Below are 114480 nucleotides of genomic sequence, written 5' to 3'. Positions count from 1 at the left end.
CCGGCCTGTCAGCCAGTCGACGGTGAGCCGGCGGCTGTCGCCGGTGGCGGCGATCTCGATCACGCCGCCGCTCGAGCTGCCATCCGGCAGGAAGACGATCCGCGCCTTCGTCCCGGTCAGCGCCCGCCCGGCCTGGTCGTAGAGCAGCACCGCCGCGTCGTTCGGCCAGGGATCGCCCGTCGCCGCGCCCTCGACCATGGCTCGCCGCGCGGCCGCGTCGAAATTCACGGTGATCTCGCGGCCGTCGCGGATGGCGATTCCGCGCGCTTCCCGCAAGGTCATGACGAGGCCGGTCGAGGCGGCGTCGAGGCGGGCGCCCGGAATCGCCCGGTCGAGGAGCGGCATCACCGTCGCGAAGGCGAACGAGATCACGACGAGCGCGACCACCAGTTCGAGCAGTGTGAAGCCGCCGGACGCGCGGAGGCCGCCCGTCATCGGCTGGCGGGCCGGCTTGCTCGCTCTCGCATTCAAGTCTTCATGGCTCCCATGATGGCGTCGTGACGCTCGGCCACATATTCGGCGAGTTCCGGGTGGGTGAAGATGTAGAACCGGCCCTCGCGGATCGCGGCGATGACCTGGCCGGCGATTTCCACGGGCTCGATCCCCGAGAGCACGCCCCGGGCAATCTCGCCGACTTGGCTCTGCTCATCGGCGACCGGGGCTCGCGGTTGCTCTCCGGGGCCGGCCGGCCGGTTCCGTCCGGCCTCGTGAATGCGCGTCCGCACGAACCCCGGGCACAGCACGGAAACGCCGATGCCGCTGCCCTCCAGGTCCGCCCGCATGCTTTCCGACAGGCCGACGACGGCAAACTTGCTGGCGGTATAGACCGACAGCCCCGGCGTCGCGATCAGGCCGGCGATCGAGGCGACATTGACCACGTGGCCGCCCTCGTCATGGGCGCGGATCGCCGGCAGGAAGGCGAGCAGGCCGTTCACCACGCCGCCCAGGTTGACACCCAGCGTCCAGTCCCAGTCGGTGCCGGTCATGTCCCAGACCGGGCCGCCGATGGCGACACCGGCATTGTTGACGAGAATATGGAAGGGGCCGAAATCGTCCGCGATGGCGTGGGCGAGTGCCATCATCCGCGCCCGGTCGGCGACGTCCGCCTTGTAGGCGAATACCCGTCGCCCGGTTTCGTCGGCGAGCGCGCGGGCGGCGTCCTCGACCTCTTCCCGGTGAAGGTCGAGAAGCGCGATATCGGCGCCCGCATGGGCGAGTGCCGAGGCAATCGCGAAGCCGATGCCGCCGGCCCCGCCAGTGACCACCGCAACCTTGTCCCTGGGATCGAACATCGCCCGCCATCTCCCGGTTTCGCGCATAGATGGTATTCGTCCGCCGTTCCCCGTCGCGCGATGGACAAGCGGCGTGCCGAGGCTATCATGCCGCGGTCGGGACAGCGCAACCCTGACCCGGCATCAAGCGACAGCTTATCCAGCCGACTGCCGCCAAAGAGAATGAAGTTTGCCGGGGGAGGTCAATGAATATCACGACACCCTATCTGCCTCTTCAGCGGCCCGCGCCGGCCGTGACGGTGACACGGCGGCCGGACGGTGTGCAGATCGTCGAATGCCCGATCCCGCCTGGCGCCGGTCCGGACAGTCTCGCGAACTACATGGCGGACAGCGCGGCGCGCTTCCCCGACCGGACCTTCATCGCCGAACGGGGCCCGGATCACGCATGGCGGGAAATCTCCTTCGGCGCGGCCTGGGCACGGTCCGCCGCCGTTGCCGAATGGCTGATCCGGAACGGCGCCGGCGCCGACCGTCCGGTCTTCCTGATCGCCGGCAACAGCATCGCGCATGCCCTGCTGATGCTCGGCGCGCTGCGCATCGGCGTCGCCCTGGCGCCGGTATCGGTCAACCTGGCGCTGCTCGACGAGAGTTACGGCAAGCTCCGCCATGCCTTCAACCTGGTCCGGCCGGACATCGTCTTCGTCGATGACGGGGAACGCATGGCGCCCGCCCTGACGGCGATCGGCGCCGGGCTCTGCACGATCGTCTCGGCGGGCCGGCCGTCGCCGGTCGGGAAAGCGGTCGCCTTCGATGCGCTGCTGGAAGTCGCGCCGGGGCCCGAGGTCGCGGCCCGCGCCGCCGCCGTGACCGGCGATACGGTGGCGAAGATCCTCTTCACATCCGGTTCGACCGGGCTGCCGAAGGCGGTGATCAACAATCACCGCATGCTGACCGCGGCCCAGGGCATGGCCCAGGCGGTCGCCGAACCGCCGGATCCGGAGAACGACCCGCTGGTCCTGCTCGACTGGCTGCCCTGGCATCACACCTTCGGGGGCAACGCCCATTTCAATCTCGTGATGCGTGTTGCCGGCACACTCTACATCGACGACGGGCGGCCGGTTCCGGGCCTGTTCGAGAAGACCATCGAGAACCTGCGCGAGATATCGCCGACCCGTTATTCCAGCGTGCCGACCGCCTACGGGATGCTGGTCGAACGCCTGGAGGAGGACCAGGCGCTCCGCGAGCGGTTCTTCTCCCGGCTCCGCCTGATGGCCTATGGCGGCGCCTCGCTGGCCCAGGACCTGCACGACCGCATGCAGAGGCTGGCGGTCGGGACGGTCGGCTGCCGGATCCCCTTCATGACCGGCTGGGGCTCGACCGAGACGGCGGCGGTCAATGCGGCGGTCTACTGGAATTCCGAGCGCGTCGGGCTGATCGGCCTGCCGATACCGGGTGCCTCGCTGAAGCTCGTGCCGGTTGCCGACAAGTTCGAGGTCCGCGTCCGCGGGCCGCATATCATGCCGGGCTATTTCGGTCAGCCGGAACTGGACGCCGCCGCCTTCGACGAGGACGGCTATTACCGGATCGGCGACGCGGTCCGCTGGCTTGACCCGGCGCAGCCCGAACGGGGCCTCGCCTTCGCCGGTCGCGTGGGGGAGGACTTCAAGCTCGCGACCGGCACCTGGGTGCATACCGGCGCATTGCGGGTGACGTTGCTGGAATCCTTCGAACCGTTCCTGCGCGACCTGGTGATCGCCGGCCACGACCGCGAGGCGATCGGCATACTTGCCTGGCCCAATCTGGCCGCGGCGGCCCGGCTTGCCGGGCTCGGCGCCGATGCCGGGCCGGAGGCAATCGTCGCCGATGACACGTTTCGGAGGCTTGTCGCCGAGCGGCTGGCGGGTCACAATCGGGCGCATCCGGAATCGAGCCTGCGGATCGGCCGGATGATCCTGCTTGCCGATCCGCCGTCGATCGAGCATGGCGAGATCACGGACGAGCAGTATGTGAATCAACGCGCCGTCCTGGAGCGCCGTGCCGACAAGGTCGCGGCGCTTTTCGCAGAATCGCCCGCGACGGACGTCCTCGTCGGCTGACGGGACGGCGCCCGGTCTAATAACGGAAGACGTTTTCCCGAGGGAGTTAAAGGGACTTATGACAGCTCTGACCGACTATGTGAATTTCGAGAAGCGCGGCAGGATCGGCATGATCGTGGTCGATTATCCGCCGGTGAACGCGCTCAGTCACGCGGTGCGGCTCGGTATCCAGAAGGGAATCGAGGCCGCCGCCGCCGATGACGCTGTGAAGGCGGTCGTGCTGCTCTGCAAGGGGCGCACCTTCTTTGCCGGCGCCGACATCACCGAGTTCGGCAAGCCGATGAAGGATCCGGGCCTGCGCGAGGTTCTCGAGACGGTCGAGGGCTCGACCAAGCCGGTCGTCGCCGCGCTGCACGGCACCGCGCTCGGCGGCGGGCTGGAGACGGCGCTCGCCTGCCATTACCGGGTCTGCAATCCGACCGCGCGCGTCGGCCTGCCGGAAGTGAAACTCGGCATCCTGCCGGGCGCCGGCGGCACCCAGCGGCTGCCGCGCGTCGTCGGCGTCGAGCGGGCGCTCAAGATGATCGTGAGCGGCGATCCGATCCTTGCCAAGGACGGCCTGTCCGACGGCCTCGTCGACGAGGTCGTCGAGGGTGACCTGACCGAGGGCGCGATCGCCTTCGCCGAGAAGATCGTCGACGAGGGCCGCCCGGCGGTCAAGATCAGCGAGCGCGACGAGAAGGTCGCCGCAGCCCGGGGCAAGCCGGAGATCTTCGAGAATTTCCGCAAGAGCATCGCCCGTAAGTCGCGCGGCTTCGAGGCGCCGGAGAATTGCATCAAGACCGTCGAGGCGGCGGTCAACATGCCGTTCGCCGAGGGCATGGCCGAAGAACGCCGGCTGTTCGAGGAACTCTATGTCGGCCAGCAGTCGGCGGCGCAGCGCTACTTCTTCTTCGCCGAACGCCAGGCGGCGAAGATTCCGGACGTCCCTGCCGACACCAAGCGCCGGCCGATCGCCTCGGCCGGCATCATCGGCGCCGGCACCATGGGCGGCGGCATCGCCATGAATTTCGCCAATGTCGGGATCCCGGTCACCCTGGTCGAGGCGACCCAGGAGGCGCTCGATCGCGGCATCGCCGTGATCGCGAAGAATTATGCGACCAGCGTCTCGCGGGGCTCCATCGACCAGGCGACGATGGACAAGCGGATGGCGCAGATTTCCGGCACCACGGACTATGCCGTGCTGGCCGACAAGGACATCGTGATCGAGGCGGTGTTCGAGGAGATGGGCCTGAAGAAGGAGATCTTCGGCAAGCTCGACAAGGTCTGCAAGAAGGGCGCGATCCTCGCCAGCAACACCTCGACGCTCGACGTCGACGAGATCGCCGCTTCGACCAGCCGGCCAGAGGACGTGATCGGCCTGCATTTCTTCAGCCCGGCCAACGTCATGCGGCTGCTCGAGATCGTGCGCGGCAAGAAGACGGCGAAGGACGTGATCGCGACCTCGATGGATCTCGCCAAGGCGATCCGCAAGGTCGGCGTGCTGGTCGGCGTCTGCGACGGCTTCGTCGGCAACCGCATGCTGGCGGCCCGCGGCCGCGAGGCCGAGGCGCTCGTCCTCGAAGGCGCGATGCCCGAGGACGTGGACCGGGTGATCTTCGATTTCGGCTTCCCGATGGGCCCCTTCGCGATGGCCGACCTGGCCGGTCTGGACGTCGGCTGGCGGATCCGCCAGGGCAAGGGCATGACGTCGGAAGTCCCCGACAGCCTCTGCGAACTCGGCCGCTTTGGCCAGAAGACGGGGGCCGGCTACTACAAGTACGAGGGCCGCAACGCGGTCCCCGACCAGGTGACGCGGGATATCGTCCTCAAGGCCTCGAAGAACGCCGGGATCGAGCGTCGGTCGATCGACGACCAGGAAATTCTCGAGCGTTGTCTCTTTCCGATGGTCAATGAAGGGGCGAAGATTCTCGAGGAGGGTCTCGCCATCCGCCCGAGCGACATCGACGTCGTCTGGGTCTACGGCTACGGCTGGCCGGTCTATCGCGGCGGCCCGATGTTCTGGGCCGATTCGATCGGTCTGGACAAGGTCGTCGAGCGGATGCGGTCCTTCCGCGACCAGTTCGGCGATCAGTGGGAGCCGGCGCCGCTGCTCGAACGGCTTGCCTCGGAAGGCAAGGGATTCAAGGACTACAAGGGCTGAGTTCAACGCCCGGTTCAACCTGAAGACGGAAGGGGGCGGTCCGAACGGGCCGCCCCTTTCTCATTCCGGAGGGGCACTCGGACGATCGTTGCGGGCGGCCGGGCGCGGCAGGACGAACAGGGCGATCAGCCCGGCGAGCGCGGCGAGGAGGGCGGCGACGATCACCACCGCGCGGAACCCGTCGACGAACGCGTGCTTCACGAGGACGACGACCGCGGTCCGTTCCGCTGCACCAAGGTTGCCGGGTGGGCGGGCGCCGCCCAGCCGGTCGGCGTCGGCCAGCACCGCGCTTCTTGCCGAGGGTTCGAGCGCCAGGTTGTCGAGGCCACTGTCGAGCGTGGTGTTGAAGCCGGCTGTCAGGATCAGGCCCATGATGGCGATTGCCACCAGCCCTGCGACCCGGGCAACCATGTTGCTGACCGCCGAGGCGAGGCCGGCCAGGTCGGCCGAGACGGTGTCGAGGGCGGCGGCGGTGAGCGGCGCCACGGCGAAGCCGAATCCCGCGCCCAGCACGAGGGAGGCGGGAAGGAAGGTGGTCCAGAAATTGGCGTCGACGCCGGGGATCAGAAAAAGCAGGAAACCGGCTGTCATCAGGCAGGCGCCCCAGATCATCGGCAGCCGGTGCCCGACCCGGTCGGCATAGCGGCCGGACCAGCGCGACAGCAGGACCATCAGGCTCGGAACCGCCAGCATGGCGAGGCCGGCCTCGAAGGGCGAGAAGCCCTGCACGTCGATATAGTTGAAGGGCAGGAAGAAGAGCGATCCGTGCACCGCGAAGAGGAAGCAGAAGGTATAGGCCTGCACGCCGGTGAAGGCGGCGCTCCGGAACAGCCCGAGGGGCAGCATCGGCTGGCGGGCGGTCGCCTCCTGGGCGATGAAACCGGCGAGCGCCGCGATGCCCGCGATGCCCGGCCCCCAGACCGCGACTGACGACCAGCCGAGCCGCGGCGCCTCGAGCAGCGCGAAGGTGACGGCGGCAAGGCCGACGACGGCGAGCAAGGCGCCAGCCCAGTCGAGCTTCGCCGTTCCCGGGCTCCGGCTTTCCGGGACCCGGAGCCGGACGAGCAACAGGGCGACAGCGGCGATCGGCAGGTTGACCAGGAAGACCCAGCGCCACGACAGGAACTCGACCGCCAGCCCGCCGAGGAAGGGTCCGACGATGACCGCAACGCCGCTCGCCGCCGACCAGATCCCGATCGCCGCGCCCCGTTTCATCGGCGGAAAATTGGCGGCGATCAGTGCCAGGCTGCCCGGCACCATCATGGCCGCGCCGAGGCCCTGGATCGCGCGGGCCGCGATCAGTGTCGGCGCGTCGTGGGCCAGGCTGCAGGCGAGCGAGGCGGCGGCGAAGACCCAGATGCCGATAGCGAAGATTCGCCGCCGGCCGTAGATGTCGCCGGCCGCGCCACCGACCAGGACGAACGCGGACAACGTCAGCAGATAGGCCTCGACGACCCACTGGGTGTCGGTGACGGAGGCCTGCAGATCGTCCCGGAGCGACGGCAGGACGACGCCGAGCGCGGTCTGGTCGACGAAGGCCATGCTGCTCGCCAGCACCGAGGCGAGCAGGACAAACTGGCCGGTGCGGCTCATGCCGTCTGTCGGATCGTCGCGTTGGGTCATGGCTCGCGGATACGCGATTTCGCGGCGCCCGGCAATGTTCGCGACGCGCAGCCCGTTCAGTCCCCGGAAAATTCCTTGCGAAGCGCGGCGCTGTGCTCGCCCAGTGCGGGCAGCGGACGGAGCGACGGTTCGCGGTCGCTTTCGCGGATCGGCGGCGCGACCATGGCGAGCGGCCCGTTGGGCGTGGCCATCGCCGCGCGACGGATCTGCGAGTGCGACGAGAGCTCGGCGACGCCGTTGAGCGAGGCGAAGGCGATCTTCGCCGCCTTGCAGCGGGCAATGATCTCGGCGCGCGGTAGGGCGCCCAGGATCGCCCGCAGCTCGGTATCGAGGGCCGGGCGGTTGGCGACGCGATCGGTATTGCGGGCGAATTCCGGTCGGTCGGCGATCCGGGGCCGGTCGAGAACGGTTTCGCAGAGCCGCCGCCATTCGCGTTCATTCTGGATCGAGATCACGATATCGGGGCCGTCGGCGGTCGGGTAGTTGCCGTAGGGGGCGATCGAGGGGTGGTTGAGGCCGACCCGCTTCGGCGCCGTGCCGGTATGCTCCTGGAACAGGAGCGGCACCGTCATCCAGTCGGCGATGCAGTCGAACAGGGAGACCTGGATGCCCTTGCCGCGGCCGGTTCGCTGACGCTCGATGACCGCCTGCAGGATGCCGACAAGGGCATGCATGCCGGCCGCGATGTCGACCACCGAGACGCCGACCCGGCCTGGCGCCTCCGGACTGCCGGTGATCGCGGCGAGCCCGGTCTCGGCCTGGATCAGCAGGTCGTAGGCGCGCATGTCGCGGGCCGGCCCGTCCTCGCCATAGCCCGAGATATCGCAGGTGATCAGCCGCGGATGGCGCTCCCTGAGCTCGGCCGAGCCGAAGCCGAGCGCGGCCGCGGCTCCCGGCGCGAGGTTCTGGATGAAGATATCGGCCCGGGCGATCATGCGGTGCAGCAGCGCGGCGTCGTCGGCCTTCTTCAGGTCGAGCTCGATCGATTCCTTGCCCCGGTTCAGCCAGACGAAATAGCTCGCCTGACCGTTGGCGACGGTATCGTAGTCGCGGGCGAAATCGCCGCCCGGACGTTCGACCTTGATGACCCGCGCGCCGGCATCCGCGAGGCGTGACGCGACATAGGGGGCGGCCACGGCCTGATCGATGGATACGACCAGCAGGCCGTCGAGGGCACCTTCGGACATCGTCGCAGTCTCCGCTAGCAAGTGGCGGAGCGGATCATAAGCGGTCGGGCCCGGGCAAAGAAGACGGCGCGGCCGAAAATCGTGAATCCACACATGTCCGGTCGCGCCTGTCGGCTTCAGCTCTTCTTGTTGCCGAGCTCCTCGCGAAGGGTGTGGATCTCGAGGGTGGTTTCGGCGAGCAGATGCTTGAGCCGGCGGTTCTCCTCGTCGAGGCGCTCGAGGCGGCTGCCCTCGGCCCGGCCTGGCGCCGCCTGGCGGGCCCGCCAGCGATAGAAGGTTGCCTCGGCGATGCCGTGCCGACGAATGATCTCGGCGACCGCGGTGCCGGCGGCGGCTTCCTTGAGAACCTTGTTGATCTCCGCCTGGCTGTAACGCTTGTTTGCCATACCCGTGCTGCCCCGCAATAGCGTGATGATGGTTGCCGACGGCCGGATCCTGGCCCCGGCGGGTTTGATGCCGCCTGGTTTCCTCTTCAGTCGAAGTTCGGTTGCCTCCTTGCCGGCTTTCCCGTGAACCGGTCTACCGTGGCCGCCGCCGCGACCGATGACGGGGGCGCCGGCGCGGGGGGAGGGACGGCCCCCCGTTCCGGCTTGCGCGGATCGGACAAGGCAAGGGACGCCATCTTCCGCACTCCCGTCGTTCAGCTCTTCATCTTTTCCACGACCGCCTGCAGGGCGGCCAGATCCTCCGGCACCCGGTTGCCGGTGAAGAAGTCGTTGACGATCCGGACCGCCTGGGCCGGGTCGCTGGCGAGCAGCGACTTGGAGGCGGCGATCGTCACCGCGTTGGTGATCGAATGCATGTGTTGCTGCTGCGAGATCACGTTCTGCAGCGCGAGGCCGAGCGCGTGGGACATCTGCTGGTACAGCGCGCCGATCGCCTCGGCCGGCGCCTCGCCGACGACCGCCACGTTGGTCTGGCTGACCGCATCGGTGATCTGGCTGTTGACGTAGCTTTCGGTGGCCATGGTCACTTCTCTCCCGGTTTCTCGGACGGCTGCCTGTCGATCCCGCTCCGTTCACCGCTCATGGGCGCGGCTTGCCCTGCGGGAACGGGCCGGAGGGTTGCGGGGCCGGGTCGGGCGCCGGCGACGAGGCCTGCGGCGCCGGCGCCTGCGCGCTCTGGTAGACGAAGGCGCTGCTCTGGGATTCCGGAGTTGCCTGCGGTGCGTGCCGGCGCAGCGCGATCAGCTCGCCGAGAGCCCTGATCGCGGCCAGGGCAATCAGCTGCTCGCCCTGGCCGCCGCCGCCGCCGCGGGCGGCGAGCTGGCGCATCGCCGCGCGTGCCGAGGTCGCCGTCGGCAGGCTCAGGATGGCGTTCACCGATTGCGTGATGACCGCCGTGTCGACGCTGTTCTGGTGCTGTTGCCGGGCGACCGCGTTCTGCATGCCGAGGCCGTTGCTCTGGGCCATCTGCTGGTACAGATTGGCGAGCGAGTTGGCAGCCCCGACGCCGAGCGTCATGACGTTGCTCTGGGTGACGGAATCAGTGACCTGGCTGTTCACCGCCGTATCGTCAGCCATCGTCTCTCTCCTCGTTCCTCCTCACGCCGCCCGGACGAACGGCGCCGGGCGGTGGCGTCGGGCGCATGCGCGCGCCGACGCCAACCTGCGATCCGTTCTCGTCAGCTCTTGAACGTGGCGAGCGCGGCTTTCAGCGAATCCATCTGGTTGGCCACGGAATTGCCGCTGAAGATCTGGTCGGTAGCCCGCCCGGCCGTGGCCGTGTCGACGCTGAAGAGCAGGTTGACCGCCTGCGTCACCACCGCCGATTCCAGGCTGTTCTTGTGCTGCTGGTTGGCAATCGTGTTCTGCATGCTGAGGCCGGTCGACTGGGCCAGCATCTGGTAGAGCATGGCCATCGATTCGGCCGGTGCGGAGCCCAGGAGCTGAAGATTGCTCTGGGTCACCGCATCGGTGATCTGGCTGTTGAGATGGGTGTTGTCGGCCATCGAAATTCTCCCGCATTAGCCGTTCGAACGAAGTCCCGGGAACCCCGGCCGGTCAGTTGCCTGCGCGGCTCACCGGCGGGGTTCCGTCACGCACTACTCTGCCGCTGGCCGACCACCGGCCGGACCGGAACAGCGGGCGTCGATCACGACCTGCTGCTCCGGCCCCCGGTGACGCGGCCCGACCGGCCTGCCCTCAGGACGGGTAGGGTCCGGCCGGCGGGTTCTTGAACATCGCCAGCGAGGCCTTGAGCGCGCTCATCTGTTCGGCCACTGAGTTGCCGGTGAAGATGCCGTTCGTGGCGACGCCGGAGGTCGCGGTGTCGATCGTGAACAGCAGATTGACACCCTGCGTGGTCACGGCGCTGTCGATGCTGTTCTTGTGCTGCTGGGCCGCCACCAGGTTCTGCATGCTGAGACCGGTGGACTGGGCCAGCATCTGGTAGAGCATGCCGATCGATTCGGCGGGCGCGTCGCCCAGCAACTTGACGTTGGTCTGGGTCACCGCGTCGGTGATCTGACTGTTGACCCACGTGTTCTCTGCCATGTCCTATTCTCCTCTCGAGGACCTTGAGGGTCCGGCACCCGTCGGGATGCCGGTACGGAAGCGGGTATCGGGACCGGCCGGTCCCGGCCTGCTCCCACGGAAACGCACGCGAGCTCGGATCGAGGTGCCGCCGAGATATCCGGCACGGTGTTTCCCTGACGTCGGTATCCGAACGATGATGCCGCCATTCCCGCGCTCGCCGTCCCCGGGCCGGAGCCGCCGGCCGGCGGATGCCGGCCGGGTTTCATGACGGCGGCCCCGGGTTCCGGGAATCGGCGTGGCGATCATGGCGGCGCCCCGTACGGATCCGATTACGAGAAGGCCTGAACGGCCGCCTTGAGCGCCTGCATGGTCTCGGCGACGGAATTGCCGCTGAAGACCTCGGTGGTGGCGCGCGAGTCGGTCGCCGTCGGCAGCGAGTAGAGCAGGTTCACGCCCTGCGTGGTGATGGCGGTGTCGATGGTGTTGGCGTTCTGCTGGTTGCCGACCGCGTTCTGCATCGACACACCGACCGTCTGGGCGAACACCTGATAGACGGTGCCCATCGATTCGGCCGGGGCGTCGCCCAGGACTTTCACGTTGGCCTGGGTGACGGAATCGGTAATCTGGCTGTTGACCGGAGTATCGCCTGCCATGGTCTGGATCTCCCTCGTTGACCTGGTTCACGAACAAGTTGCTACTGCACTGGGGTGGGACGGGGCGGCCGGTTCACGGCCGTCGCGACCCCTTCGCCGGCTGGACGGCTTGCATCGCCGCCAGCAGGGTCCGGATCGCCTCGGCGCTGGCGTGATCGCCGAGCGTCTGCTCGACGATCGCCGCGTCGGAAGCGGTGTCCATGGAATAGAGAAGGTTCACGCCCTGGGTGACGATCGCCGCGTCGAGGGTGTTCATCGACTGCTGGTTGGCGACCGCGTTCTGCATGGAGACACCGATGGCCTGGGCCATCATCTGGTAGAGGACGGCCATCGCCTTGGCCGGGGCCTGGGCAAGAACCGTGACGTTCGACTGCGTGACCGCGTCGGTGATCTGACTGTTGACGTATGTCTCTGCCGCCATTCCGGTTCTCCCTCGTCTCGCAGGGCCTGTTCCGGGGCATTCGCCGCCGCTGCAGGTCCGCGTGGTGTAAGACGTGGCCGGCCACCGCGATGTGAAGCACGGCGCGGACGGTTTCGGAGTGGATCGGGCAAAAAAGAACCCGCGGCGGGGCCGCGGGCTCAAGTCGGGGAGGGAGGTCGGGTCAGGCCGGCGTGCCGTTGCCGGCCGGGTACGCCGGTCGGCCTTGCGTGCCTAGCCGGCCATCTGCTTGACGATCTCGTACATCGCAACGGCCGTCGCGGCGACGGAATCGGCGGTCAGCCCGGCGATGTCCTGCGCCGTCTGGGCGGCCATGCCGCTGCTGCCCGCCGTGGTGATGGCGTTGAGCCCGGCGGCCGTCGACTGGGTCTGGGCGTTGAGCGCCTGGCTGATCGCCGCCGTCTGGCTGTTGTAGGCCTCCGAGATCGAGGTGGTAAGCGAGCTCAGCGCATTCGCTTCCGCGACCTTCAGCGCCGTCATCGAGGCGGCGGAGGCGTTGGTCACCGTATTCAGAAAGTTGGTCGCGACTGTCGCGTTCTCCATCGCCAGGCCCGATGAATGGGCGGCGAACTGGTAGACCAGTCCCATCGCGAAGGGCGCGGAATCGCCCAGGACCCGGACATTCGTCTGGGTGACGGCGTCGGTGGTCTGCTCGTTGACGATATTCGGCATGTCGATTGTCCCTGTTCACGGAAGAATGGAGGCGTCCGGGGCGCGTGCCGCCGCTGACCCGGCCCCGTCGAAGGGGCCGGGCCGGGCCGCCGGAGCGGATCCGCGCGGTGCCGCGGTGGACCGGTCGCCTCAGGGCTTTCCGCCGTTGTCGTTCGTGCCGCCGCCCCCGGTATCGCCGCCGGTACCGCCGCCACCGGTATTGCCGCCCGTGCCGCCGCCACCGGTATCGCCGCCCGTGCCGCCGCCGCCGCTGTCCTTGCCCTCGAGCAGGCCGAAGACCTGCTGCACGAGGGTCAGCATGTCCTGCGGATTGTTCTTGGTCTGGGCCGAGTTGAGCCCGAGCCCGAGGATCCCCGCGGCGCCGACCGCCGCGGTCGCGCCGGCGAGCAGGTTCATTGCCTGCTGGTTGACGACGGCGCTTTGCGCCGACATCCCGGTCGCCTGGGCGACAGTCATGTAGATCGCCGCAAGCGCCTCGGCGGGCGCGCTGCCGAGTACGAGTTCATTCACCGTCATCACCGAATCGGTGATCGGGCTGCTGGTCGCATTTCCTGTCTGTGTCATGTGGCTGTCCCTTGCCTTGTCCGAACGCCGATCGCCGCTGCCGGAGGACATTGTAGGACGCGCAAATTCAGAAATGCAATCACAAGTAGTTTAATCGGACGTGACGCCCTGTGCGCCGGGTCTGTGAAATCTTCACCCCGGCAGCCCGCCCGATTCGCCCCTTGAAGGGGCGCGAAGACCGGCCCCGTCGTCTCGACAGTCGAACGGGAGGACAGTCGACAGGCAGTCGAAGGTGACTCTCGACCGATGGCATACAGTGGCAAGCAGACCGTGAATGCGTCGTTATGCGAGTATAGCGAGTGCTTTCGATCAATCACAAACTGTATATCATCGGCGTCTTGAGAGCGGCAGCAAGGTCAATGACAGGCAGGCATGCCGCCCTCGCAAGAACGACCGGAACGTGTCGAAGGGGGTGGCGCCAGTGGAACGGGGATCACGGCGCGTGGACAAGTTGCATGAGGTTGATTGGCGATCGCTTCCCGAGGCCGGTTCCGAGAGCCGGGACTGCGGGTCCGGCACCGTTCCGGTGCAGGGGCCCGCGGGCAGGCGTGTGCCGCCGAGTAGGCGTGGGGCCGAGCCGCCGCGCGAAGCGGCGTCGGCCGCCGGTGCAATTGGCGGTTGCGACACCGCGTCGGCGGCAGAGCCGGAGACGTCCGGGTCGGACCGCGCGAGCGAGACCCCCCGGGAAGCCATGCGGCGGGCCATGGCCGGCCGGCAGAACCTCCGTTCGAAGCTGTTCTGGCAGGTCTGGCGGGAACACCAGGACTATCTCTACCGGCTCAGCCTGCGCTGGATGAGCGGCAATGTCGCCGACGCCGAGGACGCGATGAATGCCGCCGCCGTCAAGGCGGTGGGAAAGTTCGCCGATTCCGCCGACGAGATCCGCAACGCGCGCGCCTGGCTCGCCCGCCTGCTGCACAATCACTGCATCGACGTGCATCGCGCCAACCAGCGCCGCAACGACCAGATTTCCGAGGTCAAGTCGATGCAGGACGGCGATGTCAGCGTCTTTGCCGCGGCCCCGCGCTCGCCCGAGGAAGAGCTCTGGAACACCCAGCTCGCGCGCGAACTCGACAGCGCGATCCGCGAACTGCCGAACCCGCTTCGTTCGGCCTTCACCTTGCGCCTCGTGCAGGGCGAGGACTATCCCGAGATCGCCGCCCAACTCCGCATCTCCAACGAGAATGTGCGGAAGCGGGTCCAGCAGGCGCGCGCGTTGCTGCGCCAGCGGCTCGCCGGCTATCGCAAGGAGATGAACGCCCGCACGCGCTAGCCGGCCGTCACCTTCACGGCGCTTCAGCCGTCTTTGGCGGGCCTCCACGCGGGCTGGGCCTCGAACCGGGCCGCCTCCGCCGGCAACCCGTCCCAGTGCTTCCGGTTGCGGGTGAAGACGGCGACCTGGGGACGCCAGTCCGGTACATCGTCCATGGTTCCGAGCGGTATCGTCAGGTATCCGACGAGGCCGGTGTTGCGGCCGAGAAGCGGACTGCCGCAACGCGGGCAGAACAGCCGGGTCACCTCGTTGCCATTCTCCGACATGTAGCGGAACTCGGCCGTCTCGCCCTGCAGCGAGAGATCCGCAGCGGCAAAGGTCGCGCTGATCGTGTGACCGGTGCCGCTCCATTTCTGGCACGCCTCGCAATGACACTGGGCGACGATTGCCGGCGGACCCTCGACCGTGTAGCGGACGGCGCCGCACAGGCAGCCGCCCCGATGTGTTTTCGTCAGAGTTTCCGTCATGATGCCTTCCGCCGTCCCGGAGATGTCGCAGGGTCTGTTCCACGCCCGATCTACGATGTAAGTAGATCGCATGATCGACGACGTCCTGCATTTTCCCGAATTCGCCCGCGGCACGGTCTGGCTGGTCGGCGCCGGTCCGGGCGACCCGGGCCTGCTCACCCTCTATGCCCTCGACGCCCTGAAGCAGGCCGATGTCGTGGTTTACGATGCGCTGGTCGGCGACCCCGTCCTGGCGCTCGCCGGCGCGGACGCGGTGCTGGAATTCGCCGGAAAGCGCGGCGGCAAGCCGTCGCCGAAACAGCCCGATATCTCGGCCCGGCTGGTCGCGCTCGCCCGCGAGGGAAAGCGCGTACTGCGCCTGAAGGGCGGCGACCCCTATGTCTTCGGCCGTGGCGGGGAGGAGGCGCTGGCGCTCGTCGCCGCCGGGATTCCGTTTCGCGTCGTGCCTGGCATTTCAGCCGGCATCGGCGGCCTCGCCAGTGCCGGGATCCCGCTGACCCACCGCAATGTCAACCACGCGGTTACCTTCGTCACCGGGCACAGCGCCGCCGGCGACGTGCCGGACAGTGTCGACTGGGAAGCCCTCGCCAAGGGCTCGCCGGTGCTGGTCATCTTCATGGTGCTGACCCACCTGGCCGAGATCAGCGCCCGGCTGATCGCCGCCGGGCGCCCGGCGGACGAGCCGGTGGCGATCGTCGCCCGGGCCACGCTGCCGGACGAGGCGGTGCTGGAGACGACGCTCGCCGACGCCGCAGCGGCGGCACGGACGGCGGACCTGAAGCCGCCGGCAATGGTCGTGGTGGGCGAGGTCGTGCGCCTGCGACAGGGCCTCGACTGGCGCGGCGCACTGGCCGGCCGGCGCCTCGATGCGGACCCGCTCGGGTCCGGTGGCGAGGGCTGACGACGCAGCGAATCCGGCCCGGCATTTACGAATTGTTCAGCATGTCCGGTCACCATGGAATCTCCTAGCAGGGATCCAGGGGATCGTCGCGATGTCGGCACATGTCGTATCGGAACTGACCGCGGGCTTTGTCGTCCAGACATTCGAGGACGGCCGGTGGCGGACCTTCAAGCGGTTCATCGCGGAAGATCGTGCCCGGGCGCTCGCGCTCGAACTGCTGCCGCAATGGGGACACCAGCGCGTCCGCCTGCTTGCCGGTCAGTATTCCGGAGAGGCAGGACGTCCGGCCTACCGCGTCGTCGGCCTCGACGGGCAGAAAACGCCTGTCCGGCGGGCCGATCTCCGCGCCGCCCTTGAACCGGCTGTGCGGCTGGTCCGTGAACGTCTCGCGACATTCGGCCGGAAGGCTGCTGCCGGACCCGCCATGACGGCGGATGACGCCTCCGAGAGGCCTGACATCCTGGCGCCGGGTCTGCCGTGGGCGTGGCTCGCGCCGGCCTTCGCCGTTGCCCTCCTGGCATCCGGCGGTGCGGCCGCCGGTCTCGCCGGCTTCGATTTCGGCGGCGGATCGGCTTCGGCCGAAGCCGCGATCGTCGCGGTTGCATCGGACATTCAGGAAAACAGCGCGGCGGATGCCGCGCCGCGCGGGAATATCCTGTTCCGCGCCGAGATGCATGTCGGCGAGGCGAAGCGCCATGCCGAGATCCCGCCGCGCCTGCAGGGCACCTGGAGCCGCGATTGCACGATCGGTCCGGAACTGGTGGTCGGCGGCGATTACGTCGCCCACCTGGGCGAGGGGCGAACGAGCGGCCTGCGGGTCGATGTCACCGGCGTCGTGCAGACCGGCCAGGCCTACGGCTTCGAACTCGGCGACGGCCGGGTCGAGGTCTACAAGGTGACCGGGGTAGACCGGCTCTATCCGAGCGGTGTCATTGAACGCGACGGCGCCGAACGGCCGAACGGACCGGCCGGCGAACTCGCCCGCTGCCTCTAGGGTTTCTCCAAGACTAGCTGTGTCGGGGGCCGCCGGCCCGGGCCGGCGGGCGGCTCAGACGTGGAAGCTCGTTCCGCAGCCGCATTTGCCCTTTTCATTCGGATTCTCGAAGGTGAAGCGCGACGCCAGCCGCTCTTCCACCCAGTCCATCTCGCTGCCGGCGACGTATTGCAGCGCCGCCGGGTCGATCACCAGGGTGATGTCCTTGTCCACGACGACCTTGTCGTCGGGGCCGATGTCCTCGGCGAAATCCATGGTGTAGCTCAGGCCCGAGCAGCCGGTGGTGGTGACGCCGATGCGCAGGCCCTTGACCGGTTTGTCGCTGGTCGCGATCAGGTGGCGAACCCGGTCGGCAGCGCGATCCGTCAGACTCATCAGATTCTCTGTCATTCGCTCTACTCCTTGCGCGCCATGAACTCAGAACATGCCGAGTTCGAGGCGGGCGGCCTCGCTCATGAAATCCGGGCGCCACGGCGGGTCCCAGACAATCTCGACCCGGACATCGTCGACGCCCTCGACCGGGCGTATCGCTTCCGACACCATGCCGGGCATTTCCTCCGCCACCGGGCAACCCGGCGCGGTCAACGTCATCTTCACGTCGACGATGCCGTCCATCGGGAAGGCGACGTCATAAATCAGTCCCAGGTCGAAGATATTGACCGGGATTTCCGGATCATACACGCCACGGAGCGCGGCCACGACATGCGGCTCGAGCGGCGAGGTGGTGGTGCCTTCCTCGAACGGCCCGTTCAGTGTCATCGTCTCGGCTGGTTCGGCACTCATCTCTCGTTCACTCCGTCGAGGCAACCGCATCACCCTCGAGCGCGGCATTCATCGTATGCCATGCGAGAGTGGCGCATTTCACGCGCATCGGGAACTGGCGAACGCCCGCCAGCACCTGAAGCTTGTCGAGGTCGTCCTCGTCAAGCGATATATCGGCCTCCCCGGACCCCATCACAAGGTCGTGGAAGCGCTCGAAGAGGGCTTTCGCCTTTTCCATGTCGAGGCCGCGGATGATCTCGGTCATCATCGAGGCCGAGGCCATCGAGATCGCGCAGCCGCGCCCCTTGAAGGCCGCGTCGGTGATCTTCCCGTCGCCATCGAGAGTGAGATAGATGTCCAGGCGGTCGCCGCACAGCGGGTTCTCGCCATGTGCGGTATGGACGCAGTCGGGCAGCTCGCGGAAATTCCGCGGATCGCGGCTGTGGTCGAGAATGACTTCCTGGTAAAGCTCGCGCAGATCGTCGCTCATCGCCCGAAAATCTCCTGTACCGACTTGAGACTGTCCGCCAGCGCGTCGACGTCCTCGCGGCTGTTGTAGAAGGCGAAGGATGCGCGCGCCGTCGAGGCGACGTCGAAATGATCCATCAGCGGCTGCGCGCAATGATGGCCGACGCGGATCGCGACGCCGGAATGATCGACGATGGTGCCGACGTCATGGGCATGCACGCCCATCAGGTTGAACGACAAAATCGCCGCTTTCCGGCTGGCGCGGCCGACGATTTCCAGCGAATTGATCGCCGACAGCCGCTCCGTCGCATAGGCGAGCAGCATCGCCTCGTGCGCGGCGACGCGCGCCATGCCGATCCCGTTCACATAGTCGATCGCGGCGCCGAGGCCGACCGCCTGGGCGATCGGCGGGGTGCCGGCCTCGAACTTGTGCGGCGGCTTGGCGAAGGTCGTGCCGGCGAACGAGACGCGTTCGATCATGTCGCCGCCACCCTGGTAGGGGGGCAGGCGGTCGAGCCATTCGCGCTTGCCGAACAGCACGCCGATGCCGCTTGGACCGAACACCTTGTGACCGGTGAAGACATAGAAATCGGCGTCGAGGGCCTGCACGTCGATCGCCATGTGCGGCGCCGCCTGCGAGCCGTCGACCAGCACAGGCACGCCCTGTTCATGGGCGAGGCGGATGATCTCGGCGATCGGCGTGACGGTGCCGATGGCGTTCGAGACATGGGTGACCGCGACAAGGCGGGTCTTCGGGCCGAGCAGCTCGCGGTAGCGGTCGAGCAGGAATTCGCCGTTGTCGTCGATCGGCACCGGCAGGACGCGGGCGCCGGTACGCTCCGCCGCCAGCTGCCAGGGCACGATGTTGGAATGATGCTCGAGCAGGCTGGAGACGATCTCGTCGCCGGCCTCGAGCACGCCCTCGCGGAAGCAGGAGGCGACCAGGTTGATCGCCTCGGTCGCGTTCTTGGTGAAGATGATCTCTTCGCCGGTCGGCGCGTTCAGGAAGCGGCGCACGCTCTCGCGCGCACCCTCGTAGGCTTCCGTCGCCCGCTGGCTGAGGGTGTGGACGCCGCGATGCACGTTGGCATAGTCGTGGCCGTAGAAGGTTGACAGCCGTTCGATCACCGCGCGCGGCTTCTGCGCCGACGCCGCGTTGTCGAGATAGACTAGCGGCTTGCCGTGCACCGCCTGGTCGAGGCCGGGGAAATCGGCCCGGATCCGCGCCAGTTCGTCCGTGTCGAAGCCGTTGCGTGCCGGCGAATGCTTTTCGAGCGCCGCCATCGTCAGCTCCCTTCCTTCTCCGCGCGGATCCAGTCCTCCACGCGCTTGCCGAATGCCTCGCGGACCGGTTCGCAGGTGATCTTCTCGATCGCGTCGCGCAGGAAGGCCTCGACCAGCAACGCGCGTGCCGTGTCCGTGTCGATGCCGCGGGCACGGAGATAGAAGAGCGGTTCCTCGTCCAGTTCGCCGATCGTCGCGCCGTGGCTGCATTTCACGTCGTCGGCGAAGATCTCCAGCTCCGGCTTGGCGTCGGCGCGGGCCTTTGGCGACAGCAGGATCGCCCGGCTCTGCTGGTTCGCGTCGGTCTTCTGGGCATCCTCGCGGACGATGAAGCGGCCCTGGAAGACGCCTGACGCGCGGTCGTCGAGCACACCCTTGTAGACCTCGTCCGCACGCCCGTCGCCGACCTTGTGGTCGATGACGGTGGTGTTGTCCGAATGCTGCGTGCCGCGCTGCAGGTAGATGCCGTTCAGCTTGCACTCGACGTGATGGCCCTCGATCGCGACCCGGATCTCGTTCCGCGAGAGCGCCGCGCCAAGTGTCAGCACGAAGCTTTCCATGTCGGCCTTCTCGGCGAGCTCGGCGGCGACATGCGCCAGGTGCTGTGCCTTGATGCTCTCGTCCTGGATCCTGTAGTGGCGGAGCGCGCTCGACGGGCCGGCGAAGATCTCGGTGACCGGATTGCTGAAATAGGCCGCGTCCGGCGCGCCGACATGGCTCTCGATCACGGTTGCCCGCGCGCCTTCGCCGAGCCGGATCACGTTCCGGACATGCCAGGCGGCATGGGATGCCGCGCCGCCATGGAAGACGATCTCGATCGGGGTCTCGATCTCGACGCCCGGATCGATCGCGAGCACGTAGCCGTCGCGCATGAAGGCGGTGTTGAGCGCCAGCACACCTTCACCCTGCCACGGCACGAGGCGGCCGAGGTCAGACTCCAGCAGGTCCGGCGTTTCCGCGAGCGCCGCGCCAAGCGACAGCAGGCGGGCGCCGGCCGGCAGGGCGGGAGAGGAGGCGGCCGCATCGAGCCGGCCGTTGACGAAGACGAGGCGGGCCCCGTCGCCGAACCGCGGCAGGCCGGACGGCGCGTCGGCAGACGCGCTGTCGTTGGCCGGCACCGCCAGGTCGGACGCCTTGAGCGGGCGGAGGTTGGTGTATTTCCAGTCCTCGACGCGGGGTTCCGGCAGGTCGAGGTCGGCGAAACGCGCCAGCGCGCTCTCCCGCAGGCTTCGCAGCCAGCCGAGCTCGGCGCCGGGAAGCGCATCCAGCGTCTTCGGAAAGGCCGCCAGGTAGCGGGCGCGCAGTCCTTCGGGGCGGTTGGTCATCGGCTCTCGCTTTCCCACCTCAGGCCGCGCTCGCGATATCGGCATAGCCTTTTTCCTCGAGCTCGAGCGCGAGTTCCTTGCCGCCGGAACGGACGATCCGTCCGCCTGCCATGACGTGTACATGGTCCGGCACGACATAGTTCAGCAGGCGCTGGTAGTGGGTGATCATCAGGGTCGAGCGATCAGGGCCACGCATCCGGTTGATCCCCTCCGAGACGATCCGCAGCGCGTCGATGTCGAGGCCGGAATCGGTTTCGTCGAGCACCATCAGCGTCGGCTCCAGAAGCGCCATCTGCAGGATCTCGGCCCGCTTCTTCTCGCCGCCGGAGAAACCGACGTTGAGGAAGCGCTTGATCATGTCGTCGCCGATTTCCAGCTCCTTGGCGCGGGCGCGGACGAACTTCAGGAAGTCCATGGCATCGAGTTCGGCCTCGCCGCGATGGCGGCGGACCGCGTTGACCGCGGTCTTGAGAAAGGTCGCGGTCGGTACGCCCGGGATCTCGACCGGATACTGGAAAGCGAGGAAGACCCCCTCGCGCGCCCGTTCCTCGGCATTGAGGGTGAACAGGTCCTGGTCGCGATAGCGGACGGTCCCGCCCGTCACCTCGTAGCCCTCGCGACCGGCGAGGACGTAGGAGAGGGTGCTCTTGCCCGAACCGTTCGGGCCCATGATCGCATGCACTTCGCCGTCGCCGATGTCGAGCGAGAGACCTTTCAGGATTTCCTTGCCGTCGACGGTGACGTGCAGATCCTTGATTTGCAGCATGACGTGACTTTCCTGCCTGTACGGACGCGCCGGCCTCAGCCGACCGAACCTTCGAGTGAGATGCCGACGAGCTTCTGGGCCTCGACGGCGAATTCCATCGGCAGCTGCTGCAGCACTTCCTTGCAGAAGCCGTTGACGATGAGCGAGAGCGCGTCTTCCTCGTCGATGCCGCGCTGGCGGCAATAGAAGAGCTGGTCCTCGCTGACCTTCGAGGTCGTGGCCTCGTGCTCGACCCGGGCGGAGGCGTTCTGGCTCTCGATATAGGGCACCGTGTGGGCGCCGCAGCGATCGCCGATCAGCAGCGAGTCGCAAACCGTGTGGTTGCGCGCCTTCTCCGCCTTCGGGCCCATGCGGACCAGGCCGCGATAGGTGTTCTGGGCGCGGCCGGCGGAGATTCCCTTGGAGATGATCCGGCTCCGGGTATTGCGCCCCAGGTGGATCATCTTGGTCCCGGTATCGGCCTGCTGCATGTTGTTGGTGATGGCGATCGAATAGAACTCGCCGACCGAGTTGTCGCCCTGCAGGATGCAGCTCGGATATTTCCAGGTGATCGCCGAGCCGGTCTCGACCTGGGTCCAGGAGATCTTCGAGTTCCGGCCCCGGCAGGCACCGCGCTTGGTGACGAAATTGTAGATTCCGCCAACCCCGTCGGCATCGCCCGGGTACCAGTTCTGGACCGTCGAATACTTGATTTCGGCATCGTCCAGCGCGACCAGTTCGACGACCGCCGCATGCAACTGGTTCTCGTCCCGCATGGGCGCCGTGCAGCCTTCGAGATAGCTCACGTAGGCGCCTTCCTCGGCGATGATCAGGGTGCGCTCGAATTGCCCGGTCTGGGCGGCGTTGATGCGGAAATAGGTCGACAGCTCCATCGGGCAGCGGACGCCCTTCGGGATGTAGGCGAACGAGCCGTCCGAGAAGACCGCAGAGTTGAGCGCCGCGAAATAGTTGTCGGTCGGCGGCACGACGCTCCCGAGGTACTTCCGCACCAGTTCGGGGTGGTTCTTCACCGCGTCCGAGAAGGAGCCGAAGATGACGCCTTCCTTCTCCAGCCGCGCCTTGAAGGTGGTCGCCACCGAGACGCTGTCGAAGACCGCGTCGATCGCGACGTTACGGACGCCGGCCAGCACTTCCTGCTCGCTGAGCGGAATGCCGAGCTTCTCGTAGGTCTTGAGAAGTTCCGGATCGACCTCGTCCAGGCTCTTCGGGCCGTCATCCTTCGATTTCGGCGCGGAGTAGTAATAGAGATCCTGGTAGTCGATCTTCGGAAAATCGACCCGGGCCCAGTCCGGTTCCTTCATCTCCAGCCAGTGACGATAGGCGCGCAGGCGCCATTCCAGCAGCCATTCCGGCTCGCCCTTCTTCGCCGAGATGAAGCGGACGATATCCTCGCTCAGGCCCTTCGGCGCCTGGACATGGTCGATGTCGGTGAAGAAGCCATACTTGTACTTCTGCTCCGCGAGCGAGGCGACCTGCTGGACTGTATCGGCACTTACGGCCATTGATCTGTCTCCGTACTGGGGCGTTTCAGAGTGCGGCGGCGGCTCGCGCCTTGCGCACTGCCCCCTTTGCCGTGCCATGAGGATAGGGCATCGGCGGCATCATCTCGGACAACCGGACGTCGTCGAGCGCCTGCCGGATCGCCCCGTTGATCTTGTTCCATCCGCCGCGCATCGGACAGCTGTCCTCGACGACGCAACTCAGGTCGCTGCCGTCGACGCAGGAGGTCAGCGCGATCGGCCCTTCGAGGGCGGCGACGATCTCCGAGATCCGGATCTCGCTTGCCGGCCGGGCCATGGAATAGCCGCCGTGGGCGCCGCGGTGCGAAAGCAGCAGCCCGCCGCGCGCCAGCATGCGCATCAGCTTGGCCACCGTCGGGACCGTCAGTCCGGTCGTCAGGGCGACGTCCGGGCCGGTCACGACCCGGTCGGGCTCCTGGGCGATTTGCGTCATGACCACGACGCCGTAGTCGGTCATTTTGCTCAGTTTTATCATGGCGGGCGGTTAATACCTGACCAATTTCGTCTTGTATAGGCCATATTGCGCAGTCGCCGGACGGAATCAAGGGCGCGGAAAGGGATCTCCGCACCGCGCGCCGCCCTTGGCGGAACCCCGGCCGATCCGATATGGTGCGCCGCCATCGCGCGGACGCGGCCTGTCGGCACGCGCAGTCTTCCCATCCCCTACCGGAGTTCCTGTTCGACCATGGCAACGGCGTTGATGACCCTTCGCGAAGCGCGTCTTGGCTTTGGCGAGAAGGAACTGTTCCGCGGCGTCTCGCTGGCCGTCCAGCCCGGCGACCGTATCGCGCTGCTCGGGCGGAACGGCAGCGGCAAATCGACGCTGCTGAAGGTCATGGCGGGGCGGATCGAGGCCGACGGCGGCGACCGCTTCATCAAGCCGGGCGCGCGCGCGGCCTATCTCGCCCAGGACCTGCCGCGGGTCCCGGGCCTGACGGTCGCGGGCTACATCGCCGAGGGGCTGGAGGAGGGCGATGTCGCGGCGGACGACTATCGCGTGCGCCGCCTGCTCGATGCCGTCTCGCTCGACGGCGGGACCGAGCTGCTGACGCTCTCCGGCGGCGAATCCCGGCGCGCGGCGATTGCCCGGGCCCTGATCGGCGAGCCGGACCTGCTGTTTCTCGACGAGCCGACCAACCACCTCGACTTGCCGACCATCGAATGGCTGGAGGGCGAGCTTGCCCGCAGCCGCGCGGCCACGGTGATCGTCAGCCATGACCGTGCCTTCCTGGCCCGGCTGACCCGGCGGACCTACTGGCTGGAGGATGGCACGCTGCGCGTCAACGAGGCCGGTTTCAATACGTTCGAAGCCTGGTCCGAGAAACTCCGCGAGGAGGAAGCGCAGTCGCTTGCCCGGCTTGCCAAGGAAATCGAGGTCGAGGAGCGCTGGCTGGCGCGCGGCGTTACCGCCCGGCGGCGGCGCAATCAGGGCCGGCTTCGCCGCCTGCACGATCTCCGGCGCGAGCGGCAGGAGCGGACCCGTTCCGACAAGGCGGCCGCGCTCGATCTCGAAACCGGCAAGGCGAGCGGGGCGCTGGTCATCGAGGCAACCGACCTGGTGAAGCGCTTCAAGCGCGACGGCGAAACGACCACGATCGTCGATGGCTTCTCGACCCGGATCATGCGGGGCGACCGGGTCGGCGTGATCGGCCCGAACGGGGCCGGCAAGACCACGCTGCTCCGCCTGCTGCTGGGCGAGATCGCGCCGGACAGCGGCACGGTCCGGCACGGCACCCGGCTCGAGATCGTCCATATCGACCAGCGCCGCGACCAGCTTGACCCCGAGGCGACACTCTGGGAATCGCTGGCGCCCGGCGGCGGCGATTCCGTGATGGTGCATGGCCGGCCGATCCATGTCGTCGCCTATCTGAAACAGTTCCTGTTCCAGGAGGCGCAGGCGCGCAGTCCGGTTCGATCCCTATCCGGCGGCGAAAAGAACCGGCTCCTGCTTGCGATCCTGCTGGCCAGGCCCTGCAATCTCCTGGTTCTCGACGAGCCGACCAACGACCTGGATCTTGAGACCCTCGAACTCCTGGAAGAGCAACTCGCGGATTTCGACGGGACGGTGTTGATCGTGAGCCATGACCGGGCATTCCTCGACCGCACGGTCTCGAGCCTGATCGCCGTTGAGGGAGAAGGGGAAATCGCCGAATACGTGGGCGGTTACGAGGATTACCAGAGAGAAAGGTCCAGGACAGCGCGGCGCGAACCCGCCGGACGGAAGGCGGCCGCGGCCGGCTCGCCTCCGGCGGAGAAGGGGCAGAAGGCGCCGGCCCGGCGGAGCGGGCTGAGCTACAAGGACAAGCGCGAGTATGAGGGCCTGCCGGCGCGGATCGCGGCGCTGGAGGCGGAGATCGCCAGGCAGGAGAAGGCGCTTGCCGATCCGACGCTCTATGGCCGTGACCCGGACCGTTTCCACAAGCTTGCCGGCGCCCTCGACGCGGCACGTGCGGAACTGGCCGCGGCCGAAGAACGCTGGCTCGAACTCGAGATCCTGAAGGACGAGCTTCAGGGGAGCTGAGCGCCGTATCGCCGGTCACAGAATCACGCTTTCCTAATTTCCTTCCCGCGCACGCGGCGGCATACTCGGATCGCGGCTGGGGGTCGTGGCCGAATGGCGGGATACACGCCCGATTCGGCGGTTTTCGGGGAAGGGAGAGCGAGATGTGGCGGCATTTTGTCGGCGCAGCGACTGCATGCGCTGGTCTGGTGGTCCTGGCGTGGCCGATGACGGCGGCGGCTTTCGAGATTCCGGATTGCGAGGGCCTGTCCGGCTGGATCGAACGCGGGACCGCGGCCGAGCCCAGGCGGGTCAATGAAACGATGTCGCTTTCGGGCCTGTTCGGCGACGAACTGAGCACCGGGGTCTTCGGAAACCGCGCGATCGACTGGAGCAGCGAGGACGTCAAGGCACTGAACGTTGCCCTGGCCGGCTGCGGGAAGGAGGCGCGTCGCGCGAAGGACAAGGATGTCGAGGGCCGGTTCAATGTCGCGCGCAACGCGGTCAACAAGGAGATCCGCAACGCCGTCGTCCGGATCGAGCGGGCCCGGGCAGCGGTTGCCGAAGGGGAGGCCGTCCTGCTCGCCGCCCCGGCGAGCGCCGAATTCTACCTTGCGCTCGGCGATCTGCCGGGCGTCGGCGCCGACATCGTGGGGCGGGCGCCGCGGCGCCAGATCACGCCCGAGGCGGCGGTGGCGATCCGGACGCTGGGCCAGCAGGTCGTCTACATGCCCGAAGAGGAATGGGCCGAGACGACCGGACGCCTCAACGCGCGGCGCGACGAGATCAAGGTCGGGCTCCTCGACGAGGTGCGGACCGAGATCGCCAATGCACCGGAGAGCGCGGACGGGTTGCTGTCGACCCGTGAGATGATGTCCGAGATCGACACTCGCTTCGGCAACGGTCTCGACGACGCGGAACGCGCGGATATCGCGAAGGCCGTTGAAGGGCGGAGCGAGGCGATCCGTGCCGCACTCGCCGCGTCAGGCGGATTTCAGCCGCCGACCTGCGAGGACCTGTTCCGCTGGGGCGCGACGATCGACTGGTCGAGGGCGCGCAACACCCGGCAGGGGCCATTCTATCTCTTCATGCTCGACGACCGGATCGTCCCGGTATTCGGCCGGTCAATCCGAGACTGGGACGAGGCGGATGCCGCCGCCTATGACCGGCTCTACCAGTCGTGCGAGGCACGGGCCCGGTCGGGTGATCCCGCCTTGCTGGAACTCTACCGGAACCGTGGCGCGAATGCTCGCGGTCCGGCGGCGCGCCTACAGCAGAATGTTCCGGCGCTCGAGGACTATTACGAGGCGTTGGCTGCGCTGGAGGAGAACCAGGGCGCCATTGCCGGCGTCAGCGTCGACCGGGCGGGCCTCGATGCCCTGCAGGGTCTGGTCAATGACCCGCGCCTCGCGGCACTCGACCAGGACGAAAGGCGGCAGCTCAATATCGCGGTCGGGACGAAACGGGAACAGATCGCCAGGGAATACCTGAAGCCGGATATCGAGCGCCTGTCGGATTTCGACGACGACCTGGAGGGCCTCAAGGCGCTCTCCGCCTATGCCGCGGAACGACGGGCCGATTACGCACGATTCCTCCGTCCGATCGAATGGCTGCCTTTCGACCAGGCTTACCGCAAGGCGCGGGCCACCGTGGCCGAGGGCGCCTTCGAGGAATACCAGGATTATCTGGCGGATCTGCCCGAGAACGCTGAATCGATCGCGACCATAGACGCGGCGGTTCAGTCGCTTGCCGTCGACGGGATGAGTGCTGACCTGGGGCCGTTCGTCGCGGCGAGCCAGAAGCGGGCGGCGGATATCCTGACCGCAGTCCGGGAAAAGGAATGCCGCGATGTGCAGGACGAGGCGGATCTCGGCTCCCGCGACCGGAAACGGATCGTTCTCGGACCCGACGGCAAGGTCGAACTGGGCAGGATGGTCTGCGCGCTCGCCCGGGCCGGCAACAAGGTGCACGAGTTCGACGACGGCGACGATGACACCTACGAGCTGAAGCTCACCTCGACCGACCAGAACTACCAGACGGTGATCTTCCACGAAGCCGAAATCGGTCCGGACGAGACCGGACTGGTCGGCAAGGCGGTCAGCGACGCGAACGGGCGGCACGAACTGAGCCTGCTCGAATGGAAGGGCTATATCGCGACCATGCTGGCCGGTCAGAGCGGGCTCGCCGCCCTGTCGTCGGGGGCCGCCGCCTACTCGGGAAACAGCGCGGCCGGGATACAACCGCAATCAGACCTGCGTCGCGAATATGCCCGCTGCCGGACCCGTGTCCGCGACATGGAGGCGCGCAACCTCACGCCGGAAACCATGAGCGCGGAGGAGAAGCAAACGCTGGTTTCATGCCTTGTCCGGTTCGGCCAGACGCTCGCCACGACAGCGATCGAGGATGGCCGCTGCGAGCAGTTGCTGGCGATGCCCGAGAGCCAGCTTTCGCCGGAACAGCGGGACGACGCGCTGGCCTGCACGATGTTCCAGCAGATGCTGGCGTCGGAATAGCGGGACGGGGCGGCGGCTCAGTCGTCGCCCCCGTGTCGCGCGCCGGTCGGGGCCGTTTCCAGCCCCAGCGCCCGCATGACGGTCGTGACGATTTCCGCCGAGGCGCGGTCGTAGTCCTCGGGCTTCAGCTTGTCGCCGCGGCCGAGCACGGCGGCGCATTGCGACTGGAAATCGGCGTAGGTCTGGGTCATCGCCCAGATATTGAAGAACAGGAAATAGGGATCGATCGGGGCGATCTTGCCCTGGGCAATCCATGCCTGGATGACCGGGACGCGGGCGTCGATCCAGTCGCGCAGTTCGTTCGACAGGTACCGCTTGAGCCGGGGCGCGCCCCGGATCAGCTCGTTGGCGAAGACCCGGGACGCCTCGGGCTGGGAACGGGACAGTTCGACCTTCGCCTCGATGTAATGGGTGAGCGCCTCGCGCGGGTCGTCGTCCGCCGTGATGTCATGCAGGGCATCCAGCCACAGCTTCAGGATATTATCGAGAACAGCCCGATAAAGTTCTGATTTCGTTCTGAAATAATAGTGGACATTGGCCTTTGGTAGGCCGGCCCGCTCGGCGATCGCCGCAGTCGTGGCGCCGCGGAATCCGGCGTCGGCGAAGACCTGCTCGGCAGCCTGCATGATCCGGGCCTCGTTGAGCTGGCGAATTCGCCCGGGGCTGTTGTCCGTGGTTTCGGCAGTGCATTCGTTCACTGACGGCGTTCCTTCATCCCTTGGTTCCCTGCGAGCCTGCCGCGCACCGACGCCTGGCCCGTTTTATCGTTCCGGCCGGATGTCGCAAAAGCGGGATCCGCGCCGGCGCCAAACTTCTTGACCGTTTGGTCAGGTTACCACTAAGCTCATAAATGAAAAAGAGATTGAAGATCGGAATAACCGGTCTGGATCATACAGGTTAGAGGCGTGGAATGAGCGAAAGTTCGGGTATTGCGGCCGGGCGGCTGTCTGCCGTCGACGTGGCGGCGAATTTCACCGACGTCAAGGATCCGCTGGATCGGCGCCGGGCCCTGATCGAAGCCAGTCGCTGCTACTTCTGCTATGACGCGCCCTGCATGGAGGCGTGCCCGACCGGCATCGACATTCCCAATTTCATCCGCAAGATCGCGACCGACAACGTGCGCGCTTCGGCGGTCAATATCCTCGAGGAGAATATCTTCGGCGGGGCCTGCGCCCGGGTCTGCCCGACCGAGATCCTGTGCGAGGAAGCCTGTGTCCGCATGACCCAGGAGAGCAAGCCGGTCCAGATCGGTGCCCTGCAGCGGTATGCGACCGACTGGCTGATGGCGCGCGAGGGCCAGCCGTTCGAGCGCGGCGAGCCGACTGGCAAGCATGTCGCGGTGGTGGGCGCGGGACCCGCCGGGCTTGCCTGCGCTCATCGGCTCGCGATGCTGGGACACGAGGTAACCGTCTACGAGGCGCGCGAGCGGGCCGGCGGGCTCAACGAATATGGCATCGCCGCCTACAAGGTCCCGGGCGGATTTGCCCAGTCCGAGGTCGATTTCATTACCGGGATCGGCGGCATCACGGTCGAGTGCGGCAAGGCGCTTGGCCGCGACGTCACGCTGGCTGCGCTCCGGCGCGATCACGATGCGGTCTTTCTCGGCTGCGGTCTCGCCGGTGTCCGGGCCCTCGGCGACGAGGGCGAGAGCCTGTCCGGCGTCGTCAACGCGGTCGATTTCATCGCCGCGCTGCGCCAGGCTGACGATCTGACGACGCTGCCGGTCGGTCGCCGCGTCGTGGTGATCGGCGGCGGCAACACGGCGATCGATGTCGCGGTGCAATCGAAGCGGCTCGGCGCGGAGGACGTGACACTGGTCTATCGGCGCGGCGCCGACGACATGAGCGCCACCTGGCACGAGCAGGAATTCGCCCAGCAGAACGGCGTCCGGCTGAAACTCTGGGCCAGGCCGGTGCGTATCCTGGGGACCGGCGGCAAGGTCACCGGCGTCGAGTTCGAATATACCCGGCGCGGCGCCGACGGCACGCTTGCCGGCACCGGCGAGACCTTCACGATCGAGGCCGACCAGGTCTTCAAGGCGATCGGCCAGATGCTGGTGCCCGACCCGCTGGTCGAGGGCGGCAACCAGGTGCTGGCGCTCGACGGCGGCAAGATCGTGATCGACGACGACCGCGCGACCTCGTTGCGCGGTGTCTTCGCCGGCGGCGACTGCGTCGCGACGGGCGAGGATCTCACAGTTCAGGCCGTGCAGGACGGCAAGGTCGCGGCGCACGCGATCGACCGCTTCCTGCGCTGAGCCGAAGGAGAGGGACAATGGCAGATCTGCGCTGCGAAATCGGCGGCATCAAGTCGCCCAACCCGTTCTGGCTGGCCAGCGCGCCGCCGACCGACAAGGAATACAACGTCGTCCGGGCGCTACGCGCCGGCTGGGGCGGCGTCGTCTGGAAGACGCTCGGGCTCGACCCGCCGGTCGTCAACGTCTCCTCGCGCTACGGCACGCTGACCGTCGACGGCCAGCGGATGACCGGCTTCAACAATATCGAGCTGATCACCGACCGTCCGCTCGAGGTCAACCTGCGCGAGATCAAGCAGGTCAAGCGCGACTGGCCGGACCGGGCGATCGTCGTCTCGCTCATGGTGCCGTGCGAGGAGCCCTGCTGGGAGACCATCCTGAAGCAGGTCGAGGAGACCGGCGCGGACGGGGTCGAACTCAATTTCGGCTGTCCGCACGGGATGTCCGAGCGCGGCATGGGATCGGCCGTCGGCCAAGTGCCGGAGTATGTCGAGATGGTCGCCCGCTGGTGCAAGAAGCATTCGCGGATGCCGGTCCTGGTCAAGCTGACGCCGAACGTCTCCAGCATTCTCGGCCCGGCCCGGGCCGCGGTCGCGGGCACCGCCGACGGGGTCTCGCTGATCAACACGATCAATTCGATCGCGTCGGTCGATCTGGACGTGATGGCGCCGACGCCGACGGTCGACGGCAAGGGCGCCCATGGCGGTTATTGCGGCCCGGCGGTCAAGCCCATCGCGCTCGCCATGGTGGCCGAAATCGACCGCGACCCGGAATGCCGGAACATCCCGATCTCGGGCATCGGCGGGGTCTCGAACTGGCGCGATGCGGCGGAATTCATCGCGCTCGGCTCGACAACCGTGCAGGTCTGCACCGCGGCGATGCATTACGGCTTCAAGATCGTCGACGACATGATCACCGGCCTGAACGACTGGATGGACGTAAAGGGCTACCGGACGATCGAGGACTTCCGGGGCCTGGCGACCCGGAACTACGTCAACTGGCAGGATCTCAACATGAACTACGAGATCGTCGCCAGGATCGACCAGGATCTCTGCATCAAGTGCGGGCTCTGCCATGTCGCCTGCGAGGACACCTCGCACCAGTCGATCGCGGCGATGCGCGTCGACGGGGCGCGGCGCTACGAGGTCGTCGAATCGGAGTGCGTCGGCTGCAATCTCTGCATGCATGTCTGTCCGGTGGACGGCTGCATCACCATGCACCGCGTGGACGAGAACAAGCCCTACGTGACCTGGAAGGACGATCCGCGCAACCCGATGCGGCAGGCGGCGGAGTAGGGTGGCACCGGTACCCGGGCGGTGACGCAGAAGCGCCGACCGGATACCGCTAAGAAACTGGATCAACAATCGAATACAGGGATTTGGCCGGGTGCAGAATTTGCAGGTTGATGGCGACAGGCTCTGGCAGAGCCTGATGGAGATGGCGAAGATCGGCGCCACCGAGAAGGGCGGCGTCTGCCGTCTCGCCCTTACCGATCTCGACAAGGCGGGACGCGATCTGTTCGTATCCTGGTGCAAGGAGGCCGGCTGCAGCGTCAGCGTCGACAAGATGGGCAACATCTTTGCCCGGCGGCCCGGCCGGAACGAGGACATGCCGCCGGTGATGACCGGCAGCCACCTCGACACCCAGCCGACCGGCGGCAAGTTCGACGGCGTCTACGGCGTGCTCGCCGGCCTGGAGGTGATCCGCTCGCTCAACGATCACCGGATCGAAACCGAAGCGCCGGTCGAGGTCGCGGTCTGGACCAACGAGGAAGGCTCGCGCTTCGCCCCGGCGATGGTCGCCTCGGGCGTGTTCGCCGGGGCCTTCGACCTCGAGTACGGGCTCAGCCGCGCCGATCTCGACGGCAAGACGATGGGCGAGGAACTGGCACGGATCGGCTATGCCGGTGATCGCGAGGTCGGCGGCCGCCCGATCAAGGCCTTCTTCGAGGCGCATATCGAGCAGGGGCCGATCCTCGAGGCGGAGGAGAAGACCATCGGCGTGGTTACCGGCGCCCAGGGCCAGCGCTGGTACGAGATCACGCTGACCGGGCAGGAGGCCCACGCCGGCCCGACGCCGATGAAGGTCCGCAAGGACGCGCTGGTCGGCGCCGCGCGCATCGTCGGCGAGGTCAATCGGATCGGCCTCGCGCATCAGCCCTACGCCTGTGCCACGGTCGGCCTGATGCAGGTCAGCCCGAATTCGCGGAACACGATACCGGGCAAGGTCTTCTTCGCCGTCGATTTCCGTCATCCCGACGCCGATACCCTGGCGCAGATGGATTCCGAACTGCGGGCCTTCTGCGACAAGGTGACGGCCGAGATCGGCGTCGAGATGGCGTTCGAGCAGATCTGGTACTCGCCGCCCGTCGCCTTCGACCCGGATTGCGTGAACGCGGTCCGCAAAGGGGCGAAACTGGCGGGGTTCGGCCATATGGATATCGTTTCCGGCGCCGGCCACGACGCCTGCTACATCAATCGCGTGGCGCCGACGGGGATGATCTTCGTGCCCTGCGAGAACGGGATCAGCCATAACGAGGTCGAGAACGCAACGTCCGCCGATATCGCCGCCGGCTGCAACGTGCTGCTGCATGCGGTGCTCGAACGCGCGAACGCGCTGTCCTGACCGTTTGCCCGAAATTGTGCGGTGCGGTAACGTCGTGACGAGCAGCGCCGGCCGGCCGGCCGACGCGGCCCTGCCGGCGCCGGCCGCGCCGCAATTCCAGATGTCTGACGGGTAGTTTCATGACCAAGACCGTTGCCCAGGCGGCAGCCATCGACAGAACCGCGGAAGGCCGCCGGACGGTCGTCGAGGCGCGCGATTTATCGCTCGTATTCGAGACCGCGGACGGGCCGGTTCATGCCCTTGCCAATGTCGACCTGACGATCGGCGAGAACGAATTCGTTTCCTTTATCGGACCGTCCGGCTGCGGCAAGACGACCCTGATGCGGGTGATCGCCGATCTCGAACAGCCGACCGGCGGGACGATCTCGATCAACGGGATGACGCCGTCGGAAGCCCGCGAGCGGCGGGCCTATGGTTATGTCTTCCAGGCGGCCGCGCTCTATCCCTGGCGCAGCGTCGAGCGCAACATCGCCCTGCCGCTGGAAATCATGGGAATTCCGCGTGCCGAGCGGAAGCGCCGCATCGAGCATTATCTCGACCTGGTCAATCTCGGCGGCTTCGGCAAGAAGATGCCGTGGCAGCTCTCGGGCGGCATGCAGCAGCGGGTCTCGATCGCCCGCGCGCTCTGCTTCGATCCCGATCTCCTCCTGATGGACGAGCCGTTCGGCGCGCTCGACGAGATTACCCGCGATCACCTGAACGAGCAGCTCATCCAGCTCTGGGCGCAGACCCGGAAGACCGTCGTCTTCGTCACCCATTCGATCCCCGAAGCGGTCTTCCTGTCGAGCAAGATCGTCGTGATGTCGCCCCGGCCGGGCAGGATCCTGAAGGTGATCGACTGCAACCTGCCGGCCGACCGCCGGCTCGACATCCGCGAGACGCCCGAATTCCTCGCCATCGCGCATGAAGTGCGGGAGGGGCTCAGGGCCGGGCATTCCTATGACGACTGACGCCGCCACCGCGGGCGGGCGCCCGGCGCCGGGCCTCTGGGCCCGGTTGCGGGACGGGCGGACGCTGCCGATTCTGACCGTGCTCGGCTGCCTGCTGATCGCCTGGTATGTCGGCGCGATCTTCATGAATGCCGACATCGTGCGCGACACCTTCAAGCGCCAGGGCAAGACCTACACGACGGCCGAACTGGTCGATGCCACCTGGTCGATGGAGCGTCCGATCCTGCCGGCGCCGCACCAGATCGCCGTCGAGATCAACGAGACGGTCTTCCAGAAGAAGATCACCTCGAAACGGAGCCTCGTCTATCACACCTGGATCACCGCCTCGGCGACCCTGCTGGGCTTCGTCTTCGGCACCGTTCTCGGGGTCCTGATCGCGGTCTGCATCGTCCATGTGCGGACCCTCGACCGCAGCCTGATGCCCTGGGTCATAACCTCCCAGACCATTCCCATCCTGGCGATCGCGCCGATGATCATCGTCGTGCTCGCGAGCGTCAATCTGGTCGGCCTGATCCCGAAATCGATCATCTCGATGTATCTCTGCTTCTTCCCGGTGACGATCGGCATGGTGAAGGGGCTGCGGTCGCCCGACGTCATGCAGCGCGACCTGATGCGGACCTATTCGGCCTCGCAGATGCAGGTCTTCTGGAAGCTTCGCCTGCCGGCCTCGGTGCCGTTCCTGTTCACCAGCCTGAAGGTGGCGATCGCGATCAGCCTGGTCGGCGCCATCGTCGGCGAATTGCCGACCGGCGCGGTCGCCGGGATCGGTGCCCGGCTGCTTGCCGGCTCCTACTACGGGCAAACGATCCAGATTTGGTCGGCGCTCGTCGTCGCCTCCCTGCTCGGCATGGTCCTGGTCTTCGCGGTCAGCGCGATCGAACGATTAGTGCTGTCGCAAATGGGGGCGCAGCGATGAGCCGGGGCAATGCCGTGCCGATCGATCTGCCGGTCGCGGGCGCGCTGCTGCTCGGCCTCGTGGCGTTCGCCCTGCCGGCCGGCCACGGCGACGCGGCTGCGGGCGAGACGGTCCGTCACTGGTGGACCGGCGGCTGGCCGCTGTTCGCCATCGCGCTGCTGATCGCCACCGCGGCGGGCTGGCTGGTGGCCGACCGGCGCGGGCTGGCCGGCGGACCGGCAAGCGGGCTCGCGCTCGCCGCCGTGACCATCGCCGCCGCCATCGGCGGCCTCGACATCGTCATGCAGGCGCCGGGCACGGCCGGCTGGGGCCTCTGGATCTTCGTCGGCGCGCTCGGCCTGAGTGCCTGGCGGGCGATGGAGGTCCTGACCCGCGACGGCACGGAAAGCGGGATCTACGCGCTGATCGTCCCGACGCTCTTCGGACTCTGGCTGCTCTATCTCTGGGAGATCGTCGTGCAGGGCTTCGGCATCCCGCGCGTCCTGCTGCCGGCGCCGAGCCAGATCGCCCAGGTCTTCGTTGCCAACACCGACACGCTGCGCGCCGACTTCTACCAGACGGTGATGAAATCGGTGCTCTCGGGCTTCGCCTTCGGCTGCGGCTCGGGCTTCCTGATCGCGGTCCTGGTCGACCGGGTGCCGTTCCTGCAGCGCGGCCTCCTGCCGCTCGGTTCGCTGGTCAGCGCCATACCGATCATCGGCATCGCCCCGATCATGGTGATGTGGTTCGGTTTCGACTGGCAGTCCAAGGCGGCGGTGATCGTGGTGATGACCTTCTTCCCGATGCTGATCAACACGCTGGCCGGCCTCAACGCCGCCGGCAGCATGGAACGGGACCTGATGCGGTCCTACGCCGCCGGATACTGGCAGACCCTGCTGTTCCTGCGGCTGCCGAACGCGATGCCGTTCATCTTCAACGCCTTGAAGATCAATTCCACGCTGGCGCTGATCGGCGCGATTGTTGCAGAGTTCTTCGGAACGCCGATCGTCGGAATGGGATTCAGAATCTCGACCGAGGTCGGTCGAATGAACATAGACATGGTCTGGGCGACGATCGCCGTCGCGGCGATTTTCGGCAGCATGTTCTATGGGGGACTGGCGCTTCTCGAGAGGGCAGTGACCTCTTGGCACCCGTCCTACCGGCGATAACCAGAACGACAACAGGAGAGGTTGGATGAGAAAACTCGGATTGATGGCGACGGCCGCGGTACTGGCGCTTGGCATCGGCACCGCTGAGGCCAAGGACGCGCTCACCGTCCAGCTCAAGTGGGTGACCCAGGCACAGTTCGCCGGCTATTACGTGGCCAAGGACAAGGGCCTCTACGACGAAGCCGATCTCGACGTCACGATCAAGCCGGGCGGCCCCGACATCGCGCCGGCCCAGGTTCTCGCCGGTGGCGGCGCGGACGTGATCATCGACTGGATGCCGTCGGCGCTGGCAACCCGCGAGAAGGGTGTGCCGCTGGTCAATATCGCCCAGGTCTTCGACAAGTCGGGCATGATGCTGACCTGCCGCAAGGACGCCGGGGTCAATTCGCCGGACGACTTCAAGGGCAAGACGCTCGGCGTCTGGTTCTTCGGCAACGAGTATCCGTTCCTGTCCTGGATGGACAAGCTCGGCCTCAAGACCGCCGGTTCCGATGCCGACATCGCCGTGCTGAAGCAGGGCTTCAACGTCGATCCGCTGCTGCAGAAGCAGGCCGCCTGCGTCTCGACCATGACCTACAACGAATACTGGCAGGTCATCGACGCCGGCCTGACGCCGGAAGAGCTCACGGTCTTCAAGTACGAGGATCAGGGCGTCGCGACGCTCGAGGACGGTCTCTATGCCCTCGAGAGCTCGCTCAATGACCCGAAGATGGTCGACAAGCTCGCGCGCTTCGTGAAGGCCTCGATGATGGGCTGGAAATGGGCCATCGAGAATCCGGACGAAGCGGCCGAGATCGTTCTCGAGAATGACGCCAGTGGCGCCCAGACCGAGAAGCACCAGAAGCGGATGATGGCCGAGATTGCCAAGCTGATTGCCAATGACGGCGCGCTCGGCAAGCTCGACCCGGCCGCCTACCAGCGGACCGTTGATATCCTGCTCAAGACCGATTCCACGCCGGTCATCTCCAAGGAGCCGGTTGGCGCCTGGACGCATGATGTCTGGAACAAGGCGATGGGAATGTAGTTCCGACGCCTGCAAGGGAAGACGGAGAAGGGGGGCTCGTGCCCCCCTTTTTCTTTCGCTGCCCCGGCATCCGACTGTCGGAAGGCGGGGAAACGGCAGACATTGTTAACCTTCTTCCTGCAATTTACCCACGGAACATGTTCAATCGGAATCCCCCACGTTCCCATCGCCCGCAAGGCCTGTGCGGGTGGCCACACCGGTCGGCAAGCGTGCGGACTGGCCGTGTTCATTAGTGTTTCCCATGTGTTGTATCGTGAGTCCTGAAAATGCCTGAAGGGCGGAGGCAGCTGTGAGTACGAGTGCAGGCAAGTTGGGCCTCTTCGAGATCTACCGGCGACTGAACAGGGACCCGGAATCGCTGTTCCGCAGCATCGATCCGAGGGCAGGGCTCGGAATCCGCCGCTTCCTGTTCCGCAAGACGATGGTGATCTGGAAGCCGGAACACCTGCATCACGTCCTCGTCGGGAATGCCCGGAACTATGACAAGTCGCCGCTTGCCCGCGCGCTGTTCAGACCGATCATCGGCAACGGCCTGCTGGTCAGCGAGGGCTCGTTCTGGCGCCGGCAGCGGCGGATCGCGGCGCCGGCCTTTCACCACCGGCGGATCCGCGAGTTCGCGCGCACCATGCAGGAGGAGACCGACGCCCAGGTCGATGGCTGGTGCGATGCCGTCGCGCGGGGCGAAAGCATCGACATGCTGCGCGAGATGTCGAAGCTGACCGTCGAGATCATCTGCAGGACGATGTTCAGCCAGGGCCTCGACGCGGCCGACAAGGCCGCGGTGGGCCAGGCGATGAATGCCTTGAACGAGCGCGGCACCGTCGTCCGGGTCCGCGACCTGATCGGCGTGCCGGAATGGTTCCCGCGGATCGAATCGGCGGCCACCCGGCGCGCCATGGCGGTTCTCGACCGCATCATCGAGCCAATCATCAGAAGCAGGCGCGCGGATCCGACCGATCGTGGCGACCTTCTGTCGATGTTCATGCTCGCCCGCGACGAGGAAACCGGCGAGGGAATGTCCGACAGGCAGCTTCGCGACGAGGTCATGACGATGTTCCTCGCCGGTCACGAGACGACCGCGACCACGCTCGCCTGGGCGGCCCACGCGCTCACGACCTGGCCGGGCGTGCAGGAACGGCTGTGCGCGGAAGTCGACGCGGTCGTCGGTGACCGCGCCGTGGCGTTCGAGGATCTGCCGAAACTGCCCTATGCGCGGCAGATCATCGAGGAAACGATGCGCTTCCACCCGACGGTGCCGCAAATCGCCCGCGATGCGCTCGACGACGATGTGATCGACGGCGTTCCCGTGCCGAAGGGCACCATCATGACCGTGCAGATCTGGCTTGCGCACCGCAATCCGGAGGTATGGGAGGAGCCCGAGCGCTTCGATCCCGATCGCTTCTCGCCGGAGGGCAGCGCCGACCGGCCGCGTCTCGCCTACCTGCCCTTCGGGGCCGGGCCGCGCATCTGCATCGGCAACAGCTTCGCGATGATGGAGGCTCAGATAATCCTGGCCACGATCGCCCGCCGTTTCCGGTTCGTCGAAACCATCGCGCCGCAGGTCAGGGGGTTTGGAACGATCGTCCTGCGGCCGAAGGGGGGCATGGCGGTACGGCTGGAGGCGCGCTGAGCGCCACCTCGCGGTCGGCCAACCTCAAGCCGTCTCGCGCTTCTTCCGGCGGGCGGCCGACGCCACGCCTTCGCGACGGCTTGGCCGGTCCAGTGCAACGCGCATGGCGTTGGCGATCTGGGCGGCGGTGAACGGCTTGCGGATCAGGATCTCGTGGTCGCGGATCGCGCCCCGCTCATGCAGCGCCGAGGGGGCGTAACCGGAGAAGAACATGTAGGGAAGGCCGGGCTGGACCTCCTGCGCCCGGTCGACCAGTTCCGCCCCGTCGATCGCGCCGGGCAGCATGACGTCGGTCAGCAGGAGATCAACACCGGCGCCATTCTCCAGGATGGCCAGTGCGTCGTTGGCGCATTCCGCGCTGACCGGCCGGTAGCCCAGATCCTCGAGCATGGTGTGCACCAGGCCCCGGACATCCTTGTCGTCCTCGACCAGCAGGACGGTCTCGCCGCGGCCCGTGGGGAGGATCTCCTCGTTCTCGTCGGCGTGCGCGAGCGTTCCGGCCGCTTCCGGAAACCGGATTCGTATTGCGGTTCCCTTGCCGGGCGCGCTGTCGATTTCGACCGTGCCATGGGACAGCTTGACGAACTTGTCGACCATCGCGAGACCGAGGCCGCTGCCCTTTCCCTGCCGCTTGGTGGTGAAGAAGGGTTCGACGGCGTTCCGTACGGTCTCCGGGTCCATGCCGGTCCCGGTATCGCGGATCGTCAGACAGGCGGTCCCCGCGCCGGCCGGGCTGTCTTCGGGTCTCTCCGGGTCGGTCGCTTCGCGGGTCACCTCGAGTGTCAGTTTGCCGCCATCCGGCATGGCGTCACGGGCATTCAGAACGAGGTTGATCACCGCCGCTTCCAGCAGGACCGCGTCCGCCTCGCAGAACACAGGCGCCTCGCTCGGCCGGTAGTCGAGACGGATCGCCGGCGGCAGGGCGCGGCGGACGAGCTCGATGGTCGTCGCGACATTGCGGTTCAGGTCGAGCAGTTCGGGACGGACCGGCTGGGCCCGCGAGAAGGCGATCAGGCGATGATTGAGAGCGGCCCCGCGGCGGCCTGCCTCGATCGCATGCGCAATGAAGCGATGCGCCGCGTGAATCCCGGGAAGCCGCGCCTTGGCCATTTCCAGGTTGCCGAGAATGACCGAAAGAAGGTTGTTGAAGTCGTGCGAGATGCCGCCGGTAAGCTGGCCGACGGCCTCCATCTTCTGGGCCTGGCGAAGGGCGTGTTCCTGACGTTTGCGGTTCGCCATCTCGCGCTCGAGCTCGGCGGTTCGCTCGGCAACGCGGCTCGCCAGTTCGTCGTTCAGCGAATTCGCGCGCCGGCGCTCGGCAACGATCAGCCCGCACAACAGGACGAAACAGGTCATGATCGCGATCAGGCTGCCGACGATAAGGCGGCTCAGCTGCGACAGGACGTGATGCTCGTACGCCAGTCCTTCCGTGCGCCGGACCATCGATTCGTGCGAGATGACCGCCAGTGCCGGCGCAAGTGCCTCCAGTTGCTCGACAGCGCCGAACAGTTCGGCCGGGTCGGGACGCAGGCTGGACCCCATGAGCGGCTCCATTTCGTGGAGTGCGAGGCGCGCCCGTTCCAGGAGTTCCGGCACGTCCTCCAGCGCCATCAGGTAGCGGCCGACCGATCCCTTCCCGGCGCTGTCGATGCGGCTCCAGAAAATGTCGAAACGGGCGCGGACCTTTCGCCAGGTGGCCTCGTTCGGGACGGCGCGGTAATGCTCCAGGGCGTTGGTAAGCGACAGCAGTTCCATGTCGATCTGGCGCGAGAACCAGACCGTCGTGTCGACATATTTCATCGTGCTCGCGCCGAACTGGTTGCGAAGCTGGATATGCATCGCCATCAGCGCGATCGCCAGCGCCAGGATCATGACGGCGAGTCCGGTGAAGGCGACTTTCCTCGTCGTGGTGATCACTCGACCACGAGCTCCTTCAGCTGCCATACCGCCCGGGCGTGATAGAGGTTCAGTCTGAGTTCCGGATGGTCATCCCACGGATAGATGATCCAGAACGGCCCCTTGTTGCGCAGGCTGAGCGGCTCGTCGTCGACGCAAACCGCAAGGAGCACGTCATAACTCTCGATGTCCTCGAGCGGTATCTCGACGACATAGTCATTGTAGGCGGTTGCGCGCAGCCGCGTTCCGGTGGCGCCCAGGCGGGCGACGAGGTCGCGCAACAATACCCCGGAATAGACATGTCGGCCGTCGGTCCAGGGTGTCGCGGTCACGATCTCGTGCTGCGGCATGGCCTTTACCATCGCCTGGTCGAGTCGTAGCACGGGCGCGTCGGCGCCGTCGCCGCGTACCGTCAGTTCCAACCGTGTCAGCGAGCCTTCGGCGACATGCTCACCCGCCGTTGCCGCATGAAGCGGCCCGGATGTGAGAAGGGCGGCGACCAGTATCAGGATCGGGCCGGCTGAACGCATGAGAGGAGGCCTCATATTGTTGTTTTCACATTCCGGCGACGCCGCGCGGGGCTTCGTTCGCCGTCAGTTGATGACGGGCGCGCCGCGGCCGTTGGGGAAGAAGGCCTGTTCGCCATGCAGGCGGAACGCCGCGATCGCAGCCTGTCCTTCCGGATCGATCAGCCAGTCGGCAAAGGTCTGCGCGTCCGCGACCTTTACATGCGGGTGCTTCTTCGGGTCGATGACGATCACGCCATATTGGTTGAAGAGCGCCTTGTCGCCCTCGTAGACGATCCTGTGGCTGCCCTTGTTGGCGAAGCCGAGCCAGGTCCCGCGGTCGCTGAGCGCATAGGCATCCATCGCGACGGCGGCGTTGAGCGTCGCCCCCATCCCGGCGCCGAGTTCCCGGTACCAGTCGCCGCTGGCTGCCGCGGGATCGATCCCGCTGGCTTTCCAGAGCGCCTTCTCCGCCTTGTTCGTGCCACTGTCGTCGCCCCGGCTGGTGAACGGAATGGCGCTCTCGCCGATCCGCCTGAAGGCGTCCGCGGCGTTCGCGGCGGTTGCCAGGCCTGCCGGATCGTCAGCCGGGCCGACGACGATGAAGTCGTTGTACATCACGTCGTAGCGCTTGATGCCGTGCCCGTCGGCGACGAGTTTTTCTTCCGACGGCTTGTGATGGACGAGGATCACGTCGGCATCGCCGTTCTGGGCGATCCGGATCGCCTGCCCGGTGCCGACCGCGACGACGCGGACCGCGATCCCGGTCTTTGCCTCGAAGATCGGCAGCAGGTAGGCGAACAGCCCGGAATTGTCCGTCGATGTGGTCGAGGCCAGCGTGATGAAGCGCTCGCCGGCCTGGGCCGGCGCAAGAGAGGCGAGGCCGATCGCGCCGACGGCGATGAGCGGCAGGAACAACTCTTGCAGACCACTGACGATACGGCGGACGACATGATGCATCGGCTTCGCGCCGCCGGCTGGCGGCGCCCCCTTTTCTGGTTGATGTTCTTCCCCCGGACGGGCCGGCGGCGACAGTCTACTCCGCCGCCTCGGCCCGGCGCACCGACTTCGGCGCGGCGAGCGCGTTCTTCCGTTTCAAGGCGTCGAAGGCGGGCGAGAAGGTCGGTCGGTTGATGTACCGGCCGGCGCCGCGCTCGACGTCGAGCTGGCCGTCCTTCCAGACCAGCTTGCCCTGGGAGATCGTGTTGCTCGGCACACCCTTCACCGTCATGCCCTCGAAGATGTTGAAGTCGATGTTCTGGTGGTGGGTCTTGGCCGAAATCGTCCGGCTCGCCTCCGGGTCCCAGACCACGATATCGGCGTCGGCGCCGACGTCGAGCGATCCCTTGCGCGGGTAGATGTTGAAGATCTGGGCGGCATTGGTCGAGGTGACGCGGACGAACTCGTTCATCGTCAGCCGACCGGTCGAGACACCGTGATGCCAGAGCACGGCCATCCGGTCCTCGACCCCGGAGGTGCCGTTCGGGATCTTCGTGAAGTCGCCGCGTCCGGCCGCCTTCTGGGGCGCGCAGAAGCAGCAATGGTCGGTCGCGGTGGTCTGCAGGTTGCCGGACTGCAGGCCGCGCCAGAGCGCTTCCTGATGCTCCTTCGAGCGGAACGGCGGGCTCATCACATGGGCCGCGGCATAGGCGAAATCGTCGTTGTAGTAGACCGAATCGTCGATCAGCAGATGGCCGGCCAGGGCCTCGCCGTAGACCCGCTGCCCTTCCAGCCGGGCGCGGGTGATCGCCTCGAGCGACTGCTTGCAGGAGGTGTGCACGATATAGACCGGCGTGCCCAGCACCTCGGCGACGCGGATCGCGCGGTTGGCGGCCTCGCCCTCGACTTCCGGCGGGCGCGACTGCGGATGGCCCTCCGGCCCGGTGATGCCCTTCTTCAGCAGTTCCTGCTGCAGGTAATAGACCATCTCGCCGTTCTCGGCATGCACGGTCGCGATGGCGCCGAGTTCGCGGCAGCGGCCGAAGCTTGCCAGCATCATCTCGTCCGAGACCATGATGGCGCCCTTGTAGGCCATGAAATGCTTGAACGAGTTGACGCCATGGTCGCGGGCGAGCGTCCCCATGTCGTCATGCACCGACTGGTCCCACCAGGTGATGGCGACGTGGAAACTGTAGTCGGAAACCGACTTCTCGGCCCAGCCGCGCCATTTCCTGTAGGCGTCCATGAGCGGCTCTTCCGGGTCCGGGATGACGAAGTCGATGATCATCGTCGTCCCGCCGGCCAGTGCCGCCGCGGTGCCGGTCTGGAAATCCTCGGACGCGACCGTGCCCATGAACGGCAGCTGCATGTGGGTGTGCGGATCGATGCCACCCGGCATGACATATTGCCCGCCGGCGTCCACGACCGTGGCCGAGGAGGGGACGTCCAGCTTTTCGCCGACGGCCTTGATGACGCCGTCCTCGCAATAGATGTCGGCACGCTTGGTCTGTTCGGCGGTGACGACCGTGCCGCCCCTGATCAAAAGAGACATCGCCTGTCCTTCCCGTAAGCCTGATCCCTGGTTCGGCCGCTGTTGCGCGGCCTCGCCGGACCGGTTGCGCCGATCCGAAACCTGATTACTTGGTCAAATTCTGGACCATTTGCCGGCCGAATGAAAGGCCCGCATGGGTCACGATCGCGGCGCCATTTGCACGCCCCGGTAATTCGCGATAAGTCTTGACCAGATGGTCAGGAAGACCGCGTAACCGAATTCCACAGGAGGCGATCATGGCGATAGTGAAGGCGGGTCTCATACAGGTCGGACTGAAGGGCGATACCTCGATGTCGCCGGCGGAAATCCGCGACCTGATGATCGAGGCGCATATCCCGCTGATCGAGGAGGCGGGGCGCAAGGGGGTCCAGGTGCTCAGCTTCCAGGAAGTCTGCACCCAGCCCTATTTCTGCCCGTCCCAGGACAGCAAGTGGTACGCGGCGGTCGAGCGCATCCCGGACGGTCCGACGACCAAGCTGATGCAGGAATACGCGAAGAAGCACAGCATGGTGATCGTCGTCCCGATCTACGAGGAAGAGAAGACCGGGATCTATTACAATACCGCCGCCGTGATTGATGCCGACGGCCGCTACCTCGGCAAGTATCGCAAGACCCATATCCCGCAGGTCGCCGGTTTCTACGAGAAGTTCTTCTTCAAGCCCGGCAACTCGGGCTGGCCGGTGTTCGAGACGGCCTATTGCAAGCTCGGCGTCTATATCTGCTACGACCGGCATTTCCCGGAAGGCTGGCGGGCGCTGGCCCTGAACGGCGCGGAGTATATCGTCAATCCGTCGGCGACCGTGGCCGGCCTGTCGCAATATCTGTGGGAGCTCGAGCAACCGGCCGCGGCGGTCGCCAACGGCGCCTTCATCGGCGCGATCAACCGCCCGGGCACGGAGGGACCCTGGAACATCGGCCGCTTCTACGGCTCGTCCTATGTCTGCAACCCGCGCGGCGAGATCATCGCCCAGGCGAGCGAGGACAAGGACGAACTCGTCGTCGCCGACATGGACATGGACCAGGTCCGGGAAGTCCGCAACCTGTGGCAGTTCTTCCGCGACCGGCGGCCGGAAATGTACGGCGATCTCGCGGATACCTCGGTCGCCTGAGCGGCCGGGGCGGGGATCGACCGGGGCATGGGCAAGCGCGGCGGAATGCCGCGCCTGCCGCGGCCCTGCGGGCATTGCCATCCGGAGCGCCGGGCCCAGTTTCTAGAGCATGAAAACGCTCACCCGGCTTGTGCTTCCGACCGTTCTGCTTTCTCTCCTCGCGGCCTGTGCGGCGCCCCCGCAGGGCGGGCCGACCGAGGCGTTGCGGAACTACTGCCTGAGGGACGGTTTCGGCCCTGAAGGTTCCGAGAACTGGACCTACTGCCTGCGGACCTATTCGGTTGGCGGCAGCGGTATCGAACTCGACGAGAGCAGGGCAGGTTTGGGTCAACCGTGATGACGGGAAACGGATCGCCATGACAATATCCGCGCGACTGATCCTTGCCGCGCTTGCCGTGTCCCTTCTCGCGGCCTGCACGGCAACGCCGCCGGGCGAGCCGACCCGGATGCTCGCCAACTTCTGCCAGCGATACGGTTTCGGTCCGGAAGGCTCGGCCAACTGGATTTATTGCTTGCGGACCTACTCGATTGGCGGCAATGGCATAGAGTTGGACCGCAGCCGTGCCGGTTACGGGCGGAACTGACCCTCACGAACCAGAATTGCCATGAACAAGATCATCCGACTGGCGCTTCCCGCGCTGCTTCTCCCCGTCCTAGTCGCCTGTTCGGCGACCCGCCAGACCGAACCGACCGCGATGCTGCGCGATCATTGCGTGATCCAGGGGTTCGGCCCGGAAGGTTCGGTCAACTGGGAATATTGCCTGCGGACCTATTCCATCGCCGGCAACGGTGTCGAGCTGGACGCCGCTCGGGTCGGTCTCGGTCAGCCCTGAACGCCGGGCTTCAGGCCTTTGCCGGGGTTCTCCGGACCCGTTCCCGGTAGCCGATGTAGATACCCGCAAAGGCGACGATCGCCGCGCCGAGGATCGTCCACTGGTCCGGGAAATCGCCGAACACGATGTAACCGGCGATGGTCGCGGCGATCAGTTGCAGATACATGAACGGCGCCAGTGTCGAGGCCATGCTGACCTGGAAGGCCTTGATCAGCAGGAAGTGACCGACCCCGCCGAGGACGCCGAGGAGGATCATCAGCCCGCCATCGACGAGCGACGGCGTCACCCAGTAGAACGGCATGGCGCCACTCATCGCAAGGCTGCCGACGATCGCGGTGTAGAACAGCGTCGTGACCGGGTTCTCGCCGGCCAGCATGCGGGTCGTGATCTGGTAGAGGGCGTGCGTCACCGCCATCATCAGGACCAGCAGGGCGGCCGGATGCATCGCGCCGAGCCCCGGGCGGATGATCACCAGCGCGCCGGCGAAGCCGACGGCGACCGCCGCCCAGCGCCGAACGCCAACCTTCTCTTTCAGGATCACCACCGACAGGCCGACGACGATCAGCGGCGCGACGAAGGCGATCGCGCTGGCGTCGGCGATCGGCAGGTAGAAGACGGCGCTGAAGAACAAGGCCGTGGTGACCAGCAGCAGCACGGAGCGGACGATCTGCAGGCCGGGCCGCGTGGTCCGCATGAGGCGGCCCCGCATCTTCGGCCAGAACAGCGCCAGCATCAGCACCGTGTGAACGGAATAGCGGACCCAGATCACCTCGGGGATCGGATAGCGGAGCACCAGGTACTTGGCGCAGGCGTCCATCGTCGCGAACAGGCAGACCGCGACCAGCAGGAAACCGACCCCGCGAAGCCCGGAATCGTCCGGACGCACGGGCGTCGTGACGGCGATGGACATGAAGCCTCCGAACGATGACGCAACAGGAGTATCACCCAGTTTCGCGCGCGCGGCCCCTGCCTTTTTGGAAACGCTGCATTGTCAGGCCATCGAGGTCGATCGGCGAGGGGCGACCGGCGACCAGTTCGGCGAGCACCCGGGCCGAACCTGCCGCCATGGTCCAGCCGAGCGTGCCATGCCCGGTATCGAGGAACAGGTTGGCGTAAGGCGTCGGGCCGATCAGCGGCACGCCGTCTGGCGTCATCGGCCGCAAGCCCGCCCAGTGGGTCGCGGCCCCGGCATCGCCGGCATCGGGAAAAAGCGACATCACCGCATCGAGCACGGCGCCGGAACGGCGCCGGTTGGGCGTGGTGTCGTGGCCGGCCAGTTCCGCGGTGCCGGCCGCCCGCAGGCGATCGCCGAGCCGGCTCATGACCACGTAGCGGTCCTCGTCGGTGATGCTGACATGGGGCGCGGCGTTGCTGCCGCCGACCGGAATGGTGACCGAGTAGCCCTTGACCGGATAGACCGGAAGCCGGAGGCCGAGCGGGCGGACCAGCGCCGGCGCATCGACGCCGGCCGCAAGCACGAAGGCGTCGCCCCGGACCGGGCCCGCATCCGTCGCGGCGGCGACGATCCGCGCGCCGTCCGCCTCCAGCGCGCGAACGGCGGTATCGAACCGGAACACGACGCCGAGCGCGGCGCCCCGTTCGGCAAGGGCGCGGGTGTAGCGATGCGCGTCGCCGCTCTCGTCCTCGGCGGTGTAGGTGCCGCCGGCGATTCCCGCCGCGCCGGTTGCCAGCGCCGGCTCGACGGCCACGCAGCCGTCGCGGTCGAGCAGGGTCTGGGCGATGCCCCGGGCGCCAAGCCATTCGGCATGGGCGGCCGCCTCCTCGAGGCTGCGGGGATCGCGATACAGTTTCAGGATGCCGCGCTCTTCCGCGTCGTAGGACAGGCCGAGTTCGTGGCGCAGGCGCCGCAGTTCACCGCGGCTGAACATGGCGAGCCGGAGCGCGCGCCCGGCGCCGTCGAGATTGCGCGCCGTCGTGCAGCGCATCAGGAAGCGGAGCGCCCAGGACCACATAGCCGGATCGGCCCGCAGCCGGACGGCAAGCGGCGCGTCGTCGCGGCCGAGCCAGCGGATCAGTCGCCCGGGGACCTTGCCGCTCGCCCAGGGAAACGGCTGGCTGGCGCTGATCTGCCCGCCGTTCGCGAAACTGGTGCCGAGCGCCGCGCCGTCACGCCGTTCGAGCACCACCACCTCGTGGCCGTCGCCGGCGAGCATGTAGGCGAGGCTGACACCGACCACGCCGGCGCCGAGCACGATGACTTTCAAGGCTGCTTCCGCTCCAACGGTGCCGTTGTCCGGCTTTCCTCGAATTCAGGGAGCCGCCCGGGGTCGATGCCGGCGCCGCGGGCGGGTTTCATCGCCGTCTAGCAGTGCCGGGCCGGCTCCCGCAAGGCGGTTGCGTGCAAAAATGTGCCGCGAAAATGCTGATTGCCGGCGCGGTTGGGCATAATGTGCATGACGTTCAGAGGAATGCCGATGCCCTTCGCCTTGCTGAAATACGGCCTACGCCGGCGCTACAGACCGGTCCCGGACCTGCCGCCGGAGCCCGATCTGAAGAAGCGCTACGATGTCGTCATCATCGGTGGCGGCGGACATGGCCTGGCGACGGCCTACTACCTGGCGACGGTGCACGGCATCCGCGACGTGGCGGTGCTGGAGAAGGGCTATCTCGCCGGCGGCAACACGGCCCGCAACACGGCGATCATCCGCTCGAACTACCTGACGCCTGAAGGGGTCGCCTTCTACGACGAGTCGGTCCGTCTCTTCCAGGGGCTGTCGGAAGAGTTCGATTTCAACATCCTCTACAGCGAGCGTGGCCACCTGACGCTCGCGCATACCGACGCGGCGATCCGTACCGCGCGCTGGCGGGCCGAGGTCAACAAGCACCTGGGCGTTGCCTCAGAGGTGATCTATCCGGACGAGATCGCCCGGCTGGCGCCGAATCTCAACCTTTCCCGCGATGTCCGGCACCCGGTCCTGGGCGCGCTCTATCACGAGCCGGGCGCCATCGCCCGCCACGACGCCGTCGCCTGGGGCTATGCGACCGGCGCGGCCCGGCGCGGCGTTTCGATCCTGCAGAAGACCGAGGTGACCGGCATCGTCAAGGACGGCGACCGGGCGATCGGCGTCGAGACCAACCGGGGCAGGATCGAGGCCGGGCAGATCGTCCAGCAGGTCGCCGGCGCCTCGACCCTGCTCGCCGACATGGCGGGTTTCCGGCTGCCGATCCGCACCGTCCCGCTGCAGGCCTGCGTCTCGCTGCCGGTGAAACCGTTCCTCGACCCGATCATCGTGTCGGGTTCGCTGCACGTCTATATCAGCCAGACGCCGCGCGGCGAACTCGTGATGGGCGGCGCCAGCGATCCCTATCCGCTCTACGGCACGCGCTCGACCCTCGATTTCAAGGAGGGACTGATGGCCAACATGCTGGAACTCTTCCCGTTCCTGGCAGAAATGAAAATTCTCCGGCAGTGGGCCGGGATGACCGACATGTCGCCGGACTTCTCGCCGATCATGGGCGAGACCCCGATCCGCAACTACTGGCTCGATTCCGGTTGGGGCACGTGGGGTTTCAAGGCGACGCCGGTGGTCGGCAAGCGGATGGCGGAGACCGTCGCGACCGGGACCGTGCCGGAACTGATCCGCCCCTTCCGGCTCGCCCGCTTCGACGATATCGAACTGCTCGGCGACAAGGGCGCCGCCTCGGTCGGGCACTAGGACGGCGACGATGAAGCTCATGCATTGCCCGCTCAACGGCCCGCGCAACATCTCCGAGTTCCAGTATGGCGGCGTTGTGAAGACCATGCCCGACCCGGTCGCCGGCAGCGACGACGCCTGGCGCGACTACATCGTCTACGAGCCCAACGTCGCCGGGCCGGTGCTGGAATGGTGGTGCCATCTGCCGACCAGCTACTGGTTCATCGCCGAACGGGACACGGTGAGCGACCGGATCATCCGGACGATGCCGGCGGCGGAAATGTTCGGCGCAACGCCGGCGGCCGGGGACGAGACATGAGCGGAACCCGGCTCGCGGCACCGTTCGGCAGCCTGATCGACCGGACGCGGCCGCTGCATTTCCGCTTCGGCGCGAGAACCCTGTCGGGTTTCGCCGGCGACAGCGCCGCCTCGGCGCTGGTCGGGGCCGGGATCTCGGTGCTCTCGCGGAGCTTCAAGTATCACCGCCCGCGCGGCCTGTTCTCGATGACCGCCGCCGACGCCAACAGCCTGATCGCGGCCGGCGCCGAACCGAACGCCTTTGCCGAGCATGTTCCGCTGACCGAGGGCGCCTCCTTCCGGGGGCAGAACTATGCCGGCAGCCTCGAACGGGACCGTTTCGCGCTGATGGGGCTGTTCGGCCGCTTCCTGCCGCCCGGATTCTATTACCGCGCCTTCTACCGGCCGGCCGGCGCGTGGAAATTCTGGGAACCGAAGATCCGTGCCTTCGCCGGGCTGGGCACGGTCGACACGAACGGTCCGCATGGCTATTTCGACAAGGCCTACGGCTGGTGCGAGGTTGCCGTCGTCGGCGCCGGGCCGGCCGGCCTCGCCGCTGCGCTCGCCGCTGCAGAGGACGGCGCCGAGGTCATCCTGATCGACCGCAATCCGGTGATCGGCGGCTCGATGCGCCAGCGCCGCGGCGGTGTCGGGGCCGAACCGCTGGAGCGGAACGGCAAGGCCGGCACGATCCATGTCATGACCGGCGCCCATTGCCTCGGTCTCTATGACGACAACTGGCTCGCCGTCGGGCAGGGCAAGCGCCTGCACAAGATCCGCGCCGGCCGGGTCGTCGTCGCGACCGGGGCGGAGGAGCAGCCGCTGGTATTCCGCAACAACGACCGGCCGGGGATCATGACGGCCGACACGGTATCGCGGCTGATCCGTCTCTACGGCGTGCTGCCGGGGCGTCGCGCCGTGGTCGTGACGGCGAACGACCAGGGCTACGGCGTCGCCCTCGACCTGGTCGAGGCCGGGGCCGTGGTCGCGGCGATCGCCGATCTGCGCCTGGCGCCCGACGATGGCCCGTTCCGGCGCGAGGCGCGCGCCGCCGGGATCGAGCTCCTCGACGGCTGGACTGCTTACGAGGGCCACGGCCGGGCCCGGCTCGGCGTGGTGACGCTCGCGGGGGTCACCGGACGCGGGCGGGTCGACGACAGCCGCCGCCGGGTCGATTGCGACCTGCTGGCGGTCAGCGTCGCCCAGGTGCCGCGCCTTCACCTGCTCTGCCACCGGGGCATGCGGCCCGTCCATGACGGGAGCGGACACAGCTTCGCCAGCGGCGAACTGCCCGAGGGCGTCGGGCTGGCCGGTGCCGCGGCCGGCCGATACAGCCTCGACGCGGCGACCCGCGACGGTCTGGCGGTTGGCGCCGCGGCCCGGCAGGCGGTCGCCGGCGGCGCCGCGCCGGAGCCGGAACGACCGGCCCCGGACGGGGCGCTGTTCAACCATCCCTGGCCGATCTTCCCCCATCCAAGGGGCAAGGAATTCGTCGACCTCGACGAGGATCTGACGATCGCCGACATCCGCAACACGATTGCCGAGGGCTGGCGTCACGCGGAACTGGTCAAGCGCTTCTCGACGGTCGGCATGGGGCCGAGCCAGGGGCGGCACTCGGCGCTCGCCACCCAGCGGCTGATCGCCGAGGCGACCGGGCAGACACTTGACGCGGTCGGCGCGACGACCTGGCGGCCACCGGCGCTGCCGGAGAAGTTCGGCCTGCTTGCCGGGCGCGGCTTCGAACCGGTACGGCGAACCGCCATGCATGACCGCCATGTGGAGGCGGGCGCCGTGCTCATGCCGGCTGGACTGTGGCTCCGCCCGGCCCATTACGGGGGCAGCGGCGACGCGGCCGGGGCGATCGCCCGGGAGGCGGCGAACGTGCGCGGCAATGTCGGCCTGATCGACGTCTCGACGCTCGGCAAGCTGGAAATCCGCGGGGCCGACGCGGCGGCCTTCCTCGAACGGGTCTACACCTTCGCCTACGCGAAGCAGCCGGTCGGCAAGTCGCGCTACGTGCTGATGACCGACCGGCTCGGCATCATCGTCGACGACGGCGTCGCCTGCCGCATGGCCGACAATCACTTCTACGTCACGGCGACCACCGGTGGGGTCGACGGGGTCTACCGGGAGATGCTCCGGCTCAATGCCGAGTGGCGGATGCGGGTCGATATCGCCAACGTTACCGCCGCCTGGGCCGCGATCAACCTGGCCGGTCCCAACAGCCGAAGGGTGCTGGAACGCGTCGCCGACGGCCTCGACCTCTCGCCGGCGGGCTTCCCCTACCTGGCGGTCCGCGAAGGCCACGTGGCGGGTATTCCCTGCCGATTGCTCCGGGTCGGCTTCGTGGGCGAGCTCGGCTACGAGATCCATTGCCCGTCCGGTCTCGGCGAGACCCTGTGGGACGCCCTGGTCGAGGCGGGCAGGGAGGAGGGCATCGCGCCCTTCGGGGTCGAGGCGCAGCGTCTCCTGCGGCTCGAGAAGGGTCATATCATCGTCGGCCAGGATACCGACGGGACGACCAATCCGCTGGAAGCCGACATGGCCTGGGCAATAGCACGGAAGAAGGACTTCTTCGTCGGCAAGCACGCCATCGGGCTGCGCAGCCGGGCCGGCCTGACACGGAAGCTGGTCGGTTTCCGGCTCCCGGCGGGCGAAAGCCGGGTGCCGAAGGAATGCCACCTCGTCATCCGCGACGGCCAGGTTGCCGGACGGGTGACCTCGGCCGCCCGCTCGGCGAGCCTCGGCCATGTCATCGGGCTCGCCTATGTGCCGGCCGAGCATGCCGCCCCCGGCGTCCCCTTCGACATCCGGGTCGACCAGGGCGCCATGCTGCGGGCCGAGGTCGTGCCGCTCCCGTTCTACGATCCCGACAACGAACGGCAGGACTCATGACCGGGGCAGCGCCGACCGACGCCGGAACGGGAGCAGAACGATGATCAAGCTCGTGCCGTTGCCACGCCGCTCGCCCCTGCATCGCCGGCTCGATGGTCTCGGCGCCGAATGGAGCTTCCAGGGCGACGCCGAGGTGGCCCGCCATTTCGGCGATCCGGAGGGTGAGCGGACGGCGGCCGGCCGTCTCGCGCTGGTCGACCTCTCGGCCCTGCCGCGCGGCGGCTACAAGGGGCCGGCGGCGATCGGCTGGCTGGCCGGGCTGGGCGCCCTGATCGGCCCCGAGCACAACCGCGCCTATCCGCAGGCCGACGGCTCGCTGATCGCGAAGCTCGCCCCGACCGAGGCCTTCATTCTCGGACCGGCGGACGGTCCGGCCGACCTGCTGGCCGCCTGGGAGGGCGCCTGGAACGCCGAAGCCGCCGACGGCGCCTGGCCGATGCCGCGACGGGACAGCCATTGCTGGTTCTTCCTCGCCGGCGAGGCGGCGCCGGCTATGTTCGCCAAGCTCTGCGCGGTCGATCTCCGTGAACGCGCCTTCCCGTTGCACGCGGTCGCCCAGACATCGGTCGCCCGGACGAACGCGATTCTCGTTTCGGGAGAAATCGGCGGCCATCGCGGTGCCCATCTGCTCGCCGACAGCGCCTCGGCCGATTATCTCTTCGGTGTTTTCCTGGATGCCATGGACGAGTTCGACGGCCGCCCCGCCGGGCTTGCAGCCATTGGAGCGCTTGGATAATCGAGCACCGCCGACGCTTGACGACTGTTGCTTATTCGTAACGCCTGATATCCGAAGGCGATTGAATCAATGCGTGTGTTCAAGGCTTTACTTGACCCTAAATCAAGGCAAACGTTATGTTCGCGTAATGGAAGCAGTGGGGAGGCAGGGCGTTCGAGAGCCCGCCTGAGGGGTATATGACCGAACAATACGCGGTCGCCATAGTAGGATCCGGTCCCGGCGGGATGAGCGCGGCAGGTCGCGCGGCGGCAAACGGTGTGTCGCATGTCCTGTTCGAGAAATCCGACCATCTATCCGACACGATCTACAAGTACCAGAAGGGCAAGTTGGTCATGGCGACGCCTGACAACCTGCCGCTTCGAAGCGAATACGAATTCTCCCTCGGCATACGCGAAGATATCCTCGGCTCCTGGGACAAGACGACCGAGACACTCGGCGTCAACGTCCGTTACAACAGCGAGGTCACCGGAATCACCGGGCAGAAGGGCGATTTCACGATCACCCTGAATAGCGGCGATACGGTCAAGGCCGAGCATGTGATCTTCGCCATCGGCCTGCAGGGCAACCTCCGCAAGCTCGGCGTTCCGGGCGAGGATGAATCGGGCCTCGTCCAGTATCAGCTCGACGATCCGGACGAGTACGAGGCCGAGGACATCCTGGTCGTCGGCGCCGGCGACGCGGCGATCGAGAACGCGGTCGCGCTGGCCAAGCAGAACCGGGTCACGATCATCAACCGACGGGACGAATTCGCCCGTGCCAAGGAAGGCAACCTGGCGCTGATCAGCACCGCGATCCAGCGCGGCGACCTGAACTGCATCTACAGCGCGAGCCCGGTCAAAGTCGAGAACGGCGCCCTGACGCTGAGCACGCCCGATGGCGAGATCGACGTCAAATGCGACCGGGTCATCGCCCGTCTCGGCGCGGTCGCGCCGCGCAAGTTCGTCGAGAGCTGCGGGATCGTCTTCCCGTCGAAGGACGCGACGGCGCTCCCGGAAGTGAGCTCGACATACGAATCCAACGTTCCCGGCCTCTATATCATCGGCGCGCTCGGCGGCTATCCGCTGATCAAGCAGGCGATGAACCAGGGATACGAGGCGATCGAGTTCATCGCCGGCAACATGATCAAGCCGGCGGACGAACCGCTGCTCGAGGAGAATTTCAAGATTCTCCAGGGCATGTCGGTCGCCGAGGTGCTCGACATGATCCGCGCCAACGTGCCGATCTATTCCGAGCTCAACCCGCTGCTGCTGCGCGAAATGATGCTGGAGGCGAGCCTCCATCGCCCGAAGGACGGCGAGGTCGTGTTCGCGCGCAACGACTACACCAATTCGTTCTTCACCGTCGTCGAGGGCGAGGTCCTGATCGAGGTCGATCCGTCCGATCCCTCGGTCGTGGTGCGGCTCGGGCAGGGCGAGTTCTTCGGCGAGATGGGGCTGATTTCCGGCCGGCGCCGGACCGCGACGGTCAAGGCCGGGCGGAACGCGACGCTGCTGGAAGTGCCGCGGCGGACGATGATCAAGCTGGTCAACTCCGTTGAATCGGTGAAACGCGTACTCGATCGCACCGCCATCATCCGCCAGGTGCAGACCCACATGGCGCCGAGCGTCCCGACCGAGGACCTGATCGAACTGGTCGATACCGCCGAGATCAATTCCTTCAAGCAGGGCCAGGCTCTGTTCGAGGAAGGCCAGGCAGGCGACTCGGTGCATCTGATCCGGCGCGGTTCGGTCACCGTCTCGCGCCGCATCGGCGGCTCCGACATCGTGCTCTCCTACGTCGCCTCGGGCAATTACGTGGGCGAGATGGCGTTCCTGTCCGACGCGCCCCGTTCGGCCACCGTCCGCGCGGCGATCGACAATACCGAGACCATCCGGATGGACGGCGCGGCCTTCAAGGCGCTGCTCGACAAGTCGCCGACGCTGAGCGCAGCGATGCAGGCGCGGGCGCGCGGGTTCGCGGTCCAGAACGAGCGCATGGCGCAGTCGCGCGATGCCAGCGGGATCATCGAATTCCTGGTCAAGCAGGGCGCCGGCGAGGCGACCGACATCCTGCTGATCGACGAGTCGCTCTGCGTGCGCTGCGACAATTGCGAGAAGGCCTGCGCCGAGACCCACGGCGGCATCAACCGCCTGAACCGTGAGGCCGGGCCGACCTACGCCGAACTGCATGTGCCGACCTCGTGCCGGCATTGCGAGCATCCGCACTGCATGAAGGATTGCCCGCCGGACGCCATCCACCGGGCGCAGAACGGCGAGGTCTATATCGACGACAGCTGCATCGGTTGCGGCAATTGCGAGATGAACTGCCCCTATGACGTGATCCGGCTTTCCGCGGCGCCGCCGAAGAAGCCCGGCCTGCTGAGCTGGATGCTGTTCGGACTGGGATCCGGACCGGGGCAGGATCCGAAAGCCAAGGGCAAAGGGGCCAAGCAGGCCGTCAAATGCGATATGTGCAAGGACATTCCCGGCGGCGCGTCATGCGTCCGGGCCTGTCCGACGGGGGCTGCCATCCGTGTCAGTCCTGAAGAATTCATGTCGATCGCCGCGCTGGCGCGACAATAGTATTCCGCTTGGCGCGGAAGGGGGCCCTCGCCAACATGCATGAATCAGTACTCGTCTATCGCGGTTTCCGCTTTCTGAAGATCGCCGTCCTGCTCGGGATCGTGGCGATCATCGCCTATGCGGTCGACCAGCCCCTCGGCGTGCCGAACGGCGGCACCTGGCTCGGTTACACGCTCGGCACGATCGGTGCGCTGCTGATCCTCTGGCTGATGTGGTTCGGAATGCGCAAGCGGCGCTATTACGGCGGCGCGAACAAGCTGCAGGGCTGGCTCTCGGCGCATGTCTATCTCGGCCTTGCCCTGATCGTCGTGGCGACCCTGCATACCGGCTTCCAGTTCGGCTGGAACCTGCACACGCTGGCCTATGCGCTGATGATCCTGGTCATCGTCTCGGGCGTGTTCGGTATCTACGCCTATGCCCGTTATCCCCGGCTGATGACCGAGAACCGGCATGGCAAGACCTCCGAACAGCTGCTCCGCGACATCGCCGAACTCGACGAGGAGGCCCGGAGCGCGGCGCTCACCCTCGGTGACGAGATCAACGCGGTGGTCCTCGAGGCGGCGAACAAGACGAAGATCGGCGGCGGCCTCGGGCGCATGCTGTCCGGCGAGGACCGGAACTGTCCGACGGCCAGGGGGCTGGTGCGGGTCGAGGAACTCGCGGCTTCGGCCTCCGGCAAGGAGGCGACGCAGATCCGCCGGCTCGCCGGCATCCTGTCCCGCAAAAACGAACTGTTGCGCCAGGCCCGGCGCGACGTCCGCTTCCTCGCGCTGATGCAGATCTGGCTCTACATCCATGTTCCCATTTCCTTCGCGCTTCTCGCGGCGCTGATCGCGCACGTGATCGCGGTCTTCTTCTACTGGTAGGGCGGAGGACCTGACGTGGACGCTCTGATCAGCCAACTCACCCGGAAACGCAGCGGCGACGTTGCCCGGCGTGATACCGAGGTTACGACCGACATCCTGCGCATCGGCCGTGGCGCCGATTGCCAGGTCTACCTGCCGGATCCGCGGGTGCCGCTGCTGCACAGCGAGATCCACGAGCGGGCGGGCGGCTTTTACCTCGAAAGCGTTGCCGCCGACCTGGAGGCGAGCGTCAACGGCGCCTCGGTCTCGACCGCCCAGCTCAAGAAGGGCGACAAGATCGGCGTCGGCCCCTACGAGCTGGTCATCGAGGAACTGGGCGGCGATCGCGACATCGGCATTACCATCGAGCTGGTGCGCCCGCTCGGCGCCACCCTCGACGAGCTGAAGGAACGCAGCCGCACGAGCGTCAACAGCGTGCTCGGCCTGGGCCGGCGCGGCTGGTCATGGCTGCTGTTCATCGCGATCGCGGTCATCTTTCTCGGCGGGCCGATCTACGCCTTCTACATGAAGGCTCCGGAGCAGCGTGTCGCCTTCGACATGGTGGCCGCGCACCAGAACCCGAAGAACGTGCTGACCGGCGCCGACAGCCTCTGGCTGTCCGGCGGGATGTCCAGTCCGCACCGCTTCTTCGGCGCCGATTGCGAGGCCTGTCACCAGGAACCCTTCGTGCAGGTGCAGGACCAGGCTTGCGTCAACTGCCACAAGGGCATCTCGCACCACGCCAACCCGACGGAATTCACGACCGCCACCTTCGCCGGCGAGAAGTGCCAAAGCTGTCACAAGGAACATAACGGCATCCGCGAGATCGTCCTGAACGACCAGGCGTTCTGCGTCGACTGCCATGCCGGTCTCGACGCGCAGGAGCCGAAGACGACGCTTCTGAACGTCTCCGACTTCGGCAACGCGCACCCGAATTTCCGGCCGACCGTGGTTCAGGATGCCGAGAAAGGGGTCTTTGCCCGCCTGCGGCTCGAGGACAAGCCGAAGGAAATGTCGAACCTCAAGTTCCCGCACGACAAGCATCTGGCGGAAAAGGGCGTGCGGCATCCGGTCAAGGGCACCATCAACATGGATTGCGGCGACTGCCACGTGACCGAGCCCGGTGGCGTCGGCATGAAGCCCATCAAGATGGAAGAGAACTGCATCGAGTGCCACAGGCTGGCCTTCGATCCCTCGGTCCCGGATCGCTGGTTGCCCCATGGCAAGCCGGTGAACGCGATCGAGCAGATCCGGGAATTCTATGCCAAGGCCGCTCTCGAGGGCGCCTACCAGCAGGAGAATTCCTCGGCCACCAACCGCCGGCGCCTGCCGGGCCAGCGGATGACCGAGGAGGAACGCGTGGAGGCCCTCGAGTGGGCGCAGCAGAAGGCCGAGACGGTCGCAACCACGACCTTCGGAAAGTCGCTCTGCGGATCGTGCCACACGGTTACCGAACCGGCGCCGGGCGGCGACGGGTTCTGGCAGATCGCCCAGGTCCGGCTTGCCGATACCTGGCTGCCGAAGGGCACGTTCGACCACGGCAAGCACCGCGACCTGGACTGCGTCTCGTGCCATGCCGCGCCGACCTCGAAAACGGCCGAGGATGTCCTGCTGCCGAACATCGATGGCTGCCAGGGGTGCCATGGCGGCGAGAAGGCGGCAGACCTGGTCCCCTCGACCTGCATCGACTGTCACGAGTTCCATCTTCCGGGACTGCCGGAACTGAAACCCGTGCAACCCGCCAAACAGGCCGCGCTCAAGGCGGAAACCGGGAAGGCGACTGGAAATTGATCCCGCATCTCACTAGACTGCCAGCGACAGGGGACGGGGCATGAACATCACCGCACGAGCGACCGGGACGGCGCGGGCAACGATGCCCGGAATCCTGCTTGCCGCCGCGATCCTGACAGCGGGCGCCAGCGGTGCCGCGGCACAGGGGCAACTCTCGCCCGACGGCGCGCAGCTCGCGCCGATGGTCGTCGGGCCGGGCCTGGGCGAGGTCAACCGATCGATCGAAACCGGCGGCGACACGCCTTCGGCGACCTATGTCACCGCATCGACGCCGGACGGTCAGCGGCTGAAGCGAGACCGGAACGGTTTCTGGACGCCGTGGAGCGGCGACATCGATGCGCTCGAGGACAATGGCTTCGCGGCCGACGGCGACACCGTGACCTACAAGATCCTGAAGGAAGACCTGTCGGGCACCTTCTTCCCGATCAGCGTGCAACTCGCGTACCGTGCCGGCGGCGCCTTCAAGTTTGGTGCCTTCACGCTCCATCAGCAGGTCGGCGCTTCCCCGGTGGCGACGGTGACCTCGACCTTCCAGGACAACGGAGAGCTTGCGCGCCTCGGCGCGCTCGCCCGCGACCGGTTCCAGCAGACCCTGGCCCTCGCCAGTCGTTCGAACGGGGCCGGCGGCGCGAGCGAGGGTGACGGAGGCGGCGAGGCCGCCGACAGCGGTTCCGAAGGCGCGGCAATGGCCTCCGTCGATGACAGCGGCAGCGATCGCGACAGCGAGGAACGGGTCGATGATCCGAGCCTCGGCAGCGCCGTGGTCGCCCCGATCGGCGGCAGCGTGATCGCCATTTCGGTCACCGGCGGCGCCAACGTGGTGACCGGCGACGTGCTGGTCGTGCTCAGGAACGAAGAGGGGGCGCGCACCGTCGTCGCCCCGGGTGACGGAACGGTCGCATCGGTGGCCGTCGTCGAAGGCGAAACCGTCGAGGCCGGCGCAACGCTGGTTGTCCTGCAACGGGCCGGAGGCTGACATGAATTTCCGCAGGACATATTCCCGGATCCTGCCGCGGCTTGCCGCCGGAATGATCGGATCGGCGCTTGCCCTCTGCGGTGTCCAGCAGGTCGCCGCGCAGCAGCATACGGTGCCGGCCCAGCAGGCGCTCACGGTCGCGGAAGTCCAGCAGATCATCGCCCAGGCGGTGAACGAGGCGAATGTCCGCAACGCCCCGGCGACGATCGCCGTGGTCGACCGTGTCGGCAACGTGCTCGGCGTCTTCCAGATGAACGGGTCGCCGACCACAGCCTTCATCGATCCCGGCCGCTCCAGCCTGGAAAAGGGTACGACCCGGATCATCAACGGCGGCGCGCCCGGTTTCGGCGTCAACAACGTCGTCGTGCCCTCGGTCCTCGGCGCGATCTCGAAGGCCGTGACCGGCGCCTACCTGTCGTCGAGCGGCAACGCCTTCACGACCCGCACGGCGAGCCAGATCGTCCAGGAGAATTTCAATCCGGGCGAGCAATTCCGTTTCGGCGGCCCGCTGTTCGGCGTGCAGTTCAGCCAGCTTCCCTGTTCGGACCTCTCGACTCGGTTCCAGGTCGGCCCGAACCAGACGATCGGTCCGAAGCGCGCACCGCTCGGCCTGTCGGCCGATCCGGGCGGCATCCCGCTTTACAAGAGCGGCGTCGTGGTCGGCGGGATAGGCGTACTGACCGACGGCATCTATGGTGTCGACCGCCGGATCGGCGACTTTGACAGCGAGCTCGACGAACTCGTCGCGCTCGCCGGCCAGTTCGGCTTCGGCCCGCCGGGGGATATCGTCGCCAACCGGATCACGGTCGAGGGCAAGACCTTCCGCTACACCGATCGTGACTACAGTTCGCTGGCGACCAACCCGACCCTCGCGCCGGCCTTCGGCGCCGTCAACGGGGTGCTCGGCACGTTGCAGAATGTCCGGGGCTATACGGCCGCCGCGGCAATCACCGCGGGCGTCGCCTACGGCACCGCCGCGTCCGGCTTCATGCTGGCGCCGGCCGGAACCTTCCCGGGCCAGACCGCCTTCCTGCTGGTCGATTCGACCGGTGCCAACCGCTACCCGGCCAGCGCGGGAACCGATGGCAACCTGACGGCCGCCGAGGTCACGCAGCTGATCACCAGCGCGATCGATGTCGCCCGGCGCGGCCGCGCGCAGATCCGCCGTCCGCTCGACAGTCCGATCCAGGTCACGGTCTCTATCGTCGACACCAACGGGGCCATCCTGGGCATGGCGAGGACGCCGGACGGCCCGATCTTCGGCACCGACGTGTCGCTGCAGAAGGCCCGGACCGCGGCCTTCGTTTCCAACACTGTCGCCGGCGCCGATCTCAATGCCGGGCCGGCCAATACCTTCGGCGTCGCACCGTCGAGCTATGTCACCGCGCTCCGGACCTTCCTCGGCAATCCGAACGCGCTCGCGGACGGGGTGGCCTTCGCCGACCGTTCGGGCGGCAACCTGTCGCGGCCCTTCTTCCCCGATGGCGTCAACGGCGCGCCGAATGGCCCGCTCAGCCAGCCGCTGGCGATCTGGTCGCCGTTCTACACCGGCCTGCAGCTCGACCTCGTGCTCGACAATATCATCGAGCATCTGGCCTTCGCCTCGCCGGTCGGGCTGCCGACGACGATCCCGGGCAATGCCGCCGCCGCCGACACCGATGCCTTCTGCACCGACCTGCCGATCCAGGGCGCGACCGGCAAGCCACGGGTTGCGAACGGGCTGCAGATCTTCCCCGGCAGCGTGCCGATCTATCGCGGCAACACGCTGGTCGGCGGGATCGGCGTGTCGGGCGACGGCGTCGACCAGGACGACATGATCTCGTTCCTCGGCCTGCACAACGCCGGGGTGATCCTCGGAACCGGCATCGGCAACGCGCCGAACGCGATCCGGGCGGATCGACTGACACCGGCGGGGGCGCGCCTGCGCTATGTCTCCTGTCCCTTCAAACCCTTCGTCAACTCGAGCGATCAAAACGTATGCCAGGGCAAGTGAAATACCTCGCCGCCGTCGGTCTGCTCGCAGCATCGACGCTTGGCGCTCCGACACCGGCAGAAGCCGGCAAGGAACAGATGTTCGAATATGCGCCGCCGGGCAGCGGGGTGCTGGTCGGGCAGACGGAGCGGCGGATTCCCGGCAAGCAGCCGCGCCGCGATCCGGCCCTCGACCTGCCTCCGATCGATCCGAGCGCCGTACCGCCGCCGCAACCGAACCTGCCGCGTGAATCGCTGCCGGTGCCCGACCGTTGGCGCCTGATCGAGTCGCTGGGCGTCACCGAGCGCTGGTGGGACCCGTACAACCAGAACACGCTGAAGGGCGACAAGCCGATCTTCGACGACTGGTTCGTCAACGTCCTGCTGATCTCCGACACCATCGTGGAACCCCGGGCCTTCCCGATCCCGTTCGTCCCGAACACGACGCAGAAGCCTGATTCCAACGATCCCTTCGGCGAGATCAATTCGCTGGTGTTCAACCAGAACATCATCGCCTCGCTCTCGATCATCAAGGGCGACACCGCCTACAAGCCGCCGGATTACGAATTCCGCCTGACCCCGGTGTTCAACTACAACTACGTCGAGGTCGAGGAGCGCGGCGTGCTGCGCGCCGATCCGCGCAAGGGGCGGACCCGTGCCGACAATTTCATCGGCCTGCAGGAAGCCTTCGTCGACTACCACATCCGCAACGTCTCGGATCGCTATGACTTCGATTCGATCCGCGTCGGCATCCAGCCGATCCAGGCGGATTTCCGCGGCTTCCTGTTCCAGGACCAGCAACTCGGCGTGCGCCTTTTCGGCACCCGCAACAACAACATCTACCAGTACAACCTGGCCTGGTTCCGCCGTCTCGAGAAGGACACCAACTCGGGCCTGAACGACGTCACCGAACTGCCGCGCGACGACGACGTCTTCATGGCCAACCTGTACTGGCAGGATTTCCCGGCGCTCGGCTTCGTGTCGCAGGTGACCGCGGTCTACAACCGGAACCGGGAAGGCAGCGACTTCTTCTACGACAAGAACGACTTCCTTGCGCGGCCGGCCTCGTTCGGCGACGAGCGCGGGCACGATTACGACGTCGTCTACCTCGGCTATAACGGCGACGGTCATTTCGGCCGCTTCAACCTGACGACCTCGGCCTATGTCGCGCTCGGCCAGGACCAGCACAACCAGCTGAGCGGCGAGGACAATTCCGACATCCGGGCGTTCTTCGTGGCGGCCGAGCCGTCGGTCGACTTCAGCTGGGTGCGTCTGCGCGGCTCGTTCCTCTATGCGAGCGGCGACGACGATCCGTTCGACGATACCGAGGAGGGCTTCGACGCCATCTTCGAGAACCCGCAGTTCGCCGGCGCCGACACCAGCTACTGGATCCGCCAGGCGGTACCGCTGATCGGCGGCGGCGGTGTCATCCTGTCGGGGCGCAACGCGCTGCTGCCATCGCTCCGGTCGTCGAAGGAGCAGGGCCAGTCGAACTTCAACAATCCCGGCCTGCTGCTTCTCGGCATGGGGGCGGATTTCGACATCACGCCAGAGATCCGGCTCAGCACGAATGCCAATCATCTGAGCTTCGCCACGACCGAGACGCTGGAGGTGGTGCGTAACCAGGGTGGGATCTCACGGGATATCGGCTGGGATCTGTCGGCGGCGCTGATCTGGCGGCCCATGTTCACGCAAAACGTTGTCCTGCGGGCTTCCGGTGCCATGCTTTATGCAGGCGATGGCTTCCAGGAACTCTATGACACCGACGACCGCTTCTTCTACTCCGTGCTTCTGAACCTCATCCTGACATATTGAGTGCCATGTTCTCTCGGTTGATTGCCAGCACCAGGCTCGCTTTGGGACTGACTGTCCTTTCGGCCGCGATTCTCGCCTCGGGCCCGGTTCTTGGCGCCGCCGAGGAAGAGGCTCCGCTCAAGATCGTCTATGACGAGGCACCGCCGGCGCCGCGCGGGCAGACGCTGGAACAGGCAGCGACCAAGAGTTTCGGCTGCATGACCTGTCATACCGAGACAGATGCCCCGTCGATGCATATCAACCCGGCGGTGGCGCTCGGTTGCGTCGACTGCCATGGCGGCGACGCCGATGTCCGCCGCCCGCCGGGAACGGCGAAGGGCGACAAGCGCTATTTCGCGGCGCAGGAAGAGGCGCATGTCCTGCCGACCCTGCCGGAGACCTGGCATTACCCGCACAGTCGCAATCCGGAACACAGCTTCACGCTGCTGAATCGGGAGTCGCCGGAATATGTCCGGTTCGTCAATCCGGGCGATCTCCGGGTCGCGCGTGAGGCCTGCGGCGCCTGCCATCTGTCGATCATCCAGGCATCGGAGCGCAGCATCATGGCAACGGGCGCCATGATCTGGGGCGGAGCGGCCTACAACAACGGCATCCTGCCCTACAAGCGCTACCTGACCGGTGAGGCCTATACCCGCGAGGGCGTGGCGGCGATCATCAACAGCCCGGCCCCGGTGACCGAGGACATGGCGGCGCGCGGCATCCTGCCGACGATGGTGCCGCTGCCGGCCTGGGAGGTCACGCCGCCGGCCGACGTCTTCCGCGTGTTCGAGCGCGGCGGCCGCAACATCCTCAACCTGTTCCCGGAAATCGGCCTGCCGAACCTAACTGGCAGCATCCAGCGCCTGGAAGAACCGGGCCGCCCGGACATCAAGCAATCGAACCGCGGCCTCGGCACCGGCCTGCGGATCGCCGTGCCGGTCCTGAACCTGCACAAGACGCGCCTGAACGATCCGTTCCTGTGGTTCCTCGGCACCAACGACCAGCCCGGCGATTATCGTTCATCCGGCTGTTCGGCCTGCCACGTCGTCTATACCAACGACCGCGACCCGCGCCATTCCGGGCCCTACGCGGCGTTCGGGCATGACGGCAAGACGCAGACGATCGACCCGACCATCCCGAAGGACGAGGAAGGGCACCCGATCCGCCACGAGTTCACGCGGGCGATCCCGACCAGCCTCTGCATGAACTGCCACATGCATCAGCCGAACGTGTTCGTGAACTCGTTCCTCGGCTACACCATGTGGGACTACGAATCGGACGCGCCGAACATGTGGCCGGAAGAGCAGCGCTACCCGACCGACCACGAACTTCGCGAGGTTGCGGCCCGGAACCCGGAAGAGGCGGCGGCCCGTGGCCTGTGGGCCGACGTCGACTTCGTCAAGAATGTCTGGACCGACATCAACCCGAAGAACAAGAACACCCAGTTCGCCGACTATCACGGCCATGGCTGGAACTTCCGGGCGATCTTCAAGAAGAGCCGGAAGGGCGATCTGCTCGACGCCGAGGGCAACGTGGTCAGCCCGGACGATCCCGACAAGTTCAAGAAGGCTGTCCACATGTCGTCCATCCACCTGGATGTCGGCATGAACTGCGTCGATTGCCATTTCGCGCAGGACACGCACGGCAACGGCTGGATCTACGGCGAAGTCGCGGACGTGATCGAGATCCGCTGCAAGGATTGCCACGGCACGTCCAAGTCCTTCCCGACGCTGCGGACCTCGGGACCGGCGGCGCGTCCGGGCGGCAACGACCTCGGCCTGCTGCGGACGCCGGACGGCCGCTCGCGCTTCGTCTGGCGCGGCAGCGACTGCGACGAACCGCTCAACGAGCGCCAGGATTGCCGGCTCTATCAGCGTCCCTCGCTCTGGGGCCCGGGCACCAAGCCGCCGAAGGAAATCGCCGACGCGCTGGGCCCGAACATGGAATGGGAAGTCTCGCTGGTCAAAGACACCATCAATCCGGCGAGCGCGAACTACAACGAGAAGGCGGCGCGGGCGAAGCTGATGTCGAAGGGCACCAGCATGGCCTGGGGACCGGGTGTCGCGACCGACAACCTGGCGCATGACGACGACGAGATGGAATGCTTCACCTGCCATCTGTCGTGGACGACGTCCTGTGCCGGCTGTCATCTGCCCATCCAGGCGAACTGGAAGACCCCGCGGCTGCATTTCGACGGCGGCGTGACGCGTAACTACGCCTCATACAATCCGCAGGTCGCGCGCGACCAGATGTTCCAGCTCGGCGTCCATTCGACGGTCAAGGGCAACACCATCGCCCCGGTCCGTTCCTCCTCGGCGCTGGTACTTTCGTCCCAGAACATCAACCGCGAACGGATCTACATCCAGCAGGCGCCGGTCTCGGCCTCGGGCTATTCCAGCCAGGCCTTCGCGCCGCATTTCCCGCACACCGTGCGCAAGACCGAAACCAAGACCTGCAGCGATTGCCATATCTCCGAGAAGAACGACAACAACGCGATCATGGCGCAGCTTCTGTTGCAGGGGACGAATTTCGTCAACTTCGTGGGCGCAAATGCCTGGGTCGGCGGGACCGACGGTTTCGAGGCGATCCGGGTCACCGAGTTCGACGAGCCGCAGGCGGTGATCGGCAGCTATCTGCAGAAATACGCCTATCCCGACTGGTATCGGGAACACCAGGAACGGAACCGGGAACTCTACGACGTCTATACCCAGCCGAGCGGCCAGGTCGGCTGCCTGCAGTTGCGCGGCGAGTATCTCTATGTCGCCGAGGGTCGGCGCGGCTTCCAGGCCTATGACGTCGCCTCGATCGCCAACAAGGGTATCTCCGACCGGATCATCACCGCGCCGTTCAGCTCGCTTGGGCACAACACCCATATCGCGAGCAAGAACGCGACCTGCATGGCGCTGCCGACGACCCAGCCGATCCATCCCGACCGGCAAAGCAAGGACGACGCGACCCGCGAACTGATGTTCGTGACCAACCAGGAGCAGCCGTTCCACCCGATCTACGACTATGTGTTCATAACCGACTCGGAGGAGGGCCTGATCCTCTCCGACGTCAACACGCTCTCCGACGGCGAGGCCCGGAACAACTTCCTGACCCGCGCGCTGACATGGAACGAGGGCGGCGTCCTGAACGGGGCACGGCATATCACGATCGCCGGCTATTATTTCTACATCACGACCGACCGGAGCGTGGTCGTGCTCGACATGGACGAGCCGCTGAAGCCGCAGGTGGTCAACATCATCCCGTTCAACGATCCGCGGGCGACGGCGTTGCAGTTCCGCTATCTCTTCGTGACCGACGCGGACGGCTTCCACGTCGTCGACGTCACCCATCCGGACCGCCCGCGCAAGGTCGAGAGCGCGACCGTGCCGATGCAGGACGCCCAGCGGATCTATGTCGCCCGCACCTACGCCTATGTTGCAGCGAAGGGCGAGGGCCTGGTCATCGTCGACGTGGAGAAGCCGGAAGCGCCGGCGATCTACATGAAGTACACCGCCGACGGGAAGCTCAACGACGCCCGCGACGTCGTAGTCGGTTCGACCAATGCCTCGCTGTTCGCCTACGTGGCCGACGGCGGGAACGGCCTCAAGGTCATCCAGCTCACCTCACCGGACAGTCAGCCGCGCTTTTACGGCTACAGCCCGGAACCGAAGCCGGAACTGGTGGCCTGGTGGAAGATGAACCGGCCGGCCCTGTCGATCTCGAAGGGCCTTGATCGTGACCGCGCGGTCGATGAAACCGGCGGCCAGATGGCGATCTTCGGTCGCCTCGGCAGCCGGCCCTTCAATCTCCGCGAGATGCAGGACTTCTATCTCGACGAGAACGGCAACGTCTGGACGGTCACGGACGAGATCCGCAAGAAGGATTTCCTCGCGGCGCGCCCGGAAAAGACCGAAAAGTCGAAACGCGCGGCCCTGGCCGACTGACGGACCACACTGACGTCTGACGAACAGCGCCCCCGACCGCAAGGTCGGGGGCGTTTTCGTTGCCGTCGATGCCTGTCAGCCGGTTCCGAACGCGAGCGCTGCGATCGAGCCGCCGATGATGGTCAGGCTCATGGCAGTGTTCATCGCCCGCAGATGGCCGACCAGTTCCCGTCGCTCGTCGATGCCGACACGCTCCTCCGGACTCGCTCCACTGTACTCGGAACCGCCCGGCGGACCTCGGGTTCGCCGTGCACATGTCGTCGACGCCGAAAGATACCGGGGAACCCGAATGCAGGCATCCGGGCGACTGTCAGAATCACGATTCCGAGAAACAGCAACGCGCTCCAGCCAAGGTAGCCGAACAGGCCAAGCGACAGGATCGGCAATGCCAGGAAAACGCCGACGAGGCGAAGCAGCATCGCTTGCCGCGGTTACTCGGCGGCGTCGAACGCGCGATCGAGTTCGGCCCTGTAGCGCTGGACCAGCGCGATATCCTCGGGCGGGACATCGCGGCTCATGTTGCCGACGGCGCCCATCGCCTGTTCGATCTGCTTCAGCATTTCCTGCTTCTGTTGTTCGGTCAGGCTGGAGTTGCTCATGATCTGCTGGCGCGCCTGGGCCATCGCGGCGTCCATCTGCGGCGCCTGGCCGGCCATGTGTCCGGCGACATAGGCGCGCATGATGCGGTCGCCCGTGGTCGCCCAGTGCTGCAGGTTGGCAAAGCCGTAACGCTGTGCGATGGCCTCCGCTTCCGAATAGGCATGGGTGCCGAGCAAGGCGGCCGCGCCCTGCGAGAAGGGCGAGTCGTTCGGGCCGCTGTTGACGCCGCGCTCCTCGAACAGCCGGTCGTACTTCTCGCCGAGCGCCTGCATGGCGTCGAAGGATTGCATGAAGCCGTTCAGCTCGGCCTCGTGCAGCGGCGAATGCTGGGCCTGCGCTGCGGCGCCGAATGCGAAAAGCACAAGGCCGCAAAAAACGATCAAACTACGCATGTGTATCTCCCGGATAGTGGCTCAAGTCGGCAAACAGGCGCCGATCGGTCCGGTTCCCCCGCGGCGGGCAAGAGGGCGGATACTCCCTTTGATCCGCCGCGCCATGTCGTCATGGCAGGGAGCCCCCCGGAACGAAACCGGGCGGCGGTTCCGACGCCGCCGCCCGGGTATTCAGTCCGTGGCAGTCCCGTCAGAGCCCGGACGCGGACTCCTTCAGCGCCTGCAGGGCGGCGACATAGGTCGCCGGCTTGTAGGCCTCGTCCTTCTCCACCGAGGCGTAGGCCTCGTCGAGCTTGGCGCCCATGGCGTCGAAGGTCGCCTGGTCGATCAGGCCCGCCTTCTGCATGGCATCGAGGATCGAACCGATCGCCATGGTGGCCTGTTCGGCAGCCGCGTAGTCGACATACTCACCGCGCAGCCCCTCGTCGATCACGCCTTTCAGGAGCGCCTTCATGTCGTCGCCGCCGAAGCTGTGCGAGGCGAATTTCTCGATCAGCTGCGACAGGGTGTCCTGAAGGGCCGCGACCGCGGCGCCGGTGGCGTCGATGCCGTCGGTCGACGCCTGGTGCAGGGCACGGGTCTGGTCCTGCAGCATGTCACCGAGTTCCGGGGCCACATGGCCGGCGATGACCCGCAGCATGACAAGGTTGGCGTCGTTCAGCCGGACAACGCCCGGGCCGAGGCCCGTGCTGGCCCGCGGCTGCCAGCGCAGGTTGCTCATCGGATGATGGCAGGCATGGCAGTCGAAGAAGACCAGTTCCGGGAAGATCCCGTCATGGCTCCGCTTCGGATCGGTGAGCAGGGTCAGGATGTTCTGCATCGCCAGCGCCTGGCCGATGGCCCAGGTCTGCACGCCGTTGGTGACCTGCTTGCGCTTCGCGTAGTCGTCGTCGATGCGGAAATGCGCCGGCTGGCTCCAGGTGAAGGTGTCGAGCTCGAACGGCATGCGCGGATGCCCGGCGCCCATGATGCGATGCGTCACGAACTTCTTCGAATCGCCGAAATGGCAGCCGAGGCAAAGCTTCGCCCGCTTGACCGGGTCGACCGTGGAGTACATGCCGGCCTGCACGTTGTTGGCATGTCCGCCACCAGTCAGGTGAACGCCGAGCCAGCGTTCGGAGCCGCCGTGGCAGGCCTCGCAACCGACGCCGTCGGAAATCTGGAAGGTTCGGCCGCGAAGTTCGGCCGGGATGTTGTCGGCGTGGCAGTCGAGACAGACGTCCGCGGTCGCCGCGTTCTCCAGCCCGAGATTGCGGGCGATGCGCTGCGACCGTTCGCTGAGAAGCACGTCATAGGCTTTCGAATGACGGTCCTTCTGCTGCCAGGTCACGTATTCGTTCTGAAGGACCACCGAATTCGCCCATGGCTCGATCGAACCGTGGCAGGTCGACCCGGCGCAGGAGGTCACTCCCAGATGTTTGTCCGGCAGGAATTGCGGTGTCTGCTGCGCCGCCGCCTCTCCCTGGCCGTCGAATAGCGATGCACCCGTCAGAGCGACAAGCCCTAACAGGAACGTTGTCACCTTAGAAGGTGTCTTGAATCCCCACATGTCGTGCAGCCCCCCGGGTTGTTATAGTTCCAGGATTCCTTATTGAGATTATTCACTTATCAGGTCACAGGGTAAAGGCGTTTGGACGACGGTTCGATGAATTCACTGCGAAGATGTGGGATGACGGCCACGCTGATCGGCGATTTCCTGGAGCCGGGCGAGGGCGCCCCTCACCTCCGGATCGTTCGGTGCGACCGTTGCCGCCTGGACCCAGGCACTGACCGCTTCGCCATAGCGACCGAGGGTTACATAGGATCGGCCGAGCATTTTCCAGTCGTCGAGTTTGCCCTCTTCGGCCTTGAGTCGCTGCTCGAGCCGGGCGACCCGTTCGGCGATTTCGGCCTTCGACGGGCCGGCCCCGGGCCGGGCGGCGGCATTGCCGTCGGAGGTTGTCGCGTGCGCCGCGTCAACTTCCGGAGGCTGTATCCCGGGCGGCAACAGGAGAATCGCGACCCCGGTCGAAGCCGCGACGGAGGCGAGCGCAAGCGCGCCGACAAGCAGATGGGTCATTTGCATCTGGAAAAGCTAACGCACTTGCCGCGTCCGAAAAAGCGGCAAGGAACGGCACTCGCCGCCGGCCCCGGTGACCGGGCGAACCATGATGACCGGTGACACGCTTGCCCGGTTTCTCGGCGATCCGGTCGTGACCGCTTTCCTGATCGTCGTTTCGCCGTTCGTCGGCTCCTTTCTCGACCTGCTCGCGACCCGCATGCCGACCGGGCGGAACTGGATCGCCGGCCGCTCGGCCTGCGAGTCCTGTGGCGCGACCCTGGCGGTGCGCGATCTTGTGCCCTTCGCGGGTTTCGCCCTCAACCGGGGTCGCTGTCGTCACTGCGGCGGGACCATACCCTGGCGGCACCCGGCGACCGAGGCGGCGGCGCTCGCGGTCGCGGTCGTGGCCGTGCTGGCCGCCGGCGGCGGTGTCGAGGCGTGGCTGGCCGCGCTGCTCGGCTGGGGCCTCCTGGCACTCGCCGCGATCGATCTCGAACACGGACTGCTGCCCAACCGACTGACCCTGCCGCTGGCGGTCGCCGGCCTTGCCGCCGCCGGCCTGACCGGGCGGCCCGACATTGTCGGCGTGCTGGTCGGCGCGGCCGCGGGATTCCTGGTCTTCGCCGTGATCGGTGTCGCCTATCGCCGGCTGCGCGGGCGCGACGGGCTCGGGCTCGGCGATGCCAAGCTGCTCGCCGCCGGCGGCGCCTGGTGCGGCTGGCAGGCCCTGCCGGCGATCGTCTTCGTCGGCGCGCTCGCAACGCTCGCTGCGGTCGCCCTGCTGGCGCTTGTCGGTCGCGGGCGTTTCGACATGGCGACGCGCATTCCCTTCGGTCCGGGTCTCGCGCTTGCCATCTGGCTGGTCTACCTGCTTGGCGCGCGCATTCCCGTGTCCGCCTCGTTCGGCTAGACTGCGGCCGCTTCAGACGGACGGGAACGATGGAACTCGGCGACATCCTGATCGAACGGAAACTGGTCGACGGCGACGGGCTGGCCCGGGCGCAGGCGCTCAACCGCGCCTCGGGCGAACGGCTCGACATCATTCTGACCCGTCTCGGCCTGGTGCCGGAAGGCGCCATGGCGGCGGCGCTGGCCGGCTGTCTCGACCTGCCGCTCGCCGCGAAATCCGATTACCCCGACAAGGCGCTGTTCGCCGATACGGTGACTCCGGGCTTCCTCCACGAAAGCCGGGTGCTGCCGATCGGCGCCGACGAGAACGGCGTCGATCTGGCGATGTGCGATCCGCTCAGCGACTATGCGGCCGAGGCGATCCGGCTGATCGTCGGTCGCCCGGTGCGCCGCTGGGTCGCGGTCCCGGCCGATCTCGAGGCCGCGCTCGGCCGGCTTTACGGGACGCGCGAGGAGGGCGCCGCGCCGGTTTCCAGCAACGCGGTCGCCTCGGGCGATGTCGAGCGGCTGAAGGACATGGCGAGCGACGCCCCGGTGATCCGCCTCGTCAACGACCTGATCGCCCGGGCCGCGGCCGAACGCGCCTCCGATATCCATGTCGAACCGTTCGAGGCCGATCTGCGGATCCGCTTCCGGATCGATGGCGTGCTCCGACCGCAACCGTCTCCCGGTGCCGGACTGCAGGCGGCGATCACCAGCCGCGTCAAGGTGATGGCCGGTCTCGACATTGCCGAACGGCGGCTCGCCCAGGACGGCCGGTTCAAGATGGCGGTCCGCGGCCGGGAGATCGACATCCGGGTCTCGGTCGTCCCGACGATGCATGGCGAGAGCGTCGTGCTCCGCCTGCTCGACCGGGAACAGGCGCCGCTCGAACTGAAGGGTCTCGGTTTCTCGGCCCCGATCCTGGCCGCACTGGACGACCTCCTGGAGCGGCCGAACGGAATCATCCTGGTGACCGGGCCGACCGGCAGCGGCAAGACGACGACGCTTTATGCGGCACTCGACCGGCTGAACGGACCGGGCGCCAAGATCCTCACCGCCGAGGATCCGATCGAGTACCAGATCAAGGGAATCAACCAGATCCAGGTGCGGCCGAAGATCGGCCTCACCTTCGCCTCGATCCTGCGCTCGATCCTGCGCCAGGACCCGGACATCATGATGGTCGGCGAGATCCGCGACCTCGAGACCGCGGAAATCGCCGTGCAGGCGGCGCTTACCGGCCATCTCGTGCTCTCGACGCTGCATACGAACGATGCCGCCGGCGCGGTTGCTCGCCTGCTCGACATGGGGGTCGAGGATTACCTGCTGACCTCGGCGCTCAAGGGCATTCTCGCGCAACGCCTTGTCCGCACTTTCGATCCGGAGCTGATCGAGCCCTACGAGCCGCTGCCCGAACTGGTCGCCGAACTCGGCCTAGACCGCTTGTCGGATGGCCCGCCGAGGCTCTGGCGGCCGAAACCCGACGTCGGCGAGCGCGCCTATCGCGGGCGAACCACGATCGCCGAGTATCTGCCGGTCACCGAGGCAATACGGCGCCTGATCCTGCAGCGCGCCGATCGCGGCGAGATCGCCCGGCAGGGCGCGGCCGACGGCATGGGGTCGATGGCCGACGACGGCCTCCGCAAGGCGCTGAGCGGGATCACCAGCATTGAGGAAGTTCTTCGGGTGACGCATTTTGACTGACCGGACATAGGCAGCGAAATGGCCCGTTTCCGCTACAAATCGGTGTTGCCCGACGGCGCCGTCTCGGAAGGCGAGATGGAGGCGCCGGACCGGGACGCCGTGGTCGCCCGCCTGCAGGCTGCCAACCAGGTACCCATCCGGGCTGACGAGATCGGCCCCGGGCCGGCACCGATGGCGACGCGGCGGGGCTGGCGCGGCTGGCTTGCCCTGTCCGGCCGAAGCCGGCCGCCGGTCACCTTCATGCGCCAGCTCGCGACCCTGCTCGGCGCCGGCCTCAGCCTGGACCGGGCGCTCGGCATGATCGCCGAGACCGGCGGGCGCGACCCGGACGCGGCGCTTTCCCGGCGCCTGCTCGACCGCATCCGCCAGGGCCAGAGTTTCTCACGGGCGCTGGCCTTCGAACCCGGTGCGGCGCTGCCGGCGATCGCCGCGACGGTGCGCGCGGGCGAGGCGAGCGGGACCCTGACACTCGTTCTCGAGCGGCTCGCGCGTGAACTCGAAATGGCGCGCCGCATCCGCCAGCAGATCAACTCCGCGCTGACCTATCCGGCCATCCTGCTGACCGTCGCGGCGCTCTCGATCGTCCTGCTGCTGACCTTCGTCATTCCCGAGTTCGAAGCGCTGTTCGCCGGAGCCGCCGCCGAACTGCCGGCGGCCACGCGCATCGTCATCGGCACGGCGCGGTTCATGCGGGAATGGTCCTGGGCGCTCGGACTTGGCGTTGTCGTCGCCTGGATCGCGGGGCGGATCGCTCTCGGCCGTCCGGGCATGCAGGCCCGTTTCGACCGTATGCTGATGCAGGCGCCGCTGATCGGGCCGGTCACGGCGCGGATCGTCACCGAACGGATGGCGCGGACCCTGGCCCTCCTGGTCGGGAACGGCGTGGCCCTGCCGGAAGCGATCGGGACGGCCGCGGACGCGGTCGGCAATGGCGCGGTGTCGGCCCTGCTGCGGCGCGTCGAGACGCGGGTGCGGGAAGGCGCAATGCTCGCCCCGTCGCTCGACGAGGATCACCTGCTGCCGGCGCTGGCGGTGCGGCTGATCGCCGTCGGCGAACAGTCTGGGCGACTTGCCGAGATGCTCGAGAAGGTCGCCGAGATCTATGAGGAAGAAAGCGCGCTCGCCGTGCGTCGCCTCATGGGGGTGCTGGAGCCGGTCCTGATTCTCGTTCTCGGGATGATCGTCGCGGCGATCATCTATGCGGTGTTGTCCGCCGTTCTCGGCCTCAATCAATTGGCCCTCTAGAACGTGTCAATGGTCACGGTTTAGAAAGAATCCTCTATTAAAGCCGTTTCCAGGGGTTTGATCCGCCCGAACATGCTGCTATCAAACATTCAATTCGGCCCGATCGACGCCGTTTGTACTGTCGATTTGGCCAGGCGATGACATTTGTATTTTAGAGTATCTACCATGGCTACAGAGTACCGTGAGATTTTCTTCACCAATACAGAAGTCATGCGCGGACTCACCACACTGAAGCGAAGCCTTGGCGACCCGATTCCTTCCGGCAGCGTGATCGACATCAAACTCGCCGCCGACAGCGACCATCCCTTTACCGTCGAACTTGCCACCGATGGAGCGGGAAGACTGACGATCTGTCCCTATCGGGGCGAACTGGCGGCCGCTTTGCTTGTCTATTGCCGACAGGTCCGTATCCCGATCCCGGTCAATGCCCGCAAGTCGGTCGACGTGAAGAACGGACGGGTCGTGCTCCGTATCGAGATCGATTGAACCGCATTTCGCAAAGTTGCCGCTTCAGGCGCCGGTTTTCGCCGTTATACTCCGGCCCGGAATGATGATCGGGACCACATATCGAAACAGACGGCAGCGGCGCCGAGGCGAGGCGGGTTTCACGCTCGTCGAGCTGCTCGTCGTGCTGGTGATCCTGGCGCTGCTCGGCGGCCTGGTCGGCCCGCAGGTACTGCGCTACGCATTCTCCGCCAAGACCGACACGGCGCGCCTGCAGATCCAGAATTTCGAGGCCGGTCTCGATCTCTACCGGCTTCATGTCGGACGCTATCCGACGGGCCAGGAAGGGCTTCAGGCGCTGGTCGCCAGACCGTCAGGCGTGGCCGCGTGGAACGGACCCTATCTGAAGGGCGGCAAGCTCCCCGACGATCCGTGGGGCCGGCCATACGGCTATCGCAATCCCGGGGAGCATTCCAGCGACTACGACATTTTCAGTCTCGGGGCGGACGGGGTCGTGGGCGGCGACGGTGATGCGCAGGATGTCGGGAACTGGCAGTAGGCCGGGCGCCCGGCCGCGACGCCAGCCGGGCGAACAGGGTTTCAGCCTGCTCGAACTGATCGTCGCGTTCGCCATCCTGTCACTGTCGCTGGTCGCGATCTATCAGGTCGTGGCCGGTTCGTTCCGGGGCTTGCGCGAGGCCGAGATCGTCGGCCGTGCCTTGCTGATCGCCGAAAGCAAGCTGGCCGAGCCCGGACGGACCGTGCCGTTGGCCGAAGGGCGGATCGTCGGCGACGAGGGCGACGGATTCGCCTGGGTCCTCGATCTGCGCCCGTTGCCGCGCCCGGCACCGGGATCCGGCGGCGCGGCGGCCGGCAAGGCAGAGGAACACGTGCCTGTCGCCTACCGGGTCGCGGTCGCGGTCGCCTATCGCGGCGAACCGGCGGCGGCGCTTCAGACCGTCCGCGTCGGGGTATCGGCACGACGATGAACGAACGCGGCTTCACGCTTCTCGAAACGCTGGTCGCGATAGCGCTTCTGGGACTGGTCACGCTGGTGCTGGGCGCGGCCATCGATTTCGCGGTCAGCGGCCGCCGCGCGGCCGAAACGGCGGCGGATTCCAGCGAGCGGCTGCGGCTTGCGCAGCAGGTTCTCCGTCAGCGCATCGAACTGGCGTTGCCGCTGACCGCGCCGGGGGCCGTGCGCCCGATCCTGCTGTTCGAAGGCAGCGCATCACGCCTCCGCTTTCTTGCCGACATCCGCCGGCCCGGCGGGGAGAGGGGGCTCAACATCCTCGATATCGGCCTCGGAGACGATGGGCTGGTGATCGCGCGGGCGCCGTGGCAGCCCGGTTCGGCGTCGCTGCAAGCGGCCGGGCAGATCGAACGGAGCGTGCTGCTGTCCGACGCGACTTCGTTCCGCCTTGCCTATTACGGCAGCGCGACCGAGGGCGGCGCGGTCGGCTGGCAGCGCGACTGGCGGGACGCCGAGCGGTTGCCGGCAATGATCCGGGTGGAACTCGCCTGGCCCGGTGGCGACTGGCCGCCGCTGATGATCGCGCCGGCCCTGTCGGCGGTCCCGCGATGACGCGGCGCCGGGGCAGGGGCGAGGACGGAATCGCGCTGATCGTGGTGCTCTGGGGGCTGGCCCTGCTCGGCGCGCTCGCCGCCGGGATCGCCACGCACGGGCGCGGCGAGACCCGTCTTGTTTCCGATCTCCGCGACGCCGCGGAAAGTCGCCATATGGCGGACGCGGGAATCGCGCTGGCGCTCCGCGACCTGCTTGACCCGCGCACCGCCGACGATGTCGACCGCACCGGCGCCCCGCGCGACTACCGGATCGACGGCACGCCGATCACCGTGCAGGTCAGCGACGAGGCCGGTCGGATCGACCTGAACGAGGCGCCGGGCGAACTTCTGCGCGGACTGTTCATGACGGTCGCGCCGGACCGGGCGGCGAATCTCGCCGCGGCCGTGCAGGACTGGCGCGACGGCGATGACGACCGTCGCACCGGGGGCGCGGAGGCGATCGACTATCGCCGGCTCGGGCGCGATGGCGAGCCGGCGAACGCGCCCTTCCAGCGGGTCGAGGAACTGGCCCGGGTGCGCGGCATGGACGCCGCGCTTTTCGCCCGGGTGGCGCCGTTGGTGACGGTCCATTCCCGGCTCGACGGCCTCGACCCGGACGTCGCCAGCGCGGCGACCCTGGCGGCCATTCCCGGACTGAGCGAGACGGTCGCCGGCAGGCTCTCGCGCGACCGCCGGCAGGACAGCGCCGACCTGGTCGCCTTCTCGCGCTTCTTCCGCCATTCGCCGGGCCGCGCCTTTACAATCGCCGCCTCGGTCACAGGCCCGGGCGGGCGGGTCTTCCGCCGCAGCGCTCTGGTCTGGCTCACCTTCCAGCCGGATGCGCCCTATCGCCTACTCGCCCGCCATGACGGCTAGGCGCGATTGCTGGCGGGAAGGGTGGATGATAGGGTGCGGTCGCTCGGCCGGGGGCGCCGGGCACGCAGGGGGAACTTGCCGATGACGCGTGGTGCGCATCGCGAAAAAGGCTGGATCGGACGCTTCCTGGACTGGTGGGGCGGCGCGTTGCGCGGGGCCCTGCCGCCATCGCTCAGCCGCGCGCTGGGCTTCGAGGACGATGTCCTGCTGCTGCGTCAGGAACCCGGCCGGGTCGCCTTCTGGCGGCTCTCCGGCGGCCGGAACGAGCGGATCGGCGAGGTCTCGGTCGTCGCCGGCGAAGCCGGTGCGCCACCGCTGGCCGCCGCGGTCCGGCAGGCGCCGTCCATCGTGCTGCGGCTGTCACCCGATCTCGGACTTCGGAAAACCGTGCGGCTCCCGGCCGCGGCTGCCGAGAACCTCGACGAGGTGCTCGCCTTCGAGATGGAACGGCAGACCCCGTTCCGGGCCGACAAGGTTCATTTCTACTACGAGAATCTGAGCGCCGGGGAAGACGGCTTGAGCCTCGACCTTTCCGTCGTCCCGCGGGCGCCGGTGCAGGAATGGCTGGACCGGCTGACCACCTGGGGACTGCGCCCCGATATCGTCGACCTGGCGGACGACAAGCCGTTCCGCAACCCGGCGCCATCGCGGAATCTGGTGCCGCCGGAGCGGCGCAGCGAGCGGGCGAGCCCGGTGCGGACCCTGAATGCCGTGTTGCTGGTCGCGATGCTGCTCGCGGCGCTGCTCGCCGTCTGGTCGCCCCGGCTCTGGCTCGAGCGTCGGAGCGATGCCCTGCAGGCCGAGATCGCCGACCTCCGGCCCGAGGTCGAGGATCGCCTGCGCGCTCGGCGGCTTGCCGCGGGCGATCGGACCGGCCTCCTGAACGCGGTCGCGGACAAGGCCTCGGCGCCGGTCGCCTCGCAGATCCTGGAGCGGCTGAGCGCGATCCTGCCCGACGACACCTGGATCCAGCAGTTCAACATCGTCGACGGGCGGGTCGAGTTGCAGGGCTCGACAAGTTCCGCCGCGACCCTCGTGCCGATCCTCGAGGGCGCCCCCGAGATCGCCTCGGTCGCCTTCCGGACGGCGGTCAGCCGGGATGCCGTGAGCGGCCGGGAGAACTTCGAGTTCATCGCCGAACTGGCGCGTGCGGCCGGCGGCAAGGCGACGAAGCCATGACGATCGGCGCGCGCTCATCCCGTCTGCTCGCCCTGCTGCTGCTCGCGGCGGTCATCCTGGTTTATGTTCTTGCCGGATTGTTGCCGGCCTGGAACGACTATGCAGACGGTCGCGAGGCGCTGGCGGCACAGGAGCGGCTGGTCGCCGAGATGCGGGCGATCGCGAGTTCCCCGCCGGATGCCCCGGTCAGGCCGGAGCCGGCCTCGCCGTCGATCGACCCGGACATCGTCTTCCTCGAGGGCGGCAGCGTTGCCCAGGCGCTGGCCGATCTCCAGGAAACGGTCAAGGCGGCCCTGTCGGAGAGCGGTGCCGTCCTGGTCAGCTTCGAGGCCCGCCCGGTGACGGTGGCCGACGGTTACCGCCGGATCTCGCTCGACGTCCAGTTCTCGGCCGCAACCGCCTCGCTGCAGGCGGCACTCCACCGAATCGAGACGGCGGCACCGGCTCTGGTCATCAACACGCTCTACGTCCGAGCACAATCGGCGGCTTCGGACAATCCGGGCCTGCATCTCGATGTCAGTGCCGAGATTGCCGGCTACATGCGGCCCGTGGAAGGGGCCGGGTCATGAGCGCGAAGACAATCAGGCGCGCCGCCGTGAACCGGCTCTGGCTGCTGCTCCTGGCGATCTTTCTGGGGCTTGCGGTGCTGCCCTGGCTGCGCCCGGCGTCGGCGCCGGAGCGCGCTGGGGAGGTTGCATCCCGGCCCGCCGACGGTGTCGCGGCCAGCCTGCCGGAAGTGCCGCCGCTCGACAGCCTCGAGGCGACCCGGCAGCGGCCGTTGTTCGTCGCCACGCGCCGGCCGCCGCGCGGCATCGTCGCCGCGACCCCCGAACGCCCGGGCCTCGGGAATTACCGAATGCGCGGCGCGATCGTCGCCGGCGATGCCCGGATCGTGCTGCTCGAAGGGCCGGACGGCAAGACGCTTCGTCTGCGCGAGGGCGCCGAGGTCGATGGCTGGACGGTGCGGGAAATCACCGACGACCGGATCGTTCTTGTCGAGGACGACCGGGAAGTGATCATCCGTCTGCATGATCGTTGAGACTTTCGATCAAGAGGGCGGGTCAAGGTGCTGTATCGGGCCGGTCGATGCGGTATGCTGACGGGAATTGAGGGGAGACATTGATGCGGGCACGATTACCGCTCCTCGTGATGGTCGGACTGAGCCTCGCGCTCACCGGCTGTAGCGTGAAGCAGAAACGCCCGGTTGCGGCGACACCGGCGGCGGCAACGGCCACGGCCAGCCCGGCCGTGCAGCCAAGGCCGTCGGCGATGGTTCCCTCTGTGCCCGGGCAGAATTCGATAGCGGCAGCCGATGCCGCCAACAGCACGGTCGAGACCGGCAAGATCGCCGAACTCTATCCGGCGGAGGGCGAGCGTATCGACCTCGCCAAGGCGGGTCGCGGCGGCGGCGGCGGCCTGGCCCGGGGCGACATCAACCTGAGTTTCCAGGATGCGAGCATCCGCGAGGTGGCCCAGGTCATTCTCGGTGACCTGCTCGACCAGTCCTATGTCATCGATCCGCGCGTCGACGGTCGCGTCACCTTCGAAAGCGGTCGCCCGGTTGCCCGCTCGGCGCTGATTCCGGCGCTCGAGGCGGCATTGGCTGCGAGCGGCGCGGCAATGGAACTGAGTGGCGGGGTATACCGGATCGTGCCGCGGGCCGAAGCGCGCGCCGGGATCGGGCCACGGCTTTCGATCGACCAGGGCGCCGGTTACTCGCTGCTCGTCGTGCCACTCGACTTCATCGGCGCCGGCGAGATGGCGAAGATCCTCGAACCGCTGCTCCGTGAAGGCCAGATCGCCTATACCGACACCCAGCGCAATCTGCTGATCCTCGCGGCGCCCGGACCGGAACTGCGGCTTGCCCGCGAGACCGTCGACATCTTCGACATCAACCAGATGGCCGGCCATTCGGTGCTGCTCGAAACGCTGCAGAATGCCGACGTCGGCGATCTCGTGATCGAGCTCGAGAACGTCTTCGGCGGCAGCAAGTCGGGTCCGCTTGCCGGGCTCGTGCGGTTCGTGCCGATCGAGCGCATGAACGCGATCCTGGTGATCTCGCGGCAGCCGGAATATCTCTCCGAGGCGCGCAACTGGATCGCCCGTCTCGATCGCACCCGGAGCGCCACCGAGCGCCGGCTCTTCGTCTACTATGTCCAGAACGGCAAGGCATCGTCGATCGCCAACACGCTCCGCGCGGTGTTCGAGGAACGCGGTGCGCCGGTCACCCTGTCCGAGGCCGACGGCGCCGCCGAAAGGGCCCTGACGGAGCCGGACGCCCTGACGCCCGTCTCGGCGGCGGCGCCGCGCGACGGCGGCAATATCCGCATCATCGCCGACGAATCGAACAACGCGGTGCTCGTGCAGGCGACCTCGCGGGAATACCGGATCATCGAAGAAGTACTGGCGAAGCTCGATATCGTGCCGTTGCAGGTGCTGATCGACGTCAAGATCGTCGAGGTGACGCTGACCGACGGCCTGCGCTTCGGCGTGCAGTATTTCCTGAAGGGCGACGCCGGCCGTACCGACAGCCAGACGGTGTTGCGGAACGACGAAAGCAGCGGTCCGCTCTCGACCGCCATTCGCGGCTTCTCCTTCGCGCTGCTCCGGAACGGGGATCCGCGCATCATTCTCGACGCGCTCTCGGAGCTGACCTCGCTCAACATGGTGGCGGCGCCGCAGCTCATGGTCCTCGACAACCAGCCGGCGAAGCTGCAGGTCGGCGACCAGGTGCCGATCCTGACGCAGTTCTCGAGCGGCCTCGACCAGGCCGACACGCGGCAGGTCAACTCGGTCGAGTATCGCGAGACCGGCGTGACGCTGGAGGTGACCCCCCGGGTCAATGCCTCCGGCCTGGTCACCCTGGAAATCGCCCAGGAAGTCAGCCAGGCAGTGCCGACCACAGTCGCCAACATCGATTCGCCGACCATCTCGCGGCGGAGCTTCCTGACCACCGTCGCCGTCAACGACACCTCGACCCTCGTGCTCGGCGGCCTGATCCGGGAAAGCGCCGAGGATGGCGACAGCGGGATCCCGGTCCTGCATCGCCTGCCGCTGGTCGGCAACCTGTTCGGCAGCCGCTCGACCAACATCACGCGGACCGAACTGCTGGTCCTGATCTCGCCGCGGGTGATCCGTAACGAGCGTCAGGCCAATGACGTCACCCAGGAAATGCGCCAGCGTTTCCAGGCGGTCCTTGCCCTGGAAAACCGGGGCGTCGAGCAGCCGCGCACGCCGAAGAAGCCGGGTCAGCTGGACTGACCCGGCGCCTGACGGGGGCAATCACCGACGGGTTCCGCCGGTTCACAGCCGATTGCTCCGGGTAATCGCAATCGCACCAGTCGCGCGTGGGCCGCGCTAGTTGACCAGGGTCATGCAGGCCTCTGGCACGCGCACTTCCTTGCCGCGCGACATCAGGCTCAGGAATCCGCCGCCGGTGCAGGTGTCACCGGAGAACCCGAACGAAAACAGCCCGTCGGCCTGGAGTTCGCTCACCTTCACCCGGTAATGGCCGTAGCCATGTTCGAGCACCGTGCCGCACCAGTAGCTGCCGTCGCCGTAGAGGTCCGGCTGGGTGCAGACGGTGCGCCCGTTCAGGCTCTGGTCGCCGGGCCCGGCGGCAGGCGCCGGCTGGGCCGAGGCGACGACCGGCTGTGCCGGCGCGGCTCTCGCCGCCATAGCGGGTGCGGCCTGCAGTGTCGTCAGCCGTTCCTCGGCCAGCATCGCGGTTTGCGTGCCGGGGAAGCGTCGGCGAATCGCGTCATAGTCGGCGGCGGCGCCGGCCAGGTCGCCCACCCGTTCCTTGGCGTAGCCGGCGACGAAGGCGCTTTCCGGATCGGAGGCGACGGCGATCCGGGCGCCGCCCGCGAGATTGGGACCGGCGACCTGGACCGCCCGGTAACCGTTCTGGTCGCGCACCAGTTCCGCCCCGTTCAGCAGCATCACCCGGCGAAGCAGCGGCAGCATCTCGTCACGCCGTACCAGGCTGCCGGGTGGCAGTGAGACCCGGCCCGACACCGCCGGATCGACGCTGTAGGGCTCGCCCAGCACGTCGCCGAGCACGAGCCTGATTACCTCCCGGAGATCCGCGTCCTCGAAATTGAGCGCGAGCAACTCGCCCGGATCGCCGGCGGCAGCCTGTCCGATTGGCGCTGCGGGGCGCGGGGTCGGTACCGGGGCCGGAGTCGCGCGGACCATCTGCGCCGGCGGCTGATAACTGGGGATCGGCGGCTGGTAGGTCGGCACGGGCGGCTGGTAGGCGGGCATCGCAGCCGGCGCCTGGTAGGCGGGCATGGTGGCAGGCGGACGAAGCGTTACCGGTTGCAACGGCGCGGCCGGGGCCTCGTAGGCCGGCGCCGTGTAGGCCGGCGGGTTGAAAGCCGGCTGGGCATAGCTGACCGGGGCGGCAACGGGGGCCTGGTAGGCGACCGGCGGCGACAGGCTGGCCGTCGCGGCGCCGGACAGGTTGGCGTAGGGCGAGGGCAGGTCCGGCTCGCCCGGCAGGCGGGCCGGAACGATCGGCATCGGGATCGTCGGAATCCGGATCCGCCCGTCCTCGGCGCGGACCGGCCCGCTGCCGCCCGGATCGGCGGGGGGCGCGACCGGCGAATAGACAGGCGGCGCGATCGCCGTGCTCGATGTCGGTGCTGACGAATAGACCGGGACCGGGACGCTCGCATAGGCCGGCTGCGCCGGCGGAACATAGGCGGGCACCGAAGGATAGGCGGTCGCGGCCGTCGCCGCGGCGCCCGCGGTCGTGGCGGCGGCGGAGGGCAGGAGGGTCGTCGGCGCACCGGCAACCGGATTGGCGGCCGCCTCCTGCACGGTTTCCTGCATCTCGCGGCGGGCCGAACCGGCATCGGCCGTGCGCCTGTTCCGCAACTCCCGATATTCCCGCGTCGTCAGTTCGCGCTCAGCAACCAGTGCGCCATCCTCGTAGATCGCCCGAATATAGCGCCCGTCCGGCCGGAAGACGATGAACTCGCCATGACGCTGCCCGGCCCGGTAGGTGCCGAAAATCGTGCTGCCGTCGGCGAAACTGATCTCTGCCTGGCCCTCGAGCTCGCCGCGCCGGAAGGTGCCGACGTCCTTCTCCGTCGCCGCACCGTCGCGGAACCAGGTGAGCGTGCCCGGGCCTTCCAGCAGGCCGTCCTTGCAGGCGCCGTTCCAGGTGATCGACTCGTTCGGATTCGGGAACGGGTTGCTGGTCGCGCAGCCGTTCTCCGGGTCGCGAATCTGGCCCTGCTGGGCGAGCGCGCCGCCAAGCGTGCCCGTCATCGCGAAGGCCACGCCGAACAGCGTCGCCAGGTATTTCCGACCCGCCGGATTGTGCATGTGACCTTGCCTCCCTGTCCGGCGCATCGTGTGAAGGGGAGGGACGCAAGTCAAGCATCGCGGCCCCTCCGGTCTCGTTCGACGGCGGGGATTCTTGCACCGGCGGGCAATTCGCGCCAAATAGGCGGGATGCAGGACACCGATACCCTTGCCGGACTGGTCGACGACGTCCGCGCCTGCCGCCATTGCGCCGCCACGCTGCCGCTCGGGCCGAGACCGGTGATCCGCCTCGCCCCGGGTGCGCGGATCGTCATCGCCGGCCAGGCGCCGGGCACGAAGGTGCACGAGACGGGAATTCCCTGGAACGATGCCTCCGGCGAACGGCTGCGCGACTGGCTCGACCTCGACCGCGAGCGATTCTACGACGAGTCGCGGATTGCCATCATTCCGCAGGGCTTCTGTTACCCGGGCCGCGACCCGCGCGGCGGCGACAATCCGCCCCGGCCGGAATGCCAGGCGCTCTGGCACGACCGCCTGTTCGCCGCGCTGGGGCCGGTGCCGCTGCTGCTCGCCATCGGCATCTACGCGCAAGCCTATCATCTCGGGCCGGCGCGCAAGGCCAACATGACCGAAACGGTGCGGGCCTTTCGCGACTATCTGCCGTCGGTCATTCCGCTGCCCCATCCGAGCTGGCGGAATACCCACTGGAGCCGGAAGAATCCATGGTTCGAGAGCGAGCTCCTGCCGGTCCTGAAGACCCGCGTGCGCGAGGTCCTGGCATGAGATGCCTTCGCCCGGCGGTCCTACTCGGCCTTGTCCTGCTCGGGATCGGCGGTTGCGCGCCGATGGTTCAGGAGATCGGACCGCGCGCGGACCAGCCGGCCTATGCCGAGGCGACGCTTCGGACCGGCGACGGGGCGGTGCTGCCGCTGCAGCGCTGGCTGCCCGAAGGGGAGCCCGAGGCGGTACTGATCGGCCTGCACGGCTTCAACATGTACAGCCGGATCTTCGAGCTTGCCGGGCCATGGTGGGCGGAGCGCGGCATCGCCACCTATGCCTACGACCAGCGCGGCTTCGGCGACACGCCGCAGGCCGGAATCTGGCCGGGCACGGCTGCGCTGACAGACGATCTTCGCGACGCGGTGCAGGCGATCGGCGCCCGGCACCCGGACGTGCCGCTCTATCTGGTCGGCGAGAGCATGGGCGCGGCGGTCATTCTCCGCGCGCTCGGCGACGGCCCCATGCCGGGCGTCGAGGGCGTGGTGCTGGTCGCACCCGCGCTGCGCGGCTGGCGGGTGCTCAACCCGTTCTACCAGGGCTCGCTCTGGCTCGCCGCCCATCTGCTGCCGGGCAACCGGGCGAGCGGCCGGGGCCTCGGCATCCAGGCCTCCGACAATATTACCTACCTGCGCGATCTGGGCCGCGACCCGCTGATCATCAAGGAAACCCGTATCGACGCGGTCTACGGGCTCGTCGGGCTGATGGACACGGCGATCGACGCGACGCCGGCCGTGAACGCGCCGTCGCTGGTGCTCTACGGGGCGAAGGACGAGCTGATTCCGTTCGAACCGGTGCAGGAGGTCGCCGCCGCGCTGCCCGGCGACAGCCGCTTCGTGGTCTATCCGGACGGCTGGCACATGCTGCTGATCGACAGGCAGGCGAAAACGGTCTGGGCCGATATCGCCGCCTGGATCGCCGACCCGGACGGGCTGCTGCCGTCCGGCGCCGAGATGAAGATGCCGGCGACGGCGGAAAGCAGCCCCGCCGCCGGGCAGGAGTAGAAACCGGGTCCCGGCTTCATCCGCCTGTTCCGGGCTTCCGCTTCTTCGGTTGCCGGGTTTTCTTCGGCGCGAGCGAGCCGACGAATGCGAGGCCCCGACCAACCCATGCCGCCAGCGCTGCGTCATCCGCATAGCCGGCCGGATCGACACAGACGAAGGCGCGCGGCCTCCTGCCGCCGCCGATATCCAGCGGTCGAACGCTCGGCTCGGCGAGCGCGCCGGCATGCCGGTCCGGACCGACCCGCACCATCAATGCCGGACCGGTCACGCCACAGCACATGTGGCCGTTCACGCAGAAAACGAGGCCGCCCATCATCCTGATTTCCGTCACGCCCTCGATCGCCGACAGACAGCGGCGGACGCGCCCGGCCGCCTCCTCGTCATAGGCCATCGCGACCCTCCCTTGCCGACGTCACGCCCCGATTTCAGGTCGGCGCCCGTGGCGGTGCCTCAGGCGGCCTGCTTCCGCCGCTGCAGCGCCTTGCGGACCAGATGCAGGCGGTCGTTGCCGAAATACATGTCGTCGCCGCCGACGAACATCGTCGGCGAGCCGAAGCCGCCGCGGTCGATCAGTTCCTGGGTGTTGGTCTTGAGACGTTCCTTGACCTCGGGTGCCTGGCTCCGTTCCAGCAGGGCCTTGCCGTCGAGCCCGACCTCGGCCGCCGCCGCGGCGAGGGTCTCGGGCGCGTCGAGGTCGCGATCCTCGCCCCAGTAGAGCCGGAACAGCGCCGTCGCGTAGGGCACCAGCCTGTCCTGTTCCTGGGCGGCGAGGGTCGCGCGCATCGCGCCGACGCTGCGGGCCGGGAAGTTGCTCGGCGGCCAAGTGATGCGGATACCGGCATCCTCGGCGCAGTCCTGCATGTCCTTCAGCGTGTAGCGGGCCTTCGCCGACGGCGTCTTTTCCCGCCCCTCGTAGACCGCCTGGTTGACCGCGTTGAAAACGCCGCCGATGAGGATCGGCTTCCAGTCGATTGATATGCCGAGTTCTTTCGCCATCGGCTGGACGTTGGCGAAGGCCAGATAGGTCCACGGACTGGAGCAGTCGAAGAAGAATTCGAAGGTCGGATCGGGCATGGCGTTCCCCCGGGGTTTCCCTTGCATGTTCCCGGAAAGACTAGCCCGGCAACCGCGCCTTGCGAAGAGCGCCGATGTCGAATGCAGCGGTGCGGGGCCGGTCAGGCCGGAACCCGTCGCACCGCGCGGCGACGATCCGCCGCCCACAGCGACACCCCGATCCCGATCAGCGCCGGCAAGGTGACGGCGGGGAAGTCGCGTGGCAGCACCGAGACCGAGCAGATGCCGACCGCGACTTCCCAGAAATGGAACAGGGCATGGGCGACCAGCCAGGACGTCCCGGCGGTCCACAGGAACAGCCGTCGTTCCGAGCGGAACATGCCGATCGCGAAGGCACATCCGATGAACAGCTGGATGAGCCCGATATCGCGGACGAAGTGCTGGTTGAAGAAACCGGTATCGCTCACGCCCGGCACCGCGTCGTACCAGAGCAGGGGCGCGATCAGCATGAAGAGCCCGTTCGCGGTCAGAAAGATCGCGTTCAGCGAAACCGGGATGAGGATCGCCACCGGCACGAAGGGACGATGCGTCTGGATGGTCATGATCGCGGCCTTTCGTTGTCTGGATTTCGCCTGGCCCCGGCCCTCAGCTGCCGACCGGGACACGGTCAAGCCACGTTTCGAAACGGGTGGTCCCGCGGCGTGGGTTGTCACCCGGTGTCAAGGACCGGTCGTCCAGCACTGTGCCGAAGTAACGCGCGTGGACATCGGCGATTACCCGGCGCCTGTCGGCCTTCGCTGCCAGCACCATGCGGCCTGCCTTGTCGAGCGGTATCGCATCGGGGCCGGCGACCTCAACGATCCCGTTCAGCGGCGACCTGGTGACCAGGTCGGCGAGCGCCGCCGCGACGTCATCGGCGGCGATCGGCCGGAACAGCGCCGGAGAGAGGCGGATCACGTCGCCCTCGGCGGCCGAGGCGACGATGGCATCGACGAATTCGAAGAATTGCGTCGCCCGCAGGATCGTGTAGGGGATTCCGCTGGCGACGATCAGCCGTTCCTGGGCCAGCTTGGCTCGCAGGTAGCCGCTGTCGGGGAGACGGTCGGTGCCGACGACGGAAAGCGCGAGATGATGGCGGACACCGGCGACTGACTCGGCGGCGAGCAGGTTGCGGCCCGAGGTCTGGAAGAATTCCAGCACCGCCCTGTCCTCGAACGACGGCGAGTTCGCCACGTCGACGACGACCTCCGCCCCGGCGAGCGCGGCGGCGAGTCCCTCGCCGGTAATGGTGTTGACCCCGGTGTTCGGCGAGGCCGGGACAACCGTGTGGCCGTCCCGGGCAAGCCTGCCGGCGAGGTTGCTGCCGATGAGGCCGCTGCCTCCGATGATGACGATCTTCATTCCCGTTCCTCCGGTCGTTCCCGATCACGGCTATCGCGATCGATGATCGGAGAATGCCGCAGGTCCGCCCGGAAAGCCTTGCAGCGGGCTTGGATTTCGATTGAGTTATTCGTGTAATTATATCCAGGAACGCGACAATTCCTTCACCGAGCCGGCAAGGCCGGCTGCTCCGGGTCCGATAGGGGCGGATGGGGGCCGAAATGACGTTCATGTTCGCGGATTGCGTACTCGATCCCGAGCGGCGCGAACTCACGCGCGCGGGCGGGCCGGTCGCGATCGGTCCGCAGGTCTTCGATCTGCTTCTTTACCTGGTCGAGAACCGCGGCCGGGTGGTCAGCAAGGACGATCTGCTGGACGCGGTGTGGCAGGGCCGCATCGTTTCGGAATCGACCCTGGCCAGCCACATCAACGCCGTCCGCAGGGCGATCGGCGACAGCGGGCAGGAACAGCGCCTGGTCCGCACTGTGGCGCGGAAGGGCTTCCGCTTCGTCGGCAACGTCAACGGCTCGGGCCGACTGCCGGACGGACCGGCAGAGCCGGTGAAGGCAGAACCGGATATGCTCGTGCTTCCCGACAAACCGTCCATCGCGGTCCTGCCGTTCCTGAACCTGAGCGGCGACGCCGGGCAGGATTATTTCGCCGACGGGGTCGTCGAGGACATCATCCTCGCGCTCTCGCGAATGCGCTGGCTGTTCGTGATCGCCCGCAATTCGAGCTTCCGCTACAGGGGCCGCACTGGCGACGTGAAACAGGTGGGCCGTGACCTCGGCGTCCGCTATCTGCTGGAGGGCAGCGTGCGCAGATCGGCCGGCCGGGTTCGCATTACCGGACAACTCATCGATGCGGGCAGCGGCGTCCATCTCTGGGCGGAGCGTTTCGAAAGCACCCTCGACGACATCTTCGAACTTCAGGACCAGGTTGCGGAATGCGTCGTCGGGGCGATCGCGCCGCAGATCGAACGGGCCGAGATCGAGCGCGCGAGACGGAAACCGCCTCGCAGCCTGGACGCCCACGACCATCACCTGCGGGGCGTGGCCTGCGTGCAGCGCGGCACCCGGGACGCTCTGGACGAGGCCCTCCTGTCGTTCCGCAGGGCAATCGAACTCGATCCCGACTACGCCGCCGCACACGGCATGGCCGCGTGGTGCCATTTCTGGCGCAAGGTCAACGGCTGGATGACCGACGGTCGGCACGACGTCGCGGAAGGCATTCGCCTGGCACGCCGGGCCGTGGAACTGGGCCGGAACGACGCGGTCGCCCTGACCCGGGCAGGCCATGTTCTCGGCCATCTCGACGGCGACCTGGACGGTGCGGTGGATCTGCTCGACAGGGCCCTGCTGCTCGACCCGAATCTGGCCTCTGCCTGGTTCCTGAGCGGCTTCCTCAAGGTCTGGCGCGGCGAGGCGGAGGACGCGCTGGAGCGCTTCGCCCGCGCCATGCGGCTCAGTCCCCTTGATCCGGAGATCTATCGCATGCAGGCCGGCACGGCGGCCGCGCATTACCTGGCCGGGCGATTCGAGGCCGCCTTGTCATGGGCGGAGAAATCTTCGAGGGAAATGCCGAGTTTCCTGCTGGTGGCGGCGGTCATCGCGGCATGTCACGCGCAGGCCGGCCGGACTGAGGAAGCGCGACAGGCGATGCGACGTCTTCGGGAACTCGACCCTGCGCTTCGCCTGTCCGGCCTCAGGGACTGGCTGCCGATCCAGCGGCCGGAAGACCTCTCCCTGTTCGCGGAAGGTCTGCGACGGGCCGGGCTACCGGAGTGACAGGGCAGCGGCGCCCGAGGTGAACTGATCGACGGGATCAGCACACGGCCGCAAGAAACTGATTTCATGGGAAGACGGAGTGGTGGGCGCACCTGGACTCGAACCAGGGACCTCTGCGATGTGAACACAGCGCTCTAACCAGCTGAGCTATGCGCCCCAATCCGACGGCGCCTTTTACGCGCCGCGCCGGGGACTGTCAAGGGAGCCGGGCGAGCAGACCGTCGAGCTCGTCGAAGCGGTCGATCACCGCGTCGGCGCCAAGGCTCTCGATCGGCACCTGCGAATAGCCGAAACGGACGGCAACCACGGGAATGCCGGCGGCCCGGGCGGCGTTCACGTCGGTCGCGGTGTCGCCGATCATGACCGCTTCGTGGGGCTGCGCGCCGAAACGTTCCATGGTCGTCAGGATATGCGCCGGGTCCGGCTTGCGGACCGGCAGGCTGTCGCCGCCGAGCAGGGCGCGGAAGCGGTGGGAGAGGCCGAGTTCGTCGAGTAGCCGGCGCGAATACACCTCGGGCTTGTTGGTGCAGACGGCAAAGCGGGCGCCGCGCGCCTCGAGCGCGTCCAGGGCGGCGACCATGCCCGGATAGGGCCGGCTCGCGACCGAGAGATTCTCGCCGTAATGGGCCAGGAACGCGGCGAAGGCAGTTTCCACCAGGGCGTCGTCGTCGCGGCCGCCGGTCTCGTCCAGGCCGCGTTCGACCAGCGCCCTGGCGCCGGCCCCGACCAGATGCTTGACCCGTTCCAGCGGAATGCCGGGCCGGCCGACATGGGCGAGCGCGGCCTGCAGCGCGCCATGCAGGTCGGGCGCGGTATCGACAAGCGTGCCGTCGAGATCGAAAATGATGGCGAGACGTTGCAAAGCCCTTGTTCCGTCAAAGTTTTGTCAACAAGTGATCGTCACCATAGACTGCGCTGTCGGGGCGTCAATGATGCCTCGATCGGGACCATCGGTCAGGCGAGCGCGAAAACGCGCGGGGGATATCAATGAACAAGTTGGCGGCGATCGTCCTGGCGGCAGGCCAGGGAACCCGCATGAAGTCGGGCAAGCCGAAGGTCCTGCACGAGATTGCCGGGCGGCCGATGGTCAGCCATCTGGTGGCGAGCCTGGCTCCGATGGCACCCGACCCGGTCGTGCTGGTCGTCGCGCCGACGATGAAGGATGTCGAGGCCGCCGTTCCGGGCGCCCATGCGGCGATCCAGGACCCGCCGCTCGGCACCGCGCACGCGGTGCTCGCGGCCCGGCAGTGGCTGGAGGGCTTCGACGGCGACGTGCTGGTCCTGTTCGGCGATACCCCGCTGATCCGTCCGGCGACGCTCGAGGCGATGCTGAAGGCGCGCCGCGCGGCGGACAACCCGGCGGTTGTCGTGCTGGGCTTCCGGCCGGACGATCCGAAGCATTACGGACGGCTCGTCACCGGCGCCTCGGGCGAACTGCAGGCGATCGTCGAGTATGTCGCGGCGAGCGAGGAGGAGCGGGCGATCAGGCTCTGCAATTCCGGCGTCATGGCGCTCGACGGCAAGCGTGCGCTCGCGCTGCTCGATGCGGTCACCAATGACAATCCGAAGGGCGAGTATTTCCTCACCGACGTGGTCGCGATCGCCCGCCGCAAGGGCTGGAGCGCGCGCGTCGTCGAGGGCACCGAACGCGAGCTGCTCGGCGTCAACAGCCGCGCCGAGCTGGCCGAGGCCGAAACGATCGTGCAGCAACAGCTCCGCGCCGCCGCGATGGCCGCGGGCGTCAGCCTGATCGCGCCGGAAACCGTCTGGCTGAGCCACGACACGGTGCTGGGCGCCGACGTCACGGTCGAGCCGAACGTCTGGTTCGGGCCCGGCGTCACGGTCGGCGAGGGTACGCGCATCCGCGCATTCTCCCATCTCGAGGGCGCCCGCGTCGATGCCGGTTGCGAGGTCGGACCCTATGCCCGACTGCGGCCCGGCGCGACGCTCGCGCGCGGCGCCAAGGTCGGCAATTTCGTCGAGGTCAAGAAGGCGGATATCGGCCCCGGCGCCAAGGTCAACCACCTGAGCTACATCGGCGATGCCGAGATCGGCGCGAAAGCCAATATCGGGGCCGGAACGATCACCTGCAACTACGACGGCTTCTTCAAGTACAGGACGGTGATCGGGGCCGGCGCCTTCATCGGTTCGAACACCGCGCTGATCGCCCCGGTGACGGTCGGCGAGGGCGCGGTCGTCGGGGCCGGCAGCGCAATATCCAAGGATGTCGCCGCCGACGAGCTTGCCGTCACGCGGGCGCCGCAGACCACGCGCAAGGGCTGGGCGGCGGCGTTCCGCGACCGTAAGAGTGCCGAAAAGAAGGGCGTCTGAGCGCCCGCCTGCCTGATTTTCATCTTCACGTTATCGAACCGGGGACGCGCCCATGTGCGGCATTATCGGAGTGATCGGCAAGTCGAGCGTGACATCGTCGCTGGTCGACGGCCTGCGCCGGCTGGAATATCGCGGCTACGATTCGGCCGGCGTGGCGACTCTGGTCGAGGGGCGGATCGAACGACGCCGAAGCGAGGGCAAGCTCGACCGGCTGGTTGCGGTCCTCGACAAGTCGCCGCTTGACGGCGTCATCGGCATCGGCCACACGCGCTGGGCGACGCACGGGGTGCCGAACGAACGGAATGCCCATCCCCATGCCGCCAAGAATGTCGCCGTCGTCCACAACGGCATAGTCGAGAACTACCGGGAACTGGCCGCGGAACTCCGCGCCAAGGGGCACAGCTTCGCGTCCGACACCGATACCGAGGTCGTCGCCCACCTGATCAGCCAGTACATGGACGAGGGGATGGGGCCGCAGGAGGCGGCGGCCGCCTCGCTGAAGCGCCTGCACGGCGCCTTCTCGCTGGCGATCCTGTTCACCGGGCGGGAAGACCTGCTGATCGGCGCCCGGCTCGGGGCCCCGCTGGCGGTCGGCTGGGGCGACGGCGAGATGTTCATGAGTTCGGACGCGCTGGCGCTGGCCCCGCTGACCCAGAAGATCTCCTACCTGGCCGAGGGCGACTGGGTCGAGCTGACCCGCGAGGGCGCCGTCTTCCACGATGTCGACGACAGGATCGTCGAGCGCCCGATCAAGCTGACCGCCTATTCGGGGGCGATGATCGGCAAGGGCAACCACGCCCATTTCATGATGAAGGAGATCTTCGAGCAGCCGGCGGTGATCGGCGAGACCCTGAACGCCTATTTCAACCCGGCAAGCCGGACGATCACCATTCCGAACCTGCCGTGGGACTGGAACGACCTGTCGCGGGTGACGATCATCGCCTGCGGCTCGTCCTACTACGCGGCGATGGTCGCGAAATACTGGTTCGAGCAGGTCGCCCGCCTGCCGGTCGAGATCGACATCGCCTCGGAGTTCCGCTACCGCGAGGCGCCGATGCCGGATGGCGGCATGGCGCTGTTCATCTCGCAGTCGGGGGAGACCGCCGACACGCTCGCGGCGCTCCGCTACTGCAAGCAGGCCGGGCAGCACATCGCCTCGATCCTGAACGTCTCCGAGAGCTCGATGGCGCGCGAAAGCGACATCGTCTTCCCGACGCTGGCCGGGCCGGAAATCGGCGTCGCCTCGACCAAGGCATTCACCTGCCAGCTGGTCACGCTCGCCTGTCTCGCCATTCACGCCGGGGTCGCGCGCGGCGCGATCGATCATGCCGACGAGGCCCGGCTGTCGAGCGCGATCACCAAGGTGCCCGAAATGGCGACCGAGATCCTCAACAACGACGCGACCATCCGGGCCTTGGCCGAGAATATCCACGAGGCCCGCGACGTGCTCTATATCGGCCGCGGCCTGGACTATCCGATCGCGCTCGAAGGGGCCCTGAAGCTCAAGGAAATCTCCTATATCCATGCCGAGGGCTATGCCGCGGGCGAACTCAAGCACGGCCCGATCGCGCTGGTCGACAAGGACGTGCCGATCATCGTCATCGCGCCCTCGGGCGCGCTGTTCGACAAGACCGCGTCCAACCTGCAGCAGGTAAGCGCGCGCGGTGGCCGGGTCATCTTCCTCTCCGACCGGGACGGCATCGCGGCGGTCGGCCATGATGCCAGCGCGGTCGTGGAGCTGCCGAAGGCCGATCCCTTCGTCACGCCGATTCTTTATGCCATCCCGGTGCAGTTGCTGGCCTATCATGTGGCGATCATGAAGGGCACGGATGTCGACCAGCCGCGCAACCTGGCGAAGTCGGTCACCGTCGAGTAACGCACCGGGGGAACGGCGATGGCGGCGAAGCCCGCGCCGGACGATTTCGAGATCGAGGAGATGTCGGGCGTCCGCCTGGGGACCTGGATCCGGCTCATCGCGCTCGCCGGCGTCGCGGCGTTGCTGTTCTATCTGGTCGAATGGCCGGAGCTGCTGTTCTACCTCGGCTGCCTGCTCGCCTTCGGGGCGAGCGGGGTCGCGCAGCACCTGTTGCGCCGGAGCAGCGTTCACCGCTCCTGGCACAAGTACGGCTTCGTGCTGCTCGACGTCGCGCTGCTCACGCTGACGATCACCGTCAGCAACCCGCTGGCCGACAATCCCTACCCGCCGCAGATGGATCTCCGGATCCACAACTTCATCTATGTCTTCCTGATCGTCTCCGCGGTCGCCTTCAGCTATTCCATCCGGCTGGTGCTCTGGACCGGGCTTTCGATCGCGCTCTGCTGGTCCCTGGCGTTCGCCTGGTACCTGTCGCTGCCCGATACGGTGATCGAGGATGCGGCCTTCGAGGCGCTCGATCCGCAGGCCAGGCTGGCGTTGATGCTGGATCCGCATTTCATCGATGTGGGGGTCGCGGTGCAGGATCTCGCGGTCACGCTGATCGTGACCATGGCGATCGGCGGGCTGGTCTGGCGATCGCGGCGGATCGCCCTCCGCCAGGCCCGGCTGGTCAGGGAGCGGACCAACCTCGGCCGCTTCTTCTCGCCGCGCATCGCCGAGGAACTGGCCCGCCACGACGATCCCTTCGGCGCCGTCCGGCGGCAGCCGGTGGCGGTGCTGTTCTGTGACGTGGTCGGTTTCACCGGGCTCGCCGAGGCGCTTGCCCCGGACCAGGTCATCGCCCTCCTGCAGGAGGTTCACAAGCGGATCGAGGAAGCCGTCTTCGCCCATGACGGAACCCTCGACAAGTATCTCGGCGACGGCGCCATGGCGACCTTCGGGACGCCGCGGAAGGGTCCCTGCGATGCCCTGAACGCGCTTGCCGCCGCCCACGCCATGCAGGGTTCCATGGCGGCATGGAATGTCGAGCGGCAAACCCGTGGCGAGGCGCCGGTGCGCCTCTCGGTGGCGATTCATCACGGCGAGGTCGTGCTGGGCGACGTCGGCTCGGAACGGCGGCTGGAGTTCGCCGTCGTCGGCGACGTGGTCAACGTGGCGAGCCGGCTGGAGGAGTTGACTCGCCCCCTCGACGCCGACATCGTCATCAGTCTGGATTGCGCCGAGGCGGCGCGGGCCGAGGATCCCGCGGCGGCCGAACGGCTGCTGGCGCCGTTCGAGACGACGGACGCGCAGCAGATCCGCGGTCGCGTCGGCGATATCGAGGTGCTGGTTCTCCGCCGATCCTGAGACATCGAATTCCTGGCGCGGGCGCAAAACTGTGCGGCAACCGGTGACGGAGGGCTTCGCCGCCCCTATAGTCCGCGTCGCAACACGAGCAGGAGATAGAGACGATGAACGTCCATGCGGCTAACCCGTTGAAGCTGAAGGATCCGGACCTGTTCCGGCAGCAATGCTACATCGCCGGGGACTGGTGCGATGCTGACAGCGGCCAGACCGTCGACGTCACCAATCCGGCGAACGGTGCCGTCATCGGCACGATCCCGAAGATGGGCGCGGCCGAGACCCGGCGCGCGATCGAGGCGGCGAACGAGGCCTGGCCGGCCTGGCGGGCGCTGCTGGCCAAGGAGCGCGCGGCGATCCTGCGCCGCCTGTTCGACCTGATGCATGCCAATGCCGACGACCTGGCCGTGATCATGACGGCGGAGCAGGGCAAGCCGCTCGCCGAGGCGAAGGGCGAGGTCGGCTATTCCGCGTCCTTCATCGAATGGTTCGCGGAAGAGGGCAAGCGGATCTACGGCGACACCATCCCGGGTCACCAGCATGACAAGCGGATCGTTGTCACCAAGGAGCCGATCGGCGTCTGCGCCGCGATCACGCCGTGGAACTTCCCGTCGGCGATGATCGCCCGCAAGGCCGGGCCGGCGCTCGCCGCCGGCTGCCCGATGGTGCTGAAGCCCGCGACCGCGACGCCGTTCTCGGCGCTCGCCTTCGCCGTGCTGGCCGAACGCGCCGGCGTGCCGAAGGGCATCTTCTCCGTCGTGACCGGTTCGGCCAGCGCCATCGGCGGCGAGATGACCGGCAACCCGGTAGTCCGCAAGCTGACCTTCACCGGCTCGACCGAGATCGGCAAGACGCTGATGGAACAGTGCGCCCGGACTGTCAAGAAGACCTCGATGGAACTCGGCGGCAACGCGCCCTTCATCGTCTTCGACGACGCCGACCTGGACGCGGCGGTCGAGGGTGCCATCGCCTCGAAGTACCGCAACACCGGCCAGACCTGCGTCTGCGCCAACCGCATCCTCGTGCAGAACGCGGTCTACGACGCCTTCGTCGAGAAGCTTTCGGCGGCGGTCGGCAAGCTCGTCGTCGGCGACGGCCTGAAGGGTCCGACCGACCAGGGGCCGCTGATCGACATGGCGGCGGTCGAGAAGATCGAGGCCCATATCGCCGACGCCACGGCGAAGGGCGGCAAGGTCGTGGTGGGCGGCAAGCGCCACGCGCTCGGCGGCACCTTCTTCGAGCCGACGATCGTCACCGACGTCACCCCGGACATGGCGGTGGCGCGCGAGGAGACCTTCGGGCCGCTTGCCCCGATCTTCCGCTTCACCGACGAAGAGGAAGCGGTGCGGATGGCCAACGACACCGAGTTCGGTCTCGCCTCGTACTTCTACGCCCGCGACATGGGGCGCATCTGGCGGGTCGGCGAGGGGCTGGAATACGGCATCGTCGGCATCAATACCGGGATCATCTCGACCGAGGTCGCGCCGTTCGGCGGGGTCAAGGAATCGGGCATCGGCCGAGAAGGCTCGAAATACGGCATCGATGACTATCTCGAGATCAAATATATGTGCATGGGCGGCGTCTGAGCGCGATTTCGCCGGAAATTCAGGGGCGTCGCGGTGGTTTGTCATCGCGACGCCTTCTTTTCGACCTTTTCTTATCAACCCGATCTCCCAAATAGGAATGCGACTGTCCCCCGGCGATGTGGTCCCGGGACGATAATCGCTTGAGGGCTTGAGGCATGACTTACGACTACGATCTTTTCGTCATCGGGGGCGGTTCCGGTGGCGTCCGCGCGGCACGCGTTTCCTCCGCGTTCGGCGCCCGGGTGGCGCTCGCCGAGGAATACCGGGTCGGTGGAACCTGCGTCATCCGCGGCTGCGTTCCGAAGAAGATGCTGGTCTATGCAAGCCACTATCACGAGGATTTCGAGGATGCCGCCGCCTATGGCTGGACGGTGCCGAAGGCGAGCCACGACTGGTCGGTGCTGATCGCCAACAAGGACAAGGAGATCGACCGCCTGAACGGGATCTACAAGCAGATCCTCGAGCGCAACAACGTGACGTTCCACGAGAGCCGGGCGACGCTGGAAGATGCCCACACCATCCGCCTCGCGGACGGCCGGCGCTTCACCGCCGAACGCATCCTGATCGCCACCGGCGGCGCGCCTACGGTACCGGCGATCCCGGGCATCGAGCATGCGATCACCTCGAACGAGGCGTTCCACCTGGACGAAATGCCGGAGCGCATCGCCATCGTGGGCGGCGGCTATATCGCGGTCGAGTTCGCCGGGATCTTCAACGGGCTCGGCGCGAAGACCGTGCAGTTCTACCGTGGCGACAAGCTGCTGCGTGGCTTCGACGAGGATGTCCGCGACCATCTGACCCAGGAAATCGTGAAGAAGGGCGTCGTGCTCCATCTCGGCGCCAATCCGGCGAAGATCGAGCGCGGCGACAACGGCCTGCTGGTGACCGGCGAGGACGGCAGCGTGCTCGAGACCGACGCGATCATGTACGCGACCGGGCGTGCGCCCAACACGCAGGGCCTTGGGCTCGAGAAGGCCGGCGTCGAGACCAGGGCGAACGGCGCGGTGATCGTCGACGAATATTCCCGCACCTCGGCGGAGAATATCTATGCCGTCGGCGACGTCACCGACCGGCTGGCGCTCACTCCGGTGGCGATCCACGAGGCGATGGCCTTCGCCGACACGGTCTACGGCGGCCGTCCGCGCGTCTTCCATCACATGAACGTGGCTTCCGCCGTCTTCAGCCAGCCGCAGGTCGGCACCGTGGGTCTCGGCGAGGCCGAGGCGCGCCGGCGCTACGGCGAGATCGACGTCTACAAGTCGAGCTTCCGGGCGCTGAAGCACACGCTGACGCTGCGCGACGAGAAGTCCTTCGTCAAACTGCTGGTCGATGCCCAGAACGACCGGGTCGTCGGCGTCCACGTGATCGGCGACTCGGCAGCCGAGATCATCCAGGGCATTGCCGTGGCCGTGACCTGCGGCGCCACCAAGGCCCAGTTCGACGCCACCGTCGGCGTGCATCCGACGCTGGCCGAGGAACTGGTGACGTTGCGCGAGAAGGTGGTGACGCCGGCGGCGAAGGCGGCGGAATAGACTCGCCGCCCCACGGACAATTGACCATTATTGGCGGGCGGTACTAAGGTGCTCGCCCGGCGCTCCCTGTTGAAGGCGCCCGAATGCAAGAGGACAAGACGATGGTCAAGAGCTGGTCTCCGGATAGCTGGCGCGCAAGCGCTGTCCGGCAGGTACCCGATTATGACGATGCCGCAGCGCTCAGCGTCGTGGAAGACACGCTCAAGACCTTTCCGCCCCTCGTTTTTGCGGGCGAGGCCCGATCGCTGAAGAAGCGGCTGGCGGCGGTCGCCGAGGGCCGCGGCTTCCTGCTTCAGGGCGGCGACTGCGCGGAAAGCTTCGCCGAGTTCCACCCGGACAATATCCGCGACACCTTCAAGGTGCTGCTTCAGATGGCGGTCGTGCTGACCTTCGGCGCGGCCTGCCCGGTGGTCAAGCTCGGCCGCATGGCCGGCCAGTTCGCGAAGCCGCGCTCGGCCCCGTTCGAGACCCAGGACGGCGTCGAGCTGCCGAGTTATCGCGGCGACATCGTGAACGGCATCGAGTTCGACGCGGAAGCCCGCCGTCCGGATCCGAACCGGCTGCTGCGCGCCTATTCCCAGGCCGCCGCGACCCTCAACCTGCTGCGCGCCTTCGCCCAGGGCGGCTATGCCGACCTGCACCAGGTGCATCGCTGGAACATGGGCTTCGTCGGCAACGCCCCGTCGTCCGAACGCTACCAGGAGATGGCGAACCGGATCGAGGAGGCACTGGCCTTCATGGAGGCCTGCGGCATCACCGCGGCGTCGACGCCCGAGGTCGGCCGTACCGACATGTATACCAGCCACGAGGCGCTGCTGCTCGGCTACGAGCAGGCGATGACCCGCGTCGACAGCACCACGGGCGACTGGTACGACACCTCGGCGCATTTCCTCTGGATCGGCGACCGCACCCGCCAGCCGGACGAGGCGCATGTCGAGTTCTGCCGCGGTGTCGCCAACCCGCTGGGCTTCAAGGCCGGGCCGACGCTCGAACCGGATTCGATGATCCGGCTGCTCGATACGCTCAATCCGAAGGACGAGGCGGGGCGGATCACCATCATCTGCCGGTTCGGTGCCGACAAGGTTTATGACAACCTGCCGAAGCTGATCCAGCGGGTCCAGCGCGAGGGGCGGACCGTGGTCTGGTCCTGCGACCCGATGCACGGCAACACGATCAAGGCCGCTTCGGGCTACAAGACCCGCCCGTTCGACCGCATCCTGCGCGAGGTACGGCAGTTCTTCGAGGTTCACGCGGCCGAGGGCACCAATCCCGGCGGCGTGCATTTCGAGATGACCGGCCAGAACGTGACCGAATGCATCGGCGGCGCCTACGAGGTCCGCGAAGGGGATCTCTCCGATCGCTACCACACCCATTGCGATCCGCGCCTGAACGCCAACCAGGCGCTCGAACTGGCCTTCCTAGTCGCCGAGATGCTCAAGGCGGCGCGGGTCAGGGACGCCGGCCGGGTCGCCGCCGCGGGATAGAAATTGCCGGAAAGGCAGCCATACGGGGGAAACGAATGGTGGACAATGCCGTGAGGCGATCGCGTCAGGCTGTCGAGAAGGAATCCCTCGAACGATTCATCGGCGACAATACCGATGCATATTTCCGCAAGACCAAGCGGATCGTCGAGAATTTCGGGGACAAGCACGTCACCTACGCGATCTTCATGCGTCGGCCCGTGCTGTTCTGTCCGCGCCTGATGCTCGAATGGCTTGACGAGGTCGCGAACGCGCGCGGCGTCAAGTTCGATATCGAACTCTGCTATGCCGAGGGAGACTGGGTCGGCGCCGGCGAGCCGCTGCTCTACATCAGCGGCTCGTTCCGTCACCTGGTCGATCTCGAGACGCTCTATCTGCAGCGTCTCGGGGCCGCCTGCGTAGCCGCCTACAACGCCTATTTCATGTGCTGCGACCTGCCGCGAACGTCCTTCCTCGCGATGGATGCCCGTCATTGCGCGGGCACCGAGATGGCCGAGCTGATGGCCTATGCCGCGTCAGTCGGCAGCCGTGTCGCGCGGCGCGACAAGGGGGCGATCGGCTTCATCGGCAACGCGACCGATGCGACCGCGCATTTCTTCGACAACGAGGCCGGCCTCGGCACCATGCCGCACGCGCTGATCGGCTACGCCGGATCGACGCTCAGGGCGGCCGAGATGTTCGTCGAAAGCTTTCCGAACCTGCCGGTCACCGTGCTGGTCGACTATTACGGGCGCGAGATCACCGACGCGCTCCAGGTCTGCGAACGGTTTCCCGAACTCGCCACCGCCGGACAGATCTCGGTGCGCATGGACACCCATGGCGGCCGCTTCGTCGAAGGCCTCGATCCGGCCGAATCCTATGCCGTCATCGAGCGCCACGTGCCGGAGGCGATCCGTCAGTATCGCTCGGAGGCCGAACTGAAGCACATGGTCGGGACCGGCGTCTCGGCTGCCGCCATCCACCACATGCGCGACTGCCTGGACGGCGCCGGGTTCCCGAAGGTGAAGATCGTCGCCTCGTCCGGCTTCTCGCCCGAGAAATGCAAGGTGATGGCGAGCATCCGCGCGCCGATCGACGTGGTCGGCACCGGCTCCTTCCTGCCGGAACGATGGGCCGAAACCTACGCGACCGCCGACGTCATCGCCTATGACGGACGGCCGAGCGTCAAGGTCGGGCGCGAGTTCCTGCTGCGGAAGTCCTGACCGGCGCGGGTTCCGGCCGTCACACCGGTTCAAGCCTGGTCACGTTCGGGTGATGCCGTCCTGCGTCGGCGGTCGTTGGCCTCTAGAGTGCGCGGAGACCAACCACCGAGAGGATCGGGATCATGACGCACGCCATTCTTCGCCGGCCGGGCATTCGGCGCCTTCTTCCACTGGTCCTGCTGCTGGTCCTGCTGATGCCGCCCGTCGCCGGCGCCGCGCCGGGCGATGTGCTGCCGGGCATGGAAAGCCGGGCGACCGCCTACAGTTTCGACGCACTCGTCAGCCGGCTCGAGGCGGCGATCAAGAACAACAAGATGGGCCTCGTCACCCGGGCGAGCGCCAGTGCCGGGGCCGCCTCGCGCGGCATCACGATCCCGGGCAACATGGTCGTCGGGGTCTACCGGAACGATTTCGCGGTCCGTATGCTGGAGGCAAGTGTCGCCGCCGGCATCGAGGCGCCGATCCGCTTCTACGTGACCGCGAACACGGACGGCACGGCAACCCTGAGCTACCAGAAGCCGAGCGAGGTTTTCCGCCCCTACGGCTCCGCCCCACTGGACGAACTTGCAAGGGAACTCGATGCGATCTTCGCTGCCATCATGGACGATGCGACCCGCCAGGAATAACCGGACCAGGGGCAACGGCCGGTTCGCCGCGCTGATTGCTGCGGTCCTGCTGTTCGGCGCCGGCCCGGTCCTCGCGGACGCGCTCGAAACCGCCAAGCAGGGCCTCGCCGCGCAGCAGGCCGGCGCCTGGCAGGATGCCGAGGCACTCTACGACGCGGCCATCGCCGAAGGCGGGCTGTCGGCGCAGTACGAGGCCATGACCTACAACAACCGGGGCATGGTGCGGCTCCGCCAGCAGAATATCGACGGCGCTTTCGAGGATTTCTCGACGGCGATCCGGGTCGAGCCCGACTATGCCGAGGCCTATGCGAACAGGGGCACGGTCTACCAGCGGACCGGCGAACACGGCCTTGCCATCACCGATTTCCGGGCCGCCCTGCAACGGGAGCCGCGGCTGATCGGGGCGCTGTTCAATATCGGCCTGTCGCTCGCCGCGACCGGCGACGAGAGGGGCGCGATCGCGGCCTTCGACAAGTTCATCGAGATCAAACCGGGCGTCCCGCGGGTCCATTTCCTGCGCGGCAAGGTGCATCGCCATGCGGGGCATCTCGAACTGGCGAAGGCCGATCTCGACACCGCGATCAGCCTCCGGAACGACTATCCGCCGGCCTGGTTCGAGCGTGGCGTCGTCAACCGCTACCGCCGCGACCTGCAGGGCGCGGTGCGCGACTTCTCGACCGCGATCGAGCTCAAGCGGGATTATCTCGCGGCCTATCTCAATCGCGGCTTCGCGCTTGCCGAGGGCAAGGACTTCGCCAATGCGATCCGCGATTTCTCGACGGTGATCGGCATGGATCCGACCTCGGTCGCGGCCCATGTGAACCGGGCCAACGCGCTGGCGGCGGTCGGACAGACCGACCCGGCACTGGCCGACTTCGCCACCGCGATCCGCCTCGATCCGACCTTCGTGCCGAACTATGTCGGCCGCGGCAATCTCTACCTCGCGACAGGCGAGGCGGCAAAGGCGGTCGCCGATTACGACAAGGCTTACGAACTCAACCCCGAGGATCGCCGGATCCTGGTTCAGCGGGCCTATGCCCACGACCTGCTGGGCGACAGCGACAGCGCGCTGGCGGACATGCGGGACGCCTTCCGTTACCTCCCGGTCGACCGGGTCACGCGCGCCAAGCTGGAGAAGGCGAGGGAGGCCGGGGAAGAGACGGAACCGGCGACGGGCGGGGAAGACGACAGCGGCACCACGGACTGAGAGCCGGCGGCAACGGGCCTGTTCGCCCGATGACGGCAGCGGTGTTCGAATTCGCGTTGTTCCCCGTCGGGCTGCGCGCTAGAACCGTGCCATGACTAGCAGCTTGAAGATCGCGCTGGCGCAGGCCAATCCGACACTCGGCGATATCGACGGCAACCTCGCCCTGGCGCGCGAATTCCGCGCCGAGGCCGAGGCCGGCGGCGCCGATATCGTGCTTTTCCCGGAACTCTTCATCACCGGCTATCCGCCCGAGGACCTGGTCATGAAGCGGTCCTTCGTGGCCGCCGCGCGGGCCGCGGTCGAGGAACTGGCGGCGGAAACGGCGGACGGCGGCCCGGCGCTGCTGATGACCATGCCATGGCTCGAGAACGGCCAGCTCTACAACTCCGTCGGACTGCTCGACGCCGGTCAGGTCCAGGCGGTGCGCCACAAATGCGAGCTGCCGAATTACGGCGTCTTCGACGAGAAGCGGCTGTTCGCCGTCGGGCCGCAACCCGGGCCGGTGAATTTCCGCGACGTCCGCCTCGGCCTGATGGTCTGCGAGGACATGTGGTTCCCCGAGGTCACCGAGACGCTCGAGGAATCGGGCGCGGAGATCCTGCTGGTTCCCAACGGCAGCCCCTATGATATCGGCAAGCTCGACATCCGGCTCAATCACGCGGTCGCGCGCGTCACCGAAAGCGGCCTGCCGCTGGTTTACGTCAACCAGGTGGGCGGCCAGGACGAACTGGTCTTCGACGGCGGCTCCTTCGTGCTGAATGCCGACTGCCGCCGGCCGATCCAGCTCGACGGCTGGCGGGAGCGGCTGGTGGTCAGCGAGTGGCGGCGCGGCGATGACGGCCGCTGGGCCTGCGCCGACGGCGAGCGGGCGCCGGCCTCGAGCCGGCTGGAAGCGATCTACCGGACCATGGTGCTGGGCCTTCGCGACTATGTCGGGAAAAACCGCTTCCCCGGTGTCGTGCTCGGCCTCTCCGGCGGCGTCGATTCCGCGCTCAGCGCCGCCGTCGCGGTCGATGCGCTCGGCCCCGACCGCGTGCATTGCGTGATGATGCCGTCGCGCTACACCAGCAGCGAGAGCCTCGAGGACGCGGCCGCCTGTGCCGAGCTGCTCGGCACCCGCCTGGACACCGTTTCCATCGCCCCCGCGGTCGACGCCTACGAGACCATGATGGGTCCGCTGTTCGACGGGCGTCCGGCCGACGTGACCGAGGAGAACCTGCAGTCGCGGGCCCGGGCGCTGGTCGTCATGGCGATTTCCAACAAGTTCGGTCCGATGGTGCTGACGACCGGCAACAAGTCGGAAATGTCGGTCGGTTACGCGACCCTTTACGGCGACATGTGCGGTGGCTACTCGGTGCTGAAGGACGTCTACAAGACGACCTGTTTCGAGCTCTCGCACTGGCGCAACCAGCATCACAACCCGGATTTCCTCGGCCCCGCCGGGCGGATCATGCCGGAGCGCGTGATCGTCAAGCCGCCGACCGCGGAACTCCGTCCCGACCAGAAGGACGAGGACAGCCTGCCGCCCTATCCGGTGCTCGACGGCATCCTCGAACGCCTGGTCGAGCAGGAGATGAGCGTGTCCGAGATCGTCGCCGCCGGCTTCGAGCGGGAGACCGTCAACCGGGTCCAGAACCTGCTCTACATCGCCGAGTACAAGCGCCGCCAGTCGCCGCCGGGGGTCAAGATCACGGCCCGGAACTTCGGACGCGACCGGCGTTACCCGATCACCAACGGCTATCGCGACAGAGGCTGAGCGGCGTCCGGTCGCCCGACGCGCGAACCCCGGCTGATTCGCGCAACACTGGCGCGCGCATGTGCGCTTTCTGATACACTCCGCGGCACTGTCACTGGCCGGAGGTCGAGCGATCACATGAAACCCGCTGCCGCGTGGCTCACGGGCGCGCTGATCGTCCTTTTCGCCCGCTTCATCACGGCGGTTCGCGGCATCTGGCAGGGTGGCCCGCCGGCGCCCGGCGCACGGGTCTATTTCGCCAATCACGCGAGCCACGGCGACTTCGTGCTGATCTGGACGGTCCTGCCGCCGGCGCTCCGCAGGCTCACCCGGCCGGTGGCCGGCAGTGACTACTGGCTCACCTCCGCCATCCGCCGGTTCATCGGCCGGGATGTGCTGAACGCGGTGCTGATCGACCGCACGCGCGGCGATCCGGACGAGGATCCGGTCGCCAAGATGGCGGCGGCGCTCGACGAGGGCTCGGCCCTGATCCTGTTCCCGGAAGGCACGCGGAACACCACCGGCGTGCCGCTGCTGCCGTTCAAGAGCGGGCTCTACCATCTCGCGAAACTGCGGCCCGAGATCGACCTGGTGCCGGTCTGGCTCGCCAACCTGAACCGGGTGATGCCGAAAGGCGAGGTGGTGCCGATCCCGATGATCTGCACGGTGACGTTCGGCGAGGCGATACGGCTCCATCCGGCGGAAGAGAAGAAGGATTTCCTCGCCCGCGCCGAGGCCGCGCTCCGTGCCCTCGCACCCCGGCGGGCGGAGCCAGGCACATGAATGACGTCCAGGCCGATTTCCTGACCCTGCTGGCCGCCATCGGCGCGATCCTTGTCGTCGCCACTGTGATCGGCTTCGTGCTGCAGCGCCGGCTGTCGCCGAACCGCGACAATGCCTCGATCGAGAATCTCAACGCCCGCATCCATGCCTGGTGGGGGATGGCCCTGCTGCTGGCGATCGCCTTTCTCGGCGGACGGATCGGCGTGGTCCTGCTGTTCGCCTTCTGCTCCTTCGCCGCGCTGCGCGAGTTCGTCACCCTGACCAGCGTCGGCCGGGCCGACCATTGGGCGATCGCCGGCGCCTTCTTCCTGATCCTGCCGATCCAGTACGGCCTGATCTGGTACGGCTGGTACGGGCTCTATTCGATCTTCATCCCGGTCTATGCCTTCCTGCTGATGCCGATCGTCGCCGCGCTGCGGGCCGATACCGAGCATTTCCTCGTGCGTATCGCGGAATCCCAGTGGGCGCTGATGATCTGCGTCTTCTGCATCTCGCACGGCGCCGCGTTGCTCACCCTCGACATTCCGGGCTACAGCGGCCGGAACGTGCTGCTGATCGCGTTCCTGGTCGTCGTCGTGCAGATGAGCGACGTCATGCAGTATGTCTGGGGAAAGCTGTTCGGCCGGCACAAGATCGCGCCGAACCTGTCGCCATCCAAGACCTGGGAAGGCTTCGTCGGCGGTGTGGCGAGCGCCACGCTGATCGGCGCCGGGCTCTGGTGGATCACGCCCTTCACGCTGGTCGAGGCCGGCCTGCTCGCGCTCGTGATCGCGCTGATGGGCTTCTTCGGCGGCCTCGTGCTTTCGGCGGTGAAACGCGACAAGGGGGTCAAGGACTGGGGTCACATGATCGCCGGCCATGGCGGCTTCATCGACCGGCTGGATTCGGTGATCTTCTCGGCGCCGATCTTCTTCCACCTCGTCCGCTACGGCTGGGCGCTGCCATGACGAAGCCGGGCGACGGGGGGAGCGGCAACCGCCGGCCGCTGGCGAGCCGGGAGACCGGCTGGGCACGGGCGCTGACCCGCACGCTTGCCCGCACCCCGATCACGCCGAACGGGATTTCCCAGGCCAGCATGGTCGCCGCCGCGCTGTCCGGGGCCGCCTTCTGGCTCGCCGCCGGCGAGGCGGGGGTGATGCGGATCGTCCTGCTGCTCGCCGCGGCACTGTTCTGCCAGCTCCGCCTGCTCTGCAACCTGCTCGACGGGATGGTCGCGGTCGAGGCCGGCCGGGGCGCGCCGGACGGTCCCTTCTGGAACGAGGTGCCGGACCGCTTCGCCGACATCCTGATCCTCGTCGGGGCGGGATACGGCGCCGGCCTCCCCGAACTCGGCTGGGCCGCCGCTGCCTTCGCGGTGCTGACCGCCTATGTCCGGGAAATGGGCCACGCGGTCGGCGCGCCGGTCGATTTCTCGGGCCCGATGGCGAAACCGCACCGGATGGCAGCGATTACCGCGGCGGCGCTGGCCTCGACGCTGGAGCCGCTCTGGCAGGGCGACAACGAGGTCCTGCGGATCGCGCTGCTGTTGATCGCCATCGGCGCGCTCGCCACCGCGCTCCGCCGCTCGGCGCGGCTGCTCCGCCACCTGCGCCGCCCCGGGGCCTGAGAGCGCGGCAGGGCAGGCAGCCTGTCGTTTTCCGTTTGACGACGCCGGGCGCGCCGTGGACCTTGTTCCGATAATCTGCTACCCCTAGCCGGCCCGGCCGCAGCCGCGAACATCGCCGTTCGTCGGGTTCAGTATTATCATCAAGGTATTAGGACAGGATCTTGACGCTTCGACTGCACAATACGGCCAGTCGCCGTAAGGAGACTTTCGCGCCGCTCGATCCGTCGCACGTGCGGATGTATGTCTGCGGGCCGACGGTCTACGACAATGTGCATATCGGCAATGCACGGCCGATCATCATCTTCGACGTGCTGGCCCGGCTGTTGCGGCGCTGTTATCCGAAGCTCACCTATGTCCGCAACCTGACCGATGTCGACGACAAGATCATCAAGGCTGCCGAAGCGAACGGTGAGCCGATCGACGCGTTGACGCGGCGGATGACCGATGCCTTCCACGAGCAGATCGCGGCGCTGAACGCGCTGCCGCCGGACGTCGAGCCGAAGGCGACCGACCATATCGCCGAGATGATCGCGCTGATCGAGCAGCTGATCGCGCGCGGCCACGCCTACGAGGCGGAAGGGCACGTCCTCTTCAACGTGCCAAGCATGAGCGGCTATGGCGACCTGTCCGGGCGCAGCATGAAGGAAATGGTCGCCGGCGCCCGCGTCGACGTCGCGCCCTACAAGAAGGACCCGGCCGATTTCGTGCTCTGGAAGCCGTCGACCGGGGAGATGCCCGGCTGGGACAGCCCCTGGGGACGCGGCCGACCCGGCTGGCATATCGAATGCTCGGCGATGAGCGAGAAGCATCTCGGGCGCGATTTCGATATTCACGGCGGCGGCCTGGATCTGGTCTTTCCCCATCACGAGAACGAACGGGCCCAGTCGCTGTGCGCGCACGAGGGCGCGCAGTTCGCCCGCTACTGGGTTCACAACGGCATGTTGACCGTCACCGGCGGCGAGAAGATGTCGAAGTCGCTCGGCAATTTCCGCACCCTTCGCGATGTACTGGATGAGGTTCCGGGCGAGGTCGCGCGGCTCTGCATGCTGAGCGGGCACTACCGGCAACCGCTCGACTGGAGTCCCGAGGGACTGGAACAGGCGAAGACCAATCTCGACAGGCTTTACAATGCCTTGCGGCGATTGTCCGACGTCGAGGTTGACCAGCCTGAGGCCGATCCGGCGGTCGTCGAGGCGCTCGAGGACGATCTCAACACACCGAACGCGCTGGCCGAGATGTACCGCCTGGCCGGCGAGGCCAATCGCTCGACCGACCTGAAATCGACCGACCTGGACGAGCGTCGCCGCCTGAAGGGGGCGCTGCTCGCCGGCGGCGAGCTGCTCGGCATTCTCCAGCAGGATGTCGAGGCCTGGTTCCACCGTGGCGCCGCCGACGACGAGACGGCGGAAGTGGAACGCCTGATCGCCGAGCGGATCGCGGCGCGGCAGGCGCGCGATTTCGCCCGCGCTGACCAGATCCGGGACGATCTCGCCGCCCGTGGCATCCAGCTCGAGGACGGCACCGGCGGCACCATCTGGAGGCGCGCTTAAATGGGCAGGGAACGGCTCTATCTGTTCGACACCACGTTGCGCGACGGGGCGCAGACCCAGGGCGTCGATTTCAGCGTCGAGGACAAGCGGACCATCGCCAACGCGCTCGACGGTCTCGGGATCGATTACGTCGAGGGCGGCTGGCCCGGCGCCAACCCGGTCGACAGCGAGTTTTTCGCCGATGTGCCGAAGCTGAAGCAGGCCAGGCTCACCGCCTTCGGGATGACGCGCCGGCCGGGCCGTTCGGCCTCCAACGATCCGGGGCTGGTCGCGGTCATCGAGACCGGCGCCGTCGCCGCCTGCCTGGTCGGCAAGACCTGGGATTTCCACGTCAAGGTGGCACTGGGCATCTCGCTCGACGAGAATGTCGAACTGATCGCGGACTCGGTTCGCGCCGTGCGTGAAAGCGGACGCGAGGCCCTGTTCGACGCGGAGCATTTCTTCGACGGGTACCAGGCCAATCCGGACTTCGCGATCCGCTGCCTGACCGCCGCCCACGAGGCAGGCGCGCGCTGGATCGTGCTCTGCGACACCAACGGCGGGGTCCTGCCCGACGCGGTCGAGCGGATCGTCCGCGAGGTCACCGCCCATGTCCCCGGCGATCGTCTCGGCATCCATTGCCACAACGATACCGAGAACGCGGTGGCCAACAGCCTGGCCGCGGTGCGCGCCGGTGTCCGCATGGTGCAGGGTACGCTCAACGGCATCGGCGAACGATGCGGCAACGCCAACCTCGTGTCGCTGATCCCCTCGCTGGTCCTGAAGGCGCCCTACAGGGATATCGTCGAGACCGGGATCACGGCCGAGGCGCTGAAGCGGCTGACGCCGACCTCGCATCTGCTGGACGAGGTCCTGAACCGGCTGCCGAACCGGCACGCGCCCTATGTCGGCTCGTCCGCCTTCGCGCACAAGGGCGGGCTGCATGTCTCGGCCGTGCAGAAGGACCCGACGACCTACGAGCATGTGCCGCCGGAAGCGATCGGCAACAAGCGCCATATCCTGGTCTCGGCCCAGGCCGGCAAGTCGAACATCCTGGCGCAGCTCGCCGAGATCGGCGTCGATCTCGACCCCAAGGACAAGCGCGTCGGCCGTCTGCTGGACGAGGTCAAGCGGCGCGAACATGTCGGGTATTCCTACGACGGGGCACTCGCCAGCTTCGGCCTGCTGGCGCGCCGGGCGCTCGACCAGGTCCCGCGCTATTTCGACGTCAGCTCGTTCCGGGTGATCGTCGAGCGGCGCCACAACGCCAAGGGCCAGCTGATCACCGTGTCGGAGGCGATCGTCAAGATCGTCGTCGACGGCGAGACGATCATGTCGGCGGGCGAGGGGAACGGCCCGGTCAACGCGCTCGATACCGCGCTCCGCAAGGATCTCGGCAAATACTCGCACTACCTGGCGGACCTCCGGCTGGTCGACTTCAAGGTGCGTATCCTGACGGCCGGCACCGAGGCGGTGACGCGCGTGCTGATCGAGAGCACCGACGATACCGGCGAACGCTGGTTCACCGTCGGCGTCTCGCCGAACATCGTCGACGCGTCCTTCGACGCGCTGATCGATTCCATCACCCACAAGCTCTATCGCGACGGCGCGCCGGCAAGCGTCACGGTCACGCCGATCGAGCTGCCGCGCACGGCCAAGCGCTAGCCGATGGCCGGGACCGATCGCGGCCGGGAACCGATACTCGGCGGCCCGGCGATCATCCTCGTGGAGCCGCAACTCGGCGAGAATATCGGCGCCGCCGCCCGGGCGATGCTGAATTTCGGCCTGACCGACCTCCGCCTTGTGAAGCCGCGCGACGGCTGGCCCAATCCGCGTGCCAAGGCGCTCGCGTCCCGCGCCGACATGGTCATCGACAATGCCCGGCTGTTCGACAGCACGGCAGAGGCGATCGCCGACCTCTCGCGGGTCTATGCGACCACCGCGCGGCAGCGCGACATGTCGAAGCGGGTGGCGACGCCGGCCGAGGCCGCCGATGAAATGCGGGCCGCCTACCAGGCCGGAGCGACCTGCGGCGTGCTGTTCGGGGGCGAACGCGCCGGCCTGCACAACGACGACATCGTGCTCGCCGACACCGTGCTGACGGTACCGCTCAATCCGGCCTTCGCCTCGATCAACCTGGCCCAGGCGGTCCTCCTGATCGGCTATGAATGGTTCCAAACCGGCGGCATCGAACCGGCGAGCGTCACCGGGTCGCGGGAGGCGCCGCCGGCCAGCAAGGCGGACCTCGTCCATCTGTTCGAGCATCTCGAGGACGAGCTTACCGAGAGCGGCTTTTTCGACCCGACCCCCGGCAAGAAGCCGGTGATGGTCCGGAACCTGCGGAACATGTTGCAGCGCGCTGGCTTTACCGAACCGGACGTGCGCACCTTGCGTGGCGTCATCAAGTCGCTGGCCCAGGGACGCAGGCGGCGCAGTGGCGTCGGCGACGCAGCAAGCAAAGACGGGGAGGACGCATGAGCGACGATATCAGCCTGGAGCGGATCGACGTCGGCGAGGTTACGCTGAATGTTGCCACGGCCGGACCGGCCGACGGCAAGCCGATCCTGTTCCTGCACGGTTTCCCTGAATTCTGGTACACGTGGCGCCATCAGCTCCGCTATTTCGCCGAACAGGGGTGGCGTGCGATCGCGCCCGACATGCGCGGCTACAATCTCTCCGACAAGCCCGAGGCGGTCGAGGATTACCGCGTCCGCCACCTGATCGCCGATATCGACGGCCTCGCCAGTCATTACGGCACCGACAGGTTCGCGCTCTGCGCACACGACTGGGGCGGTGCCTGCGCCTGGGCCTACGCGATGGCACGGCCGGAACGGCTCGAGCGGCTGATCATCATCAACGCGCCGCACCCGGCGACCTTCAGCCGTGAGTTGCGGGAGAATCCCGACCAGGCGGCGGCGAGCCAGTACATGCGCTTCTTCCAGACGCCCGAGGCCGAGACCTACCTGGCGTCCGACGACTGCGGCAAGCTCTGGGAATTCGCCTTTCTCGGCATTCATGCCAAGGGCCACATGGACGATGACGACAGGCAGGCGTATCTTGATGCATGGCGGCAACCCGGCGCGATCGCCGGCGGTCTGAACTACTACCGGGCCTCGCCGCTCCGGCCGCCGGCGCCGGACGGCAGCGACATGCCGGCGGCCCTCGATCCGGAGAATTTCCGGGTTCGCGTCCCGACGCTGGTGATCTGGGGCGAACGCGACCCGGCACTCCTGACCGACAACCTGAACGGCCTGGAGACGCTGGTCGACGACCTCCGCATCCTCCGGTTGCCGAAATCGACCCACTGGGTCACGCACGAGGCCAGCGATGTGATCAATCCCCGCATCCTGCGCTTCCTCGAAACAGGGGACTAGACCGAGGCCAATCCGATGATCAGGCTCCACGAGTTTCCGCCGACCCGTTCGATCCGTGCGCGCTGGACGCTGCAGGAACTGGAGGCAGAGTTCGAGAGTGTCATCGTCAACATGCGGGCCGGCGCACACCGGCAGCCGGACTTTCTCGCGCTCAATCCCGCAGGCAAGCTGCCGGTCCTCGAGGACGACGGCGTCGTCCTGACGGAATCGGTCGCGATCGTGCTGTATCTCTGCGAGAAATTCCCGGACCGCGGCCTGATGCCGGCGGCGCTCGCCGATCGCGGCCAGGCGCTGCGCTGGCTGATGTTCACCGCGACGGAACTGGAACAGCCGCTCTGGCGGATCGCCCGGCACAGCAGCCTGTATCCCGAGGCGGAACGCCTGCCGGCGGACATCGCGCTCGCCCGGCGCGACTTCGAGGCGATGGCGACAGTCCTCGAGGATCATCTCCGGGGTCGGGACCAACTCGTCGGCGACGATTTCAGCGCGGCGGACATCGTCTGCGCCTACACGCTCGACTGGGCGAACGAGGTCGGGCTGCTGGAACGCTTTCCGGTTTCGCTCGCCTACATGGAGCAGCAATACCGGCGACCTTGCGCGGCACCCCGAATCCGCGAGGCGCGCGCCATGCTACAGCAAGCCGGTTAGGGCGGGGCACCGGGCCGCCCGATCGCCCGAAGGCGTTGGCTGCCCTGTACTTCAGGAAAGCGGTGGAAACGGTTTGACATCACATTTCGAGCGCGTATATTGCGCCTCAATCGCGGCGGGCCCTGAGGTCCGCCACGTTTCTTTTTGTCCTTTTGGATCGGCGCGATGAGCAAACGCCTACAATCAAAATACAAGATCAATCGCCGTCTCGGCGAAAACCTCTGGGGTCGCCCGAAGAGCCCGGTGAACCGGCGCGAATACGGCCCGGGCCAGCATGGCCAGGCCCGTCGTCGCAAGCTCTCGGACTTCGGCGTGCATCTTGCCGCCAAGCAGAAGCTCAAGGGCTACTACGGCAACATCACCGAGCGGCAGTTCCGCAAGATCTATGACGAGGCAGCGCGCCGTCGTGGCGACACCTCGGAGAACCTGATCGGTCTGCTGGAGCGTCGTCTCGACGCGGCGGTCTACCGCATGAAGTTCGTGCCCACGGTCTTCGCGGCGCGCCAGTTCGTCAATCACGGCCATGTCACGGTCAACGGTCGCCGGGTGAACATCCCCAGCTATCGTCTGCGCGAAGGCGACGTGATCGAGGTTCGCGGCAAGTCGAAGCAACTCGGCGTTCTGCTCGAGGCGGTCGACAGCCCGGAGCGCGACGTTCCCGAGTATTACGACGTCGACCACAAGGCGATGAAGGGCACGTTCGTCCGCACGCCGACGCTCGGCGAAGTGCCGTACCCGGTCATGATGGAACCGAACCTGGTCGTCGAATTCTATTCCGGCTGATCGTTCGTCTTCCTGTTCTGCTCTGGAAAAGGCCGCCCCGCAACGGGCGGCCTTTTTCATTCGGACGTCCGTGCGGCGCCGGCATCGTCGACGGCAAGGTAATGGCGCAGCAGCCGGGCGGCCGCGTCCGATTGCCAGTCCACCGCCCCGGTGATGTAGCCCATCACGCGTCCCTGCCGGTCGAGGATATAGCTGATCGGCAGGCCGTAGAGGGCGAACTCGGCATCGTTCCGATTGGTCCCGTCGAAATAGGCCGTACGCTGGTCGGGATCGAGATAGATCCCGAGGTCGCGCAGTCCGTGCGCCCGGTAGAAGGCGGCTGCCGCCGGCAGGCCGCGTTCGTCGATCGAAACCGGGACGACGGCAAGATCCGCCCCCGCCATCTCGCGTGCCAGCCGGTCGAGCAACGGCATCTCGTACAGGCATGGCGCACACCAACTCGCCCAGAAGCTCAGCAGCACCACCTTGCCGCGGAAGTGCCCGAGGTCAACCGTCTCGCCGGCCGCCGTCGTGAAGGGCGTGAGCCGGGCCGGGCGGACGCTTTTCAGCAGCGTGTACTGGCCGCTTTCCCCATCGAGGCGGGGCGGGGCGCTGCCGCCGGCATGCTGTGACGGCGCGGCACAGGCCGCGAGTGCGAGGACGGCGAAACCGGCCGCGGTATGGCGAACCATCATCCCGAAACGCCGGTAACGGCGCCGGGTGCCATCACCGGTATCTACCCTGCGGGGGCCATCGGGTTGTCGTCTTGCTGGCATGTCGGAACCATCGTGTCTCCCTGGCCGCTTCTAGCATCGCCGCGCGGGACCGGAACTTCACGACTTTGCGATCATCTTGTTATTTGATCGATCGTTCCAAACCCGTAGAATCACCGCCATGCCCTGGGAAAAGAAATACGACGAAACGAAAGTCCTCGACAGCGTGATGCACGCCTTCTGGTCGCACGGCTACGAAGCCACGAGCATGCGGGACATCGTCGAGGCGAGCGGTCTCAATCGGGGCAGCATCTACGCCGCCTTTACCGACAAGCGTACCCTGTTCATCGCTACTCTTCGCCATTACGACAAGACCTATCGCACCGATTTCCTGGCCCGCATGGCGCGCTCGGGAAACGCGAAGGAGGCCATCATCGCGACCTTCGCGGAAGCGGCGTGCGGCGCGGGAAAGGATGAGCGTCCGGGCGGTTGCCTGCTGGTCAACACGCTCCTCGAACTCTCGCCCCATGACCCGGAAATCCGGGAGATTGTCGACGGTTCGATCATGGCGGTCGAAGACTTCTTCCGGACCATGATCGCGGCCGGGCAGGCGGAGGGCATCATCACCGATCGCCTGGATCCCGGGCAAGGCGCAGGGTCATTGCTCGCCCTGTTCCTCGGACTGCGGGTCGTGACCCGCACGAAACCCCGCCAGACGGTCATCGACGCCATCGCGTCCCAGGTCAGGACGATGCTGGAACCATAAAAATTTTGGCCGGTTTTGAACGATCATTCAACACAAGGGAGGATTCCGCGATGAGCGTATCCTATGTCGAGAAGGAACAGGCCGACGCGCAGACAAAAGCCTTCTACGGGAAGGCGGAAGAGCGCTTCCAGGCCCTGCTCAATATCTTCAAGGTGTTCGGTCACCAGCCCGAATACGGAACCGTCTTCACCGACATGATCATGGCGATCCTGAAGGACGGCGTCCTCGACTGGAAGACCAAGGAACTGCTGATCCTGAAGGCGACGCAGCGCAACGAGTGCCAGTATTGCGTCGTCCAGCACGAGCGGGTTTCGAACATGCTCGGGATATCGGACGAGAAGATCGCCGATATCGACGGCGACAAGTACAGGACCAGCCCGCATTACACCGAAGGGGAGAAGGCGCTGCTCGATTTCGCCGTGCAGATCGGCGTGGACGCCAACCGCGTCTCGAACGAGCTCTGGGAGCGACTGCACAAGCATTGGAGCGAACCGGAAATCGTCGATGCGGCTTTCG

The 114480-nt window shown here is 67.2% G+C and carries 104 protein-coding genes and 1 tRNA gene (2 of these 105 cut by a window edge); 65 read left to right on the top strand and 40 right to left on the bottom strand.

Translation table 11 applies throughout. The annotated features are described in order from the left end of the window. Together OCH7691_RS12630 and OCH7691_RS12625 are read right to left on the bottom strand one after the other, a co-directional pair. Positions 1-471 carry the 5' portion of a GspH/FimT family protein gene (locus tag OCH7691_RS12630; protein ID WP_139839679.1) on the bottom strand. It extends 18 nt beyond the left edge of the window, so 471 of the gene's 489 nt are visible here — the first part of the coding sequence; it begins with the start codon at positions 469-471; its stop codon lies off the left edge, out of view. Then, positions 468-1292: an SDR family NAD(P)-dependent oxidoreductase gene (locus tag OCH7691_RS12625; RefSeq protein ID WP_176245037.1), complete on the bottom strand. Its 825-nt coding sequence runs from the start codon at positions 1290-1292 to the stop codon at positions 468-470. Before OCH7691_RS12625 ends, OCH7691_RS12630 begins: the two co-directional genes overlap by 4 nt. 185 nt (positions 1293-1477) lie before the next feature. On the opposite strand from OCH7691_RS12625, the gene OCH7691_RS12620 reads away from it, so the two are divergent. Both OCH7691_RS12620 and OCH7691_RS12615 read left to right on the top strand, forming a co-directional pair. Then, positions 1478-3328, top strand: a complete 1851-nt coding sequence (locus tag OCH7691_RS12620) for a feruloyl-CoA synthase (RefSeq protein WP_085883894.1) — start codon at positions 1478-1480, stop codon at positions 3326-3328. 58 nt (positions 3329-3386) lie between these two features. Then, on the top strand, positions 3387-5471 hold the full coding sequence (locus OCH7691_RS12615; protein ID WP_085883893.1) for a 3-hydroxyacyl-CoA dehydrogenase NAD-binding domain-containing protein: 2085 nt from the start codon (positions 3387-3389) through the stop codon (positions 5469-5471). A gap of 60 nt (positions 5472-5531) precedes the next feature. Here OCH7691_RS12615 and OCH7691_RS12610 read toward each other — a convergent pair whose 3' ends face one another. From OCH7691_RS12610 to OCH7691_RS12560, 11 genes are all read right to left on the bottom strand, one after another. After that, positions 5532-7094, bottom strand: a complete 1563-nt coding sequence (locus OCH7691_RS12610) for a DHA2 family efflux MFS transporter permease subunit (RefSeq protein ID WP_085883892.1) — start codon at positions 7092-7094, stop codon at positions 5532-5534. Between the two features lie 56 nt (positions 7095-7150). Continuing rightward, entirely contained in the window at positions 7151-8281 is a 1131-nt protein-coding gene (locus OCH7691_RS12605) for a CaiB/BaiF CoA transferase family protein (RefSeq protein ID WP_085883891.1), read from the bottom strand. Between the two features lie 116 nt (positions 8282-8397). Continuing rightward, positions 8398-8667 (bottom strand): transposase, encoded by a 270-nt coding sequence (locus tag OCH7691_RS12600; RefSeq protein ID WP_085883890.1) that lies wholly within the window; start codon positions 8665-8667, stop codon positions 8398-8400. 254 nt (positions 8668-8921) lie between these two features. Beyond that, the gene (locus tag OCH7691_RS12595; RefSeq protein ID WP_085883889.1) at positions 8922-9248 is read right to left on the bottom strand and encodes a RebB family R body protein; all 327 of its coding nucleotides are present in this window, start codon (positions 9246-9248) and stop codon (positions 8922-8924) included. A gap of 58 nt (positions 9249-9306) precedes the next feature. Further along, positions 9307-9804: a RebB family R body protein gene (locus tag OCH7691_RS12590; protein ID WP_085883888.1), complete on the bottom strand. Its 498-nt coding sequence runs from the start codon at positions 9802-9804 to the stop codon at positions 9307-9309. Positions 9805-9905: 101 nt separating this feature from the next. Next, complete coding sequence (locus OCH7691_RS12585; RefSeq protein WP_085883887.1) at positions 9906-10232, bottom strand: RebB family R body protein; 327 nt, start codon at positions 10230-10232, stop codon at positions 9906-9908. Between the two features lie 193 nt (positions 10233-10425). After that, positions 10426-10776, bottom strand: coding sequence for a RebB family R body protein (locus OCH7691_RS12580; protein ID WP_085883886.1), 351 nt, complete (start codon positions 10774-10776; stop codon positions 10426-10428). A gap of 311 nt (positions 10777-11087) precedes the next feature. Continuing rightward, a complete protein-coding gene (locus tag OCH7691_RS12575; RefSeq protein ID WP_085883885.1) occupies positions 11088-11411 on the bottom strand; it encodes a RebB family R body protein in 324 nt (107 codons plus the stop codon). A 73-nt stretch (positions 11412-11484) separates the two neighbouring features. Beyond that, positions 11485-11832 (bottom strand): RebB family R body protein, encoded by a 348-nt coding sequence (locus OCH7691_RS12570; protein WP_085883884.1) that lies wholly within the window; start codon positions 11830-11832, stop codon positions 11485-11487. Positions 11833-12063: 231 nt separating this feature from the next. Next, the gene (locus OCH7691_RS23285; protein ID WP_085883883.1) at positions 12064-12522 is read right to left on the bottom strand and encodes a RebB family R body protein; all 459 of its coding nucleotides are present in this window, start codon (positions 12520-12522) and stop codon (positions 12064-12066) included. A 129-nt stretch (positions 12523-12651) separates the two neighbouring features. After that, the gene (locus OCH7691_RS12560) at positions 12652-13086 is read right to left on the bottom strand and encodes a RebB family R body protein (RefSeq protein WP_176245036.1); all 435 of its coding nucleotides are present in this window, start codon (positions 13084-13086) and stop codon (positions 12652-12654) included. A gap of 691 nt (positions 13087-13777) precedes the next feature. On the opposite strand from OCH7691_RS12560, the gene OCH7691_RS23280 reads away from it, so the two are divergent. Beyond that, positions 13778-14359: an RNA polymerase sigma factor gene (locus tag OCH7691_RS23280; RefSeq protein ID WP_176245035.1), complete on the top strand. Its 582-nt coding sequence runs from the start codon at positions 13778-13780 to the stop codon at positions 14357-14359. Positions 14360-14382: 23 nt separating this feature from the next. Here OCH7691_RS23280 and OCH7691_RS12550 read toward each other — a convergent pair whose 3' ends face one another. Continuing rightward, the gene (locus OCH7691_RS12550) at positions 14383-14826 is read right to left on the bottom strand and encodes a GFA family protein (RefSeq protein WP_176245034.1); all 444 of its coding nucleotides are present in this window, start codon (positions 14824-14826) and stop codon (positions 14383-14385) included. 70 nt (positions 14827-14896) lie between these two features. Between OCH7691_RS12550 and cobA the strand changes: the two genes are divergently transcribed. Together cobA and OCH7691_RS12540 are read left to right on the top strand one after the other, a co-directional pair. Beyond that, a complete protein-coding gene (gene cobA / locus OCH7691_RS12545; RefSeq protein WP_085883879.1) occupies positions 14897-15727 on the top strand; it encodes a uroporphyrinogen-III C-methyltransferase in 831 nt (276 codons plus the stop codon). A gap of 91 nt (positions 15728-15818) precedes the next feature. After that, positions 15819-16721, top strand: coding sequence for a hypothetical protein (locus tag OCH7691_RS12540; protein ID WP_085883878.1), 903 nt, complete (start codon positions 15819-15821; stop codon positions 16719-16721). Positions 16722-16775: 54 nt separating this feature from the next. Here the strand turns inward: OCH7691_RS12540 and OCH7691_RS12535 are convergent, their stop codons facing one another. The 8 genes from OCH7691_RS12535 to OCH7691_RS12500 are packed head-to-tail and all read right to left on the bottom strand — an operon-like array spanning position 16776 to position 23321. Beyond that, positions 16776-17111: a HesB/IscA family protein gene (locus OCH7691_RS12535; RefSeq protein WP_085883877.1), complete on the bottom strand. Its 336-nt coding sequence runs from the start codon at positions 17109-17111 to the stop codon at positions 16776-16778. A gap of 27 nt (positions 17112-17138) precedes the next feature. Beyond that, positions 17139-17504: a DUF59 domain-containing protein gene (locus OCH7691_RS12530; RefSeq protein WP_085883876.1), complete on the bottom strand. Its 366-nt coding sequence runs from the start codon at positions 17502-17504 to the stop codon at positions 17139-17141. Positions 17505-17511: 7 nt separating this feature from the next. Next, a complete protein-coding gene (gene sufU / locus OCH7691_RS12525) occupies positions 17512-17973 on the bottom strand; it encodes a Fe-S cluster assembly sulfur transfer protein SufU (RefSeq protein ID WP_085883875.1) in 462 nt (153 codons plus the stop codon). Further along, entirely contained in the window at positions 17970-19235 is a 1266-nt protein-coding gene (locus OCH7691_RS12520) for a cysteine desulfurase (RefSeq protein ID WP_085883874.1), read from the bottom strand. Before OCH7691_RS12520 ends, sufU begins: the two co-directional genes overlap by 4 nt. Positions 19236-19237: 2 nt before the next feature. After that, on the bottom strand, positions 19238-20560 hold the full coding sequence (sufD, locus tag OCH7691_RS12515) for a Fe-S cluster assembly protein SufD (RefSeq protein ID WP_176245033.1): 1323 nt from the start codon (positions 20558-20560) through the stop codon (positions 19238-19240). A gap of 19 nt (positions 20561-20579) precedes the next feature. Next, positions 20580-21326 (bottom strand): Fe-S cluster assembly ATPase SufC, encoded by a 747-nt coding sequence (sufC, locus tag OCH7691_RS12510; RefSeq protein ID WP_085883872.1) that lies wholly within the window; start codon positions 21324-21326, stop codon positions 20580-20582. A 35-nt stretch (positions 21327-21361) separates the two neighbouring features. Further along, the gene (gene sufB, locus OCH7691_RS12505) at positions 21362-22828 is read right to left on the bottom strand and encodes a Fe-S cluster assembly protein SufB (protein ID WP_085883871.1); all 1467 of its coding nucleotides are present in this window, start codon (positions 22826-22828) and stop codon (positions 21362-21364) included. Positions 22829-22853: 25 nt separating this feature from the next. Next, on the bottom strand, positions 22854-23321 hold the full coding sequence (locus tag OCH7691_RS12500) for an SUF system Fe-S cluster assembly regulator (protein ID WP_085883870.1): 468 nt from the start codon (positions 23319-23321) through the stop codon (positions 22854-22856). 210 nt (positions 23322-23531) lie between these two features. Here OCH7691_RS12500 and OCH7691_RS12495 point away from each other — a divergent pair, with 210 nt between their 5' ends. Further along, positions 23532-25367 carry an ABC-F family ATP-binding cassette domain-containing protein gene (locus OCH7691_RS12495; protein ID WP_085883869.1) on the top strand — a complete coding sequence of 612 codons (1836 nt, stop codon included), beginning with the start codon at positions 23532-23534 and terminating at the stop codon, positions 25365-25367. A 206-nt stretch (positions 25368-25573) separates the two neighbouring features. Further along, a complete protein-coding gene (locus OCH7691_RS12490) occupies positions 25574-27859 on the top strand; it encodes a hypothetical protein (protein WP_139839677.1) in 2286 nt (761 codons plus the stop codon). Between the two features lie 17 nt (positions 27860-27876). Here OCH7691_RS12490 and OCH7691_RS12485 read toward each other — a convergent pair whose 3' ends face one another. Then, positions 27877-28557 (bottom strand): TetR/AcrR family transcriptional regulator, encoded by a 681-nt coding sequence (locus OCH7691_RS12485; protein ID WP_217807958.1) that lies wholly within the window; start codon positions 28555-28557, stop codon positions 27877-27879. A gap of 212 nt (positions 28558-28769) precedes the next feature. Between OCH7691_RS12485 and OCH7691_RS12480 the strand changes: the two genes are divergently transcribed. The 8 genes from OCH7691_RS12480 to OCH7691_RS12445 all read left to right on the top strand — a co-directional run bounded on the left by OCH7691_RS12480 (position 28770) and on the right by OCH7691_RS12445 (position 38406). Continuing rightward, positions 28770-30116, top strand: a complete 1347-nt coding sequence (locus OCH7691_RS12480) for an NAD(P)-dependent oxidoreductase (protein WP_085883867.1) — start codon at positions 28770-28772, stop codon at positions 30114-30116. A 17-nt stretch (positions 30117-30133) separates the two neighbouring features. Beyond that, positions 30134-31408 carry an NAD-dependent dihydropyrimidine dehydrogenase subunit PreA gene (gene preA, locus OCH7691_RS12475; protein WP_085883866.1) on the top strand — a complete coding sequence of 425 codons (1275 nt, stop codon included), beginning with the start codon at positions 30134-30136 and terminating at the stop codon, positions 31406-31408. A 91-nt stretch (positions 31409-31499) separates the two neighbouring features. Next, the gene (locus tag OCH7691_RS12470; RefSeq protein WP_085883865.1) at positions 31500-32738 is read left to right on the top strand and encodes a Zn-dependent hydrolase; all 1239 of its coding nucleotides are present in this window, start codon (positions 31500-31502) and stop codon (positions 32736-32738) included. Positions 32739-32857: 119 nt separating this feature from the next. After that, a complete protein-coding gene (locus OCH7691_RS12465; protein ID WP_085883864.1) occupies positions 32858-33688 on the top strand; it encodes an ABC transporter ATP-binding protein in 831 nt (276 codons plus the stop codon). Beyond that, complete coding sequence (locus OCH7691_RS12460) at positions 33678-34604, top strand: ABC transporter permease (RefSeq protein ID WP_085883863.1); 927 nt, start codon at positions 33678-33680, stop codon at positions 34602-34604. Before OCH7691_RS12465 ends, OCH7691_RS12460 begins: the two co-directional genes overlap by 11 nt. After that, a complete protein-coding gene (locus OCH7691_RS12455; RefSeq protein ID WP_085883862.1) occupies positions 34601-35752 on the top strand; it encodes an ABC transporter permease in 1152 nt (383 codons plus the stop codon). Before OCH7691_RS12460 ends, OCH7691_RS12455 begins: the two co-directional genes overlap by 4 nt. A gap of 25 nt (positions 35753-35777) precedes the next feature. Then, positions 35778-36776, top strand: coding sequence for an ABC transporter substrate-binding protein (locus OCH7691_RS12450; protein ID WP_085883861.1), 999 nt, complete (start codon positions 35778-35780; stop codon positions 36774-36776). A 289-nt stretch (positions 36777-37065) separates the two neighbouring features. Beyond that, entirely contained in the window at positions 37066-38406 is a 1341-nt protein-coding gene (locus OCH7691_RS12445; RefSeq protein ID WP_139839676.1) for a cytochrome P450, read from the top strand. A 24-nt stretch (positions 38407-38430) separates the two neighbouring features. Here the strand turns inward: OCH7691_RS12445 and OCH7691_RS12440 are convergent, their stop codons facing one another. The 4 genes from OCH7691_RS12440 to hydA all read right to left on the bottom strand — a co-directional run bounded on the left by OCH7691_RS12440 (position 38431) and on the right by hydA (position 43299). Further along, entirely contained in the window at positions 38431-40323 is a 1893-nt protein-coding gene (locus OCH7691_RS12440; RefSeq protein WP_176245032.1) for an ATP-binding protein, read from the bottom strand. Beyond that, positions 40320-40832 (bottom strand): putative pterin-binding protein, encoded by a 513-nt coding sequence (locus OCH7691_RS12435; RefSeq protein ID WP_085883858.1) that lies wholly within the window; start codon positions 40830-40832, stop codon positions 40320-40322. The genes OCH7691_RS12440 and OCH7691_RS12435 overlap by 4 nt, the downstream gene beginning before the upstream one ends. A gap of 63 nt (positions 40833-40895) precedes the next feature. Then, positions 40896-41768: an ABC transporter substrate-binding protein gene (locus OCH7691_RS12430; protein ID WP_085883857.1), complete on the bottom strand. Its 873-nt coding sequence runs from the start codon at positions 41766-41768 to the stop codon at positions 40896-40898. A gap of 76 nt (positions 41769-41844) precedes the next feature. Further along, positions 41845-43299 (bottom strand): dihydropyrimidinase, encoded by a 1455-nt coding sequence (hydA, locus tag OCH7691_RS12425; RefSeq protein ID WP_085883856.1) that lies wholly within the window; start codon positions 43297-43299, stop codon positions 41845-41847. Between the two features lie 236 nt (positions 43300-43535). On the opposite strand from hydA, the gene OCH7691_RS12420 reads away from it, so the two are divergent. From OCH7691_RS12420 to OCH7691_RS12405, 3 genes are all read left to right on the top strand, one after another. Continuing rightward, complete coding sequence (locus OCH7691_RS12420; RefSeq protein WP_085883855.1) at positions 43536-44408, top strand: nitrilase-related carbon-nitrogen hydrolase; 873 nt, start codon at positions 43536-43538, stop codon at positions 44406-44408. 356 nt (positions 44409-44764) lie between these two features. Continuing rightward, entirely contained in the window at positions 44765-44992 is a 228-nt protein-coding gene (locus OCH7691_RS12410; protein WP_085883853.1) for a hypothetical protein, read from the top strand. Positions 44993-45013: 21 nt separating this feature from the next. Further along, positions 45014-45241 carry a hypothetical protein gene (locus OCH7691_RS12405; protein ID WP_085883852.1) on the top strand — a complete coding sequence of 76 codons (228 nt, stop codon included), beginning with the start codon at positions 45014-45016 and terminating at the stop codon, positions 45239-45241. A 10-nt stretch (positions 45242-45251) separates the two neighbouring features. Here the strand turns inward: OCH7691_RS12405 and OCH7691_RS12400 are convergent, their stop codons facing one another. Both OCH7691_RS12400 and OCH7691_RS12395 read right to left on the bottom strand, forming a co-directional pair. Continuing rightward, positions 45252-46151, bottom strand: coding sequence for a DMT family transporter (locus OCH7691_RS12400; protein WP_085883851.1), 900 nt, complete (start codon positions 46149-46151; stop codon positions 45252-45254). A 31-nt stretch (positions 46152-46182) separates the two neighbouring features. Continuing rightward, positions 46183-47466 (bottom strand): D-amino acid dehydrogenase, encoded by a 1284-nt coding sequence (locus tag OCH7691_RS12395; RefSeq protein ID WP_085883850.1) that lies wholly within the window; start codon positions 47464-47466, stop codon positions 46183-46185. A 210-nt stretch (positions 47467-47676) separates the two neighbouring features. Here OCH7691_RS12395 and OCH7691_RS12390 point away from each other — a divergent pair, with 210 nt between their 5' ends. The 11 genes from OCH7691_RS12390 (at position 47677) to OCH7691_RS12340 (ending at position 66695) form a co-directional block, all read left to right on the top strand. Beyond that, entirely contained in the window at positions 47677-48918 is a 1242-nt protein-coding gene (locus tag OCH7691_RS12390) for an FAD-dependent oxidoreductase (protein ID WP_085884451.1), read from the top strand. A 10-nt stretch (positions 48919-48928) separates the two neighbouring features. After that, positions 48929-49216 carry a sarcosine oxidase subunit delta gene (locus OCH7691_RS12385; protein ID WP_085883849.1) on the top strand — a complete coding sequence of 96 codons (288 nt, stop codon included), beginning with the start codon at positions 48929-48931 and terminating at the stop codon, positions 49214-49216. Beyond that, positions 49213-52089: a glycine cleavage T C-terminal barrel domain-containing protein gene (locus OCH7691_RS12380; protein WP_085883848.1), complete on the top strand. Its 2877-nt coding sequence runs from the start codon at positions 49213-49215 to the stop codon at positions 52087-52089. The genes OCH7691_RS12385 and OCH7691_RS12380 overlap by 4 nt, the downstream gene beginning before the upstream one ends. A gap of 40 nt (positions 52090-52129) precedes the next feature. Then, a complete protein-coding gene (locus OCH7691_RS12375; RefSeq protein ID WP_085883847.1) occupies positions 52130-52825 on the top strand; it encodes a hypothetical protein in 696 nt (231 codons plus the stop codon). Between the two features lie 176 nt (positions 52826-53001). Next, complete coding sequence (locus OCH7691_RS12370) at positions 53002-55386, top strand: cyclic nucleotide-binding domain-containing protein (protein WP_085883846.1); 2385 nt, start codon at positions 53002-53004, stop codon at positions 55384-55386. Between the two features lie 35 nt (positions 55387-55421). Continuing rightward, positions 55422-56252, top strand: a complete 831-nt coding sequence (locus OCH7691_RS12365) for a hypothetical protein (RefSeq protein ID WP_085884450.1) — start codon at positions 55422-55424, stop codon at positions 56250-56252. A gap of 15 nt (positions 56253-56267) precedes the next feature. Beyond that, positions 56268-58022: a cytochrome c3 family protein gene (locus OCH7691_RS12360; protein WP_085883845.1), complete on the top strand. Its 1755-nt coding sequence runs from the start codon at positions 56268-56270 to the stop codon at positions 58020-58022. 40 nt (positions 58023-58062) lie between these two features. Next, positions 58063-58998, top strand: a complete 936-nt coding sequence (locus tag OCH7691_RS12355; protein ID WP_085883844.1) for an acyl-CoA carboxylase biotin carboxyl carrier protein subunit — start codon at positions 58063-58065, stop codon at positions 58996-58998. 1 nt (position 58999) lies between these two features. After that, positions 59000-60991 (top strand): heme-binding protein, encoded by a 1992-nt coding sequence (locus OCH7691_RS12350; protein WP_085883843.1) that lies wholly within the window; start codon positions 59000-59002, stop codon positions 60989-60991. After that, on the top strand, positions 60976-62784 hold the full coding sequence (locus OCH7691_RS12345; protein ID WP_085883842.1) for a hypothetical protein: 1809 nt from the start codon (positions 60976-60978) through the stop codon (positions 62782-62784). The genes OCH7691_RS12350 and OCH7691_RS12345 overlap by 16 nt, the downstream gene beginning before the upstream one ends. A 5-nt stretch (positions 62785-62789) precedes the next feature. Then, a complete protein-coding gene (locus OCH7691_RS12340) occupies positions 62790-66695 on the top strand; it encodes a hypothetical protein (protein WP_085883841.1) in 3906 nt (1301 codons plus the stop codon). Between the two features lie 431 nt (positions 66696-67126). Here OCH7691_RS12340 and OCH7691_RS12330 read toward each other — a convergent pair whose 3' ends face one another. The 3 genes from OCH7691_RS12330 to OCH7691_RS12320 all read right to left on the bottom strand — a co-directional run bounded on the left by OCH7691_RS12330 (position 67127) and on the right by OCH7691_RS12320 (position 69746). Continuing rightward, positions 67127-67687, bottom strand: a complete 561-nt coding sequence (locus tag OCH7691_RS12330; protein WP_139839674.1) for a hypothetical protein — start codon at positions 67685-67687, stop codon at positions 67127-67129. A gap of 190 nt (positions 67688-67877) precedes the next feature. Further along, positions 67878-69236, bottom strand: coding sequence for a multiheme c-type cytochrome (locus OCH7691_RS12325; protein ID WP_085883838.1), 1359 nt, complete (start codon positions 69234-69236; stop codon positions 67878-67880). 102 nt (positions 69237-69338) lie between these two features. Continuing rightward, positions 69339-69746, bottom strand: a complete 408-nt coding sequence (locus tag OCH7691_RS12320; protein WP_085883837.1) for a tetratricopeptide repeat protein — start codon at positions 69744-69746, stop codon at positions 69339-69341. A 91-nt stretch (positions 69747-69837) separates the two neighbouring features. On the opposite strand from OCH7691_RS12320, the gene OCH7691_RS12315 reads away from it, so the two are divergent. The 12 genes from OCH7691_RS12315 to gspD all read left to right on the top strand — a co-directional run bounded on the left by OCH7691_RS12315 (position 69838) and on the right by gspD (position 80891). After that, positions 69838-70638, top strand: coding sequence for a prepilin peptidase (locus OCH7691_RS12315; RefSeq protein ID WP_085884449.1), 801 nt, complete (start codon positions 69838-69840; stop codon positions 70636-70638). A gap of 29 nt (positions 70639-70667) precedes the next feature. Then, positions 70668-72320, top strand: coding sequence for a GspE/PulE family protein (locus OCH7691_RS12310; RefSeq protein WP_085883836.1), 1653 nt, complete (start codon positions 70668-70670; stop codon positions 72318-72320). 18 nt (positions 72321-72338) lie between these two features. Beyond that, positions 72339-73565, top strand: a complete 1227-nt coding sequence (locus OCH7691_RS12305) for a type II secretion system F family protein (RefSeq protein WP_085883835.1) — start codon at positions 72339-72341, stop codon at positions 73563-73565. A 210-nt stretch (positions 73566-73775) separates the two neighbouring features. Next, positions 73776-74051, top strand: coding sequence for a hypothetical protein (locus tag OCH7691_RS12300; protein WP_085883834.1), 276 nt, complete (start codon positions 73776-73778; stop codon positions 74049-74051). 64 nt (positions 74052-74115) lie between these two features. Beyond that, positions 74116-74568, top strand: coding sequence for a type II secretion system major pseudopilin GspG (gspG, locus tag OCH7691_RS12295; protein WP_085884448.1), 453 nt, complete (start codon positions 74116-74118; stop codon positions 74566-74568). Further along, on the top strand, positions 74549-74998 hold the full coding sequence (locus OCH7691_RS12290) for a type IV pilus modification PilV family protein (protein ID WP_176245030.1): 450 nt from the start codon (positions 74549-74551) through the stop codon (positions 74996-74998). The genes gspG and OCH7691_RS12290 overlap by 20 nt, the downstream gene beginning before the upstream one ends. Then, positions 74995-75594 (top strand): type II secretion system protein GspJ, encoded by a 600-nt coding sequence (locus OCH7691_RS12285; RefSeq protein WP_085883832.1) that lies wholly within the window; start codon positions 74995-74997, stop codon positions 75592-75594. The genes OCH7691_RS12290 and OCH7691_RS12285 overlap by 4 nt, the downstream gene beginning before the upstream one ends. Further along, on the top strand, positions 75591-76451 hold the full coding sequence (locus OCH7691_RS12280; protein ID WP_085883831.1) for a type II secretion system minor pseudopilin: 861 nt from the start codon (positions 75591-75593) through the stop codon (positions 76449-76451). Before OCH7691_RS12285 ends, OCH7691_RS12280 begins: the two co-directional genes overlap by 4 nt. Positions 76452-76532: 81 nt before the next feature. After that, positions 76533-77630 carry a PilN domain-containing protein gene (locus OCH7691_RS22935; protein ID WP_139839672.1) on the top strand — a complete coding sequence of 366 codons (1098 nt, stop codon included), beginning with the start codon at positions 76533-76535 and terminating at the stop codon, positions 77628-77630. Beyond that, positions 77627-78199, top strand: a complete 573-nt coding sequence (gene gspM / locus OCH7691_RS22930) for a type II secretion system protein GspM (RefSeq protein WP_139839671.1) — start codon at positions 77627-77629, stop codon at positions 78197-78199. Before OCH7691_RS22935 ends, gspM begins: the two co-directional genes overlap by 4 nt. Beyond that, complete coding sequence (locus OCH7691_RS12270; protein WP_085883830.1) at positions 78196-78669, top strand: hypothetical protein; 474 nt, start codon at positions 78196-78198, stop codon at positions 78667-78669. Before gspM ends, OCH7691_RS12270 begins: the two co-directional genes overlap by 4 nt. Positions 78670-78752: 83 nt before the next feature. After that, the gene (gspD, locus tag OCH7691_RS12265) at positions 78753-80891 is read left to right on the top strand and encodes a type II secretion system secretin GspD (protein ID WP_085883829.1); all 2139 of its coding nucleotides are present in this window, start codon (positions 78753-78755) and stop codon (positions 80889-80891) included. A 96-nt stretch (positions 80892-80987) separates the two neighbouring features. Here gspD and OCH7691_RS12260 read toward each other — a convergent pair whose 3' ends face one another. Continuing rightward, entirely contained in the window at positions 80988-82964 is a 1977-nt protein-coding gene (locus OCH7691_RS12260; protein WP_085883828.1) for an MORN repeat-containing protein, read from the bottom strand. Positions 82965-83093: 129 nt separating this feature from the next. Here OCH7691_RS12260 and OCH7691_RS12255 point away from each other — a divergent pair, with 129 nt between their 5' ends. Beyond that, positions 83094-83687 carry a uracil-DNA glycosylase family protein gene (locus OCH7691_RS12255; protein ID WP_085883827.1) on the top strand — a complete coding sequence of 198 codons (594 nt, stop codon included), beginning with the start codon at positions 83094-83096 and terminating at the stop codon, positions 83685-83687. Beyond that, positions 83684-84685, top strand: coding sequence for an alpha/beta hydrolase (locus OCH7691_RS12250; RefSeq protein WP_085883826.1), 1002 nt, complete (start codon positions 83684-83686; stop codon positions 84683-84685). The genes OCH7691_RS12255 and OCH7691_RS12250 overlap by 4 nt, the downstream gene beginning before the upstream one ends. 16 nt (positions 84686-84701) lie before the next feature. On the opposite strand, the gene OCH7691_RS12245 is transcribed toward OCH7691_RS12250, so the two are convergent. The 4 genes from OCH7691_RS12245 to OCH7691_RS12230 form a co-directional block, all read right to left on the bottom strand. Continuing rightward, entirely contained in the window at positions 84702-85076 is a 375-nt protein-coding gene (locus tag OCH7691_RS12245) for a TfoX/Sxy family protein (protein ID WP_085883825.1), read from the bottom strand. 59 nt (positions 85077-85135) lie between these two features. Beyond that, a complete protein-coding gene (locus OCH7691_RS12240) occupies positions 85136-85759 on the bottom strand; it encodes a 2-hydroxychromene-2-carboxylate isomerase (protein ID WP_085883824.1) in 624 nt (207 codons plus the stop codon). Positions 85760-85860: 101 nt separating this feature from the next. Continuing rightward, positions 85861-86301, bottom strand: a complete 441-nt coding sequence (locus tag OCH7691_RS12235) for a hypothetical protein (RefSeq protein ID WP_085883823.1) — start codon at positions 86299-86301, stop codon at positions 85861-85863. A 43-nt stretch (positions 86302-86344) separates the two neighbouring features. After that, positions 86345-87100, bottom strand: coding sequence for an SDR family oxidoreductase (locus OCH7691_RS12230; RefSeq protein ID WP_085883822.1), 756 nt, complete (start codon positions 87098-87100; stop codon positions 86345-86347). 200 nt (positions 87101-87300) lie between these two features. On the opposite strand from OCH7691_RS12230, the gene OCH7691_RS12225 reads away from it, so the two are divergent. Next, on the top strand, positions 87301-88866 hold the full coding sequence (locus OCH7691_RS12225; RefSeq protein ID WP_085884446.1) for a winged helix-turn-helix domain-containing tetratricopeptide repeat protein: 1566 nt from the start codon (positions 87301-87303) through the stop codon (positions 88864-88866). An 80-nt stretch (positions 88867-88946) separates the two neighbouring features. On the opposite strand, the gene OCH7691_RS12220 is transcribed toward OCH7691_RS12225, so the two are convergent. Continuing rightward, positions 88947-89023, bottom strand: a tRNA-Val gene (locus OCH7691_RS12220). A 39-nt stretch (positions 89024-89062) separates the two neighbouring features. Then, positions 89063-89728 (bottom strand): phosphoglycolate phosphatase, encoded by a 666-nt coding sequence (gene gph, locus OCH7691_RS12215; RefSeq protein ID WP_085883821.1) that lies wholly within the window; start codon positions 89726-89728, stop codon positions 89063-89065. A 125-nt stretch (positions 89729-89853) separates the two neighbouring features. On the opposite strand from gph, the gene glmU reads away from it, so the two are divergent. The 19 genes from glmU to rpsD all read left to right on the top strand — a co-directional run bounded on the left by glmU (position 89854) and on the right by rpsD (position 112506). Beyond that, positions 89854-91197: a bifunctional UDP-N-acetylglucosamine diphosphorylase/glucosamine-1-phosphate N-acetyltransferase GlmU gene (gene glmU / locus OCH7691_RS12210; protein WP_085883820.1), complete on the top strand. Its 1344-nt coding sequence runs from the start codon at positions 89854-89856 to the stop codon at positions 91195-91197. Positions 91198-91249: 52 nt separating this feature from the next. Further along, positions 91250-93073, top strand: a complete 1824-nt coding sequence (glmS, locus tag OCH7691_RS12205; RefSeq protein WP_085883819.1) for a glutamine--fructose-6-phosphate transaminase (isomerizing) — start codon at positions 91250-91252, stop codon at positions 93071-93073. Positions 93074-93091: 18 nt separating this feature from the next. Beyond that, positions 93092-94420, top strand: a complete 1329-nt coding sequence (locus OCH7691_RS12200) for an adenylate/guanylate cyclase domain-containing protein (RefSeq protein WP_085883818.1) — start codon at positions 93092-93094, stop codon at positions 94418-94420. Between the two features lie 104 nt (positions 94421-94524). Further along, complete coding sequence (gabD, locus tag OCH7691_RS12195; protein ID WP_085883817.1) at positions 94525-96000, top strand: NADP-dependent succinate-semialdehyde dehydrogenase; 1476 nt, start codon at positions 94525-94527, stop codon at positions 95998-96000. A gap of 155 nt (positions 96001-96155) precedes the next feature. Next, a complete protein-coding gene (gene gor / locus OCH7691_RS12190) occupies positions 96156-97532 on the top strand; it encodes a glutathione-disulfide reductase (protein WP_085883816.1) in 1377 nt (458 codons plus the stop codon). 101 nt (positions 97533-97633) lie between these two features. After that, positions 97634-99016 carry a class II 3-deoxy-7-phosphoheptulonate synthase gene (locus OCH7691_RS12185; RefSeq protein ID WP_085883815.1) on the top strand — a complete coding sequence of 461 codons (1383 nt, stop codon included), beginning with the start codon at positions 97634-97636 and terminating at the stop codon, positions 99014-99016. Positions 99017-99051: 35 nt separating this feature from the next. After that, a complete protein-coding gene (locus OCH7691_RS12180; protein ID WP_085883814.1) occupies positions 99052-100215 on the top strand; it encodes a nicotinate phosphoribosyltransferase in 1164 nt (387 codons plus the stop codon). A gap of 122 nt (positions 100216-100337) precedes the next feature. Beyond that, on the top strand, positions 100338-100841 hold the full coding sequence (locus OCH7691_RS12175) for a DUF302 domain-containing protein (RefSeq protein WP_085883813.1): 504 nt from the start codon (positions 100338-100340) through the stop codon (positions 100839-100841). After that, positions 100822-102048, top strand: coding sequence for a tetratricopeptide repeat protein (locus OCH7691_RS12170; protein WP_176245029.1), 1227 nt, complete (start codon positions 100822-100824; stop codon positions 102046-102048). Before OCH7691_RS12175 ends, OCH7691_RS12170 begins: the two co-directional genes overlap by 20 nt. Positions 102049-102139: 91 nt before the next feature. After that, the gene (locus OCH7691_RS12165; protein WP_085883811.1) at positions 102140-103804 is read left to right on the top strand and encodes an NAD+ synthase; all 1665 of its coding nucleotides are present in this window, start codon (positions 102140-102142) and stop codon (positions 103802-103804) included. A gap of 117 nt (positions 103805-103921) precedes the next feature. Further along, complete coding sequence (locus tag OCH7691_RS12160) at positions 103922-104566, top strand: lysophospholipid acyltransferase family protein (protein ID WP_085883810.1); 645 nt, start codon at positions 103922-103924, stop codon at positions 104564-104566. Next, complete coding sequence (locus OCH7691_RS12155) at positions 104563-105513, top strand: phosphatidate cytidylyltransferase (RefSeq protein ID WP_085883809.1); 951 nt, start codon at positions 104563-104565, stop codon at positions 105511-105513. Before OCH7691_RS12160 ends, OCH7691_RS12155 begins: the two co-directional genes overlap by 4 nt. Next, positions 105510-106172, top strand: a complete 663-nt coding sequence (locus tag OCH7691_RS12150; protein ID WP_085883808.1) for a CDP-alcohol phosphatidyltransferase family protein — start codon at positions 105510-105512, stop codon at positions 106170-106172. Before OCH7691_RS12155 ends, OCH7691_RS12150 begins: the two co-directional genes overlap by 4 nt. Positions 106173-106333: 161 nt before the next feature. After that, the gene (gene cysS / locus OCH7691_RS12145) at positions 106334-107722 is read left to right on the top strand and encodes a cysteine--tRNA ligase (RefSeq protein WP_085883807.1); all 1389 of its coding nucleotides are present in this window, start codon (positions 106334-106336) and stop codon (positions 107720-107722) included. Further along, complete coding sequence (gene cimA, locus OCH7691_RS12140) at positions 107723-109366, top strand: citramalate synthase (protein ID WP_085883806.1); 1644 nt, start codon at positions 107723-107725, stop codon at positions 109364-109366. A gap of 3 nt (positions 109367-109369) precedes the next feature. Beyond that, entirely contained in the window at positions 109370-110179 is an 810-nt protein-coding gene (locus tag OCH7691_RS12135; protein ID WP_085883805.1) for an RNA methyltransferase, read from the top strand. Further along, a complete protein-coding gene (locus tag OCH7691_RS12130) occupies positions 110176-111075 on the top strand; it encodes an alpha/beta fold hydrolase (protein WP_085883804.1) in 900 nt (299 codons plus the stop codon). The genes OCH7691_RS12135 and OCH7691_RS12130 overlap by 4 nt, the downstream gene beginning before the upstream one ends. A gap of 15 nt (positions 111076-111090) precedes the next feature. Continuing rightward, positions 111091-111723, top strand: coding sequence for a glutathione S-transferase family protein (locus OCH7691_RS12125; RefSeq protein WP_085883803.1), 633 nt, complete (start codon positions 111091-111093; stop codon positions 111721-111723). A 165-nt stretch (positions 111724-111888) separates the two neighbouring features. Beyond that, on the top strand, positions 111889-112506 hold the full coding sequence (gene rpsD, locus OCH7691_RS12120) for a 30S ribosomal protein S4 (RefSeq protein WP_085884445.1): 618 nt from the start codon (positions 111889-111891) through the stop codon (positions 112504-112506). Positions 112507-112562: 56 nt separating this feature from the next. On the opposite strand, the gene OCH7691_RS12115 is transcribed toward rpsD, so the two are convergent. Beyond that, positions 112563-113180, bottom strand: coding sequence for a TlpA disulfide reductase family protein (locus OCH7691_RS12115; RefSeq protein ID WP_176245028.1), 618 nt, complete (start codon positions 113178-113180; stop codon positions 112563-112565). 199 nt (positions 113181-113379) lie between these two features. On the opposite strand from OCH7691_RS12115, the gene OCH7691_RS12110 reads away from it, so the two are divergent. Both OCH7691_RS12110 and OCH7691_RS12105 read left to right on the top strand, forming a co-directional pair. Next, complete coding sequence (locus tag OCH7691_RS12110; RefSeq protein ID WP_085883801.1) at positions 113380-113964, top strand: TetR/AcrR family transcriptional regulator; 585 nt, start codon at positions 113380-113382, stop codon at positions 113962-113964. Positions 113965-114014: 50 nt separating this feature from the next. Continuing rightward, positions 114015-114480 carry the 5' portion of a carboxymuconolactone decarboxylase family protein gene (locus OCH7691_RS12105; RefSeq protein WP_085883800.1) on the top strand. It continues 104 nt past the right edge of the window, so only the first 466 of its 570 coding nucleotides appear in the window; its start codon is at positions 114015-114017; its stop codon lies off the right edge, out of view.

Source organism: Oceanibacterium hippocampi (genome assembly GCF_900172325.1).
In the GTDB taxonomy this organism is placed as follows: Bacteria; Pseudomonadota; Alphaproteobacteria; order Sneathiellales; family Sneathiellaceae; genus Oceanibacterium; species Oceanibacterium hippocampi.
Note: the sequence above shows the minus strand (reverse complement) of the source record. Positions and strands in the feature narration are given on the sequence as shown.

Coding starts and splice junctions, on each gene's coding strand:
- OCH7691_RS12625 (WP_176245037.1), bottom strand. CDS start 1,292: ATGTTCGATCCCAGGGACAAGGTTGCGGTGGTCACTGGCGGGGCCGGC.
- OCH7691_RS12620 (WP_085883894.1), top strand. CDS start 1,478: ATGAATATCACGACACCCTATCTGCCTCTTCAGCGGCCCGCGCCGGCC.
- OCH7691_RS12615 (WP_085883893.1), top strand. CDS start 3,387: ATGACAGCTCTGACCGACTATGTGAATTTCGAGAAGCGCGGCAGGATC.
- OCH7691_RS12610 (WP_085883892.1), bottom strand. CDS start 7,094: ATGACCCAACGCGACGATCCGACAGACGGCATGAGCCGCACCGGCCAG.
- OCH7691_RS12605 (WP_085883891.1), bottom strand. CDS start 8,281: ATGTCCGAAGGTGCCCTCGACGGCCTGCTGGTCGTATCCATCGATCAG.
- OCH7691_RS12600 (WP_085883890.1), bottom strand. CDS start 8,667: ATGGCAAACAAGCGTTACAGCCAGGCGGAGATCAACAAGGTTCTCAAG.
- OCH7691_RS12595 (WP_085883889.1), bottom strand. CDS start 9,248: ATGGCCACCGAAAGCTACGTCAACAGCCAGATCACCGATGCGGTCAGC.
- OCH7691_RS12590 (WP_085883888.1), bottom strand. CDS start 9,804: ATGGCTGACGATACGGCGGTGAACAGCCAGGTCACTGATTCCGTCACC.
- OCH7691_RS12585 (WP_085883887.1), bottom strand. CDS start 10,232: ATGGCCGACAACACCCATCTCAACAGCCAGATCACCGATGCGGTGACC.
- OCH7691_RS12580 (WP_085883886.1), bottom strand. CDS start 10,776: ATGGCAGAGAACACGTGGGTCAACAGTCAGATCACCGACGCGGTGACC.
- OCH7691_RS12575 (WP_085883885.1), bottom strand. CDS start 11,411: ATGGCAGGCGATACTCCGGTCAACAGCCAGATTACCGATTCCGTCACC.
- OCH7691_RS12570 (WP_085883884.1), bottom strand. CDS start 11,832: ATGGCGGCAGAGACATACGTCAACAGTCAGATCACCGACGCGGTCACG.
- OCH7691_RS23285 (WP_085883883.1), bottom strand. CDS start 12,522: ATGCCGAATATCGTCAACGAGCAGACCACCGACGCCGTCACCCAGACG.
- OCH7691_RS12560 (WP_176245036.1), bottom strand. CDS start 13,086: ATGACACAGACAGGAAATGCGACCAGCAGCCCGATCACCGATTCGGTG.
- OCH7691_RS23280 (WP_176245035.1), top strand. CDS start 13,778: ATGCGGCGGGCCATGGCCGGCCGGCAGAACCTCCGTTCGAAGCTGTTC.
- OCH7691_RS12550 (WP_176245034.1), bottom strand. CDS start 14,826: ATGACGGAAACTCTGACGAAAACACATCGGGGCGGCTGCCTGTGCGGC.
- cobA (WP_085883879.1), top strand. CDS start 14,897: ATGATCGACGACGTCCTGCATTTTCCCGAATTCGCCCGCGGCACGGTC.
- OCH7691_RS12540 (WP_085883878.1), top strand. CDS start 15,819: ATGTCGGCACATGTCGTATCGGAACTGACCGCGGGCTTTGTCGTCCAG.
- OCH7691_RS12535 (WP_085883877.1), bottom strand. CDS start 17,111: ATGACAGAGAATCTGATGAGTCTGACGGATCGCGCTGCCGACCGGGTT.
- OCH7691_RS12530 (WP_085883876.1), bottom strand. CDS start 17,504: ATGAGTGCCGAACCAGCCGAGACGATGACACTGAACGGGCCGTTCGAG.
- sufU (WP_085883875.1), bottom strand. CDS start 17,973: ATGAGCGACGATCTGCGCGAGCTTTACCAGGAAGTCATTCTCGACCAC.
- OCH7691_RS12520 (WP_085883874.1), bottom strand. CDS start 19,235: ATGGCGGCGCTCGAAAAGCATTCGCCGGCACGCAACGGCTTCGACACG.
- sufD (WP_176245033.1), bottom strand. CDS start 20,560: ATGACCAACCGCCCCGAAGGACTGCGCGCCCGCTACCTGGCGGCCTTT.
- sufC (WP_085883872.1), bottom strand. CDS start 21,326: ATGCTGCAAATCAAGGATCTGCACGTCACCGTCGACGGCAAGGAAATC.
- sufB (WP_085883871.1), bottom strand. CDS start 22,828: ATGGCCGTAAGTGCCGATACAGTCCAGCAGGTCGCCTCGCTCGCGGAG.
- OCH7691_RS12500 (WP_085883870.1), bottom strand. CDS start 23,321: ATGATAAAACTGAGCAAAATGACCGACTACGGCGTCGTGGTCATGACG.
- OCH7691_RS12495 (WP_085883869.1), top strand. CDS start 23,532: ATGGCAACGGCGTTGATGACCCTTCGCGAAGCGCGTCTTGGCTTTGGC.
- OCH7691_RS12490 (WP_139839677.1), top strand. CDS start 25,574: ATGACGGCGGCGGCTTTCGAGATTCCGGATTGCGAGGGCCTGTCCGGC.
- OCH7691_RS12480 (WP_085883867.1), top strand. CDS start 28,770: ATGAGCGAAAGTTCGGGTATTGCGGCCGGGCGGCTGTCTGCCGTCGAC.
- preA (WP_085883866.1), top strand. CDS start 30,134: ATGGCAGATCTGCGCTGCGAAATCGGCGGCATCAAGTCGCCCAACCCG.
- OCH7691_RS12465 (WP_085883864.1), top strand. CDS start 32,858: ATGACCAAGACCGTTGCCCAGGCGGCAGCCATCGACAGAACCGCGGAA.
- OCH7691_RS12460 (WP_085883863.1), top strand. CDS start 33,678: ATGACGACTGACGCCGCCACCGCGGGCGGGCGCCCGGCGCCGGGCCTC.
- OCH7691_RS12455 (WP_085883862.1), top strand. CDS start 34,601: ATGAGCCGGGGCAATGCCGTGCCGATCGATCTGCCGGTCGCGGGCGCG.
- OCH7691_RS12450 (WP_085883861.1), top strand. CDS start 35,778: ATGAGAAAACTCGGATTGATGGCGACGGCCGCGGTACTGGCGCTTGGC.
- OCH7691_RS12435 (WP_085883858.1), bottom strand. CDS start 40,832: ATGCGTTCAGCCGGCCCGATCCTGATACTGGTCGCCGCCCTTCTCACA.
- OCH7691_RS12430 (WP_085883857.1), bottom strand. CDS start 41,768: ATGCATCATGTCGTCCGCCGTATCGTCAGTGGTCTGCAAGAGTTGTTC.
- hydA (WP_085883856.1), bottom strand. CDS start 43,299: ATGTCTCTTTTGATCAGGGGCGGCACGGTCGTCACCGCCGAACAGACC.
- OCH7691_RS12420 (WP_085883855.1), top strand. CDS start 43,536: ATGGCGATAGTGAAGGCGGGTCTCATACAGGTCGGACTGAAGGGCGAT.
- OCH7691_RS12410 (WP_085883853.1), top strand. CDS start 44,765: ATGACAATATCCGCGCGACTGATCCTTGCCGCGCTTGCCGTGTCCCTT.
- OCH7691_RS12405 (WP_085883852.1), top strand. CDS start 45,014: ATGAACAAGATCATCCGACTGGCGCTTCCCGCGCTGCTTCTCCCCGTC.
- OCH7691_RS12400 (WP_085883851.1), bottom strand. CDS start 46,151: ATGTCCATCGCCGTCACGACGCCCGTGCGTCCGGACGATTCCGGGCTT.
- OCH7691_RS12390 (WP_085884451.1), top strand. CDS start 47,677: ATGCCCTTCGCCTTGCTGAAATACGGCCTACGCCGGCGCTACAGACCG.
- OCH7691_RS12385 (WP_085883849.1), top strand. CDS start 48,929: ATGAAGCTCATGCATTGCCCGCTCAACGGCCCGCGCAACATCTCCGAG.
- OCH7691_RS12380 (WP_085883848.1), top strand. CDS start 49,213: ATGAGCGGAACCCGGCTCGCGGCACCGTTCGGCAGCCTGATCGACCGG.
- OCH7691_RS12375 (WP_085883847.1), top strand. CDS start 52,130: ATGATCAAGCTCGTGCCGTTGCCACGCCGCTCGCCCCTGCATCGCCGG.
- OCH7691_RS12370 (WP_085883846.1), top strand. CDS start 53,002: ATGACCGAACAATACGCGGTCGCCATAGTAGGATCCGGTCCCGGCGGG.
- OCH7691_RS12365 (WP_085884450.1), top strand. CDS start 55,422: ATGCATGAATCAGTACTCGTCTATCGCGGTTTCCGCTTTCTGAAGATC.
- OCH7691_RS12355 (WP_085883844.1), top strand. CDS start 58,063: ATGAACATCACCGCACGAGCGACCGGGACGGCGCGGGCAACGATGCCC.
- OCH7691_RS12350 (WP_085883843.1), top strand. CDS start 59,000: ATGAATTTCCGCAGGACATATTCCCGGATCCTGCCGCGGCTTGCCGCC.
- OCH7691_RS12345 (WP_085883842.1), top strand. CDS start 60,976: ATGCCAGGGCAAGTGAAATACCTCGCCGCCGTCGGTCTGCTCGCAGCA.
- OCH7691_RS12340 (WP_085883841.1), top strand. CDS start 62,790: ATGTTCTCTCGGTTGATTGCCAGCACCAGGCTCGCTTTGGGACTGACT.
- OCH7691_RS12330 (WP_139839674.1), bottom strand. CDS start 67,687: ATGCGTAGTTTGATCGTTTTTTGCGGCCTTGTGCTTTTCGCATTCGGC.
- OCH7691_RS12325 (WP_085883838.1), bottom strand. CDS start 69,236: ATGTGGGGATTCAAGACACCTTCTAAGGTGACAACGTTCCTGTTAGGG.
- OCH7691_RS12320 (WP_085883837.1), bottom strand. CDS start 69,746: ATGACCCATCTGCTTGTCGGCGCGCTTGCGCTCGCCTCCGTCGCGGCT.
- OCH7691_RS12315 (WP_085884449.1), top strand. CDS start 69,838: ATGACCGGTGACACGCTTGCCCGGTTTCTCGGCGATCCGGTCGTGACC.
- OCH7691_RS12310 (WP_085883836.1), top strand. CDS start 70,668: ATGGAACTCGGCGACATCCTGATCGAACGGAAACTGGTCGACGGCGAC.
- OCH7691_RS12305 (WP_085883835.1), top strand. CDS start 72,339: ATGGCCCGTTTCCGCTACAAATCGGTGTTGCCCGACGGCGCCGTCTCG.
- OCH7691_RS12300 (WP_085883834.1), top strand. CDS start 73,776: ATGCGCGGACTCACCACACTGAAGCGAAGCCTTGGCGACCCGATTCCT.
- gspG (WP_085884448.1), top strand. CDS start 74,116: ATGATCGGGACCACATATCGAAACAGACGGCAGCGGCGCCGAGGCGAG.
- OCH7691_RS12290 (WP_176245030.1), top strand. CDS start 74,549: ATGTCGGGAACTGGCAGTAGGCCGGGCGCCCGGCCGCGACGCCAGCCG.
- OCH7691_RS12285 (WP_085883832.1), top strand. CDS start 74,995: ATGAACGAACGCGGCTTCACGCTTCTCGAAACGCTGGTCGCGATAGCG.
- OCH7691_RS12280 (WP_085883831.1), top strand. CDS start 75,591: ATGACGCGGCGCCGGGGCAGGGGCGAGGACGGAATCGCGCTGATCGTG.
- OCH7691_RS22935 (WP_139839672.1), top strand. CDS start 76,533: ATGACGCGTGGTGCGCATCGCGAAAAAGGCTGGATCGGACGCTTCCTG.
- gspM (WP_139839671.1), top strand. CDS start 77,627: ATGACGATCGGCGCGCGCTCATCCCGTCTGCTCGCCCTGCTGCTGCTC.
- OCH7691_RS12270 (WP_085883830.1), top strand. CDS start 78,196: ATGAGCGCGAAGACAATCAGGCGCGCCGCCGTGAACCGGCTCTGGCTG.
- gspD (WP_085883829.1), top strand. CDS start 78,753: ATGCGGGCACGATTACCGCTCCTCGTGATGGTCGGACTGAGCCTCGCG.
- OCH7691_RS12260 (WP_085883828.1), bottom strand. CDS start 82,964: ATGCACAATCCGGCGGGTCGGAAATACCTGGCGACGCTGTTCGGCGTG.
- OCH7691_RS12255 (WP_085883827.1), top strand. CDS start 83,094: ATGCAGGACACCGATACCCTTGCCGGACTGGTCGACGACGTCCGCGCC.
- OCH7691_RS12250 (WP_085883826.1), top strand. CDS start 83,684: ATGAGATGCCTTCGCCCGGCGGTCCTACTCGGCCTTGTCCTGCTCGGG.
- OCH7691_RS12245 (WP_085883825.1), bottom strand. CDS start 85,076: ATGGCCTATGACGAGGAGGCGGCCGGGCGCGTCCGCCGCTGTCTGTCG.
- OCH7691_RS12240 (WP_085883824.1), bottom strand. CDS start 85,759: ATGCCCGATCCGACCTTCGAATTCTTCTTCGACTGCTCCAGTCCGTGG.
- OCH7691_RS12235 (WP_085883823.1), bottom strand. CDS start 86,301: ATGACCATCCAGACGCATCGTCCCTTCGTGCCGGTGGCGATCCTCATC.
- OCH7691_RS12230 (WP_085883822.1), bottom strand. CDS start 87,100: ATGAAGATCGTCATCATCGGAGGCAGCGGCCTCATCGGCAGCAACCTC.
- OCH7691_RS12225 (WP_085884446.1), top strand. CDS start 87,301: ATGACGTTCATGTTCGCGGATTGCGTACTCGATCCCGAGCGGCGCGAA.
- glmU (WP_085883820.1), top strand. CDS start 89,854: ATGAACAAGTTGGCGGCGATCGTCCTGGCGGCAGGCCAGGGAACCCGC.
- glmS (WP_085883819.1), top strand. CDS start 91,250: ATGTGCGGCATTATCGGAGTGATCGGCAAGTCGAGCGTGACATCGTCG.
- OCH7691_RS12200 (WP_085883818.1), top strand. CDS start 93,092: ATGGCGGCGAAGCCCGCGCCGGACGATTTCGAGATCGAGGAGATGTCG.
- gabD (WP_085883817.1), top strand. CDS start 94,525: ATGAACGTCCATGCGGCTAACCCGTTGAAGCTGAAGGATCCGGACCTG.
- gor (WP_085883816.1), top strand. CDS start 96,156: ATGACTTACGACTACGATCTTTTCGTCATCGGGGGCGGTTCCGGTGGC.
- OCH7691_RS12185 (WP_085883815.1), top strand. CDS start 97,634: ATGGTCAAGAGCTGGTCTCCGGATAGCTGGCGCGCAAGCGCTGTCCGG.
- OCH7691_RS12180 (WP_085883814.1), top strand. CDS start 99,052: ATGGTGGACAATGCCGTGAGGCGATCGCGTCAGGCTGTCGAGAAGGAA.
- OCH7691_RS12175 (WP_085883813.1), top strand. CDS start 100,338: ATGACGCACGCCATTCTTCGCCGGCCGGGCATTCGGCGCCTTCTTCCA.
- OCH7691_RS12170 (WP_176245029.1), top strand. CDS start 100,822: ATGCGACCCGCCAGGAATAACCGGACCAGGGGCAACGGCCGGTTCGCC.
- OCH7691_RS12165 (WP_085883811.1), top strand. CDS start 102,140: ATGACTAGCAGCTTGAAGATCGCGCTGGCGCAGGCCAATCCGACACTC.
- OCH7691_RS12160 (WP_085883810.1), top strand. CDS start 103,922: ATGAAACCCGCTGCCGCGTGGCTCACGGGCGCGCTGATCGTCCTTTTC.
- OCH7691_RS12155 (WP_085883809.1), top strand. CDS start 104,563: ATGAATGACGTCCAGGCCGATTTCCTGACCCTGCTGGCCGCCATCGGC.
- OCH7691_RS12150 (WP_085883808.1), top strand. CDS start 105,510: ATGACGAAGCCGGGCGACGGGGGGAGCGGCAACCGCCGGCCGCTGGCG.
- cimA (WP_085883806.1), top strand. CDS start 107,723: ATGGGCAGGGAACGGCTCTATCTGTTCGACACCACGTTGCGCGACGGG.
- OCH7691_RS12135 (WP_085883805.1), top strand. CDS start 109,370: ATGGCCGGGACCGATCGCGGCCGGGAACCGATACTCGGCGGCCCGGCG.
- OCH7691_RS12130 (WP_085883804.1), top strand. CDS start 110,176: ATGAGCGACGATATCAGCCTGGAGCGGATCGACGTCGGCGAGGTTACG.
- OCH7691_RS12125 (WP_085883803.1), top strand. CDS start 111,091: ATGATCAGGCTCCACGAGTTTCCGCCGACCCGTTCGATCCGTGCGCGC.
- rpsD (WP_085884445.1), top strand. CDS start 111,889: ATGAGCAAACGCCTACAATCAAAATACAAGATCAATCGCCGTCTCGGC.
- OCH7691_RS12115 (WP_176245028.1), bottom strand. CDS start 113,180: ATGATGGTTCGCCATACCGCGGCCGGTTTCGCCGTCCTCGCACTCGCG.
- OCH7691_RS12110 (WP_085883801.1), top strand. CDS start 113,380: ATGCCCTGGGAAAAGAAATACGACGAAACGAAAGTCCTCGACAGCGTG.